The sequence below is a fragment of the Thermogemmatispora sp. genome, from assembly GCF_042408735.1.
Taxonomy (GTDB): Bacteria; Chloroflexota; Ktedonobacteria; order Ktedonobacterales; family Ktedonobacteraceae; genus Thermogemmatispora.
In genome coordinates this window covers 1-115,343 of the sequence record NZ_JBHOQV010000126.1, presented here as the reverse complement: position 1 = coordinate 115,343, position 115,343 = coordinate 1, and the positions used below count along the sequence as shown (strand labels likewise).

89 protein-coding genes, 1 rRNA gene, 1 pseudogene and 1 riboswitch (1 of these 92 running past the window's edge) are annotated in these 115,343 nt (G+C 63.6%); of the genes and pseudogenes, 42 read left to right on the top strand and 49 right to left on the bottom strand.

Annotated elements, in window-relative coordinates:
• The 4 genes from ACFMO7_RS11975 to ACFMO7_RS11960 all read left to right on the top strand — a co-directional run.
• Window positions 1-533: the 3' portion of an SDR family NAD(P)-dependent oxidoreductase gene (locus ACFMO7_RS11975; RefSeq protein WP_376795711.1), read on the top strand. 286 nt of this gene lie to the left of the window's left edge; only the last 533 of its 819 coding nucleotides appear in the window; its start codon lies off the left edge, out of view; the stop codon is at window positions 531-533.
• On the top strand, window positions 533-1,126 hold the full coding sequence (locus ACFMO7_RS11970) for a TetR/AcrR family transcriptional regulator (protein ID WP_376795710.1): 594 nt from the start codon (window positions 533-535) through the stop codon (window positions 1,124-1,126). The genes ACFMO7_RS11975 and ACFMO7_RS11970 overlap by 1 nt, the downstream gene beginning before the upstream one ends.
• A gap of 133 nt (window positions 1,127-1,259) precedes the next feature.
• On the top strand, window positions 1,260-2,054 hold the full coding sequence (locus tag ACFMO7_RS11965) for an alpha/beta fold hydrolase (RefSeq protein ID WP_376795709.1): 795 nt from the start codon (window positions 1,260-1,262) through the stop codon (window positions 2,052-2,054).
• 111 nt (window positions 2,055-2,165) lie between these two features.
• Window positions 2,166-3,542 carry a cytochrome P450 gene (locus ACFMO7_RS11960; protein WP_376795708.1) on the top strand — a complete coding sequence of 459 codons (1,377 nt, stop codon included), beginning with the start codon at window positions 2,166-2,168 and terminating at the stop codon, window positions 3,540-3,542.
• A gap of 238 nt (window positions 3,543-3,780) precedes the next feature.
• Here the strand turns inward: ACFMO7_RS11960 and ACFMO7_RS11955 are convergent, their stop codons facing one another.
• From ACFMO7_RS11955 to ACFMO7_RS11915, 9 genes and pseudogenes are all read right to left on the bottom strand, one after another.
• Window positions 3,781-4,707, bottom strand: a complete 927-nt coding sequence (locus ACFMO7_RS11955; RefSeq protein WP_376795707.1) for an alpha/beta fold hydrolase — start codon at window positions 4,705-4,707, stop codon at window positions 3,781-3,783.
• Window positions 4,695-5,405, bottom strand: coding sequence for an HIT family protein (locus ACFMO7_RS11950; RefSeq protein WP_376795706.1), 711 nt, complete (start codon window positions 5,403-5,405; stop codon window positions 4,695-4,697). The genes ACFMO7_RS11955 and ACFMO7_RS11950 overlap by 13 nt, the downstream gene beginning before the upstream one ends.
• A 298-nt stretch (window positions 5,406-5,703) precedes the next feature.
• Window positions 5,704-6,180, bottom strand: a complete 477-nt coding sequence (locus tag ACFMO7_RS11945; RefSeq protein ID WP_376795705.1) for a flavin reductase family protein — start codon at window positions 6,178-6,180, stop codon at window positions 5,704-5,706.
• Window positions 6,181-6,277: 97 nt separating this feature from the next.
• Entirely contained in the window at window positions 6,278-6,781 is a 504-nt protein-coding gene (locus ACFMO7_RS11940; protein ID WP_376795704.1) for a YbaK/EbsC family protein, read from the bottom strand.
• A gap of 91 nt (window positions 6,782-6,872) precedes the next feature.
• Window positions 6,873-8,159: an adenylosuccinate synthase gene (locus ACFMO7_RS11935; RefSeq protein WP_376795703.1), complete on the bottom strand. Its 1,287-nt coding sequence runs from the start codon at window positions 8,157-8,159 to the stop codon at window positions 6,873-6,875.
• A 389-nt stretch (window positions 8,160-8,548) separates the two neighbouring features.
• Window positions 8,549-9,616 carry a hypothetical protein gene (locus tag ACFMO7_RS11930; RefSeq protein WP_376795786.1) on the bottom strand — a complete coding sequence of 356 codons (1,068 nt, stop codon included), beginning with the start codon at window positions 9,614-9,616 and terminating at the stop codon, window positions 8,549-8,551.
• Between the two features lie 210 nt (window positions 9,617-9,826).
• Window positions 9,827-9,904 (bottom strand): annotated as a pseudogene (locus ACFMO7_RS11925) (zinc-ribbon domain-containing protein); the annotation flags it as partial.
• A gap of 29 nt (window positions 9,905-9,933) precedes the next feature.
• A complete protein-coding gene (locus ACFMO7_RS11920; RefSeq protein WP_376795702.1) occupies window positions 9,934-10,677 on the bottom strand; it encodes a Mov34/MPN/PAD-1 family protein in 744 nt (247 codons plus the stop codon).
• Window positions 10,678-10,802: 125 nt separating this feature from the next.
• Window positions 10,803-11,480: an HAD family hydrolase gene (locus ACFMO7_RS11915; RefSeq protein WP_376795701.1), complete on the bottom strand. Its 678-nt coding sequence runs from the start codon at window positions 11,478-11,480 to the stop codon at window positions 10,803-10,805.
• Window positions 11,481-11,966: 486 nt separating this feature from the next.
• Between ACFMO7_RS11915 and ACFMO7_RS11910 the strand changes: the two genes are divergently transcribed.
• On the top strand, window positions 11,967-13,322 hold the full coding sequence (locus tag ACFMO7_RS11910) for an ATP-grasp domain-containing protein (RefSeq protein WP_376795700.1): 1,356 nt from the start codon (window positions 11,967-11,969) through the stop codon (window positions 13,320-13,322).
• 38 nt (window positions 13,323-13,360) lie between these two features.
• On the opposite strand, the gene ACFMO7_RS11905 is transcribed toward ACFMO7_RS11910, so the two are convergent.
• The gene (locus tag ACFMO7_RS11905; protein WP_376795699.1) at window positions 13,361-14,917 is read right to left on the bottom strand and encodes a CUAEP/CCAEP-tail radical SAM (seleno)protein; all 1,557 of its coding nucleotides are present in this window, start codon (window positions 14,915-14,917) and stop codon (window positions 13,361-13,363) included.
• Entirely contained in the window at window positions 14,914-15,240 is a 327-nt protein-coding gene (locus ACFMO7_RS11900) for an oxidative damage protection protein (RefSeq protein ID WP_376795698.1), read from the bottom strand. Before ACFMO7_RS11900 ends, ACFMO7_RS11905 begins: the two co-directional genes overlap by 4 nt.
• A 69-nt stretch (window positions 15,241-15,309) precedes the next feature.
• Between ACFMO7_RS11900 and ACFMO7_RS11895 the strand changes: the two genes are divergently transcribed.
• Entirely contained in the window at window positions 15,310-16,359 is a 1,050-nt protein-coding gene (locus ACFMO7_RS11895) for a methionyl-tRNA formyltransferase (protein WP_376795697.1), read from the top strand.
• Between the two features lie 20 nt (window positions 16,360-16,379).
• Here ACFMO7_RS11895 and ACFMO7_RS11890 read toward each other — a convergent pair whose 3' ends face one another.
• The 4 genes from ACFMO7_RS11890 to ACFMO7_RS11875 form a co-directional block, all read right to left on the bottom strand.
• Complete coding sequence (locus ACFMO7_RS11890) at window positions 16,380-16,796, bottom strand: response regulator (protein ID WP_376795696.1); 417 nt, start codon at window positions 16,794-16,796, stop codon at window positions 16,380-16,382.
• Window positions 16,797-17,281: 485 nt separating this feature from the next.
• Window positions 17,282-17,785, bottom strand: coding sequence for a universal stress protein (locus ACFMO7_RS11885; RefSeq protein ID WP_376795695.1), 504 nt, complete (start codon window positions 17,783-17,785; stop codon window positions 17,282-17,284).
• Between the two features lie 92 nt (window positions 17,786-17,877).
• Window positions 17,878-19,188, bottom strand: coding sequence for an ArsB/NhaD family transporter (locus ACFMO7_RS11880; protein ID WP_376795694.1), 1,311 nt, complete (start codon window positions 19,186-19,188; stop codon window positions 17,878-17,880).
• A gap of 172 nt (window positions 19,189-19,360) precedes the next feature.
• On the bottom strand, window positions 19,361-20,044 hold the full coding sequence (locus ACFMO7_RS11875; RefSeq protein WP_376795693.1) for a hypothetical protein: 684 nt from the start codon (window positions 20,042-20,044) through the stop codon (window positions 19,361-19,363).
• A 288-nt stretch (window positions 20,045-20,332) separates the two neighbouring features.
• On the opposite strand from ACFMO7_RS11875, the gene smc reads away from it, so the two are divergent.
• Window positions 20,333-24,202 (top strand): chromosome segregation protein SMC, encoded by a 3,870-nt coding sequence (smc, locus tag ACFMO7_RS11870; RefSeq protein ID WP_376795692.1) that lies wholly within the window; start codon window positions 20,333-20,335, stop codon window positions 24,200-24,202.
• Window positions 24,203-24,390: 188 nt separating this feature from the next.
• Window positions 24,391-24,507 (top strand): 5S ribosomal RNA (gene rrf / locus ACFMO7_RS11865).
• A 133-nt stretch (window positions 24,508-24,640) separates the two neighbouring features.
• Here the strand turns inward: rrf and ACFMO7_RS11860 are convergent.
• Window positions 24,641-25,813, bottom strand: coding sequence for an aminotransferase class V-fold PLP-dependent enzyme (locus ACFMO7_RS11860; RefSeq protein ID WP_376795691.1), 1,173 nt, complete (start codon window positions 25,811-25,813; stop codon window positions 24,641-24,643).
• Between the two features lie 333 nt (window positions 25,814-26,146).
• Here ACFMO7_RS11860 and ACFMO7_RS11855 point away from each other — a divergent pair, with 333 nt between their 5' ends.
• The gene (locus ACFMO7_RS11855; RefSeq protein WP_376795690.1) at window positions 26,147-26,707 is read left to right on the top strand and encodes a GNAT family N-acetyltransferase; all 561 of its coding nucleotides are present in this window, start codon (window positions 26,147-26,149) and stop codon (window positions 26,705-26,707) included.
• A 21-nt stretch (window positions 26,708-26,728) separates the two neighbouring features.
• Here ACFMO7_RS11855 and thyX read toward each other — a convergent pair whose 3' ends face one another.
• The 4 genes from thyX to glnA all read right to left on the bottom strand — a co-directional run bounded on the left by thyX (window position 26,729) and on the right by glnA (window position 31,090).
• Window positions 26,729-27,649 carry an FAD-dependent thymidylate synthase gene (thyX, locus tag ACFMO7_RS11850; RefSeq protein WP_376795689.1) on the bottom strand — a complete coding sequence of 307 codons (921 nt, stop codon included), beginning with the start codon at window positions 27,647-27,649 and terminating at the stop codon, window positions 26,729-26,731.
• A 176-nt stretch (window positions 27,650-27,825) separates the two neighbouring features.
• Window positions 27,826-28,050: a helix-turn-helix domain-containing protein gene (locus ACFMO7_RS11845; protein ID WP_376795688.1), complete on the bottom strand. Its 225-nt coding sequence runs from the start codon at window positions 28,048-28,050 to the stop codon at window positions 27,826-27,828.
• Window positions 28,051-28,343: 293 nt separating this feature from the next.
• A complete protein-coding gene (gene moaA / locus ACFMO7_RS11840; protein ID WP_376795687.1) occupies window positions 28,344-29,336 on the bottom strand; it encodes a GTP 3',8-cyclase MoaA in 993 nt (330 codons plus the stop codon).
• Window positions 29,337-29,659: 323 nt separating this feature from the next.
• Window positions 29,660-31,090, bottom strand: coding sequence for a type I glutamate--ammonia ligase (gene glnA, locus ACFMO7_RS11835; protein ID WP_376795686.1), 1,431 nt, complete (start codon window positions 31,088-31,090; stop codon window positions 29,660-29,662).
• Between the two features lie 423 nt (window positions 31,091-31,513).
• Here glnA and ACFMO7_RS11830 point away from each other — a divergent pair, with 423 nt between their 5' ends.
• Window positions 31,514-32,470: a hypothetical protein gene (locus ACFMO7_RS11830; protein WP_376795685.1), complete on the top strand. Its 957-nt coding sequence runs from the start codon at window positions 31,514-31,516 to the stop codon at window positions 32,468-32,470.
• Between the two features lie 7 nt (window positions 32,471-32,477).
• Here the strand turns inward: ACFMO7_RS11830 and ACFMO7_RS11825 are convergent, their stop codons facing one another.
• Complete coding sequence (locus ACFMO7_RS11825; protein ID WP_376795684.1) at window positions 32,478-33,377, bottom strand: class I SAM-dependent methyltransferase; 900 nt, start codon at window positions 33,375-33,377, stop codon at window positions 32,478-32,480.
• Between the two features lie 368 nt (window positions 33,378-33,745).
• On the opposite strand from ACFMO7_RS11825, the gene ACFMO7_RS11820 reads away from it, so the two are divergent.
• Window positions 33,746-34,789 (top strand): FTR1 family protein, encoded by a 1,044-nt coding sequence (locus ACFMO7_RS11820; RefSeq protein ID WP_376795683.1) that lies wholly within the window; start codon window positions 33,746-33,748, stop codon window positions 34,787-34,789.
• A gap of 157 nt (window positions 34,790-34,946) precedes the next feature.
• Here the strand turns inward: ACFMO7_RS11820 and ACFMO7_RS11815 are convergent, their stop codons facing one another.
• The 6 genes from ACFMO7_RS11815 to cofE all read right to left on the bottom strand — a co-directional run bounded on the left by ACFMO7_RS11815 (window position 34,947) and on the right by cofE (window position 39,895).
• Complete coding sequence (locus tag ACFMO7_RS11815) at window positions 34,947-35,348, bottom strand: PPOX class F420-dependent oxidoreductase (RefSeq protein ID WP_376795682.1); 402 nt, start codon at window positions 35,346-35,348, stop codon at window positions 34,947-34,949.
• 181 nt (window positions 35,349-35,529) lie between these two features.
• Window positions 35,530-36,549, bottom strand: coding sequence for a TIGR03557 family F420-dependent LLM class oxidoreductase (locus ACFMO7_RS11810; RefSeq protein WP_376795681.1), 1,020 nt, complete (start codon window positions 36,547-36,549; stop codon window positions 35,530-35,532).
• A complete protein-coding gene (cofC, locus tag ACFMO7_RS11805) occupies window positions 36,519-37,163 on the bottom strand; it encodes a 2-phospho-L-lactate guanylyltransferase (RefSeq protein WP_376795782.1) in 645 nt (214 codons plus the stop codon). Before cofC ends, ACFMO7_RS11810 begins: the two co-directional genes overlap by 31 nt.
• Window positions 37,164-37,284: 121 nt before the next feature.
• Entirely contained in the window at window positions 37,285-38,310 is a 1,026-nt protein-coding gene (cofD, locus tag ACFMO7_RS11800) for a 2-phospho-L-lactate transferase (protein WP_376795680.1), read from the bottom strand.
• Window positions 38,267-38,980, bottom strand: a complete 714-nt coding sequence (locus ACFMO7_RS11795; protein WP_376795679.1) for a nitroreductase family protein — start codon at window positions 38,978-38,980, stop codon at window positions 38,267-38,269. Before ACFMO7_RS11795 ends, cofD begins: the two co-directional genes overlap by 44 nt.
• Before the next feature lie 114 nt (window positions 38,981-39,094).
• Window positions 39,095-39,895 carry a coenzyme F420-0:L-glutamate ligase gene (cofE, locus tag ACFMO7_RS11790; protein ID WP_376795678.1) on the bottom strand — a complete coding sequence of 267 codons (801 nt, stop codon included), beginning with the start codon at window positions 39,893-39,895 and terminating at the stop codon, window positions 39,095-39,097.
• Window positions 39,896-40,102: 207 nt separating this feature from the next.
• Window positions 40,103-40,341, top strand: a riboswitch (FMN riboswitch).
• A gap of 374 nt (window positions 40,342-40,715) precedes the next feature.
• Here cofE and ACFMO7_RS11785 point away from each other — a divergent pair.
• The 3 genes from ACFMO7_RS11785 (at window position 40,716) to ACFMO7_RS11775 (ending at window position 43,714) form a co-directional block, all read left to right on the top strand.
• Window positions 40,716-41,519 (top strand): ABC transporter permease, encoded by an 804-nt coding sequence (locus ACFMO7_RS11785; protein ID WP_376795677.1) that lies wholly within the window; start codon window positions 40,716-40,718, stop codon window positions 41,517-41,519.
• Between the two features lie 155 nt (window positions 41,520-41,674).
• A complete protein-coding gene (locus tag ACFMO7_RS11780) occupies window positions 41,675-42,679 on the top strand; it encodes an ABC transporter substrate-binding protein (RefSeq protein WP_376795676.1) in 1,005 nt (334 codons plus the stop codon).
• Between the two features lie 330 nt (window positions 42,680-43,009).
• On the top strand, window positions 43,010-43,714 hold the full coding sequence (locus ACFMO7_RS11775) for an HAD family hydrolase (RefSeq protein ID WP_376795675.1): 705 nt from the start codon (window positions 43,010-43,012) through the stop codon (window positions 43,712-43,714).
• Window positions 43,715-43,840: 126 nt separating this feature from the next.
• Here ACFMO7_RS11775 and ACFMO7_RS11770 read toward each other — a convergent pair whose 3' ends face one another.
• Window positions 43,841-45,364, bottom strand: coding sequence for a cation diffusion facilitator family transporter (locus tag ACFMO7_RS11770; RefSeq protein ID WP_376795674.1), 1,524 nt, complete (start codon window positions 45,362-45,364; stop codon window positions 43,841-43,843).
• A 1,042-nt stretch (window positions 45,365-46,406) separates the two neighbouring features.
• On the opposite strand from ACFMO7_RS11770, the gene argC reads away from it, so the two are divergent.
• The 9 genes from argC to hisI all read left to right on the top strand — a co-directional run bounded on the left by argC (window position 46,407) and on the right by hisI (window position 57,319).
• The gene (gene argC / locus ACFMO7_RS11765) at window positions 46,407-47,498 is read left to right on the top strand and encodes an N-acetyl-gamma-glutamyl-phosphate reductase (protein WP_376795673.1); all 1,092 of its coding nucleotides are present in this window, start codon (window positions 46,407-46,409) and stop codon (window positions 47,496-47,498) included.
• 199 nt (window positions 47,499-47,697) lie between these two features.
• Window positions 47,698-48,588 carry an acetylglutamate kinase gene (argB, locus tag ACFMO7_RS11760; protein ID WP_376795672.1) on the top strand — a complete coding sequence of 297 codons (891 nt, stop codon included), beginning with the start codon at window positions 47,698-47,700 and terminating at the stop codon, window positions 48,586-48,588.
• A 325-nt stretch (window positions 48,589-48,913) separates the two neighbouring features.
• Window positions 48,914-50,455, top strand: coding sequence for a histidine--tRNA ligase (gene hisS / locus ACFMO7_RS11755; protein ID WP_376795671.1), 1,542 nt, complete (start codon window positions 48,914-48,916; stop codon window positions 50,453-50,455).
• Entirely contained in the window at window positions 50,452-51,552 is a 1,101-nt protein-coding gene (gene hisG / locus ACFMO7_RS11750) for an ATP phosphoribosyltransferase (RefSeq protein ID WP_376795670.1), read from the top strand. The genes hisS and hisG overlap by 4 nt, the downstream gene beginning before the upstream one ends.
• Window positions 51,549-53,948 (top strand): HAD family hydrolase, encoded by a 2,400-nt coding sequence (locus ACFMO7_RS11745; RefSeq protein ID WP_376795669.1) that lies wholly within the window; start codon window positions 51,549-51,551, stop codon window positions 53,946-53,948. The genes hisG and ACFMO7_RS11745 overlap by 4 nt, the downstream gene beginning before the upstream one ends.
• A 47-nt stretch (window positions 53,949-53,995) precedes the next feature.
• The gene (hisH, locus tag ACFMO7_RS11740) at window positions 53,996-54,613 is read left to right on the top strand and encodes an imidazole glycerol phosphate synthase subunit HisH (protein ID WP_376795668.1); all 618 of its coding nucleotides are present in this window, start codon (window positions 53,996-53,998) and stop codon (window positions 54,611-54,613) included.
• A complete protein-coding gene (hisA, locus tag ACFMO7_RS11735; protein WP_376795667.1) occupies window positions 54,610-55,368 on the top strand; it encodes a 1-(5-phosphoribosyl)-5-[(5-phosphoribosylamino)methylideneamino]imidazole-4-carboxamide isomerase in 759 nt (252 codons plus the stop codon). The genes hisH and hisA overlap by 4 nt, the downstream gene beginning before the upstream one ends.
• Window positions 55,369-55,496: 128 nt before the next feature.
• Window positions 55,497-56,279, top strand: coding sequence for an imidazole glycerol phosphate synthase subunit HisF (hisF, locus tag ACFMO7_RS11730; protein ID WP_376795666.1), 783 nt, complete (start codon window positions 55,497-55,499; stop codon window positions 56,277-56,279).
• Window positions 56,280-56,281: 2 nt separating this feature from the next.
• On the top strand, window positions 56,282-57,319 hold the full coding sequence (gene hisI, locus ACFMO7_RS11725) for a phosphoribosyl-AMP cyclohydrolase (RefSeq protein WP_376795665.1): 1,038 nt from the start codon (window positions 56,282-56,284) through the stop codon (window positions 57,317-57,319).
• 87 nt (window positions 57,320-57,406) lie between these two features.
• On the opposite strand, the gene ACFMO7_RS11720 is transcribed toward hisI, so the two are convergent.
• From ACFMO7_RS11720 to ACFMO7_RS11705, 4 genes are all read right to left on the bottom strand, one after another.
• The gene (locus ACFMO7_RS11720) at window positions 57,407-58,399 is read right to left on the bottom strand and encodes an HD domain-containing protein (RefSeq protein WP_376795664.1); all 993 of its coding nucleotides are present in this window, start codon (window positions 58,397-58,399) and stop codon (window positions 57,407-57,409) included.
• 298 nt (window positions 58,400-58,697) lie between these two features.
• Complete coding sequence (locus ACFMO7_RS11715) at window positions 58,698-59,921, bottom strand: mannosyltransferase family protein (RefSeq protein WP_376795663.1); 1,224 nt, start codon at window positions 59,919-59,921, stop codon at window positions 58,698-58,700.
• A gap of 250 nt (window positions 59,922-60,171) precedes the next feature.
• Window positions 60,172-63,474 carry an isoleucine--tRNA ligase gene (gene ileS / locus ACFMO7_RS11710; RefSeq protein WP_376795662.1) on the bottom strand — a complete coding sequence of 1,101 codons (3,303 nt, stop codon included), beginning with the start codon at window positions 63,472-63,474 and terminating at the stop codon, window positions 60,172-60,174.
• A gap of 279 nt (window positions 63,475-63,753) precedes the next feature.
• Entirely contained in the window at window positions 63,754-64,515 is a 762-nt protein-coding gene (locus ACFMO7_RS11705) for an alanyl-tRNA editing protein (RefSeq protein WP_376795661.1), read from the bottom strand.
• Between the two features lie 678 nt (window positions 64,516-65,193).
• On the opposite strand from ACFMO7_RS11705, the gene ACFMO7_RS11700 reads away from it, so the two are divergent.
• From ACFMO7_RS11700 to ACFMO7_RS11680, 5 genes are all read left to right on the top strand, one after another.
• A complete protein-coding gene (locus ACFMO7_RS11700) occupies window positions 65,194-68,049 on the top strand; it encodes a 2-oxoglutarate dehydrogenase E1 component (protein WP_376795660.1) in 2,856 nt (951 codons plus the stop codon).
• A gap of 225 nt (window positions 68,050-68,274) precedes the next feature.
• The gene (odhB, locus tag ACFMO7_RS11695; protein ID WP_376795659.1) at window positions 68,275-69,669 is read left to right on the top strand and encodes a 2-oxoglutarate dehydrogenase complex dihydrolipoyllysine-residue succinyltransferase; all 1,395 of its coding nucleotides are present in this window, start codon (window positions 68,275-68,277) and stop codon (window positions 69,667-69,669) included.
• Window positions 69,670-70,014: 345 nt separating this feature from the next.
• The gene (locus tag ACFMO7_RS11690) at window positions 70,015-71,493 is read left to right on the top strand and encodes a protein kinase (RefSeq protein WP_376795658.1); all 1,479 of its coding nucleotides are present in this window, start codon (window positions 70,015-70,017) and stop codon (window positions 71,491-71,493) included.
• Window positions 71,494-71,580: 87 nt separating this feature from the next.
• On the top strand, window positions 71,581-72,123 hold the full coding sequence (locus ACFMO7_RS11685; RefSeq protein ID WP_376795657.1) for a DUF6391 domain-containing protein: 543 nt from the start codon (window positions 71,581-71,583) through the stop codon (window positions 72,121-72,123).
• Window positions 72,124-72,147: 24 nt separating this feature from the next.
• Window positions 72,148-73,035, top strand: a complete 888-nt coding sequence (locus tag ACFMO7_RS11680) for a sulfurtransferase (protein ID WP_376795656.1) — start codon at window positions 72,148-72,150, stop codon at window positions 73,033-73,035.
• Here the strand turns inward: ACFMO7_RS11680 and ACFMO7_RS11675 are convergent.
• From ACFMO7_RS11675 to ACFMO7_RS11665, 3 genes are all read right to left on the bottom strand, one after another.
• Window positions 72,952-73,323, bottom strand: coding sequence for a zinc ribbon domain-containing protein (locus ACFMO7_RS11675; RefSeq protein WP_376795655.1), 372 nt, complete (start codon window positions 73,321-73,323; stop codon window positions 72,952-72,954). The genes ACFMO7_RS11680 and ACFMO7_RS11675 overlap by 84 nt on opposite strands.
• Before the next feature lie 425 nt (window positions 73,324-73,748).
• The gene (locus ACFMO7_RS11670) at window positions 73,749-73,997 is read right to left on the bottom strand and encodes a hypothetical protein (RefSeq protein WP_376795654.1); all 249 of its coding nucleotides are present in this window, start codon (window positions 73,995-73,997) and stop codon (window positions 73,749-73,751) included.
• Entirely contained in the window at window positions 73,966-74,949 is a 984-nt protein-coding gene (locus ACFMO7_RS11665; protein ID WP_376795653.1) for an aldo/keto reductase, read from the bottom strand. The genes ACFMO7_RS11670 and ACFMO7_RS11665 overlap by 32 nt, the downstream gene beginning before the upstream one ends.
• 1,059 nt (window positions 74,950-76,008) lie before the next feature.
• Between ACFMO7_RS11665 and ACFMO7_RS11660 the strand changes: the two genes are divergently transcribed.
• Window positions 76,009-77,184, top strand: coding sequence for a tyrosine-type recombinase/integrase (locus ACFMO7_RS11660; protein WP_376795652.1), 1,176 nt, complete (start codon window positions 76,009-76,011; stop codon window positions 77,182-77,184).
• A gap of 97 nt (window positions 77,185-77,281) precedes the next feature.
• Window positions 77,282-77,869, top strand: a complete 588-nt coding sequence (locus ACFMO7_RS11655) for a hypothetical protein (protein WP_376795651.1) — start codon at window positions 77,282-77,284, stop codon at window positions 77,867-77,869.
• A gap of 219 nt (window positions 77,870-78,088) precedes the next feature.
• Here the strand turns inward: ACFMO7_RS11655 and ACFMO7_RS11650 are convergent, their stop codons facing one another.
• From ACFMO7_RS11650 to ACFMO7_RS11630, 5 genes are all read right to left on the bottom strand, one after another.
• A complete protein-coding gene (locus ACFMO7_RS11650; protein WP_376795650.1) occupies window positions 78,089-78,565 on the bottom strand; it encodes an Hsp20/alpha crystallin family protein in 477 nt (158 codons plus the stop codon).
• A gap of 186 nt (window positions 78,566-78,751) precedes the next feature.
• Entirely contained in the window at window positions 78,752-79,726 is a 975-nt protein-coding gene (locus ACFMO7_RS11645) for a PfkB family carbohydrate kinase (protein ID WP_376795649.1), read from the bottom strand.
• Window positions 79,723-81,207 (bottom strand): purine-cytosine permease family protein, encoded by a 1,485-nt coding sequence (locus ACFMO7_RS11640; RefSeq protein ID WP_376795648.1) that lies wholly within the window; start codon window positions 81,205-81,207, stop codon window positions 79,723-79,725. Before ACFMO7_RS11640 ends, ACFMO7_RS11645 begins: the two co-directional genes overlap by 4 nt.
• Complete coding sequence (locus tag ACFMO7_RS11635; RefSeq protein ID WP_376795647.1) at window positions 81,204-82,226, bottom strand: ADP-ribosylglycohydrolase family protein; 1,023 nt, start codon at window positions 82,224-82,226, stop codon at window positions 81,204-81,206. Before ACFMO7_RS11635 ends, ACFMO7_RS11640 begins: the two co-directional genes overlap by 4 nt.
• A gap of 5 nt (window positions 82,227-82,231) precedes the next feature.
• Window positions 82,232-82,942, bottom strand: coding sequence for a GntR family transcriptional regulator (locus ACFMO7_RS11630; RefSeq protein WP_376795646.1), 711 nt, complete (start codon window positions 82,940-82,942; stop codon window positions 82,232-82,234).
• A 296-nt stretch (window positions 82,943-83,238) separates the two neighbouring features.
• Between ACFMO7_RS11630 and ACFMO7_RS11625 the strand changes: the two genes are divergently transcribed.
• Window positions 83,239-83,604, top strand: coding sequence for an HU family DNA-binding protein (locus ACFMO7_RS11625; RefSeq protein ID WP_052889087.1), 366 nt, complete (start codon window positions 83,239-83,241; stop codon window positions 83,602-83,604).
• A gap of 490 nt (window positions 83,605-84,094) precedes the next feature.
• Here ACFMO7_RS11625 and ACFMO7_RS11620 read toward each other — a convergent pair whose 3' ends face one another.
• The 4 genes from ACFMO7_RS11620 to ACFMO7_RS11605 form a co-directional block, all read right to left on the bottom strand.
• A complete protein-coding gene (locus ACFMO7_RS11620) occupies window positions 84,095-84,964 on the bottom strand; it encodes a hypothetical protein (protein WP_376795645.1) in 870 nt (289 codons plus the stop codon).
• Between the two features lie 565 nt (window positions 84,965-85,529).
• Window positions 85,530-86,492 (bottom strand): RluA family pseudouridine synthase, encoded by a 963-nt coding sequence (locus tag ACFMO7_RS11615; RefSeq protein ID WP_376795644.1) that lies wholly within the window; start codon window positions 86,490-86,492, stop codon window positions 85,530-85,532.
• A gap of 37 nt (window positions 86,493-86,529) precedes the next feature.
• On the bottom strand, window positions 86,530-87,168 hold the full coding sequence (gene lspA, locus ACFMO7_RS11610; RefSeq protein WP_376795643.1) for a signal peptidase II: 639 nt from the start codon (window positions 87,166-87,168) through the stop codon (window positions 86,530-86,532).
• Between the two features lie 341 nt (window positions 87,169-87,509).
• Window positions 87,510-87,869, bottom strand: coding sequence for a TraR/DksA family transcriptional regulator (locus ACFMO7_RS11605; protein WP_376795642.1), 360 nt, complete (start codon window positions 87,867-87,869; stop codon window positions 87,510-87,512).
• Window positions 87,870-88,653: 784 nt separating this feature from the next.
• Here ACFMO7_RS11605 and glgB point away from each other — a divergent pair.
• Both glgB and ACFMO7_RS11595 read left to right on the top strand, forming a co-directional pair.
• On the top strand, window positions 88,654-90,696 hold the full coding sequence (gene glgB / locus ACFMO7_RS11600) for a 1,4-alpha-glucan branching protein GlgB (protein ID WP_376795641.1): 2,043 nt from the start codon (window positions 88,654-88,656) through the stop codon (window positions 90,694-90,696).
• A 156-nt stretch (window positions 90,697-90,852) separates the two neighbouring features.
• On the top strand, window positions 90,853-91,644 hold the full coding sequence (locus ACFMO7_RS11595) for a TIGR00730 family Rossman fold protein (RefSeq protein WP_376795781.1): 792 nt from the start codon (window positions 90,853-90,855) through the stop codon (window positions 91,642-91,644).
• A 106-nt stretch (window positions 91,645-91,750) separates the two neighbouring features.
• Here ACFMO7_RS11595 and ACFMO7_RS11590 read toward each other — a convergent pair whose 3' ends face one another.
• Window positions 91,751-92,761 carry a DMT family transporter gene (locus tag ACFMO7_RS11590; RefSeq protein WP_376795640.1) on the bottom strand — a complete coding sequence of 337 codons (1,011 nt, stop codon included), beginning with the start codon at window positions 92,759-92,761 and terminating at the stop codon, window positions 91,751-91,753.
• Window positions 92,762-92,874: 113 nt separating this feature from the next.
• Complete coding sequence (locus ACFMO7_RS11585) at window positions 92,875-94,020, bottom strand: class II histone deacetylase (protein WP_376795639.1); 1,146 nt, start codon at window positions 94,018-94,020, stop codon at window positions 92,875-92,877.
• A gap of 580 nt (window positions 94,021-94,600) precedes the next feature.
• Between ACFMO7_RS11585 and ACFMO7_RS11580 the strand changes: the two genes are divergently transcribed.
• The 4 genes from ACFMO7_RS11580 (at window position 94,601) to ACFMO7_RS11565 (ending at window position 102,615) form a co-directional block, all read left to right on the top strand.
• A complete protein-coding gene (locus ACFMO7_RS11580) occupies window positions 94,601-96,154 on the top strand; it encodes a serine/threonine protein kinase (protein WP_376795638.1) in 1,554 nt (517 codons plus the stop codon).
• 393 nt (window positions 96,155-96,547) lie between these two features.
• Window positions 96,548-98,749, top strand: coding sequence for a methyl-accepting chemotaxis protein (locus tag ACFMO7_RS11575; protein WP_376795637.1), 2,202 nt, complete (start codon window positions 96,548-96,550; stop codon window positions 98,747-98,749).
• A 41-nt stretch (window positions 98,750-98,790) separates the two neighbouring features.
• On the top strand, window positions 98,791-100,587 hold the full coding sequence (locus ACFMO7_RS11570; protein ID WP_376795636.1) for an ABC transporter substrate-binding protein: 1,797 nt from the start codon (window positions 98,791-98,793) through the stop codon (window positions 100,585-100,587).
• Window positions 100,588-100,671: 84 nt separating this feature from the next.
• A complete protein-coding gene (locus tag ACFMO7_RS11565) occupies window positions 100,672-102,615 on the top strand; it encodes a methyl-accepting chemotaxis protein (protein WP_376795635.1) in 1,944 nt (647 codons plus the stop codon).
• A 139-nt stretch (window positions 102,616-102,754) separates the two neighbouring features.
• Here the strand turns inward: ACFMO7_RS11565 and ACFMO7_RS11560 are convergent, their stop codons facing one another.
• The 3 genes from ACFMO7_RS11560 to ACFMO7_RS11550 form a co-directional block, all read right to left on the bottom strand.
• Window positions 102,755-104,377 (bottom strand): glycoside hydrolase family 43 protein, encoded by a 1,623-nt coding sequence (locus ACFMO7_RS11560; RefSeq protein WP_376795634.1) that lies wholly within the window; start codon window positions 104,375-104,377, stop codon window positions 102,755-102,757.
• Window positions 104,378-104,397: 20 nt separating this feature from the next.
• Window positions 104,398-104,706 (bottom strand): zinc ribbon domain-containing protein, encoded by a 309-nt coding sequence (locus ACFMO7_RS11555; RefSeq protein ID WP_376795780.1) that lies wholly within the window; start codon window positions 104,704-104,706, stop codon window positions 104,398-104,400.
• A 707-nt stretch (window positions 104,707-105,413) separates the two neighbouring features.
• Window positions 105,414-107,702 (bottom strand): glycoside hydrolase family 3 N-terminal domain-containing protein, encoded by a 2,289-nt coding sequence (locus ACFMO7_RS11550; protein ID WP_376795633.1) that lies wholly within the window; start codon window positions 107,700-107,702, stop codon window positions 105,414-105,416.
• Window positions 107,703-108,281: 579 nt separating this feature from the next.
• On the opposite strand from ACFMO7_RS11550, the gene ACFMO7_RS11545 reads away from it, so the two are divergent.
• The 5 genes from ACFMO7_RS11545 (at window position 108,282) to ACFMO7_RS11525 (ending at window position 114,639) form a co-directional block, all read left to right on the top strand.
• Window positions 108,282-108,869: an RRXRR domain-containing protein gene (locus ACFMO7_RS11545; protein ID WP_376795632.1), complete on the top strand. Its 588-nt coding sequence runs from the start codon at window positions 108,282-108,284 to the stop codon at window positions 108,867-108,869.
• Between the two features lie 75 nt (window positions 108,870-108,944).
• Window positions 108,945-109,058 carry an HNH endonuclease gene (locus ACFMO7_RS11540; protein ID WP_376795631.1) on the top strand — a complete coding sequence of 38 codons (114 nt, stop codon included), beginning with the start codon at window positions 108,945-108,947 and terminating at the stop codon, window positions 109,056-109,058.
• A 713-nt stretch (window positions 109,059-109,771) separates the two neighbouring features.
• Window positions 109,772-111,529, top strand: a complete 1,758-nt coding sequence (locus ACFMO7_RS11535; RefSeq protein ID WP_376795630.1) for a glycosyltransferase family 39 protein — start codon at window positions 109,772-109,774, stop codon at window positions 111,527-111,529.
• Window positions 111,530-111,992: 463 nt separating this feature from the next.
• Window positions 111,993-113,201, top strand: a complete 1,209-nt coding sequence (locus ACFMO7_RS11530; RefSeq protein WP_376795629.1) for a hypothetical protein — start codon at window positions 111,993-111,995, stop codon at window positions 113,199-113,201.
• Window positions 113,202-113,400: 199 nt separating this feature from the next.
• Window positions 113,401-114,639 carry a hypothetical protein gene (locus ACFMO7_RS11525; RefSeq protein ID WP_376795628.1) on the top strand — a complete coding sequence of 413 codons (1,239 nt, stop codon included), beginning with the start codon at window positions 113,401-113,403 and terminating at the stop codon, window positions 114,637-114,639.
• The last annotated feature ends 704 nt before the right edge of the window (window positions 114,640-115,343 follow it).

Genomic DNA, 115,343 nt, shown 5'->3' with positions numbered 1-115,343 from the left:
ATGTCGCCCTGACCCTGGAAGTCAACCTGCTTGGCCCCTGGACCGTGACCGCCTATGCCCTGCCCGCCCTGCTCGCCTCGCACGGGCGGGTCATCAACGTCTCTTCCGGCCTGGCCTTCGCCACGGTCCCCTTCGCCTCGGCCTATGCCGCCAGCAAGCGTGCCCTGGCGGCCTGGTCGGATGCCCTGCGCATGGAATATGGCAGCCAGATTGGCGTGACCACCGTCTACCCGGGCTATGTGCGCACACCGATCCACGCCGCAGCCGAGGCTGCAGGTCTCTCACTGGCCGACCTCGTACGCGAGGAGCCGCTGGAGGCCGTCGTTGCCACCCTGGTGCGCTGCTGCAGCGGACGCGTCCGCCGCGACGTAGCCACGACGCGCCTGGGGGCCCTCGAAATCGGCCTGGCGCGCCACCTGCCTGCCCTGGTCGATCTAGTGATTTTGCTGCGCCTGCGCCGTCTGGCCCGCGCCCACCGCTACGAGCGCTCGCCGCTGGCTCTGCGCATGATCAAGCGCTGGGGGATCAGCTGATGCTGCACAAGCACAAACGCAAAACGCGCCGCGAGCGGCTCATCGAGGTCGGCCTGGATCTCTTTAGCAGGCACTCCTACGACGAGGTGGCCATCGACGACATCGCCGCTGCCGCCAACATCTCCAAGGGCCTGCTCTACTACTACTTTCCAACCAAGCACGACTTCTATCTGGCCGTCCTGCGCCACAGCACCAACCAATTGTTGGAGCTGACCGAGCCAGACGAGCGGCTGGAGCCGCTGGAGCGCCTGCGCGTCGGCCTATTGGCCTACTTTACCTTCGCCGAAATGCACGCGCGTACCTATGTCGCCCTCCTGCGGGGCGGCGTTGGCGTCGACCCCCAGGTCGCTGCCATTCTCAACCAGGTGCGGCAGACCTACGTCGAGCGCGTTCTGCAGGGCCTGCCCGAGCACGAGCGCCACCTGCCTGCCCTGCGCCTGGCCATCACGGGGTGGGTCGGCTTCGTCGAAGCCCTCAGCCTGGCCTGGCTGGAGGAGCGCCAGCTCACAAAGGAGCAGCTCGCCGACCTGGCCATCAGCACACTGCTGGCCACGATCAACGGCCTCCACGAGCTGGGCACCTCCTCACGCTAAGTGCCTCCGATCCGAGCTGCCCGCCTGGGGCGCCGCCAATCAAGACCCAACTAACAATCAATCGATCGCGAGCAGGACAAGCGAGCAAACAAGTGAGGCGCTCGCTTGTCACCACAGAGGAGGGAAACGGGCGATGGCCGCCTTTCAGACATCCAGTCAGGTCGTCACTGTCGATGGCATTCCTGTACGCTATGAGTGCGCTGGCCAGGGCGAGCCGGTGGTCTTCGTCCACGGCCTCTCTGGCTCGACCAAATGGTGGGCCAGGAACATTCCTGCCATTGCCCAACACTATCGCGTCTACCTGGTCGACCTTCCTGGCTTTGGAGCCATGCGGCGCTACCGTCGTCAGTTCCAACTGCTGCGTGCCCCCCACTGGCTTGATCACCTTTGCCAGGCCCTGGGCCTGGAAAGCTTCTCGCTGGTCGGCCACTCCATGGGGGGCTACGTCTGCATGGCCCTGGCCGCCCAGCGGCCCGAGCGGGTCAGGCACCTGGTCCTGGTGGCCTCCATTGGCATCCCTTTCGAACGCTCGGTGGCTCAGCTCGTCTGGCCAACTGCTCTGGCCCTGCTGCGCACCACACCGGCGTTCTGGCCAACGCTGCTCTACGATGGACTCCGGGCCGGCACCTTGATGATTCTGCGCGCCGCCCACCAGATCGTGGCCCTCGATGCCCGCCCGCTCTTACCGACCCTGCGCACCCCCACCTTACTCATCTGGGGCGCCCAGGACGACCTGGTCCCGCTCTCCTTCGGGCGCCAGCTCCACGCCGCCATCCCTGGGGCCCATCTCTATGTGATCGAGCGCGCCAATCACATCTGTATGTACGATCAGCCACAGTTGTTCAACCAGGCCCTGCTGACCTTTCTGCAAGGCCAGGCGGTGGGCGAGCCGGCCCCGACCTCCACAGCTTCACGCGAGCCAGCCTGAGCCGGAGCACCGGGCTGGGCTGGCATCGGTCTCCTCGCTTGCTTGCTCGCTCGCTCGCCAGCCAGTCTGTCAGTCTGTCTGCCTATCTCTGGGAAGGGGGAATAGCTACCTATGGTGCAAGTGCAGCCTGCGCCTCAGACTTCGACGAGACGCCAGCCAGCCAGCCCGACTCTGCTGGAGATCCTGGCTCTGCTCTCGCGGCGCAATTTGCCCATGACCTTCATGCGCCTCGCGCGCAAGTATGGCGATGTCGTCCACGTCAAAGGGGGTCCTCTGGAAATCTTTCTTCTGAGCGACCCCGAGGATATCCGCGAGGTGCTGGTTGTCCAGCACGCCAATTTCCATAAGGGGCAAGGCGTCCAGATGACCAGCCGCATGCTCGGTCAGGGACTGCTCACCAGCGAGGGCGATTTTCATAAGCGACAGCGCAAGCTGATTCAGCCGGCCTTCCACCGCCAGCGTATCGCCGCCTACGCCACGACGATGGTTCAAGAGGCCGCCCGCCTCTCCCAGTCCTGGCAGGACGGCGCCGTGGTCGACATGGCTGAGCAGATGATGCGCCTCACCCTGATCATCGCCGGCAAAACTCTCTTCAACGTCGACGTGGAGCGCGACGCCAGCACAGTCAGCCAGGCCATGGCCGTAGCCATGGAAGCCTTCATCAAGATCGGCCTCTCTCCCTGGGCCGAACAACTGGAACGCCTGCCGCTGCCCATCCGCCGCCGCTTCTACCGCGCCCGCGACGAGATGGACCGCGTCATCTACCGCATCATCGAGGAGCACCGCCGCAGTGGCCATGACCAGGGCGACCTGCTCTCCTGGCTCCTACAGGCCCACGACGAGGAGGGCGCCATGAGCGACGAGCAGCTCCGCGATGAGATGACAACCTTGCTGCTGGCCGGCCACGAAACAACGGCCAATGCGCTGGCCTGGACCTGGTATCTCCTGGCCCAGCACCCCGAAGTCGCTGAGCGCCTCCGCCGCGAGACGGCCCTGGTTCTTGGCGACCGCCTGCCGACCGCCGACGACTTCCCCCGCCTGACCTACGCCGAGTGGGTCCTGGCAGAATCGATGCGCCTCTATCCACCAGCCTGGAGCATCGACCGCACAGCTATCCGCGACTGCCAGATCCGCGGGCTGACCATTCCCGCCGGCGCGCGCATCATTATGAGTCAATACGTGGTTCACCACGACCCGCGCTTTTATCCCGAGCCGGAGCGCTTCTTGCCCGAGCGCTGGGCACCCGAGGCCCGCGCCTCGCGCCCGAAATTCGCCTACTTTCCTTTCGGAGGGGGCCCCCGCCTCTGCATCGGCGAACCCTTCGCCTGGATGGAGGGCGTGCTCGTGCTCTCAACCTTGATCCGCTCCTGGGAGGCTGAGCTGCTGCCTGGACAACGCATCGAGGCCGAGGCCGCCGTTACGCTTCGCCCCCGTTACGGCATTCGCATGCGCCTGCACCAACGTCAGCAGGCCGCGCTGACCGTCTGAGGCAGGCAGCTACGGCCGGCATCGTCTGCGGCACAGACAGCGGGCAGAGCAGATTGGACGCTCCCTTTCCCTTGTGTTTGACGTCCTCCATCCGCTTGTCCTGGCTTGTCCTGACGAATCCTCCCTTGCCCCACCCACACTTCCCCTCCCCCGGCCACCCTGGCCGGGGGAGACTCCTCCCTCAACAGGGGGAGGGCAGCAGGCTCCCCTGCTCCCTTCCCCTCTCCTCCCTCCCCCCTCACGCCAACCCCTGGACCCCACTCTCCGGCTCCGGCTCCGGCCCCTCCTCTTCTCGCTCGCTCAGAAAGGCCCGAATCGCTTCTGCTGGCCCCGGATCAGCTCCGAAGATGATGGTATAGTGGTTGAGCTGCCCAAACTCGACCAGCCGCGCCCGCCGGATGTGGGTCACCAGCTCCCTGGCCGCCTCCTTACTGAGAAGCTGATCATCGGGGGCGAACATACCGGCTCCCGCCCGCAGTACCAGCGTCGGCGCCTGCACACGCTCCCACTGCTCCCTCGGGCGCGCCTCCTCGGCTCGCCTCCCTTCTTCCAGCACTCCCTCGCGATAGACGCGCGAGCGCACGCTCCCATCAGGCAGCCGCTCAACGTCGTGCTCCAGGTAGCGATCAAGATAGGCGTTCCACCACGGTCCCAGAAACGGCAGGCTCTGCAGGCGCTGGCGATATTCCTCGAAGGAGGCCACGGGCATCCCCAGGCGCGCGATCGAGGCGCTGAGCCAGGCCGGCTGCTCCTCGGGGCTACGCCAGGGCAGCGGCGCCCCAGCATCAACCAGGATGAGCTTGCTGACACGCTCCGGACGCCAGGCCGCGTAGAAAAGCGCAATCAACGCCCCCAGCGAATGCCCTAGCAGGGCCACCCGCTCCAGTCCAAGAACCGTCAGGAGCTGGTCAAGATCAGCGGCGTGGATGGGCACGCTGTAGCCCTGGGCTGGACGCTCGCTTCGGCCCCGCCCCCGCAGGTCATAGGCGATCACCCGGTGGTCGGCGGCCAGAACATCGGCCAATGCCTGGAAGCAGAAGGCGTTGGCCGTCAGCCCATGCAGACAGACCACCGCTGGCCCCTCCCTCCCCCACTGCACTACGTGCAGACGCAGCTCACCCGCAGACACCAGTTCATCCCGCACAGGTTCGATCAGTGTCGGCATGGGTCTTCTTTCTCCTCTTGACAGAATTGTTCCCACTTGCGCATCGCTGCCACCAGCCAGCTCCTCCCCTGCTGGCGACGGACCTCCTTGCGCTGCCAGCCCTGCCGCTGCTGCTCGGGGCTGAGACTCTTCCAGAAAACCTCATAGATCACCTGCCGATAGCAGTCCAGCTCGGGCGGGAACAGGAACGCCTCTTCACTGTCCTCAAGGTAGAAGTACTGGCCTCGCTGGCGATACCAGCGGCGAATCTCCTCCTGCTCGCCTACTGGGGTGGCCCGCTCCACTACCCCCTCCAGACGCTCACGATAGCTGACTACCCCGAAGGGAATACAGTGCAGGTGGGCGTGAAAGACCGTCTGGCCAAAGATCCCATGCTCCCAGAAAAGCAACGGGGCATAGAAGCGAGCGGCGAAACGCCTCACCAGCCGCTTGAGGGCCAATAGCTCGCTATCAAGCTCCTCCGGGACGGCCCCATAGCAGGCATAATGCTCCTTGGGGATAATCAGCAGATGTCCCTCGACCAGAGGGGCGTAATCGGCTACCAGCAGAAAGGTCGGTGTCTCCTGCAAGACAGTCTCCAGGGAGGCACGATCGCAAAAGACGCAGGGGACATTGGCCTGGGTCTGGCTCCGGGGGACTGGCAAAGGCTCGCTCTCGGCAAGACTGCGCAACTGCTGCTCGGCATCCTGTGACGACATTGGGCGGCTCCTTCTCTTCCTCGTCGTAGTGGCTCGGCTCCCTCGATCCCACCCTCCGCTCTCCCCTCCCTTGCTCCGCTCTGCCCGTGAGCTGGTCTGCCAACGGCGCGCTGGGCCCTCTCTCTTTCCCTCATCGCTGAATGCAGAGTGGGTCTCCCCCGCCGCGCTCAGCCGGAGGAACACGAGTGCGAGGCGCTCCCCCACCAGTCTGCGGCGGAGCGCCTCGTTGCCGGGCAGCGCGCTCTCTGGTCAGGCTGGACCAGGTCGGTCAGTCCGGGCAAGCAGAGCAGGCTGCCTCTCAGCCGGCGTGACGGAAGCCGGTCTCGGCCATCGTCAGCGGGGTCCCTTCGCGCTGGATGCCGGCTTCTACCACCTCGGCTACCAGCACCGTTGAGTCACCTGCCGGAACCGTGTGACGCACTTCACAGGCGAGCCACCCCAGGGCTTCGTCCAGAATGGGGCACCCTCCCGGCCCAGGATGGAAGGCCACTCCGGCCAGCTTCTGTGGGTCACGCAGGGCTGACTTGCCAAGCTTGCCGGCCAGCTCGCGTGCTCCCGACGGGAGGACATTGATGATAAAGGTTCGGCTGCGCAGCATCATCGGCAGCGAGCGCGAATCGTTCTCCACTGAGACCGCCACCAGCGGTGGCTCAAAGGAGACCTGCGTCAGCCAGTTGGCCGTGAAGGCGTTGACCTCCCCTCCATCGGCACAGGAGACGGCGTACAGACCATAGGTGAACAAACGCAAGACGTGCTTTTTGGCTGCCTGGTCCATAAGGCCAGTCTGCTCCTCTCGTCCTTTCCTTAGGTATCTCTCGTTTGCTTCTGCTTGCCCGCCTGCCGGAGCAAGCCTGGTCCTTGCTCTGGGCACATCACGACTGCTGCTTGATGGCCACCACCTGGCCCCCAGTCATGGCCTGCAGCTCGGCAGGCGTCAAGGCGAACAGCGCTGAGGGCGTCCCGGCTGCCGCCCAAATGCGGTCATAGCCTAGCAGGTCCTCATCGATGAAGGTCTTCAGCGGCTCCTTATGCCCCACTGGCGGCACTCCTCCGATGGCAAAGCCTGTCCGCTCCTTGACAAAATCGGCGTCAGCCCGCTCGATTGGCTCGCCGACCAGCTCCCCTAGACGCCCCTCATCCACCCGGTTGGCGCCGCTGACTTCGACCAGGATCGGGCGCCCACTCTCCCGACCACGGAAGACCAGCGATTTGACAATTTGGCCCAGCGCACAGCCAACGGCCCGCGCCGCCTCGCTAGCTGTGCGCGTCGAGGTCGGTAGCTCAACGACCTCGCAGCGGAAACCTCCTGCGGCCAGGGCCTCTTGCACGCGCCGCGCCGCCGGACTCAGGTGCCCAAATCGCTCATCAGTCGACATAGTTTGCTCTGCTCTTCCTTCTCACCTGCTTGTGCTTGCTGATCCCCTCGCCCAACGCTGTTGCTGGCCCTCGCCCGGGATCGCTCCCTGCTCAGGCCAGCACGTCCTGAAGCTGGATCGTTCGCCCACGCTGGGGGCTGACCGAGATCATGGCGATCGGTGTCTCCAGCAGTTCTTCCAGGCGCTTCAGGTAGCGCCTGGCCGCGGCTGGCAGATCATCATAATCGCTGATGCCGCTGGTGCTGCACTGCCATCCCTCAAGCTCTTCGTAGACTGGCTCGCAGGCCGCCAGATCGTTGAGGTTGGCCGGCAGGCTGTGGATGGTCTTGCCGTAGAGACGATAGGCGGTGCAGATCTTGATGACGGGGAAGGTATCCAGCACATCGAGCTTGGTGATGACCAGGGCATCCAGACCATTGAGCTGCGCCACAAAACGCCCGGCCACTGCATCGAACCAGCCACAGCGCCGAGGCCGACCGGTGTTGGTCCCGTACTCGTGGCCTCGCCGACGCATCTCTTCTCCCGCCTCATCAAAAAGCTCTGTCGGCATCGGCCCGCTGCCCACCCGCGTGATGTAGGCTTTATAGACGCCGATCACCCGATCGATCGAGCGCGGCGGCAATCCCGCCCCGCTGGCCGCATTCGCCGCCAGCGTCGAGGAGGCCGTCACAAAGGGATAGGTGCCAAAGTCGATGTCCAGCAGCGCTCCCTGCGCCCCCTCGAGCAGAATGGTCTTGCGCTCGAAGAGCGCTTCGTGCAGCATCGCCTGAGTATCGGCAATATAGGGGCGCAGCCGCTGGCCATAGCGGAAATACTCGCCGTGGATCTCCTCCAGCGACAGCGGTGGCTGGCCATAGATCTGGGTGATCATGCGATTCTTCTGCTGCAGAATCGTCGCCAGCTTGCTGCGGAAAGCATCCACGTCCAGCAGGTCAGCCATACGGATACCGCTGCGCGCGTGCTTGTCGACGTAGGCCGGTGAGATCCCTCGCTGGGTACTGCCGATCCTCTCCTCGCCGCGGGCCTCCTCCTCGAGCCGGTCTAGCAGGAAATGGTAGGGCATGACCACATGGGCGCGCTCGCTGATATACAGGCGCGAGATATCGATTCCCTGCCGCTCCAGCTCCTCCATTTCCTCCAGCAGGCCCCGCGGGTCAACGACCACGCCGTTGCCGATAATGCAGGAGGTCTGCGGGTAGAGAATGCCGGAGGGGATGAGACGAAAGACGAACTCTCCCTTCTCATGGACAACGCGATGGCCCGCGTTGCTTCCCCCCTGGTAGCGTACCACAAAGTGCGCCCGCGCTGCCAGCTCGTCGACAATCTTCCCTTTCCCTTCGTCCCCCCACTGGGCGCCAATAACTGCAACTACCGCCATAGCACTGCTCTTCCTCTTCTTCTGCTTCCTGATTCTCTCTTGTGCTTCTTATTCCAGCATACCATCCCTGCCCACCGCCCACTGGCCGGCGGATCGCTCGAAACCAGCTCTCCTCCACGCCCTCTTCCCCTCCGGCCGGGGAAAACTCGCCACCCAGGCAGGTCATCTGCCTCCCCTGGGGGCTGGCGAGTCACCACACCTCTCGCCCGTCCTGAGCCGGGTGCCTGCTCTGTCTCCCGCTTTCCCCGCCTCAGTCGTCCGATCCAGAGCGACTATTGCCCTGCCCTGACGGGTCCTGACTGGCTCTGCTCTGGCCAGCTTCCCGCTGCGTCGCTCATCCTCCGCTCATCCGCCTCGTGCTATCGCCTCTGCCGACCGCTTCCTCTTCGTCAAACAAATTGGAAGGTGGCCAGCATTGTGGCAAAGTACTGATTATTCATCTGATCGAACTGGTCATGCGGGGCCTGGATCTCGATCAGATAGGCTTTGCCCTGGTAGACAGTGGCGTAGACCTGGATATGATCCTGGTTCTGCTGCTGGTAGTCAGCAGAAGCTGTGCGCCAGGTAGTCCCACCGATGGTGGTCGTGGTGGTCGAGCTGACGTTGGTTACTCCGGGCAGGTTCGCCAGCTCTGCGTTCACCAAATCATCCGGTGTCTGGTTGGTGGCCCCTGGTACCTTGAAAGAGGCAGCGATCTCGCTGCTGACAGGGCTGGTGAAGCGGATGCCTGTCCCATCAGGCGTGGAGCTTTGGCTCCAGCCACTGGGATACTGGGTCGTGAAGCCCTCGTTACGGCACTGATCACACCAGGCGAAGCCGGGATTGGGCAGCGGCGTCGGCGAGGCGACCGGTGTGGGCGTGGGCGTCGGACTGGGTGTTGGACTGGGTGTCGGCGTGGGCGTCGGCGTGGGCGTCGGACTCGGCACCGTGGCCGTCATCGTGCCCGGACCCGCTGCCGACTGCGAATTGCCGCGGATCCAAACGAAAGCTCCTATGAAGATGAGCACTATCAGGACAGCCGCCGCCCCCACTGCTGCCACCACGACCCAGGTGTTGCGCTGTTCCGGGCCGCCCGGCTGCGGACGCTGGGGGAACCCACCCCCGTAGGTCTGCCCCGGCACCCCCGGGTATGTGCCCCCGACACCAGGGCCGGCAAAGCCAGTCTGCCCCGGCTGATATGGCGGCATCGTCGGGTAGGGCGTCCCTGGGTAGGGCTGCTGCACCCCTGTCCCGTAAAGCCCCCCCACTGGCGTGGGGTAGCCGCCCGGCGGGTAGCCGCCGGCAGTGGCCGGAAACTCCGCCTGTCGCGGCTGGCCGGGCTGGCTATAGCCACTTCCTCCCAGTCCCTGGCCTGCCGCCGGCATGGCCTCGGTCGCATCCTGGTAAAACTCTGTTCGCTGGCTTGGAGCCGGCGTTCGTGGCCCCGCTGGCCCTCCTCCAATCGCACTGCTCGACATCGGCTCGGTCGCCCAGGGCGAGGGCGAGGGGGAGGGCGGCCCCGGCGTCGCACTGCCTGCCCCTGGACCTCCTCCCAGCCCCGGTGAGTACCCGGGCGGGGGTGAGGCCCCGCGGCTGTAGCCTTGCAAGAGTCCGCTCTTCGACCCCAGTGGGGGCGGAGTCCCCGTCATCTGCGTCGGCTGCGCCGGCGATCCCGGGGATGTAAGCGCTGCTCCACACTGCCCACAGAATGCCTCATCTGGCCCCACCTGGCTGCCGCACTGCGGACAGACACTGTATTGAGACATTGAGTCCGTAATCCTCCTGGGTAACGCTGTTAGTGCTGCCTGTTTGCTTCTGAGCCAGCCTCTCGCGATTTCTCCCTGAGTGTAGCAGATCTGCCAGGAATTTGCCAGATGCTTCCCCTTTTGAGTGAGCCTCTGGCCCCTTGTTCTCCCGCTGAGCGGCGTCCGCCCTTCTTCCCTCCATCCACTCCTGCCGATCGTTGCCCACCTGTCCCCCCCGCCTCGCTCTGCGCCTGCAGCACCACCTCAATCTGTCCCAACCCTTTCCCCGGGTCATGGTAGTAAGCAAGCAGTCTCCGGCCAAGCCAGTTCGCGCACTCGGCCTCCGCAGCCCGGTCACCTCCAGCGGCCGCCTCCAGCAGCAGCGGCAGCGCCTCGTCGGTGAAGGGGCCGCAGAGAATGAGCCAGATCCAGGGAATGCCCTCTTCCCCGTTGACACGTCGCATAGTCTCGCGGTCCGTGCGGCTGGCTCCACGGGGTCCCCACGGATGGCTGTGATAGACCCCAATGATCTGCCCCGGATAGCTCAGTTCGAGTTGCAGGACGTCTTCTGGCGCGAATTCGAAATAGGCCGACGAGTGCGCGATGTTGGGCAGGGGATGCACGGCGGCCAGCCGCCAGCTCCCCCGCTCGTCGATCTCCCCCCTCAGCAGGCCGCACGCCTCGATCTTGCTCCGGCTCCAGGCATCCTGCAGCAGGGCGCGCTGAACATCGCTGGGAATCACTACCGTCGCTCTGCTTCGCCTCGATCCTGCCTCCCGCGCTTCCTGCGCCATGTCCTTTTCCTCCTTTCGCGCTGCCAGCAACAGCGCTCTCTCGTGCTCCTTGTTGATGATAAAGCACCTTCCTACCTCCTGGCAAGCCTCCTTTTGCCGATTGCCTCGGGGAGGTCCCGCTCTCTTCAAGCAAGAAGGAAGTCTGCCACTCTGTAGCCGCGCAGCAGGCCGATGGCCTCGACGCTCCTGTCGGCCTGGTAATGCCCTGGCTGCCGGAGTCCTTCCTCAGCGTGCCTTCCCTGGCGCACAAAAACGGTCGTCAGGCGCTCCCTTAGCTGCTCCTTGCAAGCGGCCAGTAAGTCCAGCCGATCGTCGATGGCCACATAGTGCTCCCCTGGGTAGTGCCTCATGGTCTCTTCCAGGTGGCGCTCTTTATGGTCATAGATGAGGACCCGTCCCTCTACCGCTTCGGCAAGGTGACTGTTGACGATCTTTTCCGCCTGGAAGAGGTGATCACCGTCAGAGACGATGACGGTGAGACCGAGGCTGCTCAGGTGCTCTAGCGTCTCACGCGCTCCCGGGTAGAGGGCCGTGGCAAAGGGGTAGTGTTCGAAGAGGTCCCGCGCTCGCTCAAAGGTCACCTCCGGCAGTCGCTGTTCCGGGGTCTCTGCCCGCAGACGGGCCAGAGCTTGAGGAATGTCAACGACGCCACTTTCGTGGCGCACCGCTTCGTAGAGTTCCCAGAAGCGCCCCGCCAGCTCTGCCCCCAGCAGGACCCTCAGCTCACGCTCCAGCTCCTCCTTGACGTGGTCGTTGTTGAGAAGGGTGTTGTCGACATCAATCCAAAACACGAGCTGTGGCATGCCTGTCTGCCTCCTTTTCTGCTGCCAGGCTTCTCCCCCAGCCAGCCCCCGCCCGGCCAGGGACGCTGTTCGTCGCTCGTTCGTTCGCTCGCTCGCTTCTCCCCCACCGCCGGATCGGCCAGCCTGGAGGGGGACAGGTTCAGTACGTCCGTCCCCCTTGCTCGGTTGCAGCCTGCCTGAGCTGTCTTGGTCGGCTACCTGGCTGACCTGGCCCCCCTGTCACTACCTGGCCCGATGCGCTATAATGCCAGAGGATTGGATTGTTGACCATCGGCACCGCTCCTTCCGGACAGGGCGATCTGTTCTGACTGGCTCCAGGGTTGCCGGATCGGCAGACGCTCGCTTCCCGCGCGCCGATGGTCGCTGTTGGTGCTCTCTTGCTCACTACCCAGGCAGCCGAGAGGGACTGGGCCTGCCTTCCGCGCTCCGCTCTGTCCGGCCAAGAGGCTGCCTGGCTCTGCAGTTGATCTCTGGACGATGGGTGCTATGGACACTCAGCAATCTCAGCTCGCCTCTGAGCAGCTTCCCGCCTCGCGACCCTCAGCCACGGAGCGCAAGCGGGTTCTGCTCTTGATGACGCCCGCGACCTACCGCGGCGGCGCCTTTGTGAGTGCCGCCCGTCGCCTCGACCTGGAGGTTGTGATTGGCCTGGACACTCCGCCGGGCCTGGTAGCTGCCTGGCCGCCGGAGGTCCTGACGCTGGACTTCAAGGCCCCAGAGGAGGCGGTGCAGCGCATTCGTGCCTTTGCCCGTCAGCGCCCCCTGCAGGCCGTGCTCTCTGTCGACGACAGTGCCGTTGAGCTGGCTGCCCTGGCGAGCGAGGCCCTTGGGCTTCCCTGCAACTCCCCGGCTGCCGCCGAGGCGGCTCGCGATAAATATGTGATGCGCCAGCGCATGGCGGCCGGCGGGGTCCCTTGCCCGGTCTTTCGCTACTTCCCACTGACCGCCGACCCCGCAGCCGTCGCTGACGCCGTCAGCTATCCCTGCGTGCTCAAACCCTTGCGCCTCTCGGGCAGCCGTGGCGTCATTCGCGCCGATACGCCGGTCGAATTTGTGACCGCTTTTCGTCGTCTCAGGCGCATCCTTCTCGCCGAAGGCTTTGAGGAGGAGAGCAGCGGCTTTCTGGTCGAAGACTTCATACCTGGCTTTGAGGTGGCCCTGGAGGGACTGCTGACTGGTGGGCACTTGCAGGTCCTGGCTCTCTTCGACAAGCCCGATCCGCTCGATGGACCGTTTTTTGAGGAGACGATCTATGTGACTCCCTCGCGCCTGCCGCCGGCTGTTCAGGAGGCGATCCGCTCCTGCGTCGAGCGGGCCGCTGCCTCGATTGGCCTGCGCGAAGGCCCGGTCCACGCCGAGCTGCGCGTCAACGAGCATGGTCCCTGGATGCTGGAGATTGCCGGGCGCTCGATTGGGGGATTGTGCTCTACGGTGCTGGAGTTTGGCGCCGGTATGTGCCTGGAGGAGCTGATCTTGCGGCACGCTCTGGGGCTGGCGCTGCCCTCGCTGGAGCGCCGTCCGGAGGCTGCTGGGGTCATGATGATCCCCATTCCTCAAGCGGGCATCCTCAAGGGCGTGCAAGGCCTCGAGGAGGCTCGCCAGGTACCGCTGATCACGGGCGTGGAGATTACCGCCCCTCTCAACAATCCGCTGGTCCCCTTGCCGGAGGGCGCCAGCTACCTGGGCTTCATCTTTGCCCGCGGCCAGTCGCCCGCCGCTGTAGAGGAGGCCCTGCGGGCAGCCCATCGGTGTCTGCGCTTCGACATCCGCCGTGAGCTGCCGGTCCTCAATGCCGCCCTGAGGCCCACGACTCCTCCTACGGTTGCAGAACAGGCTCGCTGAGGCTCCTGCCCTCTCGCCTCGCTCGGCAGCTTTTCTCCTTAGCCGCGTAGGCTGCAGCAGTGGGAGGTGGAGGGGGCCGCGACGCTCCGCTCCTGGCTCTCTGAACGCTCCGGGCCGCAGCAGGTGCCAAACTGCCCGCGGGTCGGCTCTGCGCAGCAGAACCAGCTTTCGGTGAGGCGCGGCGGTCGCTTGGGCGGCCCGTAGCGCCTCAGCGCTGCCTCTCGATCGAAGGGGCATCCACTGACAGCCAGGGCCTCCTCCTTGATGTGGAAAAAGGTCTCGACGGGATTCCACCCTTGCTGAGCTGCCTCCTCGGCAATCTGGGCCACTCGCTCTTGCAGTTGGTCCATGCGGACATCGGGGTGACGCCAGCGATAGCTGTAGGCTGCCTCATCTAGCTCTCCCAGCCAGGCGGGCCTCCCCTCGCTCTCCAGCAGCGCCGAGCCAGGCGGAATGAGCAGCCGGATCGAGAAGTGCACCGGGTCGACCTGCTCTACCAGGCGACGCTCTTCAAAGAAGTCGAGTAGGGCCAGATAGCTCTCCAGGGTCTCCCACGGCGAGAAGGGGAGCAGCGAGGGACGGAGGGTCAGCCCTACTTCCTCCATCAGGTCAAAGGCGGCTACCGCCTCGGCGGCAGTGTGCCCCTTGCGCAGATGGCGCAGGACCTCATCGTTGAGCGACTCGACGGCCGAGACCACGAACAGACAGCCCAGCTCGCGCAGCTCCGGCAGCAGGTGGTGATGCTTGAGCAGGTGCTCGATCTTGATCGTCGCGTCGAAGGTCACTGTGGGGAACTCGCGATGCAGCGCTCGTGCGATGCGCAGGGCATGGGTGGGACCGTTGAAGAAGTCGGGGTCTCCGAAGGTGATGTGCTCCGCCCCTTGCTCGACCTGAGCTCGAATGTCGGCCAGAACCACCTCCTGAGGCACGGCAAAGAAGCGCCCGCGATAGACCGGGGTGATCGGGCAGTGCAGACAGGTGTGTTTGCAGCCGCGGGTCGTCTCGCTGTAGCCCGCCAGACGGTACTCGCCGTTCCACTCCAGACGGGCGTAGCGCTCCAGAGCCGGCAGTGCTTGCCGCCTCGGCACCGTGAAGGCTGGACGCCGTAGCCAGGCCCCCGCCGGCTGCTCGCGCGTGCGCACCCCCGGCACCTCTGGCAGTCGCGCCAGTCGCCGTCCTGGCTGATCGCCTTCCCCTGCGAGCTGCTCCTCTTCTGCCTGCTCAATGGCCCTCACCAGAGCGAGCAACGGCTCCTCGTACTCTCCTCCCAGCACCGCGTCGGCCACTTCGCGCAGCAGATAGTCCGCGTTCAGCAGGGCGTAGAGGCCATAGAAGCAGAGATAGACCTGGGGACGAGAGGCGCGGATGCGACGAGCCAGAGCCTCCCCCAGACGGAGCGCCGTATGCATCGGAACCGAAATCGCCACCAGGCGGGCTGCCTGGATCGCCTCTTCGCTGAGTGGTTCGACGGCGCTATCAATCACCCGGGGCTGATAGCCGGCTTCGCACAAACGCGCCTGCAGCGAGGCCAGCGCTAGCGGTTGATGGCCCAGCTCGTAGCAGGAAAGCAAAAGGATGGCACCCGGAGCTTTCATTTCTTGCGTGCCGGGCCACCGCCTTTGCGGGCCGGTCCCACTCCAACCCCGGCATCTTCGGGAATCCAGCCCTCGGGCTTCTGTTCCTCCTGGCCGCCAAAGAAGAACTCTTCCATCTGCTCACGCAGGAACTTGCGCGCCTCGGGGTCGGCCAGGTTCAGACCATAGTGATTGATCAGCAGCGTGCGCTGGGCCTCCCACATCCGCCAGGCTTGCTCGGAAACCTGCTCATAGATTCGCTGGCCCAGCTCTCCCGGCATCGGTGGCTTCTCCAGCCCGGGAAGCTGACGGCCCAGCTTGACACAGTTGACCATTCGTGGCATGGTAGATACTCCACGCTTTCCCTGAAAATGCTGTCGTGTCTGGCTACATGGTATCCAATGCGGAGAGCAATGTCAAATAAAACCGATGCCGGCCTGCCCTCCTCGGGAGGGCCCCGCCTCCTCTTCTTCGCTATGGAAGGGATTTTTTCTGCGCTGCCGCTGCAGATGCTGCTACAAGCGGGGGTTCACGTCGCGGCCCTGGTTGTGCCCGCTCCTCCGGCGCTCGCAGCCCAGGCCCAGCAGCCGCCGCTGCGTCGCCTGCTGGCCTCCCCCCAGCAGCCTGCGGGCCGCCGCTGGCTGCCCGTCCTCCATGGCCCCTGGCCGACGTCGCCCACTGCTCTGGCCCTCAGCGCCGGCCTGCCTGTCTGGGAGGTCGCTCGCCTGCAGGCCGAGGAAACCCTCACGACGCTGGCCTCCTACCAGTGCGATCTGCTCTGCGTCGCCTGCTTCCCTCGCCGCCTCCCTGCCTCCCTGCTCACCTTGCCTCGCCTGGGGGCCATCAATCTCCATCCTTCGCTGCTGCCAGCCCTGCGCGGGCCGGAGCCGCTCTTCTGGGTCTTCCGCGAAGGACTCAGCGAAACCGGGGTCAGCGTTCATGTGCTGGAGGAACGCCTGGATGCCGGCCCGATCGTGGCCCAGGAGCGCCTCGCGATCCCCGACGGCATCAGCTACGCCGAGTTGGAACGCCTCTGCGCCGAACGCGGGGCTCGGCTGCTGCTAGAAGCCGTGCAGGCCATCGCTTCGGGCACAGCCCGGTACCACCCCCAGGACGACCGGCAGGGGAGCTATCGGCCTGCCCCCTCTCCGGAAGATCTGCGGGTGCCCGCTTCGGACTGGACGGCTCGCCACGTCTATAACTTCATCCGGGGAATAGCTTCCTGGGCTGGACCCCTGCCCGTTGACAGCCCGGAGGGGAATCTGCTCGCTAGCGACGCCCTCGCCTGGTGGGATCCACAGGAAGGGCGCCCGTTCGTTCCTCCTCTCTCCCCACTGCCCTCAACCGAACGGCTGCTTCGCTGCAAAAGCGGCCTTGTCCATCTACGGCTCGCTGCCGCCGAGGCCTCCCGAGGCCCCCCGAGGCCCCCCGAGGCCCCCCGCGCCGCACCCGATGAGCGCTGAAGGCCCTGCCGGAGAGCTGCTTAGCGAGAAGCGGGGCCACCGCTCAGAAGCCGCTCGATTGTCTCCAACAGCTCGTCAAGCTCCAGGGGCTTGCTCAGTCCCACAATATGGCGCTGCCGGATCTCCTGCTCCGGCAGGCGGGCACTGACCAGAATCGTCGGGATCGAAGCCAGATCCTCCATCGTCTGGAGCTGGTCGAACAGCTCGATGCCGTTCATGCCCGGTAACTGGTAGTCGAGGATCAGCAATCCGGGTCGGATGGAGCGCACCGCCTTGAGCGCCTGAAAGGCATCGTGGACCAGCAGCACGCGATGCGGGGTCTCTTGAGAGATTGCCTGGACCAGAAAGGCACCGATCCCATCGTCGTCTTCCACAATTAAGATCGTCTTCGCCCCGGCCTTCTCCTCCGGCAGCTGCTCCTCACGCTTGTGTGACATAGGCTCATCTCACAATCACTCATGGCGCAAGAGCCTACGGCTGCGCGGATCGCCTGCCACTCCCTGGGGGGCCTTTGCTGGAGTGGTGCCATCTGTGCTGGCTCTTCTCGCCCGGAATGGTGCGCCCTATTTCGGTCATGACCGAAATTTCCGAACGCTTTACGATTATACCACGCTGCGGCAATCCTTCCAGAGCCACTTCCATCGGCAGAGGTCGCAGGAGAAGCCAACCCGGCTCTTTGCTGCCTGCCCGGAACACGCTGGCCCAACTGGTACCCTCGGGGGAGCCTCAGCCGGCCTGCTTGCCAGCCCATCCGCCGTTCGCTACGGACCTGCCTGGAAGAGGCCATCAGAGTCTTTCACTCCCAACGGGCGCTGGCTGTTTCAAGCTCAGCCCGCCCGCCCTGTCCGCCAGCCAGGTCCTTCTGACCAGGACCCCAACGACGGCGGAATCGTTCGCTGCTCGACAAGGCTCTCCCCCTGCTTTAAGAGGGACTCACGGCCTCGCCGCTCAGCGACCCGCGCAGCAACAAGACGGGGCAGCTTGCATGATCGAGGACAAAGCGCGCCACATGGCCCACGGAGGCTGGCCCCTGCTCCGGCCCTCGCCCGCCACGCGGCGAACGTGCGCACAGCAGAAGGAGATCCGCCCCCCACTCCTGGGCGCAGCGGACAATCTCCTGTTCCGCCCGTCCCTCGCGCTGCAGCAGCTCGGCTCCACCGAGATAGCGCGCCGCCTCCTGCAGAATCTCTTGGGCCGTCTCCCGCTCGGCCTGTCGCAGGTGCTCCTGCCGGAACGGCGGCAAATGAGGAGGACGCAGGAAACGCTCTCGCCGGCGCTCCAGTTCTCCTAACGGGCGCGTATCTATAACATAGAGGAGGCCCACCTGCAGTCGCTCGCCAGACTGCGGCCAGAATCGGGCAATGGCCTGCCCCAGCAGCTCGGCATTGAGGCCGTCGAGGCAGCCGAGCACACGTACAGCCGACATAGTAAAACACCTCCTTCCTTCCCGATCCGCTTGTCGCCATCGACTCCCCCGAAGGCACCGCTGGCCTCCCTGGCCTGGCCTGTCCCGCCAGGCTAGAGAAGCAGCCAGATCAGACAGGCTCCGGCCAGCAACATCGGAGGCGTCACCAGAATACCCACCTTAAAGTAGTCCAGACCCGACACATCAAGCTGGCGCTGGCGGAGCAACAGCAGCCAGAGCACCGTCGCCAGGGAGCCTACCGTCGTCAAGTTCGGACCCAGGTCGCAGCCGAAGATGGTCGCCGCCACAAAGGCCAGCTGCGTCGTCGGTGCAAGCTGCCCGTGCAGTGCCTGCAGCGAGGCGCTGAGCACCACTGCCATCGGCACATTATTGATGAGATTGGTTCCCAGCGCTGCCCCCAGCGTTCCCACCATCACGGCCCCGAATGTGCTCCCACCCGACAGACGCAAGAGCAGCTCGCCAAAGAGGCGCGTCAGACCGGTCTCCTCCACCGCCTGCACAACGATGAACATGCCCGCGATGAAGCCAAACAGCGACCAGGAAATGTGAGCGGCCAGCTCGCGCGGCCTGAATTGTCGCCAGCGTAAGGCCCCCGCCAGCAGCAGGGCCGCCCCGGCCAGCGCTACACACGAGAGGGGAAAGCCGCTGGCCGAGGCCAACACGTAGGCTACCGCCACCATTCCCAGCACCAGGCAACAGTAGCGAAAATAGCCTGGCTCCTTGATGCTCTCCTGGGCCGAAGGCAGACGCTTCAGCTCAAAGCCGCCGCATACCTCGCGACGATAGAGCCAGAAAAAGACTCCCACGTTGATGCTGATCACCGCCAGAGCTGGCAGCCAGAGCAGACGCACAAATGTCCAGAGATCAAGCTGGAAGCGAGAAAGCACCAGAATATTGATGGGGTTGCTCACCGGCAGCAGAAAGGAGGCCGTATCGGCGATAAAGGTACAGGCGAAGAGGAAGGGGATGACCGGCAGACGAAGGCGCGTCACCAGTGTATACACCACAGGTGTCAGAATCAGGGCCGTGGCATCGTTGGAAAGCACCATCGATATCAGGCTGCCGAGCAGGAAGACATTGAGCAGCAAGAGACGGGCCCGCTGCCGCGCCAGGCGCGCTGCCGCCAGGGCCAGCCAGTCGAAGAGGCCGGCCTGATCGGCAAAAGCCGACAAAGCCATCATTCCCAGGAAAAAGAGAAAGACGTTCCAGTCTGCCAGCAGCGTCTGAAGGGCCGTCAGCGGACTGATCAATCCGAGCAGCAGCAAGAGCGCGGCCCCGGCCAGGGCGATCAGGGCCTCGTTCCAGCGGAAAGGGCGCGTCATAATGCCAACCAAGGTCAGCACGGCAATCAGCGCCGTCAAGAGGGTCCGTGTCAGGGTCGGCAGAGGAAAGAGTAAGAACATGAGCGCTCGCCAGGCTTTTCCCGACGGACCACAGGGCCAAGAGCAGGCTCAGCCAGGTCTTTTCGGCCCGCTGGCCTCTGCTGGCCGCCGGTCCGCATCGCTTTCTCTGCAGGATAGCAGACGGCCAGGTTGAGCGTCAAGCCAGCTCGCCCCGGCCATCCTTCTCCTCACCTTACTGCCGTGGTCCGAACGTGTGCGGGCCCGTGGGCGGCCTCAAGCCAGAGCGGCCCGTTCCCGGCGGCCCCGACTTAGCCGGCAAGCGCAGCGCAGGGGCCGGCAAGAGCGCTGGCCCGGCTCCGGACTCCTGTCCGCTCGTCTGGATGGCTTGTCCGCCCTTCGCTCTGCGGCGTTGCCACCAGAGACTCAGGCCCCCGCCTACAGCCAGAACCACTCCCAGCAGACCAAGCCCTCCTCCCAGCGGCCAGTCATTTTCATAAAAGCCTTGCGGACTCTGGCGGTAGAGGGCGCTTCTGAACTCCTGCACGACACGACCATCCAGGTCGTAGAGCGTCAGAGCCACAACGGTATATGCCGGGCCAGTCAGGTGCGTCCCCAGCCGGGCCCGCACATCGATCTGCGTCGTCTCATCGGGACGGTAGAGCAGTCCCACCGGCATGAGATCTTTGAGAGTGGCCGTCCCCTGGATCGGGGGTGTGAACTCCTGCTCTCTGAGCAAATACAGCGTAGGACTGCCTTCCAGCTGCAGATATCCCTCGTGGGTCTGCGGGTCCGACAAGTAGTGTCCAATCACCGCCCTCCCGCTACTGCGATAAGTCACCTGGTGCGATTGCCAGCCTACGACCAGGCCCAGGCCCACAATCAGCAGGCCCGTCAGACAGATCAGCCAACGCAGCATCTCTCCTGGCTCTCCTTCTCTCATCAGACGGCAGCGGCCCTGCTCGCCGTGCCCACGCAGAGCGATCCACCGATCCGGCGGCGGCGGCAGGTCATCTGGCGACTGCGACTCCATCGAAGAAAGTATATCGCATCGGCTCAGCCAAAGCGAGACAGACCGCGATCGCCTCACTGACATGGGTCGGCCCCCTGGGCCGGAGTCACGCTCTCGACGGCAGGCCCGGCGCTATGGTATCATCGGGGACACGACAGAGAAGATCGTCGTGGCACCACAGACCAGGAACAAGCGGTGTATCTGAAGCGTCTGGAGCTACTTGGCTTCAAAAGCTTTGCAACACGCACCTGCCTCGAATTCAGCCCGGGCATTACCGCCGTTGTCGGACCCAACGGAGCCGGCAAGTCAAACATTGCCGACGCCATTCGCTGGGTTCTGGGCGAGCAGAGCATGCGCCAGCTTCGGGGCAGGAAGAGCGAAGACATCATCTTCGCCGGCGGGCATGGGAAGGCTGCCCTCGGCATGGCCGAGGTCTCGCTGACCATCGATAACAGCACTGGCTGGATGCCGTCAGAATACAGCGAGATCACCGTCACGCGGCGCAGCTACCGCTCCGGCGAGAACGAATATCTCATCAACAAGCAGAAAGTGCGTCTTAAAGACGTCGTACTGCTGCTGGCTCAGGCTCGCATTGGCCACGACTCCTACACCGTCATCGGGCAGGGCCTCATCGATGCCGCCCTGAGCCTGCGACCCGAGGAGCGGCGCAGCCTTTTTGAGGACGCCGCCGGCATCCGTCCCTACCAGGTACAGCGCGCCGAGGCTGAGCAACGTCTGCGCCAGACCGAGGCCAACCTGCAGCGCCTCCACGACATTGTCAACGAGATCGAACCCCGTCTGGGGCCGCTAGAAGAGCAGGCCAGGCGCGCGCGGGAATACATCCGCCTGCAAGAGGAGCTGCGCCAGGCCCTGCTGGCCTGGTACCAGCTCCAGTGGCGCCGTCTCCAGGCCGCCGCCGCCCGCGCTGAGTCCGCCGAGAGCGAGCAGGCCGCTCGCCTGCAGCAACTGGAGCATTCGCTGGCTGAGGCCGAGCAGTCGCGCGGAGCACTGCTGCGCCAGCGCCAGGAGGCCCAGCAGCAGATCAGCGCTGCTCGCCGGGTCGCTGGCGAGGCCAATAGCCAGCTTCAGCGCCTTGAACGCGAGCTGGCGGTCGCCGAGGAGCGCCTCACGGGCCTCCAGCGTCAGCGCGAGGAGCAGCAGCGCCAGGAGCGCCAGCTACGCGAGCGCCTCATTGCCGCTCAGCAGCGCCTCACCGATCTGGAGGAGGCCCGCGAGCAGGCTCGTGAGGCCCTCGATGAGGTCGCCCAGGCCCTGGCGGCTCTGGAGGCTACCCTCGCCCGCTCCCAGAAGGACTACGAACTCGATGAGCGTCGCCTGCGCGCCGCTCAGAACGATCTGATCCAGACACAGGCCCGCCTCGGCTCGGCCCAGACGGAGCTGGGACGGCAGCAGAAGCATCTGGGCGAGCGCAACCGTGCCCTGGCGGCCCGCCGCGAGGCCCTGGCCCAGGCTCAGCAGGCCCTGCGCTCCCTGGAGACGCGCCTGGCCGAGCAGCGCTCGCAGCTGCAGGTGGCCCGCGACGAGGAGCAGCAGCTGACGCAGCGCAGGCAAGCCCTCCAGCGTAGCTTCCAGGAGGCGCAACAAGAACTAGAGCGCCTCAAGGGCCTCCTGGCCGAAGCCGAGCGCGCTCGCCGGACGCTGGCCGACCGCCTGGCTATGCTGCGTAACTGGCAGCGCGATCTCAGTGGCTACAGCGAGGGCGTTCGCGCCCTCCTGCGTGCCCCACGCGAGCAGGTACCGGGCCTGCTCGCCCCTCTGCCGCGCCTGGTGCTGGCGCCTGACGGGCTGGAGCGCGCCATTGAGGCTGCCCTTGGCGAAGCCCTGCAGGGCGTCGTCGTGACCACGCGCGCCGAGGCTGAGCGCTGCCTGACCTACCTCGAGCGCAGCCGCGCCGGACGCGCCTTGCTGCTCTGGCTTGACGACGAGTCAGCCGCCTCCCTCCAGGGGGACCAGGAGCGAGAGCGGGTCGCCCTACAGCAGCTTCTCGACCAGTTGCCTGCCCTGCGCCCGTCAGTCAAGGGTCTGGCCTGGCAGCTTGTCGAGAGCGAGGACCGGTATCGGCCTCTCTGTTACCGCTTGCTCACGGGTATCCTCCTCGTGGAGGACCTGGCCACTGCCTTCCAACTTCAGGCTCAGGCCCCGGCCTTCGCCGCCTGGGCAGGGCGCCCCTTGCGCGCTCTGGTCACCCGCAAGGGCGAGGTCCTCTCCCTCCAGCCGGGCTGGCTGAGCGGCGGCGAGGCCCGCGGCGAGCACAGCGCCGGCCTCCTGCACTATGAGCGTGAGCTACGTGAGCTGCCCGCTCAGCTTGAGAGCCAGAAGGCCCACATCGACCGTCTCAACGGCCTGATCAGCGAGGTCCAGCGGGCCCAGGAGGGGCGCCGCGCAGAGCAGGCCGCCCTCGAACGCGAACTGCAAAAGAGCACGGCCCGCCTGCAGGACCTGAGCCGCACCCTCAGCAACAGCGAGCGCGAGCAGGAGCGCCTCCAGACCGAGCTGAAACTGGCAACCTCGGTCGAGCAGCAGCTCGCCGCCGAGATCGCGGGCCTGGAGCAGGAGCTGCAGGCTACCCGCGAGCGGGTCCAGGCCCACGAGCGCGCTCAGCAGGAGCTGCAGGGTCTGGTGGAGGAGCTGCAGGCGCAGGTCGAGGAGCGCGCCAGCGTCTACCGTCGCCAGCAGGAGGAGTTGGGCCGCCTTCGCACGCAGATGGCCGTCAAACGCCAGGAGGCCAAAACGCTGGAGCGCCAGGTGGCGGAGATCCAGGAGCAGCTTCCCGAGCTGCGCAGTCAGCTTGAGCAGCAGCAGCTCCGTCTACATCGGGCCGAGGAGCAGCAGCAGGGTTTGCGCGAGAACATCCTCCGCCAGCAGAGCGAGCTGGAGCAGGCTCGCGAGCAGGTCCGGCAGGCCAGCTTGCTTGTGCAGCAGCGTGAGCAGGCCCTGCGTGCTCTGGAGCAGCAGCTCACGACCAGCGAGCAGGCTCTGACCGCACTGCGCCAGGAGCACGCCCAGTGCGAGGTGCTCTATCGACGTTGCTTGCTGGAAAGCCAGCGCGCCCGCGATGCTCTGGAGGCTCTGCAGAGCCAGCTCCAGGAGGACCTGGGCCTGAGCCATCCCCAGGAGTTGGCCCTCCTCACCCCCCAGGCTGCCACGACCGCGACGCCTGGCCAGGGACTGGCCTCCGAGGGAGACGAGGAGGCCACACTGCGCCGCCTCCGCCGCCAGATCGAACAGACTCGCGGCCATCTCAAAGCCCTCGGTGGCTGTGATCCCGATGCTCCCCGCCAGTACGAGGAGGAGCGCCAGCGCTTCGAGTTCCTCAGCTCCCAAATCGCCGATATGGAGCAGGCCGCAGAGCAGCTGCACGCCATCATTAGCCAGCTCGATGCCACCATGACACGCCAGTTCGAAACGACCTTCGAAGCCGTCAATGCCCGCTTCCGCGAGCACTTTCGCACCCTTTTCAATGGCGGCCAGGCACGTCTGGAGCTGGTGGTCAGCAGGGGAGGCGAACGCACCTCTGAGGCCGCCGCTTCCTTCGGGGCCAGCACCTCCTCCGGCTCCGGCAGCTCCCGCGAGCGTGGTCGCAGCAACGCGGCCAGCAATGGGCACGATGCCGAGGCGGAAACCGGCCCGGACGGTCTCGAGGAGGCCGCCAGCCCGGCGCGCAGCGGCTTGCCCTTCGGCGTCGAGGTGGTGGTCCAGCCCCCGGGCAAGAAGGTGCAGGACCTCTCTCTGCTCTCCGGCGGCGAGCGCGCTCTGGTCTCGGCGGCCCTCCTCTTCTCGCTGCTGGAGATCAACCCTCCTCCGTTCTGCCTGCTGGACGAGGTCGACGCCGCCCTTGATGAGTCCAATGTCTCGCGCTTCTGCGAGATTCTCAAACGCCTGGCCGAGCGCACTCAGTTCATCGTCATTACCCATAACCGGGTGACCATGACCGCCGCTCAGGCCATCTACGGCGTCTCGATGGGCAGCGATAGCGTCTCCCGCCTGGCCTCCCTCCGCCTGAGCGAGGCCGAGGCGGTCGTGACCCGCCAGCGCACAGGGTGACCCCCCTGTCTCCCCAGGACCACGTGCCCAGGGAGGCCACCGGGACTATCTTATGGGGAGAGTCGTGCCTGCCTTCAGCCCGGTGGCCTCCCTGCTTTTTTCTCTCTCTCTGATTTCCCTCTTGACAAAATCAGACCCCCGTGTTACTATACCCTACGTCAAGCGCAGACGCCCGCGAGTGCAGGCGAATCGGCGACTGTAGCGGAGAGGGTACACCCGTTCCCATCCCGAACACGGAAGTTAAGCTCTCCAGCCCCGATGATACTGCGGGAGAAGTCCCGTGGGAAAGTAGGACGTCGCCGCTTCACCCGCGCTCACGGGCGCTGTCTTTTGTCGGCGACTCCCCCCGCTCCTCCCTCAATGCCCGGCCGGGCGGGTGGCTTCCTCGCTGCTCCCTCCCAGGCTTCTTCTCCCTCGCCACCCGTTGGAGACCTTCGCTTAGCCTTCCGGCCAGGCTCGCAGGATCGCCGCTACTCGCTCCAGCTCCTCTTCGGTATTGTAAAAGCCTGTCGAGATACGCAGGGCCTGACGCTCGGGAATGCTGCGTATGAGAACGTTGTGCTCTTTCGCCAGGCGCTGAACCACTCGCTCCGGCTCCGCTCGTTCGAAGGTGAACGAGAGGAGGCCGCTCTCCCCGGGCCGAGGTGTCAAGACCCTGACCCCTGGCACCTGGCTGAGCAGCTCAGCGGCAGCCTGATTGAGCATGGCGATGCGCTCCTGCAGCCAGTGATGGTCGACCTCCTCGGCCAGCCAGCGTAGCACCCGGCTCTGCCCGACCAGGGCCGCTGTCTGCCTTCCTCCTAGCTCAAAGCGCTGGGCCGTCTCGTGCAGCTCCCAGTCGCTGCTGGACTCGTGCTTGAGAGAGTAGTAGCCCACATAGGTCGACTGGACCTGCGACAGAGCCGTGCGCCGGACGTAGAGTCCCCCCGTCCCATCGGGACCACACAGCCACTTGTGCATCGGAAAAGCGTAGAAGTCGACGTCCAGCGCCTCTACATCGACGGCGATCGCCCCCGCGGCCTGGGCTCCATCGACCAGCACTGGCAGCCCATGACGCCGCCCCAGGGCCGTCACCGCCCTGACGTCAAAGCGTGCTCCCGTCATAAAGGAGACGTGTGAGATCACGATCAGGCGCGTGCGCGGCGTGATCAGCCTGCCAATTTCCTCCTCTGCCGAACGCTCTCCGCCCTCTCCTAGATCAGCGATCCGCAGGCGGATACCGTAGCGCTCGCGGATCTGGTAGAGCGGGGCCAGGGCACTGATGTGCTCGTGATTGGTGGTTATCACTTCATCGCCTTCTCGCCAGTTGAGACCAAAGGCGATGATATTGAGTCCCTCACCAGTGTTGTCCGTGAGGGCGATCTCGTCAGTCCCCGCATTGAGCAGCTCGGCACAGCGCCGCCTGGCTTCCTGGTAGTGGGCCAACAGGGCGGCATAGGCCTCCGATCCCAGGCGCCCCTCTTGCCATTCCTCCTGGAGCCGTTCCTGCATGGCTTCAATGACACAGCGCGGCAATGGCCCCATTGTGCCTGTGTTGAGATAGACATGGGCGCGCGTCGCCGGCATCAGCTCGCGGATCGCCTGCACTCTCTGAGCAGCGGAATCGCCCAAAGCTCTCCTCCTTCGCTCACTGTGGTGGTCTCCCTTGCTCTCCTCTCCCCTCCTCTCCCTCTCTCTCCCCCCTCCAAATCGAATAATTTATCTTTATGGGAAAGCAAGTACCTTCATTATATGACAGCCGGCCAGAGAAGAAAGGACGGGCCACAGATCTTGCTCCGCGCTCCCCAGGGCGGCCCGCCGGCGCAGACGGCCAGCGTTGCTCAGGACAGGCCAAAGGCGCTATCATAAAAAAAAGAGGAGAGTGGCTTGCTCTTCTTGCCTGGCCTGCTGCCCGGCCCGGCCCTGGCATCAGGCAAGCGATCAGAAGTAAGGGAGTGAAAGCACGTGCGCGTTCGCGAAGCACGGCCAGGCGACCTGGCCCAGATTAGAGACCTCCAGCAGCAAGCAGAGCAGATCGATGGATGCCTCTTTTCGACGGCGGCCTGGCAAGACTGGCTGGCCAGCCTCGATCTTGGAGAGCTGGGACCGACCCTTTTCGTCTTGCTCGACGACGATGACGAGCTGAACACCTGGGGACAGGGCGGCACGCTCGAAGGACTGGAGGGGGAGCTGATCGGCTACACCCTGCTGCACCTCATGCGCGATGGGGAGGGCTACCACCTGCGCTGCGAGGGGACGGTGCACCCCGACCATCGCCGCCGTGGCGGGGGCAGAGCCTTGCTGGTCTGTGCCCTCAATCGGGCCCGGCTGTGGGGAGGCGAGCTGGAGGACGAAAGCCAGCGCCGAGGGCTAGCGCTCTGGTTCGAGGTCCTGCTCCCGCGCCGCGATCCCGCCGCGGCCCGCCTGGCGGCGCGCTGCGAGCTAGAGGCCGTGTCTGACGCCACCTGCGCCGGTCAGCGCGCCGCCGACGACGGCTTTCAGCTCTATCGCCGTTCCCTGCCCTAGCCCCTGGCCCCCCCTCTGCCTTCAGACCTTCTCATAAGACGTGCGTACGCTACAGGTCCCGTCGGGCAGGCGCTCCAGGCGATAATCGCCGAAGAGCACGGGATCAACCAGGGCCAGACAGACAAAGATACGGACTAGCAGCTCGCGAATCTCGATTTCCGCATGAGGCGCGGTACGCTCTTCGATCACATGGCGCCAGGCACGCGCGTTGGCCGTGACCACCAGCGGCGCCTCCGTCTCGTTGGGCAAGAGCGAACGCGAGCACTGCTGTACGCGCTTGCGCAGGTCGGTGCGCGCCTCGGCGCTCAACAGGGGATCACCGGCCTGCTGACGGGCCAGCAGATAGTCGCTCAGCTCAGCATATTCCGCCGCGGCGCGCTCGATGCGCCGCAGAAAGAGGCGATGGAGATACTCATCGTGCCGGTACTCCGGACGTTCGACAAAGCGGAGCGTGCGCCCGTCGACGAAGCGCTGGCTGGTTTGCGAATAGCTGAAGCCGGCACGATGGCGAATAAGTTCGTGTGTCAGGCTGCGCGACACCCCGTAGATAAAGAAGCTAAAGGTGGCGTGCTCCAGCACCGAGCCATGCCGCGAAGCCTTCAGATTCTCGAAATAGCGAGTCGCCTGGGCGTTAGGCGTATGTTTCGGGCCAAAGCTCAGATAGCAGGTCTGGCCCGCCACCTTGCAGAGCTGGGCCCCATCGGGCAGGACCGTCGGATCATCTATGTAGCCCTGGAAGCCATAAGCGGGATCAAAGCCCTCTAAAAAAGCCGCCAGCCCCCGTAGGTTCGTCTGCGGACGGGCCAGGAGCACCACCCCTGGGGCTGTCAGATAGGGAACACCAGCGGGAGAGTGCTGGACCGGGACATGGATGGCCACAAAGCCCCCATCCCTCTCTCCCTGCAGCTCGCTAAACAGCTCCTCGGCCGATAGCTGCGCCATATCCTCTCTCCTCTGTGCTGCATCGATAGTGGCTCCCATGCCCCAGTCGGTCGAAGGAAGGCGAGGCGCCTGGGGCATGGCCTCCCGTTGCCGCTGCCTCGCGCTGGCGAGAAGCGGGCGTCACCAGTCTACCACATCCGCCAAAGCCGAAGCGAGTCGGCGCAGCTGGCCCCCATTCACTCGCCAGCCCGATCCGAGGGAGAAGAGGCGAGCGGCGAGGTCGTCAGCAGAGCCTCCAGGGTCGATCGACGGATCCGGTAGGCCTGGCGTCGGCCACGATGAGGGAGCGTGATCGCCTCCAGGGCCCCCGTCTTGATCCAGCGCCGCACCGTTGTATCGTCTACCCGCAGTTGACGGGCAACCTCGCGCACCGTGAGCAAATCGAGCGCTTCGTGTTCCACAGCATCTCCTTCCTGGCCGCTTCGAGTGCCCGCCCCGCCCGCCTCTCCCGTCCGCTCTGCCAGAGAGGGGTGGGGACGCCCCATCGCCAAGCCAGCAGGAGGAGAGAGAAAGCCTTACCGGCTCCGGGCCAGCCGTCGCTCAGGCCACAAAATGGAACACTCCTGCTTCTTAGGCACTCGAAGACTTACCATGTCTATTTGCCTATTTATCTAGAGAGACGAACATCTCTCCGTCAGGTAACACGCAAAGGGCGTGTTATCCATGCTCCTGGCCAAGAAGATGGAAGATGCCCTTAGCCTCCGATCATGGACATGCTGCGGTTCGCTCTCCTGAAGCGTTTATCGCCAATATAGTGCTTCAGTTCCTTCCGCCAGACGGCGCCCCGGATGATGGTCATCAGCTCCTCATCGGAGGCTCCCGAGCGCAGAGGCGTGCGCAGATCGGTCTCCTCGGTCGCGAACAGGCAGGTCCGCAACTGCCCATCGGCGGTCAGACGGATACGGTCGCAGGTGGCGCAAAACGGCTCGCTGACCGGATTAATGAAGCCCACCTCGCCGAGGCCGTCGCTGAAGGTATAACGGCGGGCCGTCTCCGAAGGATCGCCCTGGATCGGCACCAGCGGGCCGTACTCAGCCTCGATGATGGCCTTGATCTCTGCGCCGGTCAGAATATCCTCCTTGCGCCAGATCTGGTCGGCGTCCAGGGGCATAAACTCGATCCAGCGCACCACATAGCCCTTTTGTCGGGCCAGGCGCACAAAATCAAGCACCTCCTCCTCGCTGAAGCCACGCATCGCCACCGCATTGATCTTCACTGGGCGGATCGTTGGATACTTCTCCAGCTCCTCCAGTCCTTCAAGCACGCGATCGAGCTGATCGCGGCGCGTCAGGCGGGCAAACTTCTCGCGCACCAGCGAATCGAGGCTCACATTGATGCGCGTCAGGCCGGCCTCCGCCAGGGGGCGGGCCAGTTGCTTGAGGAGCACCCCGTTGGTCGTCAAACTCAGACTGCGCAGCCCCTCGATCTGGCGCAGCCTGTACACCAGCTCCGGAACGTCTCGTCGCACCAGTGGCTCTCCGCCGGTCAGACGGATCTGCTCAATGCCCATGCGCACCGCCAGGCGGGCCAGCCGCTCGATCTCCTCATAGGTCAGAATCTCGGCCTTCTTCAGCCACGGCAGACCCTCGGCGGGCATACAATACGTACAGCGGAAATTGCACTTATCGGTGATCGAGATACGCAGATTGCGGATACGCCGGCCATAGCTATCAACTAGTGGGTCCATAAAGCGCCTCTCCAGACAGAGCGAGGATGACGTCATACTGCGCGGGTAGCAGAGATACTCAATTATATCATTGCCAGAGCCGAAACAGCCAGTCAGCCGGGCCGCTTGAGCAAGAGCGTCGCCGCTTCCTTCCGACCGGTAAGTTGTTGCGCTCGCTCCTCCGCCGGAGCAGCCTTCTAGAGGCGGGCGGGAGGGGAAGAGAGAAGGAGGACTACAAGCGAAGGAAGAAGAAAAGAAAAGGAAAGAACACAAGAGCGGACTCGAGGGGGCATGGCTCATCCCCCGCGGTCCGCTCGCTTGTGCGTACGATCAGCTCAGAAGGATCAGGCGTCGTAGTAGAGGGCGAATTCAATCGGCACGGGGCGCATGCGCACCTCATTGACCTGAGCGCGCTTCAGTTCAACATAATGCTCCAGCACGTCGGTCGTAAAGACGCCGCCCTCCAGCAAGAAAGCGTGGTCAGCCTCCAGAGCGTTGAGGGCCTCCTCCAGCGAGCCGGGAACCGAGCCGATCTCGCGCAGCTCCTCCGGGGAGAGGTGGTACAGGTCGCGATCGATTGGCCCGAAGCCGTGCTCGCTGGGTTCGATCTTGCGGCGAATGCCGTCGAGGCCGGCCATCAGCAAAGCAGCGAATGTCAGATAGGGATTGGCCGTCGGATCGGGCGGACGGAACTCGATACGCTTGGCGGATGGACAGTCCGTATTGGGAATACGGACGGCGGCGCTACGGTTGGCCTTGGAGAAGACCAGATTGACCGGAGCCTCGAAGCCGGGCACCAGCCGCTTGTAGCTGTTGGTGGTCGAAGCGGCGATCGCCAACAGGGCGGGGGCGTGGGTCAGCAGGCCGCCGATATAGTAGCGGGCCGTCTGGGAGAGGCCGGCGTAGCCCTCGGGATCGTAGAAGAGCGGGCGCTCATCCTTCCACAGGCTCTGATGCACATGCATGCCGGAGCCATTGTCGCCAAAGATCGGCTTCGGCATGAAGGTGGCCGTCTTCCCATGCCTGCGCGCGGTATTCTTCACCACGTACTTATAGATCATCAGGTTATCGGCGGTCTTGACCAGCGTGTTGTAGCGGATATCGATCTCGCACTGACCGGCGCCGCCGACCTCGTGGTGCTGGGCCTCGACCGGAACGCCCAGCTCCTCCAGCGTCAGGACCATCTCGCTGCGCAGGTCCTGCAGGGTATCGCTGGGTGGGACCGGGAAGTAGCCCTCTTTCGGGCGCAGGCGGTGGCCCAGGTTGACGCTGCCGTTGCGGCCGTTATTCCAGTGCGCCTCATCCGAATCGACCTCGGCGTACTGGACATTCTGGGTCGAGGAGAAGCGCACGTTGTCAAACACGAAGAACTCGGCCTCGGGACCAAAGTAGCTGACGTCGGCAATCCCGGACGAGCGCAGATATTGCTCGGCCTTGCGGGCAATCGTCCGTGGATCGCGGCTGTAGGGCTGCTTGTGCGCGCCCGGCCCGGGGTGGGCCACCGTGCAGATGAGGCTCAGCGTGGGGACGCTGGTAAAGGGGTCCATGAACGCTGTATCTGGATCGGGGATCACCAGCATGTCGCTGTCGTCGATGGTCTGGAAGCCGCGGATGCTCGATCCGTCAAAATACTTCCCCTCGACAAACGTCTCCTCATCCAGTTCGTGCAGCGGAACGCTGAAATGCTGCCAGGTGCCCGGTAGATCCACGAATTTGAAGTCTACCATCTTGGCACCGCGCTCCTTAGCAAATTGCAGAACTTCTTCAGGTGTCATGCCGTCGAACTCTCCTCTTTACTGGTCTCTCCCCAGCCTCTTTGCCGGACACGCCTTCGGCTCTCGTCGCCACTTGGTGCTCTTCACTTCTGACTGCTCGTCGCTAGGTCTTTTCTTTCCTGCTGAACTGATGACTTCCGGCGCGCTGGCGCTCAGCAGCGCCTCCGGGGCAGCCGCCTCGTGACAGCCCGCGCTCGCCCCTTCCTCCCGCTCTCTTCCTCTCTCTCCACTGGCGGTCGAGGTCTAGCTCCCCTACTTGCTTCTATGATACGTCCCCCCGTGCTGCTGAGACTACGGGCACTTTGTCTGAAAGCAAGGCGCTCTCTTTTGTGCGATCTGCCCAAAAAGAAAACCTCTTGCGCCGCTGGGGCCGAACGGCTATCATACACTGCAGGTTTGCTTGCTAAAGGAGTCTTGCCAGCCATGCCCTGGTTCGCCAACACCGGCGCCAGCGATGACGACCAGACCGATCCGGCGGTTGAGGCCGCCTCGGTTCCTCTCTTCGACGGCGCTGACGCTTCCTCCGACCTGACCGAACCGATAGAGGTCAGCCACCCTGCAGACGATCCCCAAGGCCGGGGGCCGCTCAGGTTACGGCTCCCCCCGGCAGAAGGGGCGCGTCCAACCCGACGACTCTCCGGCCCGCTGCCCGATAGAGAGGTGACGGAGGCGCGACCTCCCTCCGCTCCTATCCCCACCCCTCTGCGGCCCTGGCTCCCGATGAGGACCTTCCTGCTGGGGATGCTCTGTGGGGCGCTGGCCGTCGTACTCGTGGCTCTGCTCGTTCTGGGGTCCATGGGATCCGATCGCTCTCCCCTCCCTCTGGCTTCCACCTCCTCTCCGGTCTCCTCTTCTGGAAGTGATCTTGTGCTTCAGCTCTCGCCGGCCTATCTGACAGCCCTTGTCAACCAGCATCTTCCGCAGTCCGGCCTGCCTGGCCAGATCAGTCACCTGCGCATCACAACTCAGCCGGGCGCTCTGATCGAGATAAGGGGGGAAGAAACGCTGACCATCCTGGGGGTAGCCCTGACGCGCCCTTTCTTGCTGCAAGTCCAGCCGCTGACCTCGGCCTGCCACCTCGAGGTGCACCTTCTGCACGCTGATCTGGGAGGGCTGCCGGTGACCGGGCTGGTCGCCTTGTTTGAGGGACGCCTGAACGAGCAATTGGCCCAGCAACCCGCTCCAACGGGCTTGCCGTCCGCCTTCCTCTACTGCGCACAGGCCACCTGGACAACGACTAGTGGGCTCCTGGTGAGCTATAGCGCCCAGCCAACGGCGCTCCACTGGGCTGGCCCCGCTTCAGAGAAGGGACTGGGTGAGGGCCAGCCTCAACTCGCTCCGACCCGAGCGAGGGTGGAGATCGGTCGGCCTGGCGCTTGACTACCCTTCAGGGCTTCTGTCCGTAGGCAATGGTGAAATAATAGTTGGTGTGCAGGTCGTTGCACTCGCGCTGCATGCTCTGGAGCAGGGCGACAAAAGCCTCCTGGGGGAGTTGGAAGCGCCGCGCCACACGCTCACTGAGGGCCAGAAAGGTCTCCAGGAACTCCTGTAAGAGGAGCAGGCCGATCGGACCCCCCCACCCGCCCAGCGGCGCCGCGACTGTGCATTGCTCTATCGCGCTCAGGCCCGCCTCTTCCAGATAGTGTACCAGCGATCCGGCGATCAGCCCCTGGCCATCGAGGCCGCGGGCCAACAGGTATTGACCGGTGAGTGAGAAGACCTCTTGCGTGGCAGGACCGGCGGGTGCGATCTGCGCTCCGCCCTCGACAAGTTCAAGCCAGCCACCGGGGGCGGTGACCCGTGCCAGGTCTTTGACGAGCACTGTCCAGCAGGTGATGGGCAGAGAGCGGGCCACCAGACGCTGATGCACAAAGTCAAAGCTGCCGGTGGCAAAGGGAAGACCGTCCAACAGGTTAGCCCGCACAAAGCGAAAGTTGGGGGGAGGGGCAGCTCTCTGCTGGATCGGCTCCAGGTCAAGACCAACGACCGTGGCCTGGGGAAATTGCTGGCAGAGTTCATAGGCCCACTGGCCGCTCCCGCAGCCGGCATCGAGAATGCTGCCCGGCTTGCCAATCGGGGCCAGATAGTTAGCACGCAGGACAGCCTTGAGGGCATAATGCTGCAGATCCTGCCGGTCGATCTCTCGCAGCCCTCCAGGGAGGGAAAGCCGATACGTTCGGCTCTGCCCAGCGGGACCACTCCGCGCCCCCCCTGCCCCCTCCACCGGCTGGCTCTCCCCCGGCTCAGGCTCGTTCCCTCCTCCATGCTTGAAGAACCACCAGGGCATGGCTCCTTCTCTCTTGCTCCTTTCTACTGACCGCGCCTTCTTTCCACGGCGCTGGGCGGATGGACGGCTTTGCCTCAGAACGCCTTCCATTCTAGAAAAGAGGAGCTTAATATGTCAATTCGAATATATGGATACAAGGGATGGTCTTCAATTTTCACGGATTTTTAATGCATCCCCCGGTAATGATGCGGAGCAGCGTCAAGAAAGCCAGTCTCCCCCTTGACAAAACTGATTAGGCCATGCTAATATCCGAGTACACCACTAAGATATTAGCCTGCCCTAATATCGAGAGGGCAGTGAGCGGATCTGCGAAGCGAGGCAGGTCGCAACCGGGTAGGAAGAAGGAAGAGACGAAAGGACTTGCTGGAGTGAGGTACATACAAGCCTACTTTACCGGGAGTCTTCTACAAAAGGTTATCCGCGCAGTCCTCCTGCTGGCTGGACTGGTAGTTGTTGCCGCCCTTGTCTGGCAGGGTATTACTGCTGAAGGCAATCCTGACCCGACCGTTCCGCATCTGAGTCCAGGCGCGGCTATTTTGGATACGGGTTTATTAGTCTTTCGTGAGGGGCTAGAGACTATTTTGGTGCTGGCAGCCATCACGGCCAGCATGATGGGGGCGCATGGCAAATATCGGCGTCCGATTGCGGCGGGGGCTGGTCTGGCCCTGTTTGCCACGCTGCTCACCTGGTTCATTGTCGTTGGCATCCTCAGCGAGGTGAACGCGCCTGAGCTGCACGTGCAGGCGGCCACGGGCCTGTTGGCGGTTATCGTTCTGCTCGTCATCATGAACTGGTTCTTCCACCGTGTCTACTGGACCGGCTGGATCTCTTTCCACAACCGTCGGCGGCGCAGCTTGCTGAGCCTGGGTGAAGATGAGCAGTCGCGCATTGTGGCTGGCATGGTGGTGCTTGGCTTCACCTCGGTCTATCGCGAAGGCTTCGAGGTCGTTCTCTTCCTGCAGAATCTCCGCATGCAGGTTGGCTCAGGCATTGTACTCATCGGCGTCTTGATCGGCCTGGCCTTCACCGCCACGGTGGGAGCTTTGACCTTCGTTGCTCACCATCGTCTCCCCTACAAGAAGATGCTTGTCCTGACCGGGGTCATGCTGGGTGTGGTCCTGATTGTGATGGTGGGCGAGAGCGTCCAGGAGATGCAGCTTGCTGGCTGGCTCAGTACTACCCCTGTTCCCTTGCCCATTCCTGACTGGATGGGTCTCTGGTTCGCGGTCTTCCCCAACGTTGAGGGGCTAGTGGCCCAGGCTCTGGCGGCCATTCTGGTTATTGGGTCCTACTTCCTGGCCGAGTATGTCCGCGTCTGGCGACCGCGCCAGCACGGCGAGCGGCCCGCCGTTCGGCCCGAGGCTCCTCCCACTGCCGAGGTTGCAGCCCCGGCAACGGAGGTCTCCTCTTAAGGTGCCTTTGATGGCGTCAGCCTGAAGGTCACATCACGGTCTCCCTACCATGCCACGCGGGGAGGCCAGAGCGTGGGCCCCAACCCCACAGCTCTGGTCTCCCCGCGCTTCCTGCCCCTGGTCCCTGCCCCTTTCCTCTTGCCCCTCTCCCCTTCTTTCAGAGGTACTCGACGACCTGTTCGCAGGCCAGCCGCACTGTGACGCGCTGCTCCTTGCTGAAATGCTCCATCTGCTGGCGGGCCCCGTCCTCGTCATGGTAGGAGCGCGCTAGCCGGTAGATATCGGCCTGAGCTATCGCGGGGTCATCGATCAGGCGCACCCGCCCGCTGATGGTGACATAGCGATAGCCGTCCTCGATGCAGAGAGAGACCCGCGGGTCGCGGCGCATGTTGCGCTCCTTGACGCGCCCCACCCTGGTATTCATGAGGACCTCGTCCCCGTCCAGCAGGAACCACATGGTGGTCAGGTGGGGAGAGCCATCGGCGTTCACTGTAGCGAGGACGCCAAAGCGTGGCTTTTCCTGGAGGAAGGCGCGCGCGCGCTCCGAAAGCCCTGCCATCTGTCGTATGCCTCCTTATTTTTTTGATGGTATTGCTTCACTTCTTGGGAAGACTGGTGCCTGCCTCAAGCATCCCCCGGACCCCGACCATGGGCCAGGGTCCGGGGGACGGCTCGTCGGCCCGTTCTCCAGGCGGTCCTTGTTGCCTGTGGGCGGCTGAGCGGCCGCCCCACCGGACCGCTCAGGAGGTTGGCCTCTCTTGGGAGGCCGGAACCGGTTGGCGGAGGGCCGGAATGACGGCCTCGCCGTAGGCGCGGATAAAGCTGCTCTGGTCCCGCCCGACGTTATGGACATGGACCTCGTCGAAGCCGAGGTCAAAGAAGCTCTGGATATGGCGCCGGTGCTCGTCCAGATCCGGCGAGATCAAGACACGGCCCTGGAAGTCTTCAGGGCGCACCAGTTGGGCAAAGGCTTCAAAGTCCTCTGGCGAGCGAATATCCTGTTTGGGGGCCTTGATGCCGCCATTGGGCCATTCCTTCAGGGCATTGTTGACGGCCTCCTCCCGGGTTGGGGCCCAGGAGACGTGGAGCTGAAGCAGGCGCGGCATCTTGCTCGGGTCCTTGCCGGCCTCGCGCGCTCCCTTCTCAAAGCGCTCCAACAGCATCTTGAGCTTCTCGGGCGGGGCCGCTGGCGTGATCAGCCCATCGCCCAGCCGTCCAGCGGTTTCGGCTGCCTTGGGACCGGAGGCGGCGACCAGGATCGGTGGCGGCGTCTCTGGGCGCGTATAGAGGCGGGCGCTCTCCATACGCAGGTGCTTGCCGCTGTAGCGGACCTTCTTGCCGCTGAAGAGCAGTTTGATGATTTCAATCGACTCGATCATGCGCTCCAGGCGCACCGGCGCTTCGGGCCACTCGCCACCGACGACATGTTCGTTGAGCGCTTCCCCGGTGCCGATGCCCAGCCAGAAGCGTCCTGGGTACATAGCCGCCAGAGTCGCGGCGGCCTGGGCGATGATGGCCGGATGGTAGCGATAGGAGGCGCAGGTGACGCCAGGACCAAAGGTGAGTTTCTGCGTGGCCAGCCCCAGGGCGCCCATCCAGGACCAGACAAAGGGACTCTGTCCCTGGGTTGGCGTCCAGGGATGGAAGTGGTCGGCGGCCATCACGCCCCCGAAGCCGGCTTCCTCGGCCTCCCTGCACCAGCGCAGGAGGTCGCTGGGATGGAACTGCTCTAAGGCTGCAGAATATCCAACGACTGGCATGATCTTTTCTCCCTGAGACAGTGCGCGGAGGGCGCTGCGCTCAGCCAGCGCTCAGCCAGGCCAGAGCGCTGGAGGTCCTCCGGCGTATCGATGTCGAGAGCCAGCCCCAGACTCTCGTAACGGACACAGGCAAGGTGGCGCCCCCGGGCGGCCTCGCTGTAGCGCTGCAGACTGCCCTCACCGAACAGATAGGGCAGGAGCAGGGGAGGGCGCAGCAGCAAGGCGTTGGTGCCCTGGCCGTCGTGGGCAGGAGCCAGCACCACGGGATAGCGCTGGGCCTGGGCCAGCAGGTCCCCAATCTCCTCGCGCCGCAGCAGAGGGAGATCGGCAGAGATTGTCAGCAGGGCCGTCACTCCCTCGGCGCGCAGGCGCCGGGCCGCCGCCTCCAGGGCCGCGTTATGGCCCGGCTGCTCCTCGGGCCAGCCTTCCGCTCCCCAGGCAGCGGCGCAGGCGCGTACGCGCTCATCAGCGCTCACCACAACGATCCTGGAGAATAGACCACTGGCCCGCAGAGTGGTCACAACGTGCTCGAGCATGCTCAGCACCAGTTGGGCGCGCTGGGCCGGTGACAAATGCCCGGCCAATCGGCCCTTGGCTGCCGCCAGGACCTTCACTGGGATGAGAGCGCCGCAACTGGACAAAGCGCCAGTTGCACCTGCTCTTTCCAGGTGTACTGCTGGTCGTGCCGCCACAGGAATGACACTCCCTCGCGAACGCTGGTTGGGCTGGACGAAACTAGACGGCGGCCTGCCCGCAGACGCGCAGGACCTCGCGCGCCAGACGAGCCTTGGCCTCGTTATCGCGCATAATGGTATCGGTGACCAGCACGCGCGGGCCAAGGGCTTCGATGGCCGGCGCCAGGGCCGCATCTTGCTGGTCGATGACCATCACATCGAGAAAATCGGCGTAGCAGCGCGCTACCCCCAGCGCCGAGACCTCGTGGCCGAGGCCGCTCATGAGCTTGTCCGCAGGCCCCTTGATGGGGGCTCCACCCACGATCGGGCTGACGGCCGCAACCGTGGCAGAGGTCGCGCGCAGGGTCTCACGCACGCCGGGCAGGGCCAGGATGCTGCCGATGCTCACAATGGGGTTGCTCGGGGCCAGCAGCACGATCTCCGCCTGGCGCAGGGCCTCCAGAACCCCAGGGGCTGGCCTGGCCTGCTCGATGCCGACAAAGACGACGCCCTGCACCTCATCCGTGCAGCGACGCTTGACCATGTATTCTTGAAAATGCAAGAGGCCGACCGGCGTCTGAATGTGTGTCGCCACTGCGTCGTCGCTCATAGGGAGAACACGCAGGCTCAGCCCAAAGAGCTGGCGCAGCTCATCGGCTATCTCGCTGGGCGTGCGCCCCTGGCGGAGGCGCAGCGTGCGATGAATATGGGTCGCCAGGTCGCGATCCCCCAGCAGAAACCAGTCCTCATGCCCATAGCGAGTGAGCTGCTGCATAACGTGATAGGTATCGTCGCGAATGCCCCAGCCGTGGCGCTCGTCAACGACGCCTGCCAGCGTGTAGAGAACGATGTCGATATCGGGCGAGACATGCAGCCCGTAGAACTCGCGGTCATCGCCCGTGTTCACGATGGCGGTGACCTCCTCCGGCGGGACGACCTGGACGATGCCTTGTAGAAAGCGCGCTCCACCAACGCCCCCGGCAAGCACGACGATCATGGCTTTCTCGCTGCTCCCTTCTCTTCGCTTCTCCGGCTCTGACTGGCTAGCGCTCAACGGAGCCGTTCGACGGGCCGTCTGCCCGCTCATGGCCTCCCTGACTCTGGCTCTGAGGATCAAGACGAATGACGAGCGCCTCCAGGGGCAAGCGGGGCCGTCGTTTGGGGTCGGCGGCGGCATAGCCCAGGGTGATCAGGGCCTGGGGATGCAGGCGCCGGTCCAGATCGAGCACCTCGCAGACGACGGCGGGGCAGAAGAGCGGCGCGCACATCCACCCGGTATCGAGGCCCAGCTCGTAGGCCATCAAAAGCATGTTTTGCACCGCTGCCCCCAGACTCTGGATCGCCATAATGCGCTCGCTCTCCTGACGCCCGGCATCGGGATAGCGATCCAGATCTTCCAGATATAGACAGGGTAGTATCAGGATCGGCGCCTGGCGAATACGCTGACGCGATTTCTCCAGGCGCATGGCGATAGTCTCCTCCGGCTGCTGATCCAGCCGCAGTTGGGCCTCCCAGGCGGCGCTCATCCCCTCGATTAAGCGCTCCTTGCGCTCGGGGTCGCTGAAGACAACGAAGCGCCAGGGCTGGCGCCCATGCGGCGAGGGGGCCCAGCGAGCCGCCTCCAGGACTTGCTCCAGCAGCGCTTCGGGGACCGGTCGCTCCTGAAGAGAGCGCACGCTGCGTCGGCTGCGCAGCAGCGTAAGCAGGTCGCCGGCTCGCTGGGAAACGGTCACAGCTCGTTCACACGCAGTTGTCACGGCTCGTTCGCTCTACCTTCTCTGAGTCGTATCGATCAGTAAGCCGGCGGCCCCGTCCAGTTGGCATGAGTCGATGGAACGGTTGGCCGGTTGGCTGCCTCTGTCGACGAACGGCTAGCGAAACAGATCGCTGGCGGCATCCCGCAGCAACGGCTCGACCCCTCCCACCGCAGGGGAATAAGCATAGCCACGGATCAGCGCGACGGGGACACCAGCACTTTTCTCCATGACCAGCTCGGCTGCCGCAGCCAGCTCATCGGCCACAGCGATAGCGCTCACGCGCAGCTCGCGGCCGTAAGCATCGGGCTGGCCGCGATAGTCACGGATCGGCGCCAGCCCAGCCACCCCGATCGCCATGTTGACCTGGCCATTGCGCCAGGGCCGGCCCCAGGTGTCGGAGATAATGACCGCCAACTGCTCAAGCGGCTCTTGCCTCGGCGGCTTCTCATCCCGGCTGGCTCCGGAAACGGCCAAAGATAGCAGGCGCTCCCGCAGCGCCCGCGCGGAACGATCGGGATCGCGTGGCAACAGGCTCACCTGGTGCTGCTCAGCAAGATTGGACTCATCCACGCCGGCATTGGCACAGATAAAGCCATGATGCGTCTCGCAGATCAGCACGCCCCGGTCCATGCGTACCAGCCTCCGCGTCTCGCGCAGAATCACCTCGACGTGGCGCGGATCCTTCCCGCTCTCGCGCGCAATCGTCAGGGCAAAGGCCGAGGGGGTCACTTCCTCCAGGCTGACCAGTCGCCCCTCGGCCTTCGAGACAATCTTCTGCGTGACTACCAGGATATCGCCGTTCGCCAGAGTCAGCCCCTGAGTCTGCAAGGCAGTAGAGATGATAACCCCCAGGTCACTCCCTGGGGTAATCTCGCCAATACCTCTGACGGGGATGATCCGTAGTTCCTCGCCCATACATCCTCCTGGGTGAGTATTATATTTCGCAACTCGCTTCTCCTGCAAATAGGCCGTCCTCTTCCGCGCCCTGGGCGGACCGGCTCAGGCTCCTCGGCCGAGTCTCCCAACCGGCGAGCGCGCTGGCGGAGCAGTCCGGCACGCTCGTCCTCGCTCCCTCTTGCACCTCTCCTGCGCTCTGTGTCATAATATCGACAAAGACGAAAACAAGACCTTCGGGGCAGGGTGCAATTCCCGACCGGCGGTATGGTGGCCACACGCGATCGACTGCGCACGTGTGAGCTGCCAAGCCCGCGACTCGCTGGGCGTCAGCAAAGGGACCAGATCGGCGATGTGCTCGCGCGCTCTGGCCGCCTTGATGGACCACGACAGGTGGTCGCTGCCCGGCGATGGATTCGGTGAGAGGCCGAAGCCGACGGTAACAGTCCGGATGGGAGAAGGCTTGGTATCTCGCGAAACGGACGAGTTGATCCTCCGCTTGCGACCAGCGCCAGGAGTCTGGTGCAGGCAGTGCAGCAACTGGTCACGCTCTCCGTCAGCGCTCTCCTGCATCTCCCTCACATGCCCCCCGGGTCGGTTGAACTGACAGCCTGGCCGTTGTTCCCCTGACAGAAGGCGAGCAGGCGCTCCCTCTCCTGAGCCTTTGCAGGCTCGACGGGCCGAGCGTGTGGCAAGCCAGAGGCGACAGCGGCGCTGTCACGAGAACAGATCACCGAGGGCCATGATGGGTATCGACACGTCTACCTCTGCACGAAAACATCTCTCGCTCGCACCTTCCCGCCAGGGTCGCCAGAGTCAGGAGGGAGAGAGAGAGGAAGCGATGAACCTGGCAGCGGCACAGGGAGCCGGGATCAGCCAGGCCCGCCGACGACAGGCCACAGCCTGGACCCTGGTGCCGCCCTTGCTGGTGGCCGTCATGCTGCTAGGACTGTGGTATCTGGGTACCAGCTACGGGCACATCAATCCGCTCTTCCTCCCGGCGCCCGCCGATGTCTGGCAACGCTTGCTGGATGGCCTCAGCACGGGTCTCTTCCAGGTCAATGCCCTGGCCACCATTGAGGAAAGTCTGCTTGGCTTCCTGCTGGCGGTCGCCATCGGGCTGCCCCTGGGCTATGGTCTGGCCAAATCCCGCCTGATTGCAGCCACCGTGCAGCCCTACCTGGCCGCCGGCCAGGCTATTCCCGCCATCGTCATCGCGCCCTTCCTTGTGCTCTGGCTGGGCTACACCTTGCTTCCTACCGTCATTCTGTGTATGCTGGTAGTACTCTTTCCAATGGTGATCACCACCGCGCTGGGCGTACGTACCATCGATCGCTCCATCCTGGATGCGGCGCGCGTCGACGGGGCCGCCGGCTGGTCGCTGCTGACCGCAATCGAGTTTCCCCTAGCGCTGCCGGCCATCATGGCAGCGGTACGCACTGGCCTGACGCTCTCGATCACCGGCGCCCTGGTGGGCGAGTTTGTTGCCGGCGGCAACCAAGGGCTAGGGGGCCTGATCCTGCAAGGACAGCATCAGTACGATACACCCTTTATGTTTGCAACACTGGCGTTGCTTGCCGCGCTGGCGGCAGTCTACTACGGTCTTGCCTGGCTGCTGAGCAAAGTGGCCGAAGCCATCTATTGACCGACCGACCAACCAACCGCGCTTCGGCCCCTGTCCCTACCACCTGCTCGGAGCCGCTGGCCAGCCAGCGTGCCGCTCCTATGCATGCCCAGTCAGTCGCTCACTGACGACAAGCAGCTTTGTTGTGTTGTACGTACGGGGGAATTGTGTGCCTTATGCAGAAGATTACGCGCCTCTTGTTGACAAGTTGCTTCCTTCTAGTATTGACTCTCTGGCTTGGTGCTTGCGGCCAGTCGGCGGGACCGACCTCGTCCTCCTCTCCCGCAGGAAAGACTCTGACGGATGTTACCATTGGCCTGGGCTACATCCCAGATATTCAGTTTGCGCCCTTCTATGTGGCCAAAGCCAAGGGATACTACAATGAGGCTGGCCTGAACGTGACCTTCAATCACGGCATTGTCACCGACCTGGTCGGTTCGATGGTAGCGGGGCGCAACACCTTTGTTTTCGCCAGCGGCGATGAGGAGCTGACGGCCCGCAGCAAGGGAGTGCAGGCCGTCAACGTGGCCACCATCTTCCAGCGCTACCCGGTCTGCCTGATCGTCCCGGCGGATTCACCGATTCGGACTCTGGCCGACCTGAAGGGCCACAGCGTCGGCGTTCCTGGCCCTTATGGCGCTACCTACGTCGGCCTGCTGGCCCTGCTCTATCACGAGCATCTCAGCGTCAACGACATTCATTTGCAATCGATCGGCTTCACCCAGGTGGCCGCTCTCCTCGGCCACAAGGTCGATGCCGTCATGGGCTATTCGAACAACGAGCCGCTGCAGCTACGTCGCCAGGGCTTCGCCGTGCGCACCTTCGAGGTCTCGGACTATCAGCCGCTGATTTCGAATGGCATCGTCACCTTGCAGACCACCCTGCGCCAGCAGCCGCAGATGGTGCGCGCCTTCGTGCAGGCGACCCTGCGGGGACTGCGCGAGGTCATTGCCAATCCCGATGAGGCCCTGCAGTTGAGCCGCAGCTATGTGCCCGGCATGGACGTGACGAAGGCCCGCGAGGTCTTGCAGGCCACTATTCCGGTCTGGCGGGGCAACGGACACCTTGGCTACAATGACCCCGCAACCTGGCAGGCGACAGCTTCCTTCATGGTCGCCTCAAAACTGGTGCCGACGATCTCCGATGTCAGCGCCGCCTACACCAACCAGTTTGTTGCCTGATCAGCAAGGCTGACGCTGGCCGGCGGCAAGGCGCCGCGCCGATGCCCGGCAAAGGCCCGCCCGACCTCCAACGGGCATCGGCGCCCGCCTGCTCTGCTCGCTCGTCCGCTGACCGCGTCCTTCCAGCCTCTGGCAGGCAAGCAGCCCTCCCCATGTGATATGCTTAAGGCAGAGCTGTCCTGGTGATCCGGCCCGCCGTCCTCAGATCCGATGAGAGACTGGCAGGTTGCTCTATTTTGCGCACAGACAGGGCTGTGCTCCCGTGAGAGCCAGGTCACGCCCGGGACTTTGGGCCTGGCCAGCTCTGGGAGCCTGGCCCGCAAGGAGGACATGATTACCGCCCTGATTTTTGACTTCGATGGCCTCATTCTGGAAACCGAATTGCCAGAGTTCCTGGCCTGGCAAGAGCTATATGAGCGCTATGGCCAGCGCTTCGAGCTAGAAGCCTGGCTACCCTACATCGGTATCGGCCCTACTTCTAACCCTTTTGATCCGCTGCGCGAGCTAGAGCGCCGCCTGGGACGCTCGTTTCCCCTGGACGAGCGCGAGTCGCTGCGGCAGATGCGTCGAGAGCGCTGTCGCCAGCTCTTAGAAGGGCAAGAGGTCGCAGCGGGGGTGCTTGACTACCTGGAGGCTGCCGCACGGCTTGGCCTGCGTTTAGGAGTGGCCTCCTCTTCCTCGCGACGCTGGGTAGTTGGCCATCTGGAGCGCCTGGGCCTGCGTTCGCGCTTCGAGTGTATCTGCTGCGGCGACGACGTTCACGTTACCAAGCCCGATCCCGCGGTCTACCTGGCCGTCCTGCGTTGCCTGGGGGTCAGAGCTGAGGAGGCCATCGCCCTGGAAGATTCGCCCAACGGCGTGCGCGCTGCCCGGCGGGCCGGCATCTTCTGCGTGGCCATACCCAGCGTGCTCACGCGCCACGCTGCCTTCTCCGAGGATGCCACACCCGATCTGCAGCTGGAGACGCTGAGCGCTCTTCCGCTTGAGGATCTGCTCCGGCGTGTAGAAGAGAGGCGCGCCGGGCGAACGCTGTAGGCTCATCCCTCCCGGCAAGGGCTGCTCCCCTCGCAGATCGGCTGGGCCTCGTTGGGGAGCGATCTCTACAGCCGCGGCTGATCGGTGGCCGATGGCCGGATGGCCGGATCTGGCGCAAAGAGCGCATCACTCGGGCGGCTCCGTGTGGATGGCGACCGAGCCGAGGCGAGGATACTCCTGGCGCAGGGCGCGCTGGACCTCCTCGGCTCTCAGATGAGCCTGGCTTAGTGGGGTCTCGGGGGCACAGGTAATGTGGAGGACAAGGTCCAGTTCTTCGTCACGGCCACTGCGGTCACGCTGTCCCCTCCCTCGGTTGCGCTCTTGCTCCCTACGTGGCCCAGGCCCGGCCACTTCGCCAGCGCGCTCCTCGGCGCGGCAGGAGCGATAGAGGTGGATATCGTGTGCGCTGCCAGGCCCGGCGACCGCATCGGCCAATTGGCGAATGCGCTGGACCATCTCGGGGTAATCGCCTGTTACATCCTGACGGCGCTCGATGGTCGCTATCGGAGCCTCGAGATGGGTCGTGACGCGCTGGAGCTGGGAGTTTCCGCGCAGGACCGCCTCTTCAAGGCGCGTGGCCGCCGCGTGGGCGCTGGCCAGATCCATATCGGCTTCCACCTCGATATCGAAATCGGCCTCCAATCTGCCCCCCACCTCGCGCACGCGAATATCGTGGGCCCGAATCCCTTGCTGCTGGGCCAGATAGTGGATCTGCTCGCGCACCGTCTCCTCAGCGCTGGCCACCGGCTCCAGGTGCACGACCACATCGGTTTCTGCCTGGGGCGCATGGGCCCGTACTCCGGCAATCGCCGCCTGTTCGACGCGCTCGCTGAGGACGTGGGTCTCCTCAAAGGTCAAAGAGCGCGGCGCGGCTACGACCACATCGGCAAAGATCTTGTTACCAGCCCGGCGCACGCGCACCCGGCGCAGCTCGCTCACTCCCTCAACCTGGCGGATGGCCGTTGCCAGATGCTCGAGAAGCTCCTCGGGCGCTCGATCGAGCAGGGCGTCGACCGTCTCGCGTGCCAGACGCAGGGCCACATAGATCACGATCAGGGAGACCCCGAGAGCGGCCACAGCATCGGCCTGTCTGACCCAGGGCGGCAGGTGCCAGATCTCGGCCAGGCGCAGAACCAGCAGACCCGTGATGACGATGGCCGAACTCCAGATATCGGTACTGAAGTGGAGCGCGTCGGCCTCCAGGGCCTGGCTGCCCAGGCGACGTGCCACGCGCAGCAGAGCACGCGAGCGAGTCACATCGACAGCAATCGAGATGGTCATCACCAGGAGAGCCAGGATGCTTGCCTCGACATGCCCCTCACTCAGAATCAGGCGGCGCAGGGCCTCATAGATGATCCAGAGGGCCGTAATCAGCAGCAGGATGGCCTCAAAGAGGGCCGAGAGATTCTCAACCTTGGCATGGCCATAGTTGTGCGTTGCATCGGCGGGCCGATCGGCGACCCGCACAGCCAAAAAGGTCAGGAGGGCTGCCGCCAGATCCAGACCAGAATGGGCCGCCTCGGCCAGAATGCCCAGGCTACCGCTGAGCAGGCCAGCTACCAGCTTGAGGGCCGTCAGCCCAACGGCCGCCCCCACTGAGGAGAGCGCCACAAGCATCTTCTCTCGATGCGCCTCTCGTGCTGCTAACATGCACTTTGTTCCTCGTCATCCTCGTCTGTCGATGCTCAAGATAGAAGGGGGTGGCCAGGCGCAGACGCGGCCTGCGGCAAAGGCTCCTGCTGCTCGCGGCTGCCGTCTGGCGGCACACCCCCAGTAATATACCCGATTGTCGGCCCCGAGGGAAGGGCGGCAGCGGCAGGAGAACCGCAGCATCTTCCTCCAGCGGTTGACAATGCCAGCTACTGCTGTTATCCTTAAGAACAATAACAAGTGCATACAAGTCTGTCCCGCGTTGAGCGAAACTAGTATGAGTCCGACGGCCAACAGCGAGCCGAAGGCTGGTGAGAGTTCGGCGAGGATGCGTCGGCTCAGAACCCGTTCGTGAGCGGCTGGCCGAAGAAAGCACCAGACCCCGGCAGTCTTCCTTCCCTGCCCTTGTGCTCACCTGCCTGAGGGAAGAAGCGCTCCGGTCGGTCTCGGGCAAGTAGGCCAGGTGGGTGGTTCCCACGCAGCACCATAACCGGCAAGAGTGGTCACAGCACAGTTCGTCACGACGAGGTGAGGAATCTCTGGTGCTGGCACGAGCAGGCTGCAGCAGAGCGGATGGTGAGGAGCGGCGGTCGCCTGGCGCGTGATTGAGGGGAGGGGCGGCAGGGAGCGGGCTGGCCACGGTAGGGCTGGCGGCAAGCGGCGAGTACGCCTCGACACAAGCGAGTTGTTGGCGTCCGCCGAGATGGGCGGTGGTGGCGATGACGAGGCCCACGTGAGAGGACAGCAGAGCGCCGCCTGGGCGGAGCAAGCAAGCTAGCTAGCTGCAGGTCGCTGCGCTGCCAGACCGAGGCTGCGCTGCAGGTGGTGACAAACAGGGTGGTACCGCGGGAGCGTTTCTCTTGGCTCTCGTCCCTTTGATGCAAGTTGGTCAGGGACGAGGGCGTTTTTTATTGGTCTTTCTCTGACCGGCTGGTTTCTTGCCCGAAAGAGAGGGGCCGGCGCGCCGCGCTGGCGCCAGCCGGCCAGCGCGTATGCAGCCCTCGTTCCTCGCTACAGCCCAGGAGTTCAGGAGCGTGTTCCGATGATAAGCGTTTCGATCGTCAATGTGACCGGCTATACCGGTCTGGAGCTACTGAGGCTGCTGGCCAATCACCCTCACTTTCAGGTCACTTCGGTGACAGGGCGCAGCGCTGCTGGCCAGCGCCTGGGGCAGGTCTTTCCTCAGTTGTACGCTCTGGCCGGGGGCGCCTGCCAGCAAGAAGCGGCCCGCCACCTGGCCGAACTGGTGATCACGGAGGAGCCAGAGCAGACAGAGCTGGCCTTTGTCTGCCTTCCCCACGCCGCTGCCGCTGAAGCCGTGGTAACGCTGCTGCAACGCGGCACGCGCGTGGTGGACCTCTCCGCCGATTTCCGTCTGCGCGATCCCTCCCTCTATCAAGAGTGGTATAGACACACCCATCCGGCTCCCGCCTTGCTGGAGCAGGCCGTCTATGGCTTGTGTGAGCGCTATCGCGAGCGTATCCGCGCCACGGCCCTGGTGGCCAACCCCGGCTGCTACGCGACGGCGATCATTCTGGCTTTGCTCCCAGCCCTCTCGGCGGGCCTCGTCAGCCGGGATCTGATCGTCGATGCCAAGTCGGGCGTCAGCGGAGCCGGGCGTGGCCTGCGCCTGGATACCCACTACGCCGAGGCCAATGAGGATCTGAGCGCCTATAGCCTGGGAGGACACCGCCACTGGCCCGAAATCGTCCAGGAGCTGCAGACGGCGGCTCAGGCCGCTGGGCAGAGCTACGAGCCGGGCCTGCGCCTGACTTTCGTCCCCCATTTGACTCCCATGACGCGCGGCATCCTGGCTACTTGCTATGCCGAGCTGCGCCCCGATGGCTCGGGCCGCCTGCCCGACAGCGCACAGGTCCAGGCCCTTTATCGCGACTACTACGCCGGCGAGCCGTTCGTTCACGTCATTGACCAGCCGCCGCATACAAAGTGGACCTATGGTAGCAATCACTGCCTGCTTTATGTCACGGTAGACGAGCGCAGTGGGCGGCTGCTGGTCCTCTCCTGCCTGGATAATCTGGTCAAGGGCGCTTCCGGGCAGGCTATTCAAAATGCCAATTGCATGTTCGGCTTCGATGAGCGCTGTGGCCTGCAGGTGGGAGCGATTTATCCCTAAGCTCGTCCTGAGCCGGTCCGGGGTCGAGATGACCGACCCCTGGGCCTCTCCTGCCAGCCTGCCCGGCCCACTTCTCCACTCAGAGCAGAGGACGGGCTGAGATGGGGCGCGTCGCCCCTGGGGGAACCTGAGCCAGCGATCGATCGGCTCAGGCGCAAGAGAGTATTTGACGACGGTCTGACGAGGAGTTAGCAGAGAGATGGCAATTGCATTTTCAAGGACACCCGACGGAGATATTATCAGTGATCACCACTTGATCGCCGAGGTCTTACGCGAGGCGCTTCCATATATCGATTACCTCAAGGGAAAAATTCTTGTGATAAAATTGGGGGGGAGCACGCTGGAGCACCAGCGGGTGGTTTTGCAAGACATCATCTGGCTCAGCGCCCTCGGCGCCAAGCCGGTCCTGGTCCACGGCGGTGGCCCTTATATCAATGAGTGGCTCAAGCGTTTGCAACTTCCTACGCGCTTTGAGAATGGCCTGCGCGTGACGGATGCCCAGACGCTGGAGGTGGTGCGCATGGTACTGCTGGGGCAGGTTAATCAGGGGCTGGTCTTGATGGCTTCGCAGATGGGGGGCAAGGCGGTTGGGCTGTGCGGAACCGACGCCGGTCTGGTACGCGCCCGCATCGCGGACGAGCGCCTGGGCTTTGTCGGAGAGGTAGAGGAGGTTGATCCCACGCTGGTGCAGGTGTTGGTCGAGCAGAGCTACATTCCGATTATTGCGCCCCTCGGTCAGGGACCTGATGGTACCTGCCTGAATATCAATGCCGATGTGGTAGCCGCCCACCTGGCGGGCGCCCTCAACGCCGAGAAGCTGATTTTCCTGAGCAATGTGGTGGGCATCTGCCGCCCAGACGGCAGCCTCATCTCGGAGTTGACCGAGGAGGAGGCCCTGCGCCTGATCGATGAGGGCGTCATCCAGGGCGGCATGATCCCCAAGGTCGCGGCCTGCCTGGATGCGCTGCGCTCCGTCCCTCGCGTACATATTGTCGACGGCCGCGAGCCTCACGTGCTGCTGCGCGAGCTGTTCACGGATAAGGGAGCTGGGACAATGATTGTGCGGGGAACGCGCCAGCCATCGGCCTGATTCGCCCGGCACTCTTGCTCTTCTGGTCAGGCCGCCGTATGGGCCTGGACCAGAAGAGCCGGCGCGTTAGGATGGGAGAGCGCCGCGCCCTTCGCTCGCCCGTCCGAAGTCCGGCTGGACGAGCAGGGCCGGCCCGGCCCGGCCTGCTGCCTGACCAGGGTCCCATCTATCCATCCATCCACTCGCCTCTACGTTCACTTCGCTGACCCATGAAAAGAGGGAGAGAGGGAGATGAGTGCCGTGGCCTCAAATCCGCCGGCAGCCCGGTCATTCAGGCGGGCCAGGCAGAACCGGGCATGACACTTCTGGGGGAAGACGAGTTTCTATGAAGAAGCGTATCGAGCGCCTGCGCGGGATGCATGATGTGCTGCCCGAGAACTACCGCCGGCAGTCACTGGTGGTGGATCGCGTGCGCGCTCTGTTGGAGCAGGCTGGCTACGAGCCGGTCGATACCCCGGTGCTGGAACGTAGCGACCTCTTTCAGGCCAGCTTTGGTCAGGAGGCCTGGCAGAATCTCTACGCTTTCCAGCTCCATCAGCGCGAACTCTGCTTGAGGCCAGAGTATACCGCTTCGATTTGTCGTCTCTATCTGGAGAATTATCAGCAGCATTCGCTTCCGCTGCGCTTCCAGTATGCAGGACCGGTTTTTCGCTACGAGGCCCCGGGGCGGGGACGCTATCGCCAGCACACCCAGCTCGGCGTCGAACTCTTCGGCGGCCAGCCCTTGCGGGCCGACAGCGAGATCGTTCAGTTGGCCTGCGATATTTTGCATGAGTTGGGCATTGGTCGCTACCGCCTGGAGCTGGGACATGTCGGCGTCGCCAGCGGCTTTATCGAGCGCCAGGACCTGGATAGCCAGACCGCTCGCCTGCTGTTGAGCCTGATGGAGCAGATCAGCCGCTCGCCCGAGGGAGAGGAAGCGGCTCAGGCCCGCCTGGAAGCCCTCTATCCCGAGCAACCGGCCAACCCATCCCGGCAGGCTACTGATGAGGCTTCCGCCGAAGCTGGCCGCTGGCAGCGCCTGGCCAGCGCCGATGGCTCGAACTACCTGGTGGCGGCCCTCTTGAGGAGCTTCAGCCTGCCGTTCGGCGACGAAGATAGCCGGCACGAGATCGTTGAACGCTTCCTTTGGAAGATCAGGCGCAGCGAGCAGCGCTCGAAGGTCTTAAGCGCCCTGGAATTTCTGCGTAAGCTGCGCGCATTGGCCGGCTCGCCGCCCGAGGTTTTCAAGGAGCTTCGCCAGTTGCTGGACAGCTACGGATTGGAGGCCACCCCTCTGGAGGAGCTGGAGCAGTTGGTGACGACCCTGATCGAGGTGGGGGGAGTCGACCGCCGGCAGATTGTCTTGAATCTGGCCCTGGGGCGTGGGGTCAGGTACTACACGGGCCTCCTCTTCGAAATTCATGCCAGCGATGAGGAGGGTCTCGATCTGCAGCTGTGCGGCGGGGGACGCTACGACCACCTGGTGCAGGCGGTCGGGGGGACGCGCGAGGTGCGGGCCTGTGGCTTTGCCTTCGGCCTGGAGCGTCTCATTCCCTTGATGCCAGCCAGTCAGTGGCGCCAGGCTTCCCGAGCGCATGCCCTGGTGATTCCAATCGGCAAGCAGGATCTGGCCTACGCCAGCCGGGTCGCTCGCCTGGCTCGCAGCCAGGGCGGCATTATTGCCGAACTGGACGTGAACGCCCAGGGGGTCAAAAGCGGGCTACGCCAGGCTGCCCGGCGCGGCTGGGAGCTGGCGCTCATCGTGGGGGAGGAGGAGCGCCAGGCCAATACAGTGAAGCTGCATGACCTGGCTACCGGGGAGGAGCGCGCGGTCGCTTACCACGAGCTGGTTGCCGCTCTGCGGGAAGGAGGCTACAGCAGATGAGCGAGTCGCAGACAAGACAGGCGGACCGCGAGTCGGGACCTTCTCAGCTGCGCCTGGCCCTGCCTGGCAAGGGAACGTTGGAGGCAGCCACTCTGACGTTTCTGGCCGAGTGCGGTCTCAAGGTCCAGCGCAGCAATCCGCGCCAGTATCTGGCTCGCATCGGTAGCCTGCCCGAGCTGGAGGTGGTCTTTCAGCGCGCCGCCGACATTCCGGCCCTCGTACAAGACGGCGACGCTATCCTCGGGATCACCGGCTACGATCTCTTCGCCGAGTACCGTGGGGCCGACGAGGAGGCAGAGGAGCAGGAGGAGGGCGACGACGACCTGATGGTCCTGGAGCGCGACCTGGGCTATGGCTCCTGCCGGCTGGTGGTAGCCGTTCCTGAGACCTGGATCGATGTCAATACGTGCGCAGACCTCTGGCACCTGGCGGGCTATTACCAGGCGCATAAGGGGCGAGGATTGCGCATCGCGACCAAGTATCCGGCTTTGACGCGGCGCTTTCTGCGTCGCCATGGGATTTCTCACTGCCGCATTGTGACGCCTCATGGGGCTTTGGAGGCCGCCCCCTTGACAGGTGTGGCCGATCTGATCGTCGACTTGACGGAAACGGGCACAACCCTGCGCGAAAACCATCTGAAGCTGCTCGAAGATGGGGTGGTCCTGCGCTCTCAGGCCTGCCTGATCGGCAATGTCCGGCTGCTGAGCGAGCACTCCCAGGCCCTCAAGGTGGCCCGTCTGCTCCTGGAACTGATCACCGCTCGCCTCCAGGCGCGCAATCGCGTCTTGCTGACGGCCTATGTGCCGGGCAGCGGCGAGGAGGTCAGTTCCCTGCTGAGTATGCGCTTGAAGCGGCTGGTGCCCGGCTTCGAGTATCACATCGGCAGCTCGGAGTCGACAGATGATCCGCAGGCCCAGCGCTGCCGCGTCTCGGGAGTGATTCGCATGGGCGAGGCGATAGCGGACCTGCTGGAGATTATCGCCGCTTTGCGCGGCATGGGGGCCGAGCAGATCGACGTGACGCCGCTGGCCTATCGTTTCGGTCAGGAGCCGGCCAGCCTGCAACGCTTAAGCGAGAGGATGGCGCGACGACGGTGAAGACGCTGATTGTCTTTGATCTGGATGGGGTCATTACCAGCGAGGCGGCCTATTGGGATGCGGCGGGGCTGACGCTGCATGAACTCCTCTCCAGCCCCCGCTACTGGAACGTGACAGGGCAGAGCGACTATGAAGTGGTCACCGAAGCTGAAGAGAGCCGCCGCTTGAGCCGGGCCACTCTGCCAGAGGAGGAGATTCTGCTCTATAAGGCGCTGGCCATCAACTCGAACTGGGATACCTGCTATGCGGCGGTCTGTTGGCGCTTGATTGCCCTGCTGGAGCAGCTCCCCCCGGCCAGCCGCGCCGGGCTGCTGCCGCTGCGACCCTGGGAAGAGGAGTGGCTGGCCAGGCTGCGGGCGGCGCTGGCCGCCCGGCGTGGTGGACCGGAGTCGGGGCGAGACCAGTTGGAAGCCCTGACCAGCGGCCCTCCCTTTGGTGAGCCGCTCTTCTCCGGCGCCGTCGGGCTGGAGCTGCTCAATCGCTACGATGCCTACGCCAGCGCCAGACTGGGCTTGCGGGTTGAGGGCGTCTTTTCCCGCCTTAGCCCGTTCTGGGATTTCTGCCGCTCGCTCTTCCAGGAATGGTATTTAGGGGAGGCACTCTACAGCCGTACTTACGGGCGGCCTCCGGCTCAAAGGGGGAAGCCAGGTTGCATCTATTTTGAGCGTCCCCTGCTCCCTCCTGAGGCACTGCGGGAGACGCTGGATGCTCTGCGATCGGCGGGGTATGTCCTGGGCCTGGCGACCGGTCGGGTCTATCAGGAGGCTGTCCTGCCCCTGCAAACCTACGACTTGCTTTCCCGCTTCGACCCCGAGCACATCTGTACCTACGATGCCGTTGAGACGGCAGAGGCTCAGCTGCGGCGCCACGGCGATCCAACTTTACTGGGCAAGCCTCATCCGTTTCAGTTCCTTTACGCTCTGGACCGGCGTGGTCCCTCCGCCGTCGAACTGGCGGCCAGTAAGGCGCCATTCGTGGTGGTCGGCGATTCGGCGGGCGATATGCTCGGTGGGCGGGCCGCCGGCGCCTTGACGGTGGCCACTCTGAGCGGCGCCTATAGCCAGCAGGCTCGAGAGCGCTTGCTGGCCTGCGAGCCGGATTTCGTCATTGACGATGTGCGCCAGCTTCCATCGCTGCTGGCCAGGGCGGAGCAGCTGGAGACGATTCAGCGTCTGCAGTTCGAGGCCAAAGCGACCGCCGAGCGGCTGCTGCGCCTGTGGTTTGCACGCCAGCTCGACCTGTTGACCGAGTCGGTGACGCTGATGCCCCGGCCTGTCTCGCTGAACTCGTTTAATGGCAGCTACGAGCAAGACGGCGAGCGCTACTTTTTTAAGACCCACGTAGAGGCCCAGAGCGCGCTCTCGGAATATTACCATGCCGAGTTGCTGCATGAGGCCGGCTACAATATGGTTCTGCCCCTGCGCGTGGTTCGCCAGGAGGGCCGCCAGATGGTCATCTATCCCCTGCTGCGCTGGCCGGTGATGTTCGATCTGATGCGCGCCATTGAAACGGGGGTCTCCTGCCCAGTCGCGGCTGAGACCCTGGTGGATGCCGAGCGCCGGGCCTGCGAGCGCCTGCTGGAGATCTATCGCGCCACGGGACGCTCCAGCAGCGCCGATGAGCATGCCGCTGCGCCGGTCCATCAGCTCTTCTGGCACCGGCTGACCGGTGGGCGCCTGGCCAGTTTCTACCAGGGTCGGGCTATTCCCTTGCCAGTCACTGTCGCTGGAGCCGGCCAGGAGGAGATTCGTTTCGAGGACCTGCTCAGGTGCCACTGGGTTGTCAACGGGGAAGAGCAGCCTCACACACTGGGGGAACTTCTGGAAGAAGCTCAGCAGCGACTCCACCCGCACCAGGCGGCGCTGACGATCATCGGGCACGGCGATGCCCACTTTGGGAATGTCTTTCTGGAGCATGAGCGCGACTATCTCTATTTTGACCCGGCCTTTGCGGGCCGACACGCGGCTTTGCTGGACGTCGTCAAGCCGCTCTATCACAATGTCTTTGCCAGTTGGATGTATTTTCCCCAGGAAACGGCCCAGAGCTTGAACCTCCACGTGATCCTGCGCCGTGCCCCCAACGGCGGACGTCTGGAAATCAGCCACACCTATCAGCCGGCCCCGATCCGTCAGGCGATTCTGGAGACAAAGGTGCGGACCTTGCTGCGTCCCTTGCTCGCCTGGTTGAAGGAAGAGGGGGCCTTACCCGCCGACTGGGAGCGTCTGCTGGCCCTGGCTCTACTTTGCTGTCCCTTGCTGACCATCAACTTGCTGGATAGCGGGCGCATCCCAACAGCGGTCTGCTGGCTGGGCCTGACGCAGGCAGTGACGCTGGGCAACACCGGCCTGCAGCCCTGGTACGAGTTGCTGCAAGAGGGGACCACAGATGACTCTTAGCTGAGTTGTGCGCCAGTTTGAGGAGAGAAGAGGAAGGTCAACGAACGATGATCGCCATCATTGACTATGGAGCCGGCAATCTGCGCAGCATCCAGAAGGCCCTGGAGCACGTTGGGGCACAAGCCGTCGTGACGGCTGACCCGGCCACCGTGGCCAGCGCCCGGGCGGTCGTGCTGCCGGGGGTTGGCTCTGGCGGCGCCGCAATGCAGCGGATGAAGGCCACCGGCCTGGACGAAGCCATTCGCGAGGCTACGGCCCGCGGGCGGCCCTTCCTGGGCATCTGCCTGGGCATGCAGCTACTGGCCGAGCACCACGCCGAAGGCGAGGTTGAGGGCCTACGCCTCTTCGCCGGCGAGGTTCGACGCATCCCGCAGGGGCCGAAGATCCCGCATATGGGTTGGAACCAGGTCCAGCCACTGAACCCAGCGTTGCCTATATTTAAAGGAATACCTGCCGGAGCCTTCTTCTACTTCGCCCACTCCTACTACGTCGAGCCGCGAGACCCCTCCGGCGTGGCCGGCGTCACAGACTACGGCACGCCCTACTGCAGCGTCATCGTCAGTGATCACCTCTGGGGAACGCAGTTCCACCCAGAGAAAAGCGGCACGATGGGTCTGCGCCTGCTGGCGAATTTCGTGCGCTGGGTGGGGGAGCACGTCCCATGATCGTTCTGCCTGCTATTGATCTGCGCGCGGGGCAGTGTGTGCGCCTCTATCAGGGCGACTACAGCCAGGCCACGGTCTACAGCCCCGATCCCGTGGCCGTAGCCCTGCGCTGGCAGGAAGCGGGGGCACGCTGGTTGCACCTGGTCGACCTCGATGGGGCCGCCCAGGGCCAGCCCGTCAATCTGGAGACCGTCGGGCGGATTCGAAGCGCGACGACGTTGCAGATCGAGTTTGGCGGCGGCCTGCGCGATCTGGCCAGCATTGAGCGGATCCTCTCTCTGGGCATCGAACGGGTCGTTCTGGGAACCAGTGCTGTGCGCCAGCCCTCCTTGTTAGCCGAGGCCGTCCGACGCTGGGGCGAACGGATCGCTGTGGGCCTGGATGCCCGCGCCGGGCTGGTCGCAGTGGCCGGCTGGCAGCAGACAGAGCGCCTGACTGCCGTCGAGCTGGCCGCCCGCCTGTGCACCCTGGGCGTGGCTCGCTTTATCTACACCGACATCGCTCGCGACGGCACGCTGAGTGGGCCGAATCTGGAAGCGCTGCAGGTCCTGCTACAGGTGCTGAGCCTGGCTCAGCCAGCACGGGCCTTGATCGCTTCCGGCGGCGTGCGCTCACTGGAAGACATTCGCTCGCTGGCCCGCCTGGGAGTCGAGGGGGTCATTGTTGGTAAGGCCCTCTATACGGGAGACCTGGACCTGGCAGCGGCTCTGGCCTGTGCTGCCTCCAGCGAGCCAACCGCCGAAGCCGGTTCCTGACCAGCCACCAGAGCAGCCCAGCCCGACCGATGGCCGAGTCAGGATCAGAGAGAGGCTGGCTAACAGACAAACAGGCGGCGACGAGAGCAGAAACTGCAGCGTGGAGCAGAGCAAAGGAAGGGGCAGCGATGTTAACGAAGCGCATCATTCCCTGTCTGGATGTGACCGCTGGGCGCGTCGTCAAGGGGGTGAATTTTCTCAACCTGCGCGACGCCGGCGATCCTGTCGAGCTGGCAGCTTTCTATAATGCCGAGGGGGCCGACGAGCTGGTCTTTCTCGACATCACGGCCTCCTACGAGGGACGCAAGACCATGTTGGATGTGGTGGCCCGCACGGCTGAGCAGGTCTTTATTCCGGTGACCGTAGGCGGTGGCATCGGCAGCGTCGACGATATTCGTGCTACGCTGGGAGCGGGCGCCGATAAGACCTCTGTGAACACAGCGGCAGTGCAACGGCCCGAGCTGCTGCGCGCGGGAGCCGAGCAGTTTGGATCACAGTGCATCGTGCTCGCTATCGATGCCCGCAGCAACCCGGCTATGCCCAGTGGCTACGAGGTCTATATCCATGGGGGCCGCACTCCGACGGGACTCGACGCTGTGGACTGGGCCCGCCGCGGCGTCGAGCTTGGCGCCGGGGAGATTCTCTTGACCAGCATGGACCGCGATGGCACTCAGCAGGGCTACGATCTTACGCTGACCGCCCGCATCGCTCAGGCAGTGAGTGTGCCGGTGATTGCCTCAGGGGGAGTTGGGACCCTTGAGCACCTCTACGAAGGCTTGACCAGCGGGGGAGCCGATGCCGTGCTGGCCGCCTCGATTTTCCACTTTGGTCAGTACCGCATCGCCGACGCGAAGCGCTATCTGCGCAAGCGCGGCGTGGCCGTGCGCTGGGACGAGGATGTGGAGGAATAGCAATGACACTGAGGTTCGATCGCCAGGGATTGATCCCGGCAGTTATCCAGGACGACGAAAGCAATGAGGTGCTGATGGTGGCCTTCATGAACGAGGAGGCCCTGCGCCTGACGCGCCAGACCGGCTATACCCACTTCTACAGCCGCTCGCGCCAGACCATCTGGCGCAAAGGGGAACAGTCAGGCAACGCTCAGCAGGTGCGCGCTATCTTTGTCAATTGCGAGGAGAATAGCCTGCTCATTCGCGTAGTCCAGCAGGGCGGGGCCGCCTGCCACGAGGGCTATCGCAGCTGCTACTATCGCCGGCTGCTCCCCGACGATCGCTATGAACTGGTTGCGGCCCGCCTCTTCGATCCGGCAGCCGTCTATGGCTCCGGGTCCACGTCCCCTTCCCAGCAGCCGCAGCCTGCCAGTAGCAACCAGGCAGAGCCGTCGGCAGGCGCCCTGGCAGCGGAGGCCCACCAGCCAGTACAAGCCGCTCCTCCGCCTCCGCCTGGGGGATCTCAAGCAGAGGCGGCTCTGAGTCAGGAGCTGGAGAGACTGCTGCGTCAGCTCTACCTGGCCTATCAGTATCTGCGCGATCACGATCTGAGCGAGCAGTCACACACCTCGCGCCTGCTGCAGGAGCATAATCCGGCTTATCTGCTTGGACGGCTGGCGGATGAGCTGCAGGAGCTGGCGGGCGTGCTGCAGGGAACACACCGTCATCAGGGGCTGCAGGCCGATACAATCCTTGAGGGAAGCCAGGTTGGGTACTGGCTGATGCTGCTGGCCGCCACCTATCGGCTCCAGTACGACGACTTTCTGCCGCATCAGGCCCTGCTGGCAGGCTATCACTCGGTCCTCAGCGAGGAGCAGGCCATTGAGCAGCAACAGGCCTGTCTGAGCGCGCTGGCCAGCACCGAGGAGGCTCGCCTTATCGAGGGTCTGGGTCTGGGTTTCGCCCTCATCGGACGAGCCTGTGCCCTGGCGGGCCTCAGCCCACTGGAGCCGGCCCGCGACGACCTGGAGCAAATGCGTCGCAAAGGACTGATCTCCTAAGCCTTTGCGCTGCCGCCCGGGCGGCCTCGGGCCAGCACCCACTCGGAGACGCGAGCCTGGGCCGAGCCAGGTCCTGTCCTGGCTCGCTCAATTGAGCAGGCGCAGATAGCTGCCCCGTCTGGCCTTGTGCAATACGGCCTGCTGAAGCGCCGCCAGCTCCCCATCGAGCGCAGAGCAGCGGACCAGACGGCCATCTTCCAGCAGCACCAGAGGATCAACCATGCGCGGCTTCACGCGCGCATAGACATCGAAGGGCTGGCCCGCCGCCACCTCTGCCACCGCCAGTCCGGGGTGGAGCAGGCGCAGACAGCGCTCAATTTCCGGGTGAGCCGAGCGGCGCAGGCGGGCCAGCAGCTCCTCGTCCTCTAGAAACAGCTCCTCCTCGCGCAGCAGGCCCTCATCTAAAGCCAGGCGCAAAGCCCGCGCCAGTTCGTAGTCGGCAAACATCTCCAGAGGATGCATAAACAGCTCAGTCACCAGGCGCACATACTGACGCACAAACCAGCTCGCAGCCTCACGCCCGGCCACCACGATGCGCCCATCCTGCACGCGCAGGGCCTCGAAAAAGCTCTCCACCTCAGCGCGCCCGAGATAGCCCGCATGCCACAGATCGCGCAGCGTGTAATCTACACGATCGGCACACAAATCAGGCGCTGGTTGCTCCAATAGCGACCACTGTTCAAATGACAGAATCCGCCCCATGTCCAGCCCAAAGGAGCGCAAGAGCGTGGGAAGGTTCGAGTTTTCAACCACCTGGCGCAGATGGCGCTCATGATAATCCTCATCGTAGCAGCGGAACAGATAGTCCGCCACATGAGAGAAGGCTGTATGAGAGACATCGTGCAGCAGGCCGGCCAATTGCTCCTCCAGACCGCCGCCAAGGCGGCGAACCAGCAGCATGACCCCCAGCGAATGCTCGTAGCGGGTCGTATCGCGTCCGGAGCGTACCAGATAAGCGGCACCCGCCTGATGCACGCCTTGCAAGCGCTGCATGGGTGCCGAGGCCAGCACTGCCAGCAGCACAGGCTCGCCCAGCCACTGCTCACCCAGTAACGGATCACAGACCAGCTCTTCAGCCACGCGCTCTGCTCCTTCTGCCCTTAGCATACTCGCTGATGACCTGACCTCTCCAGCGCCATCTTTCTCCAGCCTCGCCTCGCAGGTTCCCACCCTGGCCACGGACCTCCTTCGTCCCCCCGCAGCTCATGAGGCTGGCGAGAGCGCAGAGGTACTGTACACTATAGCACCTCGCGCCTCGCTTCGCCAGGTCAATCAAGGGCGAGCAGGTTGGCTGCCCCTGCCTGCCTGCCTCTGGCCAGATCAATCAGCAGCCTCTCCTCCAACGCAAAGGGCGCAGAACGAGTGGCCTCACCCTCTCTCAAGCCACCCAGTAGTGCAGCGTAAAGAGCAGAGCGTTGATAGCAAAGAGAGGGGCACAGAATCCCCCATAAACCAGGTCGAGACTGGGAAAGCGCTTGCTCCAGCGCGCCAACACCAGAAAGAGCGGGAAGGCCATCATCATATAGCGTGGCTGCGAAGCCAGGGTCTCGCCTGCGTTCAGAGGAAAACAGAGAGCAAAGAGAGCCAGCCCGAGAGAGAAGAAACGATAGGCCACAGGCATCTGTCGCCAGCCAATTACCAGCACCACCAGCGGCAACAGGGTAAAGAGCACGTCCATCAGATTGCGTACCGCCATTTCCGTGTGCAAAGGACCGCTCAGCAAGGCTCCCAGAGCCGGCCCGAAAGCCACCCAGGGCAAGGCAAACTCTCGTCCCCAAACCGTACGCTCCATACGGCTGTAGACAAAGGGATCGCCGAAGCGCACTCCTAGATAGAGCATATAGGCCGCCAGAGTCGCCGGAATCAAGAGTGCCGGTAAAGCAGCCGACAGACGGCGCAGCCAGAGCGACCAGGGTCGCCCCTCAACTGTCTGGCTGGGGGCCAGCCCTGGTGAACCAGCCCGCCAGAAGCGTTCTACGTAGAAAAACAGAAAGGGTACCAGCAGCACAACAGCAGTTGAGCGCGTCAAGGCGGCCAGGCAGCCCAGCAGGCCCGCCATCCACCAGCGCCACAGGGCCGTTCCTTGCAGGAGGAGAAAGATCGCCAGCGTGAGCAGTAGAAAGAGCGATTCACTATAGCCTGCGAAGAAAAAGATCGCATAGGCATAGAACGTCAAATACCAGAGCACCTTGCGGGCCTGGGCTGGATCGAAATCCAGGGCCTCTCTGGCCAGAAGGTAGAGCAGAATGAGCGAGGCAAAGAAAAAGAGGTTTGCCAGCAGCAGCTCAGACAGCAAGAACGAGAGCGGGAAACGGTTTCCCAGAGCGGCGGCCCCCAAGCGGATCAGCCAGGGCCAGAACGGGAAAAAGGCCACATCGGCCACAGAGCGATAGCCCACATGGGCGACCCGTCCGAAGGCATCGGCATCCCAGTGATACCAGCCGAGCAGGCAGAAGCGCAACCCATTATTCACACATGGGATCGAGGCCATATTTTTGGGGCGTAACAAGACCCCGCCAACATAGGTAACCAGGAGCAGCAGGAGGCGGCTAAGTCCAAAGACCCAGGCCGCCTCCTTCCACGCAGATCGAAGCGTACCCATCGCAGTGTTACCAGACCATACCAGTGTTGGACAGTTGAGCTTAGTCCACTGTTGCTTAGGAACGGTCGAGTCAGCGGTCTGGTACTGCGCTGGACCAATCAGGCTATCACAACCCACCCCCGAAAAGGGGTTTCATCTGCCTGACCTAACGGGTGAGCTGGCCGGACTGCCAGGCAGTCCAGCCAACCGACCGGCCAGCGAGCGAACCAGTCTCTGGCTCCAGAGGGTGAGGGCCAGGAAGCCTGCACCCCTAGGCCCCTGACGAAGCGGCAATCACCACCTGAACCGTAGAGCCTTCCAGCTTGCGCGAGGAGGTAGGCGAGAGCGTTTCCCGATACAGCTCGCCGGGCAGCGGCTCGGAGAGCGGCGTTGTCTCGACACGCAAGCTGTCGGCCAGCGTCTCTTCTTGCAGCTCGGCGGCGTGCCGGCGCACCATAGCCGCCAGCTCCTCATCCGTGGAAATCACCAGCCGGATATGGTCCTCGATCTTCAGATTAGCCCGCTTGCGCATATCCTGGATATAGTGGGTCAGATCGCGGATCAGCCCTTCCTCGCGCAGCTCAGGCGTGATCGTCGTCTCCAGGACCACCACCGCGCCGCGCTCTTCGGCAGTGACATAGCCCGGGCGAGCGGTCGCGATCACCTCCACCTCCTCCGGGGTCAGGGTGATCTCACGGCCCTCCACCGTCAGAGTCAGGGCGCCGTGCTCGCGCAACTGGCGAGCCGCCTCACTGGCGGCCTGAGCATCCAGACCCTTGAGGGTTGCCAGAATCTTCTGCACCAGAGGGCCATACTTAGGACCCAGGACGCGCGCCTGAGCGCGCAGCGTATAGGCCAGCATCTCGCTATCATCGCTGAGCAGCTCCAGGCGCTTGATGTTCAGCTCCTCCAGCACCTGCTCCTTCAAGCGCAGCAGGGCCTCCTGATCGGCCTGCGAGGGAAGGCGCACATAGAGCGTATTGAGCGGCTGACGCACGCGGATCTGGGCCTTCTCGCGAGCGGCCCGGCCCAGACCGACCACGCGCATCACCAGATGCGTATCGCGTGTTAGAGCCTCATCGAGCAGCTCCTGACGGGCCTGGGGCCAATCGCAGAGGTGCACGCTGAGTGGAGCTTCCTGCTTGACGCTGCGCACCAGATTCTGATAGAGGCTCTCCGCAAAAAATGGAACAAAGGGAGCCAGGAGCGTTACCAGCGTCGTCAGGCACTCATAGAGCGTCAAGTAGGCGCCGAGCTTATCGTCATCCAGCTCAGACTTCCAGATGCGCTCACGGCTGCGGCGCAGGTACCAGTTCGAGAGATTCTCGATAAAGTCCTGAAGGACCTCCGTGGCGTGGGCGCTATCGTAGCGCTCCAGGCCAGCCGTCACCTCCAGAATGGCCTGCTGTAGCTCCGAAAGAATCCAGCGATCCAGATCGCTGCGACGTTCGACCGGCAACTGATAGCGTGTTGGATCGAAGCGATCGATATTGGCATAGGTCACAAAGAACCAGTAGATATTCCAGACCTTATCGAGGGCGCGGCGCACCAACATCCACTTCTCGCTCAGGCGCACAGGGACGCCCTCGCGCGCGGCTCGCTCGACATCCTCCTTCGTGGGAATGCGCGGGAAACGCAGATTCTGCTCCGGATCCTGGCTGGTATAGAGCCAGCGCATGGTATCGGCTCCCACGCGCTCGGCGGCATCATCGAAGTCGATGGCGTTCCCCTTCGACTTATGCATGATCTCGCCGTCCTCATCGAGGACGGTCGCGTAACCGAGCAGCGTCTTAAAGGGGGTTGTACCCTCCAGCACCGTGCTCATGACCAGCAGAGCGTAGAACCAGTTCTTGAACTGGCCCGGGAAGGACTCGGTCACGAAGTCGGCGGGGAACCATTGACGCCAGAAATCGCGGTTGTGGCGATAGTCCAACGTGGAGAAGGGAACGATGCCAGCGTCGAGCCAGGGATTGCCCACATCCTTGATCCGCGAGACCAGGGCGCCGCACTGTTGGCAGCGGATCTTGACTGCATCGACCCAGGGGCGATGCGGCGAATGGCCCTCGAACTCCTCCCAGCCCTCGACGGCGCGCTCGCGCAGCTCTTCCTTGCTGCCGATAACCTCGAAGGTACCGCACTGCTGGCACTCGTAGATCGGCAGAGCCAGCCCCCAGTAGCGCTTTTTCGAGATCATCCAGTCGTCCATGTTGCGCAGCCAGTCTAGCTCACGCTCCAGGCCGAAGGCCGGAATCCAGGTCACCTGGCGGGCGACCTCCATGATCTCGTAGCGCAGTTTCTCCATTGAGATATACCACTCGTCGACCAGGCGGAAGATCAGCTCGGTCTTGCAGCGCCAGCAGACCGGATAGCGGTGGCGATAGTTCTGCGAGCGATAGAGGAGACCCTTCTGCGCCAGATTCTCGGCGACCGGACGGGCCACGTCTGAGACAGACTGGCCTGTGAGCCAGTCGTACCCCTCGACGTAGAGGCCAAACTCATCGACCGGAGCCAGCACCGCCAGGTCAAACTCCTTCGAGAGCGCGAAGTCCTCGCGACCACAGCCGGGGGCGATATGCACAATGCCCGTTCCTTCGGCGCCGCTGACCTCCTTCCAGGGGATAACGCGATGGCTCACTCCCTGCGCGGCAGGCAGCTCATCGAAGGGGCCGCGGTAGCTCCAGCCTACGAGCTGCTCGCCCTTGAGGCGCTCCAGGACCCGGTACTCGCCCTTATCGCGCCCGCGCAGCTCGCGCAGCAGATTCAGGCGCTCCTCGGCCAGATAGAAGATCTGGCCATCCTGTTCGACTTTGACATAGCTGAACTCAGGATGCACGGCTGCCGCCACGTTGGCGGCCAGTGTCCAGGGGGTCGTTGTCCAGACCAGCAGGGCCTCGCCGGGACGTTCGACCAGCGGGAAGAGGACATACAGGCTCAAGTGACTGACCTCGTGCCAGTCCTCCGACAGCGTCTCCATATTCGAGATCCCGGTGCCGCAGCGGGGACACCAGGTCATGACGTCGTGCCCTTTGTAGATGAGACCGCGCTCGTGGCAACGCTTCAGAAAGTGCCAGATCGTATAGTTATTCTCATCGGAGAGCGTGTAGTAGTCGTTGCCCCAGTCCATCCAATAGCCCAGCCGGATCGACTGCTCGGTAATGCGCCGGGCGAAGCGAAAGACACGCTCCTTGCAGAGTTCGACAAAGCGGGCAATGCCAAACTGCTCGATTTCACGCTTATTCTTGAGTCCCAGCTCTTGCTCTACGTTCACCTCAACCCAGAGGCCCTGGCAGTCGAAGCCATTTTGGTAGCGCTGCCGGTAGCCCTGCATCGTCTTGAAGCGCTGGAAGAGGTCCTTGTAGGTGCGGCCCCAGGCGTGGTGCACGCCCATCGGATTGTTAGCCGTCATGGGGCCGTCGAGAAAAGAGTACTGCTTGTCGCTCTGATCGTTACGATGCAGGTAGCGCTGAAGCACGCCGTTTTCGTCCCACCAGCGCTGAATCTCGTGTTCCAGCGCCGGATAGTCGACGCGATCAGCCGCGATCACTGGCCGAAAGACACTTGCTTCTCCTGACACGTCAGCTTCCTCCTCGCTCACTGACAGATTGCCTTGCCTTGTGTAGCTGGCACTGGCTTCGTTTTTTTGGCGGTGGGCCTGGCTACACCTGACCTGACAGAATAGCCACGGGCCTCATCCGGCTCTCTTGCTTTCTGCCACCTGGCTATCGGCTTGCTTGATGGCGCCGCTCTTCCGCAGCGCAGCCTGTTCCTGTGTAGCGACCCTGCCCTGAGCGCGCTCCCCGCCTGGGCGGGACCCCCGAGCGGGGCGAGCAGGGCCGAGTCCTGTTTGCTGGTTTCAAGGGAGAGCCGCCTCCGCGTCGGGATCGGAGCCTGGCGGCTCGTCGACGAGCTGAATCTCCAGGCGCTTGTTGAGGCGACCCTTGTTCTCCGCCCGGACGATGCGAATGCCGCCAACCTCCCTGGTATGGCGGACATGGGTGCCTCCGTCGGCCTGCAGGTCGAGGCCGACGATTTCCACAATGCGCACCTCTTCCAGGTCAGGGGGCAACAGGTTGGTGCGGGTACGGATCAGATCGGGGATGGCAAAGGCTTTCTCACGCGGCAACGTATAGACCCGGATCGGCAGGTCGGCCTGGATGGCCTCATTGACCCGCTGCTCGATAAAGGCCAGACGCTCTTTGGTCAGGCCCTCCATGGCGAAATCCATGCGCGCCCGATCTGGGTACATCTGGCCGCCGGTCACGGGCACGTGGAACTCCTGCCAGATCACGCCGCAGAGCAGATGGAGGGCCGTATGGGTGCGCATCATCCGGTAACGGAACTCCCAGTCGATGCGCGCCGTGACCTCGGTGCCCACGGGGGGAGGAGGACTATCGAGCAGGTGCCAGATCATCTCTCCCTGCTTGCGTAGAGCCATGACGCTGGCCTGCTGGCGCCCGTGATCCCAGGAGAGCGTGCCGCGGTCGGCCATTTGGCCGCCGCCGCCCGGATAGAAGACGGTGGCATCGAGGGCCAGCTCATCGCCCTCCGCGGCAACGACTTTGGCGCTGCACTCAAAGGTATAGCTATTCTCCAGGTAGATCAGCTTCGTCTTCATCCTGCAAGCTCCGATCTCCATATAAAAAAACCTCTCATCCGCGCAGGACGAGAGGACTTCCCGTGGTACCACCCGCATTAGTCACGACTGGCCGCCTGGCGCCAGCCCCACCCCGACGAGCCAGGAGCTGGAGAAACAGACCTTCGCCCGCCCTGCCGGCAGACCCGTCATCTGGGCCTGCCCTTTGCCCTGAACTGGCCCATCTGGCACCCGTCGCGACTCGCTCCATGCCGCCATCTCTCTCGATGTGATATACTATTTGTCGGTCCCCCGCCCTCGGCCCGATCGGGCCAGCGCGGTACGCCTGAGCTTTTTCTGCTCGTCTCTGCCGTCAAAGGCTGATAGGCGCCGCTCTGGCAAAGACGATCGCTGCGATTCGGCCTGCCAGGGCGGGTTCATCGAGAGGTTGAGACAGGCGGCCCTCTCTGGTAACGGAGAGGCGCCGGCTAGCTCTACTCGCTCGCGCGTTCTGCTAGCTGCTCAGGAGTGATCTTCAGCCCGCTCCTTAGCATCCGGCTCTCACCTTGCCCGGACTCTCTGTAGCCAGGGTTGCGGCCTACTGGCTCCCTCTTCGCATTCGTCTGGACTGTGTGCTTGTGTTCGCTCTCGGTGGATAGAGGCTACCGCGTTGAGTATGCCATATTCATCACTCTGTGTCAAGCCGCATAAAGGAAACCGATGGATAATTTACAGACATTTTATGGACCAAATGCCGGCTATGTGCTAGATCTGTATGAACGTTATCGATCTGATCCCTCAGCAGTAGATGAGAAGACGCGCGCCATCTTCGCCCGTTGGAAGCCGGTGGTGGTGGAGGAGCGAGAGACCCCGGCTCTGGAGGGGGCGGAGGGGGCGGCGCTGGCTGTAGAGAAGGTGGTGGCGGCCACGGCCCTGGCCCATGCCATTCGCGAGCGTGGGCACCTGGCAGCCCGGCTTGATCCCCTTGGACGCCCTCCGCAGGGCGATCCGGCCCTCCTGCCTGAGAGCTACGGACTGAGCAAGGAGGACCTGGCTCGGTTGCCGGCCAGCGTGGTTGGTGGGCACGCCGCCGAGGGGGCCTCTCATGCCCTGGAGGCCATCGAGCGCCTGCGGGCCATGTATTCGGGGACCATCAGCTACGAGTTCGACCAGGTCAAGAGTCCCCATGAGCGCCTCTGGCTGCGCGATGCGGTGGGGCTGCAGCTCTTCCAACGCCGCCTTAGTCCCCAGGCCAGTCGCCAGTTGCTGCAGCGCCTGACCCAGGTTGAGGTCTTTGAGCGCTTCCTGCACCAGACCTATCCAGGTCAGAAGCGCTTCTCGATCGAGGGGTGCGATGTGTTGGTGCCGATGCTCGATGAGCTGATCCGCTGCGCTCTGGAGTCAGAGACACGCGAGGTCATCATCGGCATGGCTCACCGTGGGCGCCTGAATGTTCTGGCCCACGTCCTGGGCAAGTCCTATCAGGCCATTTTGGCGGAATTCGCCCACACGCGCCACGAGGAGGGGGTTCCGCTGACCGATACCTTCGGCTTCGGCTGGAGCGGCGATGTGAAGTATCATCTGGGCGCAGAGCATCTGCTGGGGGGAGAGCGCTCGCTGGCCCTCAAGGTGATTCTGGCGCCCAATCCCAGCCATTTGGAGTTTGTCAACCCGGTGGTCGAGGGCATGACGCGCGCGGCCCAGGAGCGCCGCGATCGGGGTGGGGCACCTCGCCAGGAGCTGGATGGAACGCTGCCGGTTCTGATTCACGGTGACGCGGCTTTCCCCGGCGAGGGCGTGGTCGCCGAAACCCTGAACCTGTGGCATCTGCAGGGCTACTCGGTCGGGGGCACTATCCATATTATCCTTAATAACCAGCTAGGCTTCACCACGGAGCCACAGGAGAGCCGGTCGACGCTCTTCGCCAGCGATCTGGCCAAGGGCTTTAGCATCCCCATCATCCACGTCAATGCCGATGATCCCGAGGCCGCACTGACTGCCATCCGCCTGGCCCATGCCTATCGCGACGAGTTTCATAAGGACATCCTCATCGAGCTGGTGGGCTACCGCCGCTGGGGCCACAACGAGGGCGACGAGCCAGCCTTCACACAGCCGCAGCTCTACGAGCTGATCCGAACCCATCCCACGGTGCGCGAGCTGTACGCTCAGCGCTTGCAGGAGCAGCGTCTGGTAACGCCCCAGGAGTGTGAGCAGATGGTGGAGGAGGCGTTCGCCGTCCTCCGGCAGGCAAAGCAGGAGGTAGACGAGGACCCGCGACGCTTCGAGCAGTTGGGGGGCAATGGACATAACGGTCTGGCTGTCGAGCTGGAGCCGGCTCCCCCGGTCTCCGCGGAGCAGCTGCGCCAGTTCAACCGCGAGTTGCTGCGCTGGCCTCAGGGCTTCACGGTCCATCAGCGCCTGGCCCGCGTCTTGCAGCGCCGCGCCGATGCCCTGGAACAGGGGAGCATCGATTGGGGCCATGCCGAGGCCCTGGCCTTCGCCTCGATTCTGGCCGATGGTATCCCTATCCGCCTGAGCGGCCAGGATTCTGAGCGCGGGACCTTCAGCCAGCGCCATGCAGTGCTGCACGATAGCCGCACGGGTGAGCGCTATGTGCCGCTGCAGCACCTCTCGCAGGCCCAGGCCAGCTTCGCCATCTATAATAGTCCGCTGACCGAGACGGCGGTCCTGGGCTTCGAGTACGGCTACAGCGTGCATGCCCCCGAGGCCCTGGTGCTGTGGGAGGCCCAGTATGGCGACTTCGCCAATGTGGCCCAGGTCATTATCGATCAGTTCATCGCGTCAGGACGGGCCAAGTGGCGGCAGCAGTCGTCCGTAGTGCTACTGCTGCCCCATGGCTATGAGGGCCAGGGACCAGACCATTCCAGCGCCCGCCTGGAGCGCTTCCTGCAGCTATCGGCAGGCAATAACTGGCGCGTGACCAACTGCTCAACGGCGGCCCAATACTATCACCTGCTGCGCCAGCAGGCTCACAGCCTCCAACGTCATCCGCTGCCGCTGGTGGTGCTGACTCCCAAAAGCCTGTTGCGCCATCCGCTGGCGGCGGCCAGTCTGGAGGAGCTGACCGCGGGGCGCTTTCAGCCGGTGCTCGACGACGCCGAGGCCCAGCAGCGGGCCGAGACCATCCGGCGCGTGCTGTTGGGCAGCGGGAAGATTACCGTCGATCTACTGGCAAGCGAGCGACGGGCCCAGGCGAGCGAGGTGGCAGTGGTGCGTCTCGAGCAGCTCTATCCCCTGCCCGAGGAGGCGCTGCGACAGGTCCTCAGCGGTTACCCAGCCCTGCAAGAACTGGTCTGGGTCCAGGAGGAACCGCTCAATATGGGTGCCTGGAGCTACATGGCGCCTCGCTTACAGACCTTGCTCGCCTCGCTGCCTGCCTCTCGGGCGGTGCTGCGAGTGCTGGCGCGCCCAGAGAGTGCCAGCCCGGCCACAGGCTTCATGGACCGCTACGAGGCCGAGCAGCGCGCCCTGATCGAGGAGGCTTTGCACGGTGAGGCCGGCCTGCTGGTGGAGAAGTGGCCTTCTGAGACCCCTGCAGGCAAGCGCCGGCGCTAGGGCAGGGCAGGCCCAGGCAGGCTAGCGCAGGGGCCGATAGCGAGAGCCAGCGGCCAGCTCGGGCAGGCTGGGTCTGGCAGTGCTATAATAGGCCAGGCAGGAGCCAGTTCATCCAGGCAGAGCCTGCGCGCTGGCTCGCGAACGGCTGTTTTTACCCTCTAAACAAGGCATTTCACTCATCGCGAGCGACAGTCAGCACTGCAGCAGGAAAGGCAGAACAAGCAAATGACAATAGATATTCGTGTGCCCACCCTGGGAGAATCGGTGGTCGAGGCCACGGTGGCGCGCTGGCACAAGCGCGAGGGGGAACAGGTCCGTCAGGGGGAAGTTCTGGCGGAGCTGGAGACCGACAAGGTGAGCGTTGAGGTGGTGGCCGACCACGACGGGGTGCTGGCGGAGATACTCAAGCGCGAGGGAGAGGACGTGGCCGTCGGAGAGATCCTGGCTCGTCTGGAGGAGGGGGCCCTTGGGGGAGGGGCAGAAGGCGAAGCGGGAGGCAAAGCCATCTCCGAAGCCGGTTCTCGCCAGGTTGCCTCTGCAAGCGGGGATCAGGCCCAGGTTCAGGTTCAGCCGGCGGAAGCCCAGAGCGGAGCGACACCGGCGGTCTCGGGTTCGCGGCTGGCCGACGGGCAACGTCCCCCTTCGCCTCTGGCGCGGCGCATTGCCGCCGAGTACAACATTGACCTCTCGCAGGTCAAGAGCAGCAGCCCTCATGGACGCGTGACCAAGGATGACGTCTTGCAGTATCTCGAACAGCAGCAGGAACAGGCCCGCCAGCAGAGCCAGGCTCAGGCACAGGGCCAGGTGAGTGCGCGCGATGGAGCCGCGACGGCCAGGGTCCCATCGGCGGTGCCGGCAGGTGAGGGCGCGCCCTCGGCGCCACCGGCTTTGGAGCCTCCTCCCATCTTGACGGCGGAGCCGCGGCGTGAGGAACGCATCCGACTCTCGCGTCGGCGCCTGACTATTGCCCAACGCCTGGTCGAGGCCCAGCACACGGCTGCCATGCTGACCACCTTCAACGAGGTCGACATGAGCGCTATTCTGGCGGTGCGGGCCCGCCATCGCGAGGAGTTCAAGCAGCGCTATGGCATCTCGCTCGGCTTCATGTCCTTCTTCACGAAGGCTGTGGTCGGCGCGCTCAAGGCCTTCCCCTATCTGAATGCGGAGCTACAGGGGCGCGAGCTGCTGGTCAAGCATTACTATGACATTGGGATCGCCGTCAGTACAGATGAGGGTCTGGTTGTGCCGGTGGTGCGCGATGCCGACCGCAAGAGCTTCGTTGAGATCGAGCGAGAAATCGCGGAGCTGGCGCGGCGGGCGCGCAGCAACGAGCTGACGCTGGCCGATTTGCAGGGAGGGACCTTCACCATTACGAATGGTGGAGTCTTCGGCTCGCTGCTCTCGACGCCTATTCTCAACGGGCCTCAGGTTGGCATCCTGGGGATGCATAAGGTCCAGGAGCGTCCGGTGGTGGTCGATGGCCAGGTGGTGGTGCGTCCTATGATGTACGTGGCGCTCTCCTATGACCATCGCGTGGTCGATGGCCGGGAGGCGGTGCAGTTCCTGGTGCGCGTCAAGGAGCTGCTGGAAGATCCGGAGCGGCTCCTGCTGGAAGGCTAGGGAGGACAGCTACGGCGTCGCGCGGCAGGAGATGGATAGCGACTGGAGGGGTCGAGTTGGGCCGGGCCGGGTCGGGCCGAGCAGAGGCTGATCGCCGCGGTGGACAGGTCGTTTGCTTCGATTGACAGGGACGGCCTGTTAGGCGATAATCAAGGCTGTGCTGTCCGCGCCCGGCAGGCCCTCCCATCCTGGCCAGGGAATGGGAGGACGGCGCTCGGGCCGCCTTGAGCTTCAGATGGTTCGGGCGGGATGGGAGTGGACGAGGCTGACTGATTGGGAAGCGGGGGAGAGGGAATACTCTGGCGTCCTTCGACTGATGGCAGGAATCAAGGAAATGAGCCGGCTATGCAACCACCAGAGAATCCCTACGCTCGGCAGAAGGGACACGCCGATGATCTCCAGGCCCTCGTTGGGCGATCCTTGGGCAATTTCCGTATTGTAGAGCCACTCGGCGCGGGCGGCATGGCCGCTGTTTTTAAGGCCTATCAACCGACCCTCGATCGCTATGTGGCCATCAAGGTTCTTCCTGCGCGCTACGCCCATGACCAGGTCTTCGTGAAGCGCTTTGAGCAGGAGGCCCGCTCGATCGCCAAGCTGGTCAATCCCCATATCGTCCAGATCCACGACTTCGGCGAGCAGGATAAAATCACCTACATTGTGATGGAGTATGTCGATGGCGGCACGCTGCGAGAGCGCCTCAAGAGCCGCTCGCTGTCCTTAATGGAGGCCGTCGATTTTCTGCTGCAGGCAGCAGAGGGGCTGCGTTGTGCCCATAGCCATAATATCGTGCACCGCGATGTCAAGCCGAGCAATATGTTGCTACGTCGCGATGGCCATCTCTTGCTCTCCGATTTTGGGATCGCCAAGATCCTGGAAGGCACGACGCACCTGACGCGGGCTGGGGTCGGTATTGGAACGCCGCAGTATATGTCCCCAGAGCAGGGCACGGGCCAGGCCGTTGACCAGCGCAGCGACATCTATTCGCTGGGAATCGTCTTCTTTGAATGTCTGACGGGACGGGTCCCTTTCACGGCGGAGAATCCGGTCAGCGTAACGCTCAAGCACTTACAGGAGCCGCTACCGCTGGAACCTCTCCGTCTGGCAGGGGTGCCGGCGGCCATCGAGCGCGTGGTGGTTAAGATGGCGGCCAAGGCGCCTGCCGATCGCTATCAGTCGATTGAGGAGATGGTGGAAGCCCTGGCAGCGGCCTTGAGCGCGACAGGGCTGTCTGCACCGCGGCTCTGGCGTGCACCGCTCGGCTCTTCGTCCTCCAGCTCTGCAACCTTGCTCTCTCCCCAGGCAGGCGGCGCGGCTCCCCCGCGAGGCTCGCCCTCTTCTCCCTTCGTCGCGGGACCCGCTACGCTGGGAAGCGGGGGGAGCGCGGCCTCACACCCAACAGTGACGCTCTCTTGCTTCCGCTGCGGTACCCCGAATCCCAGTACGCGCCTGTTCTGTACAACGTGCGGCTATGAGTTGGCCGACCGGAAGGCGGCTAAGGATCGCTATGTCGACCCCCAGGGACGGGTCGTGCTGGCGAGCCTGACACTGCAAAGCGGACCGCTCGCTGGTCGCTCTTTCCGCTTCCATCAGGATGTGACGACAATCGGGCGTACCAATGGGAACGATTTTATTATCGCCGGTCGCACGGTCTCGCGCCGCCATGCCCGGCTGTGGTTCGATAACGGTCTGTGGTACCTGGAGGATCTCCAGAGCGCCAATGGTACCCTGGTGAATGGTGAGCGCATTCAGCAAACGGTCTTGCGCGACGGCGATCTGATCCAGTTCGGCGATGAACGTTTGATCTTTCATATAGTTTATAAGTAGGAGCGGTTGCTATAGCAAGGCGGGGGCGTCGGGTGGCCAATCTGGTGGCCGCTCAGACGCTTTCTGGCCCGGAAAGGGTGACAGGCGATGGCTTCTTTGAATCCGTTGAATGCGGCGCTGCAGCAGTTGTTGCTGGGCAGGGCTGTCCGTCAGAACCATGCTTTGGAGCATGCCACGATCGTGCTGCTGAGCCGCAAGTTCCCGGAGGTCCGTTTCTCGGGGATTTCATCGGCTTTGGGCTTTGCGGTGTTTGGGGATGTGCCGACGGAGGAGGTGCTGCCAGCGGCGGAGGAGGCGCTGCATCTGCTGCGCACGACACAGCCAGAGTTGGCGGTCCATGAGCGCTGCGGCACCAATCTGGCGGTAGCTGGCCTGCTGAGTGGACTGTCGGCGATGACCGTGGCGCGCATGCGGCGCCCGTTCAATACTTTTAATAATGTGGTGCTGGCCACAACGGCGGCGCTGGTGGTGGCACGGCCCTTGGGTTTGACGGTCCAGCGCTATCTGACAACCCAGACTCCGTCGGAGTCGATGCGCATCACTGGGGTGAAGCGCTTCGAGGTGCTGGGAACGCCGGCGCATTTTGTGAGTACAGAGAATCCCGAGGCCGCCCATCTGTTCTCCTGGTGACAGATGAGTGGGGGAGGTGTTGCGATGACGACGAGCGCAGAGCGCGAGCGCTTGCTGGTCGAGCCGGCCTGGCTGGAGGAGCACCTGGATGATCCGGCGCTGCGCATTGTGGATATGCGTGGCTATGTCCGGACAGTGGACTGCGGGCCTGGCGAACAGGAGGCGGTGTATGAGGGGGCGCGGGCAGAGTATGAGCAGGGGCATATCCCTGGGGCGCTTTACCTGGACTGGACGAGCGATATTGTCGATCCCGATAGCGAGGTGAAGGCGCAAGTGGCTCCGCCGGAGCGCTTCGCCGAGGTCCTGGGACGTCTGGGCATTGGGGATGAGCATCTGGTGGTGGCCTACGATGCTCATCCGGCCTCGCAGTTTGCTACGCGGCTGTGGTGGGCACTGACCTACTATGGGCACCGTGAGGTGCGGGTGCTGAATGGAGGTTTCCCACGCTGGGTGCGCGAGGGTCGTCCTGTGACGACGGAGGTGCCACGCTTCGCGCCAGCGGTCTTTACTGCGCGCGTGCAACCTGAGCTGCGGGCTACGGCTGAAGAGGTACTGGCGGCCCTGAACCAGGCCGGCGTCCGGCTGATCGATGCTCGCGACCTGGGCCAGTATAGCGGGCAGGTGGTTCGCCGTCCGGGCCGCGCGGGCCATATTCCGGGGGCGATCAATATCCCACGCGAGGAGCTGGTCGATCCTCAGACGGGGCAGTTCCGCAGCAATGAGGAACTGGCGGCTGTCTTTGCGCGCGCTGGCGTGCGTCCGGAGGAGCGAGTGATCGCCTATTGCAACGGCGGCGTGGCGGCAACGGTGGTGCTCTTTAGCCTGGCCTTACTGGGCTATCCTCATCTGACGAACTACGATGGCTCCTGGAATGAATGGGGGGTCCGTCCCGATCTCCCAACGGAGGTCTAGGGTCACCGACTTCCGGCTCCAGCCGGGAGCTTGCCCGCAGCCTGCCTGATCGGCCCGGGCTCCAGGGCTGATTGACAGCCGCCTCCTGCCCCACAAGGCAGTCCAGGCTGCACGTCCGAGACTGGGCCGGGCTGCTTTGCTATCGGCATATCCCTCGGCTCCACAGGGACAGGTGAAGGCATGTCGGCGACGGGTTCCCCATCGCCCACAGCGGGCACAGCGCTGACTGCTACAGGCCGGGCCACCCTCCACTACGCGCCGCCCTCGCTCGTGGACCTGTTGCTCCACCCAGCGCCAGAGCAGTCTCCCTTGCCACAGCGCGAGCCGTCGCCCCCAGGCCCTCCCCGGGAGTCGCTCGTTCTGCAGCGGAAGGACCTGCAACCGTTCGAGAGCCGGGACTGTCTGCGGAGGGGTCCATGCTACGAGGCGCTTCCCCTTGGTCTGCGCGTCAGTCTGTCAGTCTGAGAGCGGTGCCGTTGCCGATGGCGAAGCCATGTAAGCACCCGCCGAACACTGCGCGTCGGTCCCGGTGCTGCGCCAGGCGAGCCGCCAGCCTGCGCTGCAGGCACGCCAGCGGCGTGGTGATCCGGTGAGGGGACCTGCCCCGCTTTCCTGTTCACAGCACGCACCCGCTGGCCGCTGTCGACCGCCATGAGCACTCTTTGTCTCGTTGAGATCACTTCTGGCCACATTGGCAGCCTCGGAACTCTCCGTTAGGGGAATCCAGCACCGCGAGCCAGCGTGAGGGTGAGCTGCCCCACGAGCGGTCCCTGGCGCTCGGTGACTACGCGAGGCTCGATGCTCTTGGCCTGGGGCGGCTGGCTGAGGCGCTGGCTGGCCTCTGAGGGCGAGAGGCCCGTTCCGAGCTGCTCTGCCTGTGGGTCTATCGGACAGAGCAGCTCGGGCTGACGTGAGGCAGAGCGAGGTGGCTTACTCCGGTCCCACCATGCGGTGCGGCACATACGGCTCCTCTAGATAGGCCACTTCTTCGGCGCTGAGCTGCACATCGAGGGCCCCTACAGCCTCTTCCAGCTGACGAACTTTGGTGGCTCCGACGATTGGGGCGGTCACCGGGTCTTTCTGTAGCAGCCAGGCCAGGGCGATCTGGGCCCGGGGAACGGCCCGCCGATGAGCTACCTCTCCCAGGCGATCGATGATCTGCTGATCAGCGGCAGCCGTGGCATCGTACTTGAGCCTGGCAATCTGGTCGGTCTCTGCTCGCAGGGTCCCCTCGGTAGAGCGCTCGCGGGCCAGCCGGCCGGAGGCCAGGGGGCTGTAGGGGATGACTCCGATGCCTTCCTGGCGGCAGAGTGGAAGCATCTCGCGCTCTTCCTCGCGATAGATGAGATTGAGGTGATTCTGCATAGAGACAAAGCGGCTCCAGCCGTGTTTCTCGGCTACGTAGAGCGCCCTCTGAAATTGCCAGGCATACATGGATGAGGCCCCGATGTAGCGCACTTTGCCGGCCCTGACGACGTCATTAAGGGCCTCTAGGGTCTCTTCAATGGGCGTCTGGTAGTCCCAGCGATGGATCTGGTAGAGGTCGATGTAGTCTGTTCCCAGTCGCTTGAGGCTGTGGTCGACTTCCGAGAGAATGGCTTTGCGCGAGAGGCCGGCCCCGTTGGGGCCTTCGCGCATGCCGAAGAAGACTTTGGTCGCAATGACGACTTCGTCGCGCCGGGCAAAATCTTTGAGGGCGCGCCCAACGATCTCTTCACTGGCCCCGAGCGAATAGACGTTAGCAGTGTCGAAAAAGTTGATTCCCAGGTCAAGTGCTTTCTTGATGATCTGGCGACTCTGCTCCTCATCAAGAACCCACTGATGGATCCAGCGGGTGGCATCGCCGAAGCTCATGCAGCCGAGGCAGATACGTGAAACCTCCAGTCCTGTGCGACCGAGTCGTGTATATTGCATTGCTACCTCTCTTTATATTTAGTTCTTGAACACCTATGCAGCGAGCAGAGGGGCCTGGGGAGGGGCAGGCTGCCTCTGCACAGGTGGCAAGGCAGCGCCCTGTCTCTGGCTCTCCGGCTGGGGTGATTCTTTCACTGGAGAGTATAGTCTTACCGTTGGCCAGGCACGTAGGACGATCCTGGCCGATCATTGGCCGATTCTCTCAAAAAATGACGGCCCTCACAGTCGGCCCCGGGGGTGGCCGGGAGAGAGCGCAGGGCCACAAGCGCAGCGTGCGGGAGCGCTTCGCCCCTTGGCTTTGAACGGAGAGGCTGGCGCCTCGAGCAGAGCATTGCCAGGAAAAGTGGCTCGGAGAGGAAGACGAGGGAGGATTCGCCCGCCGCTGTGAATTTCGTATTATTCATAGAAATACGAAATTCATTGGTTCCGCCAGTATCGGACGGCGGCCTGTCTGGCGCAGGCTTCGCCAGGAGGTTGAGCTTTGTTGAACAGGTCCGATCACGAGATGAGGAAGCCAGCTCGTCTCCAGCCAGCCGCTGCGAGACCGCCACCGCTGAGCTGTCTCGTCTCTGCCTGCCTTGTCTCTGCACGGCGGTCTCTTGCAGTGCTCTCCTATGGCGAGCGCTCGCGTCCCTCAACGCTGCGGCCCTTCTCGCTCCCTTCAAGGGGTCTGCACTCTCTCGTGGAGGCCCCTCTCGACCGCCTCACCCAGAAGGCATGCCAGGCTCTCTGGAAGGGTCACGAGCCGCAAAGGACTGACGAGAGCAGCCAGCGAGCGCAGCCGGCAGTAGCCGGCTTGCAAAAACGGAGAGCAGACTATAAGACAAAGAGGCCTGAGGCACCTCACAGTCCTTCCAGGAAGCGAGGGGAGCCTTCCAGGCGGTGTTTCCGGGCAACCATCTTTTTCAATTGCCCCTGTGACCATCCCCTCTATCAATTTCCTCGACGTAGCCAACTCCTTCCCCATTGCCGCTTCCTTCTCCCAGAGGCTGCCCTTGACAAACCCTCTCCCAATGCTTTATACTTATATAAAGGCAAAAATATATTTTAGAAGAATATATGAGCAGTAAGAGAGCCTCCCCTCATCGCACGAGCGCGAGCCGGAAGACCGCGGCATTGCTCCCGCCAGCGCAGCCCGCACTGGCAGCGGTCATACGCGAACAAGAGCTGGGGCCACAGCAGGCAGGGTCGAGCCTGATCATTGCCAGCGAGGACCTTGATCTGCTACGGCGCATTGCCGACCTGGCCGACCTCTATGCCCAACACGAGGCTTTCGCGCGCTACCATCGCCGTCAGGCGCATAACACACGTCTCCGCCAGCTTTGGGACCTCAAAGCCTTTGCCACCTTCTGTCTGGAGGCTGGGGCCCAGGTAACTGGGGTCTCCCTGCAGACGGATGTCGTCACCCTGACTCAGGCTCTCTTTCTGGAAGCGGCCACCTGGCGTTTCGTCAGTGCCGGCCTCGTCCAGCTCTTTGTCTCCTGGATGGAACGGCAGGGCTACGCCATTCAGACCATCAACGTGCGCCTCTCCACCGTCAAGCGCTACTGTCGGCTGGCTGCAGAGGCCGGTTTCCTCTCGCAGGAAGAGCTTTACCGCATCAGCCGTGTCCAGGGGTATCGCCACAAGGAGGGGCGTCACCTCGACCGTCGGCGCCCCATCACAAGGCGGGGAGCCAAAAAAGCCGAGCCGAACTCCTTAACCGAAGAGCAAGTGGCCTGGCTCAAGCGCTGCCATGACCCTCACACTCCCCAGGGGCGGCGAGCGCGCGTCATCCTCTGTCTCCTGCTCGACCTGGGCCTGCGCGTCGGCGAGCTTGTCGCACTCCAGGTAAAGGACATCCAGCTCAGCCGGGGTCTGCTGCACTTCTACCGCGAAAAAGTGGACAAGGAGCAGACTCATCGCCTGTCCGTTGACTGCCTGCAAGCCCTACGCGCCTATCTGCCCGACGTCGCCGGAGAGCGCTACCTGTTCCCGGGCTACAAAGGACGTCACATCAGCACGCGCCTGGTTGAGTACCTGCTCGAAGACCTTGGCAACCAGCTTGGTATCGATCGCCTCTCGCCTCACGATTGTCGCCACTATTGGGCCACCTATCACGCCCGTCGCCAGCGCAATCTGGCCCAGCTTCAGCAAGCTGGAGGCTGGAACTCGCCCGTCATGGTGCTGCGCTACTACGTCGCCTCCGAGATCGCCAACGAGGGCCTGCTTCCCTCTCGCGAGCAGGAAGACTAAAATAGGAACCGGAAGAGGAAGTCAGGGAAGAGCGATACAGAGTGCAGAGAACGGAACAGTCCCTTGAGCGGCAGAGCCAAAAGAGGAGAAGCCAGCCATGCCTTTCAAAATTGGTGTCTACGGCTCCAACATCGTCGAGAGCGAACGGGCGCTGACCCTGGCCCAAGAGCTAGGGCAGGCCCTGGCCGAGCGCCATTGCATCGTCATCACCGGCGCCTGCAGCGGCATGCCCTATGCTGTTGCCCGAGCGGCCTTCGAACACGGGGCCGAAATCTGGGGCTTCACCCCAGCGCTCAACCTTGACGAGCACCGCCAGGCCTATCCCCAGGACGACGCTGGTATCTACCGCCGCCTCATCTATGTCCCCCCGGGCTACCAGGACCTCTTCGGACTCGTCCCGGCAACGCCCGAGCGCGACTGGGGTGCCCGCCTCAAATATCGCAACGTGATCTCCACAGTGAACAGCGACGCCGGCATCATCATCAGCGGTGGCTGGGGCACCCTCAACGAATTTACGAACCTCATCTACGAAGGGAAACCCATCGGCGTCCTGATCGGCAGCGGTGGCCTGGCCGACGAGCTACCCGCCTGGTATCCCCGTCTGCGCAAAAAAACAGCCTCGCCGGTCCTCTTCGAAGAGAATCCGACGAGGCTGCTCACGCTCGTCCTCCAGCACCTGGCGTAGCCGGCAACCGCCGACCCGCGCAGCACGCTCGAACAGAAAGGGTGACCGAGCGTGAGGGGTGAGGCTGAGGCGCGGGCTGCGGACCGCAGGGCCCGCCTGAACAGGTGCCCGCCGAAGGCACAGCGAGGAAAGCCACAGCCTGCACCAGCTCATCGCCATGGGGCAAGCTGCGGCGTAGGGCCGGAGCCTCCGGGCGAAGGAAGCAGCGGGAAGCCCTTCTCAGGCCGTCACCGCCTGCCGCTCAGCCGCAGCAGCGGTGACGCTGATTCGCCTGGGCAGGCTCCCCTCAGCCACGGGCACCGTGATGGTCAGAACCCCATGTTCGTAGTGGGCCTCGACCTTCTCCGCGTCGATCGGGCGCTCGAAGGTCACCACCCGCTCGCAGGTACCGCTGCCGATCTCATGCAGCAGCCAGTTGACCTGCTGTCCTTCCTGCACCGCCGGCGGATAGCAGACGCGGATCTGCAGGCTCTGGTCCCGAACCTCAAGCCCGATATCCTCCGGCTTGACCCCGGGCACCCAAGCCCTGATCACATAGCCCTGCCCGCTCTCATAGACATCCAGCGGCAGTTCTGGACGAGGCTCACCCTCCACACGCCACAGTGGACGAACAACGCTCTGTTCAAACAGCCGGCTCAGCGCTTCGCGCAGGCTGATCATCTCATGCAGCGGATCAAAGCGCGTCATGACCGTCATGGCGCTCACCTCCCTCTGCCGAAATGACCAGAGAGCAAACGGCCCTGAAACCAACTGTTCCTACCAACCAGCTTCGACGGGCGGCGAGGTCGCTCACCCCGGCTCATCGTCCGAACCGCCGGGCAACCTCTGCCGCTCGTCCTCTCTCCCGTTTCCACCCAGAAACAACCACCAGGGGGGAGGACTTTATTCCCATTCCCCCCTCAGATTGACCTCTTCCTTCAAGGCCGCCTGCAGTTCCGCTCGTGTTGGTGTTGTCGCTGGTCCGGCGCGTTCAACCGCCAGCGAGGCGGCCACATTCGCCTCGTAGGCGGCCTCACTCAGACATTTGCCAGCCGCTAAAGCGGCCAGGAAGGCCGCCACGTGAGCATCGCCCGCCCCTGTCGTATCCACTACCACTCGCGCTGGCCTGGCCACAACGTGGCGCGGCGCCTCCCCCTCGCCAGTCGCCAGCCAACAGCCCTCGGCCCCCACTCGCGCCACCACAATTCCCTGGGGAGCCAGACGCTCGCGCAGCTGGGCTGCTCCCCGGGCCGGCTCCTCCTCGCCGCTCAGCAGCCGCAGCTCGCGCGCATTCAGACTCAGCACATCTACCCGACTCAGCACTCGCTCCAGCCGCGCCGCCGAGATCGAGGCGACCAGGGGACCCGGATCGAGGACAAGCAGACAGCCGGAAGGCAACTGGGGCAGCCAGGCCTCCAGAGCTGCTCCCGAGACTGGATAGCAGAGATCGTAGCCCGAGACATAGACCGCATCGCCCTCCTGTAGCGCCAGCGGTGCCAGCTCCTCCAGGCTCAGCTCGGCCTCCACTCCCGGGGCTGTCACAAAGGTGCGCTCTCCATCCGGCTCGACCAGCCCAATATCGAAGCCGGTGTCCCGTCCCCTCACCGGCGGCAGCAGACCTGGAATGCCGGCCGCTTCCAGCTCGGCCCGTACCAGGCTGCCCATGGGCCCATCTCCAATGCGGCCCGCATAGGCCGCCGGCAGCCCGAGGCGCCAGGCCCCGAGCAGGACATTGAAGCCGCCTCCCACCGCCTGCAGCGAGCGCTGCGCCAACAGATCGCCGCCGCGCTCGGGCAGGCGCTCCACATAGAGCAGCAGATCGACCAGGACGCTGCCCACCAGCACCAGGCGCTTCGGGCGCAATCGTAGCTCACTCATACCGACCCCTTCTCTCCAGGCAGCTCTGAGACCAGCTCGCCGCCAGCGTCCACCGCCAACGCGGCGCTCCTGCTGCCTATCAAAGCAAGCAGCCAGTAGACAAGCGCGCTCACCACAAAGCCCAACAGATAGCCCAGGCTACTAGAAGCGAAAATCCCGCGTGCCAGCGGACCCGTGAACCAGGGCGAGACCGTGAACAAGAGTCCTACGACAATCCCCAGCAGCCAGGCTACCACGGCCCGCCAGTTGATTCCTGCCCGATAATAGTAGCGACTCCCCGGCCCCGTTTCCACCAGGCCGCGCGCCTCGTAGCCGCGGCGCAGGAGCATATCCACTAAAAAGACCGCCGCCCAGGCCGTCAAACCATCCGAGAGCAACTGCAAGAAGCTCTCAAACGGCCCAAAGAAATCTTGAGCCACCAGCATCACATAGGCAGCCCCGGCCACCATCAACACCCCATCGATCAACACCGTTTTGTAGCGCTCCAGCCGCACCCCCAGGGCCAGAAGATTCAGTCCCGAGGAATAGATCGACAGATCCGCCGAGGCGATCAAGCCGCCGACCGCCGTCAGCAGGTAGGGGGCCGCCATCCAGGCGGGCAGCTCCTGCCCAATGGCCGTAATTGGATTGGTAGCGCTCGTCAGATTGGGCAAGCGGCTCGACAGAAAGACCCCCGTCATGATCAGCACCACCAGCGGGAGCGTGGCCCCCAACACCGTCCAACCAACGATTGCCCAGCCGCTGGCCCTACGCGGCAAATAGCGGGTATAATCGGCCCCGGCATTGGCCCAGCCGATCCCCGTGCCCGCGATGACAATACTCAGTGTAGCCAGCACTCCACTATCCCAGGGACCGGGAGGGGCCGCCAGGATCTTCGCCCAGTCCGTCTTTGCCAGCAGGAACAAGACCACGACCAGCGTGAGCAGGCCGAAGATCCAGGTCGCCGCGCGCTGAATCCACACCAGCGTCGCATGACCAAGCAGGCCAAAGACTACCACCAGCAGCGCCACCACTACCAGGCTCACCAGCGTCCAGACGGGGGTTGCAGGAAGCCCAAGCAAGGCCAACAGCCCAAGCAGAGCATAAGCCGCTGTAATGACCGTCACCGTCTCCCAGCCGACCAGGCTGATCCAACTGATCAGCGTCGGCCCCAGATTGCCGCGCGAGCCAAAGGGAGCGCGCGAGAGCGTCAACATGGGGGCCCCGCCCCACTTACCAGCCACACTGAGCACCCCGACCAGCACGAAGGAGCCAGCCGAGCCAACCACAGCCACCAGCAGACTCTGCCAGAGATTCAGCCCGGCAGCAGTCAGAATGCCCCCGTAGACGATACCCAGGATACCAATATTGGCGGCGAACCAGACCCAAAACAGTTCAGTGGGCGCTCCGTGACGCTCATCGTCCCCAATCGGCTCGATCCCATGTAGCTCGATGGCCCAGGGACGATCAGCTTCCGGCTGTTGCTGTTGTCGCACGCTCACAGGCGTACCTCCTCTTGTTGCAGGCGGGTCCGCAGAGCCAGCAGCTCGCTGACCAGCCCATCGACGTCTAAAGCATTGACCTGCACCACCGTGGTGCGTGCCTCCTCTGGGAAGACCTCCAGGCCCGAGCAGGCCCCAAGCATTGCCCCGACCAGGGCGGCGATCGTATCGCTGTCACCTCCCAGGCGAGCGGCGATGAGACAGGCCCGCCAGGGATCAGCCTGCCAGCGCGCCGCCAGGGCGAAAGCCGCCGGCACTGCCTCCTGTGTTGCCACCCCCGTGCCAATCAGATCAACAATGGCGTCCTGTGCGCTCTCCTCATCTAGCTGGCTGACCAGGTCCACGGCCCAGATCAGACGTTCGGCCACGGAAGCCCCCGCCACATAAGCGCCCCGCGCCTGGCCCAGGCGAGCCAGGCGCAGCCCCTCACCGAGGGCCTCAGCGAAGGTAGCTCCTTCCAGACCGGCGCTCACCACCGCCGCCACCGCCGCCGCGCCCGCGATGGCCAGACCAGTGAAGTGGGTTGGACGACAGACCTCCTCTATGCATTCCAGAAAGCGCTCCACCGGCTCCAGCGGCACTGCAATCCCCACCGGAGCGATGCGCATCGCCGCGCCGTTCGTATCGCCGCGTCGGCCCGCCTCCTCGGGTGCCTCCCCTCGCCGGACCGCCTCCAAGGCCCGCCGCGACGACGGCCCAAGCTGCTCGCTGCCATCGGCCTCCGCCTGCTCGGCCCAACGCAGCAGCTCTTGCACAAAGCGATCGCTGGGCACACGGCCTTTCTCCTCGACCAACAGGCGGGCCACCAACAGGGCCTGCTGAGTGTCATCGGTCACACGGCCCGCCGGCTGGCCGGCGCTGATAGCGTTCTGCTGAGGCCCAGCTTCAAAGCCTTCCAGGGCTGGAAAGAGCTGGGCCACCAGAGAGCGTGGCAGCATCTGGGTCGGCATCCCGAGGGCATCGCCAATGGCTAACCCCAGCAAGGCCCCCTGGGCCCGGCGCAGCATTTCTTTCTGCATGACTGCTACCTCCGCTGTCGCTCGTTCAGGCTCAAATCAAAGGTCATGTAGAGGCGAAAATGGGAAGGGTCCAGCAGGCTGGTCACATGCTCGATCAGCCCCCCCCCGCGATCGCGGGTCACGCGCCGGCTCAACAGGAAGGCTTCTCCGATCGCTCTCCCTAACAGACGAGCCTCCTCGGTACGCAGGCGGGTTACCTCAACCCATTCCTCTCCAGTAGCCGGAATCAGTCCCAGGCGGCCTGTCAGCGCCTCCATCAGCGACTCATGGGCAAAATCTGTGTCCAACAGGGCCTGCGTCCGCTCGGTCAGGGGAATGCGGCTGCGCTCTAGCGAGATCGGCACACGCCCCTCCAGCAGGCGCAGGCGGTCGAGGGCAATGAAGCGCTCGGCCTCCACCTGCAGGCGCTCCCGTAGCTCGGGTTCGACTACCGCCCCAAAGTAGAGCACGCGCGTCGTGACCTGCGCCCCCTGACGCATGAGCGCTCTTGACCAGCCCTGGCTCCAATCCAGGGGTCGGTGATCAAAGGTAATGTAGCTGCCCGAGCCGGCTCGCGTCTCAATCAGCTCTTTACGCGCTAGCTCCGCCAGGGCCTGTCGTACGGTCATCCGACTCACTCCAAAGCGCCGGGCCAGCTCATACTCACCCGGGAGCCGCTGCCCCGTCGGCAGACGTCCACTGCGGATCTCTTCCTCAAGGGTTGCGCTGATTTGCAAATAAGCTCTATTCTGTCTAGACATCTTGTAGACAAGTTTAGCCGATCCTGTCTAGTATGTCAAGGGGAGTGCTAGGAGCTTTCTCCCGCAGTATTTGGTGAGGCTCTGTATAGTGGAAATGGATGGTAACACCATTCCCATACATAATGCGGCAGCATGGTGAGCCGCTGAGAGACCGAAGACGCTCACCGGAACCGGGAACGTGTGTTGCATCAAGAAGCGTTGTGAAGGGGCGCCCTGCGGCGCAGCGGCCTTCAGCAGCGCCATTCCGTTAGCACAAGGAGGGAATAACTGCTATGACCACTGTCTCGTCTGAAAAGCACCACAGTGTCATTGGCAAGGACGAGCTGATCCATCAGACGGCGGCCAGGGCCGGCCTCAGCCTCAAGGAGACGGGCAAAGTCATCGACGCTTTCACCGAAGTTGTGCGCGAGGAGCTGGCCCGGGGGCATGAGGTCCGTCTGATGGGCTTTGGCACCTGGAGCCTGCGCACCGTTGCTCCGCGCAAGGTCAAATCGATCCGTGGAGGGCAGCAGATTACCATTCCCGCGCGTAAACGAGTCGGCTTCTCCGTGGGGGCTGTCCTGGCTCAGGCGGCCAGGGGACAGCAAGGACGAGCGCATGGGGAGAGCGAGCGGCAGGGAGAGCGGCGGCACCACTAACTCGCTCTCCCTCCTCTCCCGCGGCTTCGCTGGCCTTGCTCCGCCTGCCCTGTCCCTGCCGTTGGGAGAGGCCACCCCACCTATCGGCGATTGCCCGCTCTCGGGCAACCAACCCATCGGCGGCCGCCAGGCCGGTTGCGCAGGGAGCGAGGCCGTCCCTCACTCTGTTGGTGAATCTGTCGCTGTCAACGAGTTGGCGAGTCCGGTTTCGCAGTAGCCGACTGGCTGCCGGTACAACCCACGTGAGCTGTGACGTGCAGATCTGGCCACACCGAGTCAGGCCAAGAGGCCGGCGGGAGGCTTATTCAGCAGGCTTCCCGCCGGCCTCATCTGTCTCAAGGCCCAGGCAATCCGGCAGGCAGTCGCGGGCTGCCGGCTCTACGATCCTCGAAAGGAGCCGGTGACCGACCACGCATCCCTGCTTTCCCCTGCCGCTCCAGCCAGCCTGGGCTCAGCTCAGCTCAACTCAGCCCGCCTCTCATCCCGGCCCTTAGAGATTGGGATGCCGCTCCAGGTAGCGGAGCACCGCAGGTCGCTCGTCGGGTCGCAGCGGACGGAAGGAGCTACCGTCGTTGATGAAGACCAGGCGCGTGCTCTGGAAATGCACGATCATATCTGGTCTGTGATCACCGTTGACGTCGGCGAAGCTCAGCGTCACCGGTATCAGATCGGCGTCAGGGTCATAAAGCTGGGGGCCACTGTAGATGCGAGCGTGGGATGGATCCCCTCCTGGAAGCTCGATAATCTCGATGTGGCCGTTCAGATTAAGGGCGATGAAGTGGCTGGGGAGACCAGCCGCCTCGTTATGGCCGACAAAGGCGTCCGTCTGGAAGGTTCTTGGACGTCCGTAGCGCAGATCATCGAGGGTTGTCCGGCCCCAGGAGATCACGGGCAGCAAGAGGCACCAGAGCAGGAGCATGCAGAGCATGCCCAGCCCAAGATAAAGAAGCGGGTGGGCCTGGAGCCAGCGACGCGCCTGGGGCTGTTGTGCGGTGTGGGCCTTTCTTTCTCGCGACGGCGCTGTCCCTGTCTGCTGACTCTGCTGCTGCGCGGGGGCACTCGCGGCTATGGGATCCGCGCTCAGAGGTGTCGATTCGCCAGTTGTGCTGCGCCCTCGTCCCCGGGAGGAGCGCTTGGGTCCAGCCTGGCCGCCGCTTCCGGCCTCGACCCGCTTCCATTCGCTGATCTCCTCGACAGCTACATCGGCCTGCGATGGACGTTGACGCGACGCCCGCTGTGTTACTGGCCCCACCGATCCCGTCGCCCCTGTTCCCCGCTCCGATCCGCTCTCTGGTGGCAGAGGACGATGACGCAGAGCGCTCTTCGGAGTGAGCCTGTCGGTTGCTTCAAGTACAGGCATGGCCTGGTTCTCCTTTCGTCAAGCGTCAGTCTCTCAGTGACGTTGGCTCTGCACGGGGCAGGGCCTCGCTCAGAAATAGTGACAGCGGTCGGAGCACTCTTCTGCTTCCCTCTGTCGTCCCTTTGAACCTTCTTCTGCCAGAGTAACATAGAACATAAGTTCTAGTCAAGGGAGACAAGAAGGGAGTCCTACCAACAGTCGACGGGAGGAAGAGCAACGCTAATGCTGTCTGTGACTCATCGGTTCGATGGGCCGATCTGATCAAGCTACCTCGCTGATTGGCTGCTCGCAGTGAGCGCCGCCAGCGACAGCGAGGACTGGCCGTTGGAAGTCATCGGTTCAGGCATGGGTGAAACGAAGGATAGGGAGCTGCTCTCTGAGCAGCGCAGAACGTACCAGCCTGGCCGACTTCCCCAATCCTTTTCCTCGGGCTGGGGGAAGCCGGGTTCCCTTTGCTGAGCATAGTGTAGCATGCCCCCCTGGTTTTTGCCAGGGGCCTATAAGCAACTTCGCGGGAACGGACCAAGGGGGCGCGCGGTCGCTCGGCAAGCGGGCCGAGCGCTCCCTAGAGCAGCTCTTCTCGGGCCAGGACAGCCTGCAGATCGGTGGGGAGGGGAGCCTCCAGCTTCAGGGTTGTCCCCGTGATCGGATGGGGGAAGACAAGCTGTGCGGCGTGCAGAAACTGGCGCGTCAGACCTGGCAGGCGATGGCCGCTGCGTCCGTAGACAGGGTCGCCCGCCACAGGGTAGCCGATGGCCTTGAGGTGTACCCGAATCTGATGGGTCCGGCCCGTCTCTGGCTCTACCGACAGGAGCGTGTGCCGGGCAAAGCGGCGCACGACGCGGAAATGCGTCCGAGCCTCGCGGCTGTGATGGGCTGTGACCGTCATGAGCTGGCGGTTGCGCGGGTCACGCCCGATGGGAGCTTCGATAGTGCCCTGGTCCAGCGGCACCTGGCCTACCACCAGGGCCAGATAGCGCTTGTGGATCTGGCGCCGCTGCATCATTTCGGCCAGGGCCGTCAGGGCCTGCTGATGCTTGGCCACCAGGAGCAGACCCGAGGTATCCTTGTCCAGACGGTGCACCAGACCGGGACGCTCTCCGCTGCCGACCTCACGCAGCTGCGGGCGATAGGCCAGCAAGGCGTTCACCAGCGTATCCTCTTCGTGGCCAGGTGCGGGATGCACCACCATGCCAGCGGCCTTATTGACCACCAGCAAATCATCGTCTTCGTAGAGAATCTCCAGGGGGAGCGCGCGCGGAGCCACTTCGGTCACGCGCTGGGGCAACTGCCAGAGAATCTCGACGATCTCGCCAGCACGCAGGGCATAGCCCGCTTTCTCACGCTCACCGTTGACCAGCACCGCTCCCTCCTCGATCAGGCGCTGTACTGCTGTTCGCGAGAGCGAAGCCAGTTGCTGCTGCACGTAGCGATCCAGCCGCTGGCCGGCCTCTTCGGGACCGACCTGGTAGCGGCGTACTTCCGCCTCTGGCTGGTAACGATATAATCTGGACTCGGAGGCCGCCATACTCCTTCCTTTGCTCTCTTCTCTGCGCGTTGAGTCCTCAGTTTTGGCGATGAGGGTTAGCCGGCGGCTTGCCTGGCTGGAGAGCAGGCGAGGGAGCTGCCTGTCCTGTCTGCTCTCGGGGCGCCTTCCCCTCGGGCCTTTTCTTCTGGCCTGCCGCCAGGTCTGCAGCCCCCGAGGCATGCGGCAGAGCGCCAACAAGCATCAGCAGAAGCAGCAGGACCACCCCAACTGAGATGGCGGCATCGGCCAGGTTGAAGACCGCAAAGCGAAAGCCGATCTGGGGGATGCGAAAGAGGATAAAGTCGACCACGTATCCTCCATGCCGGAGACGATCGATGAGGTTACCGACCGCTCCGCCCATGATCAGGCCAAAGATCAGCTTGTAGCTCAGCGGTCCCGAGTTCAAGCCGCGCAGGTAGAGGGTAATCACTACTGCCACAGCGACGGCGATCAGCCCTGCCAGTACCACGCTATTGGCAAACAAGCCAAAGGCCGCTCCGCTATTGCGGGTGTAATAGAGGGAAAGATAATCACCCAGCAGCGGGACGATGCGCCCACTGTCGGGCGGACTCAGATAGCTGACCACCAGTTCCTTGGTCCACTGATCGAGGCTGACGACCAGTACTATCACCAGCAGGGCCAGCAAATCGTAGAGGCGTGCGCGACGCGCGCTCACTGCTCTTCGCTCTTCCTTTCTCTTGCGCTCCAGCTTCCGGGAGCTTCGCTCTTTCTGGCCACCCTCTTCACCTCTGCCCCCGTCTTGCAAGAGGACCAGTCTGGACCGGGCCGTTCTTCTGCCAGCCCCCCTGCATTGGCCTCTCCTGGTCCGTGAGGGCTATTGTATTGTAGCCGATTTTTTCCGGCTTGAAAAGTGAGCGGCCCGCCAGCCGGCTTGCTTGCCCCCGCACAGGGCGCAGCGGACCGCTCTGTTCTTTCTCTCTCATGCGGAGCAGATGGCTATCTCCTCTGGATAGTCGAAGCTGGCCGCTACGGTGTGTGGGCGACGCCAACCGCTCGCTAGCCGGCAAAGCTCTCGCGGCCAGCCTGGCGCTGCGATTCACACTGCACGTCACGGGCTGCCCAGGGAATGGCCTCCAGCCGCTTCTCAGGAATGGGGCGTCCGCAGCTCACACACAGCCCATAGGTTCCCTCCTCAATGCGCGCCAGGGCCGCCTCGACTTCCGCCAGCAGCGCCTGCTCGTTCTCGAGAATCGACTGCTCCTGCTGATAGGTCTGAATCTCGGTTGCCGAGTCCTCGTTATCTTGAGGCAGCGGCTCCGCTGAGCTGGGAGGAGCAGTCAACTGGGCAATATCTGCCCGCAGCTCGTCGCGTTTCGCCTCTAGCAGTGCCTTCATCCTTGCCAGGTCGATGCTCATGACTTGGCCTCCTTTGTGATCGTGCCACGCCCTGGGAACCAGCCACCGCCCGCCCGCCGGCTCACTGACAGACAAGCCGGCCGATAAACGGCGAGACCCCCGACCTGGCCCACCCTGCCTTTTCTTTTCCCCGCCGCCTCCGGCTGTTGGTCCTGGCCGGTCGCCTCTTCACCTTGCAGCAGATCTAACGAGTGGCTGGCCCCTGCGTCGATGGCCTTCTTTCTTCCTTCTAAGAATCACGGGCCTGGGCCGAGGGGGCTGTCGCGACATGCTCCCCCGTCCCGTCGCAGATGATTGAGCGCAAGCATACACGCCGACAGGGGTCGGCGGTGGCGCGCGCCGGGTGAGGCCCCATCTGACCAACCAGCGCTTGCTCCTGCTGATCACATTCTTTCCGCTGAGGCTTCAACCCGACGTCTGTCTTGATGCCTGCCGCTCCTGCCACAGTCCAGGCAAGCCTGCCAGAAAGAGACGCTGGGAGCGACCCGCTGGACTCCACAGCTGCTCACATGTCCTCAAATTGTACATCAAATCTCGCGGAAGGCAAGTCGGTCTGGCTGCTCGGCGGGAGGCAGGAAAGCCTGCAGACAGCAACGGCTCGCGAACCGCTATCTGAGTGCGGGCACGCGCTGCGAGGTACCTGTACCTGGTCCTTGCCTTCCTCCCCTCCGCTCTTGCCTTCTGTGTTATGCTAGAATTGTTCTCTGTGCTCTGGATGAGTAGGAACCACGACCCGAACCGGGCTAAGCCGAACAAATCTTGCGCCTGGATGGAAAGCAAGGCTATGTCGACAGTCTCTGAGGATGGAGCGCACACCCAGCAGCCGCGCAACGGTCAAGCGGCCCCCTCACTCTTCAGCGAGTTCGATCTCTACCTCTTTGGACAGGGCCGAGAGTATCGTCTCTACGACAAGATGGGTGCACACCCGCGCGTTGTCGATGGCGTCAGTGGGGTGCATTTTGCCACCTGGGCTCCCAACGCTGAGGCGGTCTCTGTCATCGGCGACTTCAATGGCTGGGACCACTCCGCTCACCCGATGCAGCTCCGTCATCGCGAGCTGGGTGTCTGGGAGTGCTTCATCCCCGGCGTGCAGGTGGGCGCGCTCTACAAGTACGCGATCCGCTCGCGGGTGAACCAGCAGGTGCTAGAGAAGGCCGACCCTTATGCCTTTGCTGCCGAGCTGCGTCCAGCCACCGCCAGCATTGTCGCCGATCTGCAGCGCTACCGCTGGCACGACGAGGAATGGGTGCGCCAGCGAGCTGAGCGCCAGCGCCTCTCAGCTCCCCTCTCCATCTACGAGGTGCACCTGGGTTCCTGGCGCCATGTTCCCGAGCGCCACCGTCCCGGCGCCAGCGAAGAGGATCGCTTCATGACCTACCGCGAGCTGGCCCATGCCCTGGCTGCCTATGTCAAGGATCTGGGCTTCACCCATGTCGAGTTGCTCCCAATTGCGGAGCATCCTTTCGACGGTTCCTGGGGCTATCAGGTGACCGGCTATTACGCTCCGACTAGCCGCTATGGCAGCCCGGAGGACTTCCAGTACTTTGTGGATTATCTGCACCAGCAGGGCATCGGCGTTATTCTCGATTGGGTGCCATCCCACTTTCCCAAGGATGGCCACGGCCTGCATCTCTTCGACGGAACTCCTCTCTACGAGTACGCCGACCCGCGCAAGGGCGAGCATCGCGAGTGGGGCACGCTGGTCTTCAATTATGGCCGCAGCGAGGTGCGCAATTTCTTGATCGCTAATGCCCTTTTCTGGCTGCGCGAGTACCATATCGACGGGTTGCGCGTCGATGCGGTGGCCTCGATGCTCTATCTGGACTATATGCGCGGTCCCGGTGAGTGGGTTCCTAATCGCTACGGTGGCCACGAGCATCTGGAGGCCATCGACTTCCTGCGCCAGCTCAATGAGGCTGTCTATGCCGAGGAATTGGGCGCTCTAACTATCGCCGAGGAGTCTACCACCTGGCCGCTGGTGTCGCGCCCAACCTATGTCGGAGGCCTGGGCTTCAGCATGAAGTGGAATATGGGTTGGATGCATGATATGCTTGAGTATATGCGTCTCGATCCTATCTATCGCCGCTATCATCACAATAACATCACATTCTCTCTGACCTACGCTTTCTCTGAGAACTTCGTGCTGCCGCTCTCTCACGATGAGGTGGTCCATATGAAGGGGTCGCTGCTGACGAAGATGCCGGGCGATCTCTGGCAGCGCTTCGCGAATCTGCGCGCCTTTCTGGGCTACATGTGGGGGCACCCGGGCAAGAAGCTGCTTTTCATGGGAGGCGAGTTCGGCCAATGGCGCGAGTGGAACTATCGCGAGAGCCTCGATTGGCACCTGCTGGAGCCGCCCAGCGACCCGCACCATGCCCAACTGCGCGACTTTGTGCGCGACCTCAACCGCCTTTACCAGCAGGAGCCGGCCCTGAGCGCGCTGGACTGCGAGCCGGCGGGCTTCTCCTGGATCGACTGCCACGACAGCGAAAACAGCGTGATCTCTTTCCAACGCCGCAGCGGACGCCCGGAGGAGACCCTTGTCTTCATCTGCAACTTCACTCCTGTGCCGCGCTTCGGCTATCGCGTCGGCGCGCCCCTGGCCGGCGAGTACTACGAGGTCCTCAACAGCGATGACCAGCGCTACGGCGGCAGCGGCCTTGGCAACCCTCAGCCCCTGCCCAGTTCCCCTATCGCCTGGCAGTCCTGCCCTCAGTCCATCGTGGTGACCTTGCCGCCACTGGCGACCATTGTCTTGAAGTGGCGCCCCTTCGGCTCAGCTCCCTCCGCCGCAGTCGACCAGCCAGACGCCCATCCAGAGCATTAAGCAGATGGACCGCACTATTCGTGAGGAAGAAGGACGATGAGTCGCAATCATAATCATCCACCCTCGCAGCATCAGTCGCCAAAAGGCAATCAGTTTAACCACCGCGGCCGCAAGGCGGCAGAGCGCTTCCGCTCCTTCCAGAGCAAGCGCCGCCCTATGACCGAGGATGAACGCCTGCTGACGCGCCCGACGCGCCCGCTGGTGAGTCCGTCGGAGCCGCCTCCAAGCGAGCAGATTCAGGCCGATGAGCATGCCCTGGAGCGCGCCCTCCATTTCGACTTTACGATTACTGACCCCTGGCGCGTCTTTCGCATCATGAGCGAGTTCGTCAACGGCTTCGATGCCCTGGCCCATATCCCGCCAGCGGTGGCCATCTTCGGTTCGGCCCGCACGCGGCCCGACGACCCCGCCTACGCCGCCGCCGTGGAAACTGCCCGCCTGCTGGCCCAGGCCGGCTTTGCGATTATCACCGGGGGCGGACCTGGTATCATGGAGGCTGCCAATAAGGGGGCCCAGGAGGGGGGAAATCTCTCTATCGGCTGCAACATCGAGCTGCCTTTCGAGCAAGCCTCCAATCCCTACCTGGATATCTCGATCGACTTCCGCTACTTCATGGTTCGCAAGACCATGTTTGTCAAATACTCCAACGCCTTCGTGATTTTCCCCGGCGGCTTCGGGACCATGGACGAGCTGTTTGAGGCTCTGACCCTGATCCAGACACGCAAGGTCAGCCATTTCCCCGTGATCCTCTACGATTCTCGCTACTGGGGTGGCTTGCTGCACTGGCTGCACGAGACCATGCTGGCCGAGGGCAAGATTTCCCCGGGCGACGCCGAGCTGCTGCGCCTCTCCGACGATCCCCACGAGATTTGCCGGCTGGTGCGAGAAGCCTATGAGACCTATCGCCGGGAGCGCGAGGACCCCAATCGCGAGAAATCGATCCGCTAAGCCGCCTGGACGCGGCTCGCTCCCAGCCAGCCGAACCTGGTTCTTCGCAGGCTGCCGACCCCGGTCCTGATCCCGCCTGGCCCGCCTCCGCCCTCTTCCTTTGAGCCTAGGTCGGCTGGCGCGGGAACTCTTCTTGACCTGGCCGGCCACTGGCCGCCCCTTCCGGATCCGGACCGACCGATGAGACCTCTGCTGGCGGGAGCGGCCCATTTGCTCGGCGCCTGAGCTCCTCATAATGGAGCAGGCCCACGCCGAGCATGACAAGCGCTCCTCCGAGCAGCTGATCGGCAGCCAGAGCTTCCCCCAGCCAGAAGTAAGCGATGCCGCTCCCCGCTACAAGTTCTAGCATGGCTACGATACCGACGCGGCCCGCATCCAGGTAGCGCAGGGCGGCTAGCTCACACAGGAACGGCAGAGCCATGCCCAGGATCCCAACCGCCGCCAGCGCTGGCCAAAGTTCTGGCCGCAGGCTGGCAGGTGACAGACTCCAGGGTGGCTGCACGAGCAGCCAGAAAAGCGCCGCCACCAGGGCCCCCCAGGTTGTAGCGCTCAAGGCTGACAGATCGCGTCCAACCCGCCGTCCCAGCAGCAGGTAGGCGGCAAAGGAGAGGATCGAGAGCAAGGCATAGAGCAGCCCAATCCCATCCAGGCGCAGAAACCGCTGCTGCCAGACCTCCGTTACCAGGATCAGGCCGCTGCCTGCCAGCAGCAAGGCCCCAAGCACCGGCAGGGGCGGCCAGCGACGGCGCCAGATCGCCTCTGCCAGTACCAGCCAGGCCGGCGTGCTGAACTGGATGACCAGGGCAATGGCCACCGGCAGGCGGCTGATGGCCATAAAATAGCTGTAGGTCACCGCCGCCATTGCCAGACCCAGGGCCAGCAGCCAGCCCCAGCTCCGGCGCGGCGGCAGAACCTTCCCCCGCTGAACGACCCCCAGTAAAACCAGCAGGCAAGCCCCGCCGATCAGCATGCGGCACTCTACCAGCGTCAGCGGCGTCAGCGCGCGTTCATCGAAGAGCTTGCGCGCAAGGTTTCCATTGAGACCAAAGAGGAGCGAGGCCAGTACCACGAGCAAATAGCCTCGCAGACGCCCACGTCCCTCACCCTGCTTGTCCACTGCTCAGGTATCCTTTCTTTCTCTCTGGGCCAGCAACGTTGCAGCCACATCGTCCGGCGCTCCGGCGGCTCTGCCCGCCCTGATTCTCCTTCACAGCAGGCGGCCTCCTTCCCTCAAAGAGGCCACCATTGACGGTGCCAGCGACGAGCCTGCTCCACAGCGCGGCGCGTAGCGCGCGTAAAGATTGTGGCGCTGCGCTCTAGCTCCCAGGCCCCAGCATAAAGATCGACAATGCCAAGATCAAGTCCGAGCAGGGCCTCAACAATGGCAGCGACGCAGTAGGGCACGTAGGCGCGACTGTACCCTCCCTCGTTGAGAACAACCAGGCGACCCTGGCAAACCTCATCCGCCAGAGCGATGACCAGCTCGGTCAGGCGCCGATAGCCTCTGCGCGTCATCATCATACGCGCCAGCGGATCAAGCCAGCTCGCATCCTGTCCCGCTGAAACGAGGATCAGCTGAGGACGATAATGCAGACCGATGGGCAACACGAGCTGCTCAAAGGCCGCGGCATAGCCACGGTCCCCTGTCCCTTCAGGCAGAGGGATATTGACGGTGTAGCCAAGACCAGCCCCCGTGCCAACCTGCTCCAGTTCACCCGAGCAGCGGGGATACCAGTTGCGCTGGTGGAGGGAAAGAAAGAGCACACCCGGGTCCGCGTAGAAAGCATCCTGGGTGCCATTGCCGTGATGAACATCCCAATCGATGATCATGATGCGCTCCAGGCCATAGGTACGGCGGGCGTGCTCGGCGGCAATCACGGCATTATTGAAGATGCAGTAGCCCAAAGCCCGGTTCCGCTCTGCATGATGACCAGGGGGCCGCAGGAGGGCAAAGACGTTGCGCACCTCACCGCGCATGACCGCATCCACTGCCCGGCAGGCCCCCCCGGCGGCCCACAGGGCTGCTTCCAGCGAGCCGGTACTCACCGACGTATCCTCGTCAACTTCGCCCCAATCCCCCAACCGGGGGCCGCCTGCTGCATACGCTCGTAAGCCGTCGAGATAGGAGCGCGTATGGTAGACAAGCAGCTCTTCTTCATGAGCAGGCCGCGCGTGCAGGCGCTGCATGCGCTCCAGCAGACCAGAACGCTCCAGAAACTGCCAGGTACGCTTGATAATGGCCAGGTCCGAGGGGTGCGGTTCAGGATCTAGCTCAAAGCTCCCCTCGCGCATCTGCACGCTGGTTTCGACCCCAGCGTCGTGAGCCAGAAAGCGCTCATCAAAGAGCAGGCCGCTGGTCAGGTGCGCTGCCGACATCTCTCCTGTTCCTCGCTACAGGTTCAACAATCAGGCTTGCCCGGCGCCCTACCCCGCATCGAGCGAGGAGGGGCTATCGAGAACACCGGGGACAGCCAGGAAAATGGGAATATACTTTAGGATAGCATGTCAGAATCTTTCTATCACCAGCCAATGCTTACCTGATCCGTTCCCATGCGCGGAAGATGGCTGACAAAGGTCGGGCTGCCTGGAAGGGAGGATCCGGCTGGCTGCGGAAATGAGCTGGCATGAAGGGAACAGGCCGGCGGTGCCACGCCTCGGCGGGAGGCGGGAGGTGCTGTCCTCTCGGAGAAAACTTGATGCGTGAGAAAAGGGGAACGTGGGCGTTTCTTCTCAGGGGCATCTTGGCAGGCTGAGCGAACAATAGCTGGCAATGGCTGCTCATCAGCCTGCCTGCCTACCTGCCTTGCCTGTCTATCCCCCAGCCAGCGCGCTAGCCCATTGGAGCGTGTCGCCATGACAGCGGCGCAGAGGGAATGTTATAATGCAGCGGGGCCTTATGGGGCGCCGCCTCTCCCTATTCTTAGCCGAGCGATAACTGGAGGAAGAGAGAGCATCTATGATGATCGAAACCATCCCGCCGGGGACGATCATGCGTGGCCAGTACCGCATCGAACGAGCCCTGGGCAGCGGCGGCTTTGGCCATGTCTACCTGGCAGTGGACCTGCGCACCAACCAGCCTTGTGCAGTCAAAGAATATCTGGTCACCGGTGCTAGTGGCCAGGCACAGCTCCAGCATGAGGCGCGGGTCCTCAGCCGTCTCCATCATCCCCACCTGCCCAGCTTTATCGATGCCTTCAGCGAGCGTGGACGCTACTACGTCGTGCTGAGTTACATCGAGGGGCGCGACCTGACCGAGCAGCTGCGCCTGGCCCGCCAGCACGATGAGGCCATCCCACTCTCGGTCATCCTGGGCTGGCTGCTGGCGGTCTGCGACGCCGTTCAGTTCCTCCATAGTCAGCAGCCGCCAGTGATCCATCGCGATATTAAGCCCGACAATATCCGCATTACGTCCGATGGGACGGCCTATCTGGTGGACCTGGGCAATGCCAAGGCAGTAGCCGACGGGGCGCGCACGCTTTTCTTCGCCCGCCATCAAGGCACGCCCGGCTATGCTCCTCCCGAACAGTACCCCGGCGGGAGCGGCACCGACCCCCGCTCCGATGTCTACGCCCTGGGCGGCACGCTTTATTTCGCTTTGACGATGCAGGAGCCGGCCAGCGTCTCTGCCCGCAACCAGGCCCTCCAACAGGGCCACTCGGGCCTGCCGTCGCTTCAAGAACTACTCGCCCGCTTGCTGGCGGAGGAGAAGGCCGGCAAGGCCTTCCGCTTTGAGGCCGCTCGCCCCACGCGCGGCTCGCGCATGCCCCGCCACGTGGCCCAGCTCGCGGTGCTACCGCCAGAGATTCTGCAACAGCTCAATGCCATTATCCAGCGTGCCATGGCCCTCAAGCCCGCCGAGCGCTATCAGTCGGTGGCCGAGTTCAAGGCCGAGCTGAGACAGGTGCTGGAAAGGCTGCAGCCGCCACGGCAGGAGCCTTCCGCCTCCCCCGGACAACGGGGACGGCCCGCAGACCCCCATAAGACGCAGCCAGACTTGCCCCAGCTCTACGAGGATCTGCAGCAGGCCCGGACCAGTACCCCTGGCTTTGCCTGCCCTGTCTGTCAGATGACACTGGCGCCTTCCCAGACAGTTTGTCCCCGCTGCGGCTGGACAGGCTCCCCCCGCTCAGCTCAGGCCGGCCAGGAGCAGCCTCAGCGCCTGATTCTGCCGTCGGCACGAGTACAGACAGCTTCGTCCACCCCTGCCATCAGGGAGAGCCACAGTCAGCCCGGACTACCACGCCAGCGGCACAGGTCGGCCCCTGCTTCCTTAACTCCCCCTCCATCCCCTCAGTCGGCTTCGTCCCATGGGTGGCAACTCTCCTTACCGGAGACGGGCCTGAGCCTGCGCACGGCGATTGTCCTTACAGCTATCGCCCTGGCCGTCCTGCTGCTGGTCTTTGTCTTTCTTTTCCTGATCGCCACCGCCCACAGCGCCGGCAGCCTTCCGCCCCCCCTGCCGGGCGCTCTCCTCACCTGGCGCTCACCTTCCCTCCCTCCGCGCGGCTGAGGCCATCGCCAGCCCTCCCGCTCGCTCGCCCCTGTCCCATCAACTTCCTCCCCCCTCCATCTGCTCACTGCCTCCTCGCTCGCTTCCTGGATCCAGGCCAGCCGGCGCGCCTCTGGTCCAGGCTCATCGCGGGTGGGGTCTGGTTGCTTGCACTATAGATCGATTTCCGATATTGTTACGGTACCGGTACCGTAACAATGGAGAGAAGAATGGCGATAAGAAATTCAGGTGAGTAATCGACCATTTAGGAATTCCATGACTACTGATATTGTATACTTAGCTCAACATCACTGGCAACGTTTGACGTCATGACCGCACGTGGTCCTGCGAGCCAGGCAGCAATCAGCAGAGAGAGGCGCGACGGAGCCGAGCGCAAGAGAGGAGGCCAGGAAGATGCCGAGATGGATCAGTAATACGCCGATTTCCCTACGGCTCTTTGCCACCTTCGCCTGGGCAACCATCATCCCCTTTATCGCGATTATCTTCCTCAGCAGCATCTACTTTCACGCCCTGGAGTCGGGAAGGCAAGCTGTCCAGATCAGTAACCAGACCATCAAGATCACCACCACCGAGCTAGCGCGTCTGCAGAGCATGCACGCCCTGCTCGTGGCTCTGCTGCCAAGCGTTACCACCAATAGCACCAGCGATGCGACCCTTACACGCGCCGAAGAAGACGTTATTCTGCAAGTGCTCAACATCGAAGGGAGCTTCGACGTTGACAGTGTGGCCTATCAGGAACAGTATCAGCTCGCAACCGCTCCAGCGATGGCCGATATTCGGCGGATTCTCCTGGAAAACGACCCGCACACCACGATCATCCGCGAGCAGCAGCAGCTGCTTGATCTTATCCTGGAGCACCAGTGGCCCCAGTATAAGGCGGCCCAGGATGACCTTCTGATCGGTCTAGACAGGCGCATGCCCCTGGCCCAGGCCGCTCAGCTCTTGCAAAAGGCCGATCAGCTCTATTCGCCGCTTCTGGCAAGCTGGCAGCGCATCGTCGATATCGCCGAGCGAGTCAACACCGAGGTAGTGCGCGTTGGACCTTCACAGACCGTTCCCATGCTGATCGGGACGATCATCGCCATTCCAATCTCGATGCTCTTTGTCTTCACCATTGGCTACCTTGTCAATGTGACGATTAGTCGTCCGCTGCGTCAGCTCATTCAGCTTACTCGTCGCATCAGCTCCGGCGATACAACGGCGCGAGCCAGGCTGAGCGGACGCGATGAGATCGCACGGGTGGCGGCTTCGATGAATACGATGCTCGACACCATCGTCCAACTGATGGAGAATACCCAGCAACAGCGCGACCTGCTGCAGACCCGCATCGGTAATCTGGCCAGCGAGGTGAAAGGGGTGGGCGAGGGCGATCTGCGCATCCGCGCCGATGTGACGGGCGATGTCCTGGGAGTGCTTGCCTCTTCCTTTAATTACATGATCAGCGAGCTGGAGGGCCTGGTGATCCGCATCAAGCAGGTGGCTCGCGAGGTGGAAACCTCGACTCGCCTGACCCTCGAGCAGATGACGCGCCTCGGCCAGATCGGCGAATTCCAGATTCAGCAGATCAATGAGGCGGCCAGTGGGGTGGAGCAGATGGCCCTGGCCAGTCAGGAGGTGGCTCAGCACGCCCAGATTCTGGAAGGGATCGCCCAGGACACTCAGCGCAGCGCCACCGGTGGCCATCAGGCCACCTGGGACGCCATCAATCGCCTTGGCCATATCCATTCCCATGTGCAGGCAACAACACAGCGGGTGCGTAGCCTGGGCGAGCGTTCACAGGAGATCAACGATATCGTGGAGGTGATCTTCAGCCTGGCCTATCAGACCCATCGCCTGGCCCTGGACTCGGCTATCCAGGCCGCCATGGTCGGGGCTGGACGCAAGGAATTCGGGGCTGTGGCCGTGCGCATTCGCCGCCTCGCCGAGCAGGCCAAGCTGGAGGCCAACAATATCGCTCGCATCGTGCGCAGCGCTCAAGAGGATATTGCTGAGGCCGCGACCTCAATGGAGCGTACTCAGCGCGAGACAACCCTCGAGAGTAAGGTCTCCCAGGATGTTGAACGCACCCTGGAGGGCATTTTTGCTACGGTTGAGCGCCAGGCCCGCGACATCGCCGATATCACGAGCCTGGTGACCAGACAGATGGAACTGGCTACGGCGGCTGTCCAGATTATGCAGTATGTTGCCGAGTTGACCCAGACCAATAAGGCGCGGCTGGGTGAGGCAACCCATCACATGCAGCGCCTGGCCTCCCTGGTCGAACACCTGCGCATCTCTGTCGATGCTTTCAAGGTCTCACGCGAGCAATCAGCCGCCGCGGCAACGGTCGCCAGCGAACGGCGGAGTTTGACGACAACGGGGTCGATCTCGCCGCTGGGTTCAGGCACGCGGCCCGTCAGCGCCCCGCTTGGCCAGTCTCAGCCTGGCCTGCTTCCTCTTCCACAGCAGACCTCCCTGCCTCCTGGTGGGGCGGTGACTCCCTTGCCTCCCACGTCTACGGGACTGCTGGGATCCAGTCCCAATACTCCGCTGCCCTCTTCATCGCTGTGGGTCGCGCAGCCGCCGCAGGCTCCCGACAGCGAGTCTTATCAGTAATCAGTCAGTAGTAGGATCGATGCCAAGGAGGAGGATGGACAATGTCCTGCGCTGTCCCTGATCATGCTTGCTCCGTCTCTGATCCTCATGGTCCCTGTCTTGCCTCCGCCCGGTCTGGCCTCGGCTTGCTGGTCAGCCGTCGGCAGGGTGACCGGCGTCGGCTTCCACACCGGTCATGGCTGTTGTCGCTCAGCGTGGCTCTGCTCCTGGCGCTGACGGCCTGCGTGCCTGGCAGTGTGCCGGGAGGCAACACACCGTCGGATTCGCAGATCAAGTACGGTGGGGCCTTGACCATTGTGCCCGGCCCCTATGGACGCTTCGAGCGCTTCTTCAACCCTTTCGCCTCCGATAATGCGACCCTCAGCGGCACTAAGGGTATGATCTACGAGACCTTGCTCTTCTTCAACCAGGAGACCGGCCAGATCAAGCCCTGGCTGGCAACCGGCTTCTCTTGGTCCAGCGACCTCAAGACGCTTACCTTCCAGCTCCGTCGCGGCGTCCTCTGGAGCGACGGCCAGCCTTTTAGCAGCGATGACGTCGTTTTTACGCTCAACCTGCTCCATCGTTTTCCGACCCTCGATCTCCATAGTATCTGGACCACTGTCCAGGCCGTGACCAACCCCGACCCCTACCGCGTGGTCATTACCTTCAAGCAGCCTTCGTTCCCAGAAGAGTGGTACATCGGCGGCCAGACCTATATTGTGCCGCGCCATATCTGGGAGCGCGTTAAAGATCCTGTGCACGAGGCTAACCCGAATCCGGTCGGCACTGGTCCTTTCATGCTGAAGTCCTTTGATCCCACCCTCTACATCCTGGAGCGCAATCCTCACTACTGGCAGCCAGGTAAGCCCTATATCAGCCAGTTGCGCTACCCCGCTTATGTCTCCAATGCCAGCGCCGATCTATTGCTGGCTCAGGGTTCCATTGACTGGACTGGTCTCTTTAGCTCGAACCTGCAGAGCTTCGTGGCGCGCGATCCGAGTCACAATCGTTACTGGCTCCCCCCCATCGCTGTTGTGATGCTTTACCTCAACACGGCGCGCTATCCTTTCAACCTGCTGGCCGTCCGCCAGGCCATCAGTCTGGCTATCGACCGCGAGCGCCTTTCCAAGGAAGGTGAGAATGGCTATGAGCCGCCTCCTCATCCGACAGCTATTGTCCTGCCCTCCTACCGCTCATTTCTGGCTCCGCAGTACCGCTCGCTCTCTTTCCAGGTCGATCGGGCCCGTGCCATCCGCTTGCTGGAGCAAGCCGGGTTTGTGCGTGGAAGCGACGGCATCTTTGTTGATCGCGAGGGTCGGCGCCTGGCTTTCGGTATGGAAGTTGTCTCGGGCTGGACCGACTGGGAGAAGGATTGCAATCTGATGGCCCAGGATCTGGCGGCTATCGGGATTGAGGTGACGGTCCAGGCTCTGCCGCTGAATACCTATATCTCGAACTTACAGCTTGGCTCTTTTGAGAGCGCGATCTCCTGGACCAATAGCGGCCCTTCTCCGTACTATCTGTACGACGCTTTGCTCGATAGCGCCAATACGGCCCCACTCGGGAAGTCGGCCCCCTCGAACTGGGAGCGCTGGAGCGATCCCGCTACCGATCAGCTCCTGGCCCAGTATGCCCACTCCACCGACCCTGCCGTGCAGCAGCAGGCTCTCAACGGGTTGCAGCGCATCATGGTGGAGCAGTTACCTTCGATCCCGCTGCTGTACAGCGTCAATTGGTACGAATACACGACGGCCCGTTTCGTGGGCTGGCCCGATGAGCACAATCCCTACGCCGTGCCGTCTCCTTACAGCTATCCCGACAACGAGCAGGTGGCACTCGCCTTGCACCATGTCTGAGCGGTCTGAGCGGCCCGCAGCTCCTCCGCGGGTAGGCATTGATGGCGAAACGCTGCAAAGAAGCAAGAAGGGAATGTATTATCCATGATCGCTCCAATGAGATGGATCTCGCAGGCGCCCATCGTGCGGCGCCTCTTCCTGGCGGCCATCATGGTGGCTGTCATTCCGGGCATCATCCTCTGGCTGCTCGGACACGCCTACATTGACGCACTCAATAGCCGCAGCGAGGCGGTCCAGGTCAGTACCGATGCGGTCCATGTGGTCACGACTCAGTTGGCGAATCTGCAGCATATGCACGCCGATCTGATCGCTCTCCAGGCCCAGACCTTCGTATCGACTAATATCGCTGGGGCTCCCAATACCGATCTGGCCGCCCTGCGTCAGCGCCTGACCTCCGAGATCAAGAGCCTGGAGACGAGCTTTGCTCAGGGCCTGGCCAGCTACCAGCATAACTACCTGCTGGCCACTTCGCCACAGATGGCCCCGATTCGCTCCCTGCTGGAGAGCGAGGACAGTACCCGCGGCCTCGCCAGCGACCAACAGCAAACGGTACAGCGCATTCTGGCGGGCGAGTGGGAACGCTACTTACAGGCCCAAGATCGCGAGCTGGCGGCCTTGCAGTCCTCTGGCCCTACGGCGAAGACCAGCCAGCTATTGCAACAGGCCAACAGCGCCTATACCCCGCTGGAAAATGATTGGACGCACCTGGTCAACCTCACTGAGACCATGGGTGACAAGGTGGTCGAGGTAACTGCCCCCCAGGTGACGCAGACGGCGATTGAGATTACGCTGGCCGCGGTCTTGATCATCGCTGTAGTGCTGCTGGTCGGAACCTTTGTCTATTGGACGATCGCTCGCCCACTGGGTCAATTGGCGCGTCTGACACGCCGGATCGCCCGCGGCGATACCAGCGTGCGAGCCCCCGTGACTGGCCGCGATGAGATCGCTATGGTGGCTCGCTCGCTCAATACGATGCTTGACCATATGGTTCGCCTGATCCAGGAGATTCAGGACCAGCGCAATGCCCTGCAGAAGCAGATCGAGGCTCTGGTGAGCGATGTTGGCGGGGTGAGCCAGGGTAACTTGAGCGGGCGCGCACGCATGACCGGCGGGACGCTGCAGATCATTGCTAATGCCTTTAACTATATGCTGGCCGAGCTGAGCAGCCTGGTGATGCGTGTCAAAGGGGCAGCGCGCGAGGTGGCTATTTCAACGACGGTGGTTGTCGACGCCCTGGCCCGCCTGGTGGAAACCGGCGACCAGCAACTGCAGCAGATCGCTCGCGCAACGCGCGAGATCGAGCACATCGCCGCCTCCAGCCGCCACATCGCCGACCGCGCCAATATGCTGCAGAATAGCACGCATGAGTCGCTTCAGCATGTCCGTCAAGGCCGCCAGGCCGTTCAGCAGGTGCTCGAAGGATTGAAGCGCATCTATGAAAATGTCCAGGCTACCGCAACCAAGGTTGAGAAGCTCGATGAGCATTCGCGCGCCATCAACAGCACGGTCGAGGTGATTGCCGCTATCGTTGAGCAGACCAACCGTCTGGCTCAGGACGCAGCCGCGCTGGTGGCCTACGAGGGGGAGTCGGTGCGCGGTTTTGGGGCGGTGGCGGCAGATATCCAGCGTCTGGCAGAGCGTGCCAATAGCCAGGCGCGCTCAATTGTCCAGATCGTCGAGGGAGTCCGGCAGGATATTAGTGCTGTGACCAGCTCGATGCGCACAACTGAGCACGAAAGTGCCTTTGGCGCTGAGCGGGCTCAGGAGGCGGGGGCCGCTCTGGAGACAATCTCCGCGGCGGTCGAGCTGCAGGCTCGGGAGATTGAGCGCATTACCGATATGGCGGCTCGCCAGTTGCAGGCGTTTACTTCGATCGTCCAGGTCATGCAGCGCCTCTCGCAGGCTACGCGCCAGATGAATGTGAACACTCGCCAGGCTTCGCAGCATGTGGAGGCTCTGGCGCAGCGCGTTGAGTACCTGCGCCGCTCGGTCGAGGTCTTCCGCCTGCGTGAGGGAAGTACCGCCTGAGTGTCAGTCACTGCCCAGGCGCGGGGCCAGGGAGGGAGTAAACGTAGGCAGCGCTATCCCGCCTGTCCCCTGGCCCCGCTTACCGTTGGTGCACGACAGAGAAGGGCCACTCCTCACCGTGCTCAGTTGGACAGTGCTCTCAGGGAGCAGCGGCAGGTCGGGACTGAGGAGTGGGCCGGGGCTGATACTCGAACCAGTCGAAGTCAGCACAGGCAACACCAGCTTCCCCATTGGTCGTCGCATAGAGGGAGAAGTAGACGCCCGTGAAACCACCAGCTACCTCTGTGGCCAGATAGCGGGCTTCTCCGCGGGCCAGCTCGCGAACGTGACCATCCGCCAGAGCATAGGAGAAGATGTAGAGGGAGGGCGACTGGGAAAGCAGGTCTGGCTCCTGCTCAGCTCTGACCAGAAGGGTCACCGGGCCGGCCTCTACCCGTTCTCGGGCCACGACCGCCGCCAGGCTGCCTATGCGCCGGCGGACAATGATCCAGGTTTCCCCTGCGAGGCGAGTCAGGGCAATTTCATAGTGATGGTGGCGATTCATCCAGACGGCCAGGCCGGCTTCATGGCCATCAAGCTGGGGAGCGAATTCCAGTCGGGTGGCTGCCTGGCACTGGATATGTTCCTGACGTCTTCCGACAAAGGCCAGATCTTTACCGTTGTCCAGCGTGGCGGCGTTGCCCATCAGGCGGAGGAAACCGGGGCGTGCGGTCAGTGACCAACTGCCGGCAGGGGGCCAGCGCAGGAAGTTCCAGGGCAAGTCAAGCCTGGTATGGTCGAAGTCATCGCGAGCGGGAGAAGGTGGCCAGGGCGCAGCGGGAAGCTGCGGCTCCGGCTCCATTGTCGTCCTGATGCGTCCCTCGTCTCCCACATGCGGCCAGCCGTTGGTGTCCCAGACGACCGGTGCCAGGAAGGTCTCACGGCCCAGATGATGGAGGGCTAGTGAGGGCTGCGGCCTCACTCCGAGACAGACCAGCCACCAGGTGCCGTCTTGGGCCTGGACCAGATCGGCATGGCCGGTGGCCTGGATCGGGCGCCAGAGGCTGCGATGGCTCAAAATCGGGTTATGCGGACAGGCCTCCCACGGTCCCCAGGGGGAGGGGCCGCGCGCTATGGTCTCCATATGCCCATAGGAGGTTCCCCCCTCGGCGATCATCAAGTAGTAGCGCCCGGAGATCTTGTAGAGGTGTGGTCCCTCCGGGTAGGCCCCACCGGTTCCCTTCCAGATGAGATGCGGCTCTGTCAAGAGCTTCCCGGTCGCGATGTCGATCTCGCTCTGCTGGATACCCCATCCCGGATCGCTTCCCTCCAGATCCCGTCTTCCGCCCGCTGCGTAGGTGCTGGTCAGATAAACACGGCCATCGTCGTCGAAGAAGAGCGAGGGATCGATGCCGTCCTGCTCTAGCCAGATGGGATCGGACCAGGGACCAGCCGGATCGGAAGCTGTCACATAGAAGTTGGCTCGCCCGCCTCGGCGCTCCAGGACGTCCATATTGGTCGTGACCATGTAGAAGATGCCATTGTGGTAGCGGATCGTCGGGGCAAAGATGCCAAGCGATGGGGCCTCCGACGGGAGGGGAAGCTGCTCAGGACGGGTCAGGCAGTAGCCGATCTGGCGCCAATGCACCAGGTCACGGCTGTGAAAGATCGGTACGCCCGGTACATACTCGAAGGAGCTGGTGACCAGATAATAATCGTCGCCAACCCGACAGATGCTTGGGTCAGGATGAAATCCAGGAATGATCGGATTTGTGAAGGGCATGGCCTACTCCTGGATGAAGACTAGGTCAACGACTCCTGGCTCCAGCCAGGAGCCTGCCCGCAGCCTGATCGATCGGCCCAGGCTTCAGGGCTGATTGACAGCCGCCTACGGCTCCGCAAAGCAGTCCAGGGCACGCGCCCGCGACTGTGGTGGATCGCATTGGGATCGGCATGGCCCTCGGCCCCGCAGTGGGAACAGGTGAAGGCATGTCGGCGACCGGTTCCCCATCGCCCAGAGCGGGCACAGCGCTGACTGGTATGGACAGAGTCGGCCTCCGCCATGGGCCGCCCTCGCTCGTGGACCTGCTGCTCCGCCCAGCGCCGGAGCAGCCCCCTGCCACAGCGCGAGCCGTCGCCCTCAGGCCCTCCCCCAGAGCTGCTCGTTCTGTAGTGGAAGGGTCTGCAACCCTTCGAGGGCTGGGGCTGCCTGCGGAGGGGTCCATGTCAGGAGGCGCTTCGCCATGGCCTGCGCGCCGGTCTGGGGGCGGGGCCGTCGCCGATAGCGCAGCCATGTGAACACCCACCGGACACTGTGTGCCGGTCCCAATGCCGGACCAGGCGAGCCGCCAGCTTCCGCTGCAGGCGCGCTCGCGGTGATCGACCGCCACGCGCGCCTTCGTCTCGTTGAGATTACTTCCGAGCGCTGTGGCCTGCGTTTCCGAAGCTGGAGGATCTGGTACCCCGAGCCAGCGCACGGCTGAGCTGTCCCACGAGCAACCTCTTGCGCTCGATGACCGTGAGACGCTCGACGGTCTTGACCTGGGGCGGCTGGCTGAGGCTAAGAAGACCCATTCCGGGCTACTCCGCCCGTTGGACCACAGGCGGAGCAGCTCGGGATGATGCGAGACAGAGCGAGCTGGCTCACGCTGGTCCCACCATACGGCGCGACACATATGGCTCCCCCAGATAGACCACTTCCTCGGCGCTGGCGTGGACGGGGCCACGCCAGGAAGCACCCCGGCCAAGCAGCGGGCTTTCTCCTGTCTGGAAGGCGGGAGGTCGCCACTAGACCAGCGCCTCCCGCCGACCTCATGAGGTCAGGAGAGTGCTCCGCTCCCATCCTTCTGGGCCTGAACGGCGAACTCAGCATGCAAAGAGGCCTGCGACGATCCACCGACCCACAGGTCAAAGACTGATTCGTCGAGGACATAGGCCCCTGCCGCGGCACTCCAGTAGCGCCGGGCCTCCGCTCCGAGCACGAAACGCAGCGTGCGCCGCTCTCCGGGGGCCAAGCTGACCCGCTCGAAGGCTTTCAGCTCACGGACCGGGCGGGCCGCCCGTCCATAGCGCTGATGGAGATAGAGCTGGGCTACCTCCTCAACAGGCCGCTCCGATCGATTGTGCAGCACAACGCTCACCTCAAGCGTATCGTGCAGACCGATCAAGGGGGCGCTCAGCTGCAGATCGCTGTACTCTACTTCGCCATAGCTGAGGCCGAAGCCGAAAGGATAGAGCGGCGTGCTCTCCTCTTCCCAGTAGCGGAGTCCACTCGTCTGGGGTTGATGGGAGCGCAGATGTGCGTAGATCAAGGGTACCTGCCCCACGCTGCGCGGCCAGCTCACGGGCAGCTTGCCCCCAGGAGCCACCTCGCCAAAGAGGAGCCTGGCGACGGCATTCCCCCCCTCGCTGCCTGGGTGCCAGGCCACCAGGATCGCCGCCGTGCGCTCAACGACCCGACGGAGATCAAGAGGCCGGCCACAGAGCAGCACCAGGACAATCGGGGTGCCCGTTGCCGCAACCGCCTCCAGCAGCTCCTGCTGGCGACCCGGCAGGTCAAGCGTTGAGCGCGAGGCCGCCTCGCCACTCATATCCGCCGCCTCCCCCAGGACGAGCACGGCCACATCGGCGGAGCGGGCCAGTGCCACGGCTCGCTCAAACTCGGCTTGCTCATCAAAAGCTGGGCTGGCCATCGTTGAGGCTCCGGGAACGAGCTGGTCGAGGGCGGCAAACGGCGAAGGAATGGGGCGCGTCGGCATCGGTACCCCAGGGGCATAGTCGACCTGTAAAGCTGAGCCTGCTACCTGGCGCAGCCCGTCCAGCACGGTCACCGTGCCCTCCAGGTCGGGCACGAAGACCCAGGGACCAAGAGTCGCTCGCTTGTCCGACGCCAGTGGACCAAGGACGGCCAGCCGACGCAGTCTTGTCCGGTCGAGCGGCAAGATTCCCGTATTGCGCAGCAGGACTGCCGAACGCTCGGCAGCTACGCGCGCCTGCTCGCGGTGAGCAGGCGCGTTCAAGATCGTGCTGGCGCGATCTTCGTCGACGTAGGGCCGCTCGAAAAGGCCCAGGCGGAACTTAAGGGCCAGCACCCGCCTGACCGCCTCGTCGAGCAAGCGCTCATCGATCACACCGGCCCGTACCGCCTCTGGGAGGGTTGCAAAGGCCGCAGGGCGCGCCGCCGGCCCAGACTCACCCAGAAACTGAACGCCTAGAGCCATCTCCATATCCAGCCCGGCCTCCAGGGCGCGCCGGGCCGCCTCCCGCTCGTCGCGCGTCAGACCGTGCGTAGTCAGGTCAAGGACAGCGTTGGCATCGCTCACAATGAAGCCCCGGAAGCCCAGCTCACGCCGCAGCACCTCCGTGAGCAGCCGGCGATCAGCCGCCGCTGGCACGCCGTTGATGCCCACATAGGAACTCATAATATTTTCGGCGCCTGCCTCAACTGCTGCCGCAAAGGGGGGAAGATAGAGATTGCGTAGCTCACTCTCGGAAAGATTGACTTCATCGTAGTCGCGCCCGCCCAGAGCAGCCCCGTAGCCAACGAAGTGCTTGGGGCCTGCCGCAATGTGCTCACCAGTATCGATGCCTTCTCCCTGGAAGCCGCGCACGTGGGCGGCGGCCAGACGCGCCCCCAGATAGGGATCCTCACCCGCCCCCTCGACAATGCGGCCCCAACGGGGGTCGCGGGCGATATCTACCATTGGAGCAAAGGCCCAGTGAATGCCGACTGCGCGGGCCTCACGAGCCGCCACGGCCTGCACCCGCTCGACCAACTGAGGGTCCCAGGAGGCCGCCAATCCTAGCGGCACCGGGAAGATCGTGCGCAGGCCATGAATGACATCGAAACCAAAGAGCAGCGGAATCCCCAGGCGACTCTCTTCAACGGCCAGGCGCTGGAGACGGTTGGTCAGGGCAGGATCAGCTACAAAAAGAAGGCTGCCTACCCGCCCAGCGCGGATCTCCTCCTCAACAAAGGTGGTTTGCAGAGCGAAATCCGGAAAGTAAAAATACTGGATGAGTTGCCCGGCCTTCTCTTCAAGGGTCATTGAGGCCAGCAGGGCTTCAAGCCGCTCTTGCCCTGGCTGAGCCTGTCCATCTCGGCTCATTGCTAGCTTCTTCTCCTCCGTCATCAGCCTTGATAGGAGACAGTATAGCTGAATTCCTCGCCCAAAATCTCGTGGTTAGCATCAGAAGGACCAGTTTCCCGGCCTACCTGGTTACCCGGGCCGGCTTTCTCGGGTGGGAAAGCCTTTCCACCAGCCACTTCCGGTATTTTTCGGCCAATCGTCTAGGCAATGTCTCTGCCGTGGTCTAGAATAGGACCCACAGCCAAGCCAAAGCGTCAACTACCCCACGGCTCAAGCCGGGGGCTTGTGATGAACAGGCCTGAGGTTGACCAGCCCAAGTCCGGAGGCGGATGGCCTTGCGGGACTCCGTTCTGCCGGTCATGACACCCTGGGAGGCGCGAGCCAGCTCCAGGCCCTGTCGCGGACGGTGAAACAGGCATACGGGGTCGAAGCCAGTGCCGTTCGCAGAACAAGCCGGGATCACATGGGCGAGGCTCACTTGACCGTGTGGGGTGTAAGCCCCGGCGAGGAGGGAGGCGTAAGCCGTATGAGAGTGTTGGTCGTAGGAAGGGACAGGAGGCCGCTTATTTATGCCCGTGCAGTCCCGCTCGTGCCCGCATGCTTCTGAAGGCGGGCCGGGCGGCGATCCTGCGGCGGCATCCGTTCACGTTCGTGTTGCGGGACAGGGAAGGGGGCAATATTCAGCCGGTCGCGCTGGAGTGCGGCCCCGGCTCGCAGACCACGGGCATGGCCCTGGTGGCGAAGTTCGGCAAACGGGGCCGAACCGTGGTGTGGGCGGCGGAGATCCAACACCGGGGGAAGCAGGTCCGGCAGGTCCTCACGGAACGCCGGACACTCCGCTGGACCAGGAGGAACCGGAAGACGCGCTACCGCAAGCTGAGGTTTCTGAACCGGAACCCGCAGAGATGCGACGGCTGCAGGAAGAACGCCAGGCACGGCAGCCGGTACCGCCGCGCCTGCGGGGCGGGAGACGGGCAGGGGTTCCGCGACAAAGGCTTGCCTCCTTCTCTGGAAAGCCGGGTCGCAAACGTCGTTACTTGGGTGAGCCGTCTCTGCCGATATGCGCCGCTGTCCTTGATGACGGTTGAACAGGTCAAATTCGACACGCAACTGCTCCAGAACCCTGACATCTCGGGCGCGGAGTACCAGCAAGGCACCCTTTTCGGATATGAGTTGCGGGAATAGCTGCTGGAGAAGTTCGGCCACCAGCGCGCGTACTGCGGCGGGACCTCGGGAGAGGCAGCGCTCAACATCGACCACGTGATCCCGAGGTCGCGAGGCGGCTGTGACCGGGTGAGCAGCTTGGCGGTGGTCTGCCGGATGTGCAACGAGGCGAAAGGAAACCGGATCCCGGAGCATGGTTGGAAGAACTGACTGCGTCGGCCTGTCCGCTTGATTGTATCCGGGTGCAGCGTTTTCCCGAGGCGATCAAAAGGCTCAAACAGCCTCTCCGGATGCAGCGGCGGTGAACATGGTCCGAGGGGTGGTCGTTGAGCGGCTGAAGAGACCCGGCTTGCCGCTGGAGCTGGGATCGGGAGGCCGGACGAGGCGCAATCGGACCGAAGAGGGCTATCCGAAGAAGCCCTGGATTGACACGGCTGGTGCGGGGGAATCGGGAGAGTGTGTGCGACTTGATCCGGACATGCGGATTTTGCGGATTGAGGCCAAGGGGCACGGGAAGCGGCAACGGTGCATCACGGATAAGTACGGGTTCCCGAAAAGTCACGCGCCTGCCCCAAAGTCGTACATGGGGTTTCGAACGGGAGACCTGGTGCGGGCCAAGATCCCGCGAGGGAAGGATGCGGGCATGCACGCTGGGCGCATTGCTATCCGGCACCGGCCGAGTTTCAGTCTGAACGGGTTTGACGTGCATCCCAACTACCTGACGGTTTTGCAACGGGGTGACGGGTATGCGTACAGCAAGGGATGACCCCGGCGTCTCCTCCCCACGGCTGAAGCCGGGGGCCCCCAACGCCGGGAAGGGATTGGTGGAGAAGAGGATGAGATCTGCCGCTAGCAAAGCAGGCAGGGAAGGAACGCCTGCCTCTTCGCCGATTTGCGCGAGAAAGGAAGGAGCACTGGCCCCTTTGGCGACGGTTTGGCTGGCTCCGTCGCGCCGTACGGCCCGCCTGCTGGCGGCTCCTGGCCTCATTGTCGCGATGTTGGCGCTACGCCTGGGCTTTAGTCTCGCCGGCTGGCCGGGGACAGACAGCGAGGAAGGAACAATGGGCCTGATGGCCCTCCACATTGCCCGCGGCCAGGACTGGCCTATCTTCTACTATGGGCAAAACTATATGGGGGCTGGCGAAGCCTACGTGGCGGCGGTCTTCTTTCACCTTTTCGGCCCCTCCTTGCTCTCCCTGCGCCTGGCTATGCTGGTCTTCCTGCTTCTCTTCGCCTGCGCTCTCTACCAGCTTGCCCGCCTCCTGTATGGGACCACTGTAGCGCTTCTCTCGCTGCTGTTGCTCAGTCTTGCCCCGCGCTATGTGCTCACACCCGAGATGCGAGCCGTCGGCGGAGCAGTGGAGACCCTGGCTTTTGGCTCGCTGGCCATGGTGCTGGCAACCTGGCTGGCCATGGCTCAGTCGGCAGGACCGGGAGAGGCCCCTTCCAGGACCCGCCCGCTGGCGGTGTTTGCCTGGGGACTCGTGGCCGGCCTGGGCCTGTGGAGCCACTGGCTGGTCGTGCCCTTTCTGCTCTGCTCGGCAGCCTTACTGGCCCTCTTTAGCTGGCGCGCCTGGTTGAGGAATCCGCTGTTGCTGCTGCTGCTCCTGGCCGGTCTGGTACTCGGCGGCCTCCCGCTGATTGTTTATAATCTGCATGCCCCTGCAGGCCAGGATTCGCTGAGCATCTTTCTGAGCCTCTACAGCCAGAACCGCTATCCAGGGCTGCCTCCCAGCGGGCTGCTGCTCTGGCTCAAGAAATTGTCTGGCACCTTCCTTTACAGCCTCCCCCTGGCCACAGGTATGACTCCTGCCTGTCCCCTGGAGGCTCTTCCTTTCTACGGCTGGCGCCTCGGTCAGAGCCTGGCTTGCGCCGCCCTCTACGGAAGCTGGAGCCTGGGCTACCTCTTGCTGCTCGTCGGCTCTCTGGCCCTGACGCTGCGCTCCCTTTTGAGACGTCTGAGGCAAGCCCGTCCTCGGCGGGAGCTGGTCCTGCACACCAGCCGCCTGCTCTTGCTGCTCGCCGGCCTCATGACACTGCTGGCCTACGCCGTCAGTCTCACCGCTGCCCAGCGCCCTCAGAGCACGCGCTACCTGGTGGGCCTGCTGATCCTCACTCCAGCCCTCATCTGGCCGCTGGTCCACTGCCTTCGGCGCACTCCCTCCCTGACTATCAGCAGCGAGGCTCCAGGGCAGAGCCTGCCATCCCTGGCCAGCCAGCGCTGCCGTCGCCTGGGCCGGATTCGTCGGCCACTGGCAGCGACAGGACTGGCCCTTGTCCTGCTCGCCTTTCTGGCGGGCACCTTCGCCAACGCCTCCGAGATTCCGAGCGCCGCAGAACGCCAGCAGCAGTACGAGGCCCTGGCAGCGACGCTGGAGCGCTGGGGCATTCGCCATGTCTATTCTGGCTATTGGATCTGCGATCGCCTGACCTTCGCCAGCCAGGAAAAGGTGATCTGCGGGACCATCAACCCCTGGCTGACTCGCAACGCCCTGGTACGTTACCCCCCCTATTATCGGGAGGTAAGCGCCGATCCCCAGGCCGCCTACCTCTTCAGCAATGCCCAGAACGGAGAGTTCCCTCTGCTCAGTAGCCAGGCTCGCATACTCGCCGCTCGCCACTATCGGCCCATCAGCCTGCCCGGCTTTGTGCTCTATCTGCGTGAACGTACCTCCGGCTAGAAGCCGAAGGCTTCTACATCTACATCGTTACCGACGTTGGCGCGTCCAGACCGCAAGCTGCTTGCGCCCCAATCGCTGATAACCTTTGCCAACACCGTATCCCAGCACAGTTGATATCTTCGTGTAAAATAATTTTTTATATCCATTGTAAGAGCTAATTTCCCAAATTTTGGCAATTATAACAAATATATAATTCGCCTTTCAGATCCGCAAAGATGATGGTTTATCCGCCCAGGTGCCTTGACGCGGACCATCCGGTATCGAGCCTTGACTTGTTTACTCCTGCTTTGGCTGCTCTGCTCCATCGGGCAGGCACGCGCCCGTTTCTTCGTCATCCCTACTTGTTGTCAGGAGGATGCGGCGGCCCTTCCCAGCCTAACTGGAGCAGGTCCGGCGTCGTCATTTTTTGCAAGGGGGCTGCCTTTTCTGAATGAAATGAGGTATCATTAGGGGAAGAGAGGCTATGAAGAAAGGCGGACGCATGCAGCGAATCGGCAAAATTCTCATTGCTAGCCTGTTGCTTCTCCTCTTTATCTTTGCCTCCTTCGCAGCGGAAGGCGCCCCATTGCGCGCCGCGCCCCAGCCGAGCGGCACCTACACGCTCGCGGGGCCTCCCACCGTCAGCCCCGCATTGATCGATCTTGTGCTCACCAGCTACCACTCGCCGGCAGCCGGCAAGGGCCAGGCCCTTTACGACGATGGGATCGAGTACGGCATCGATCCCGTTTATGCCCTGGCCTTCTTCTTCCACGAAAGCACCTTCGGGACAGCAGGAATCGCCCGCACGACCCTGTCGCTGGGCAACCTGCGCTGCATTCCCGATGCTGCATGTATCGATGGATTTGCCGCTTTCCCGAGCTGGGAAGCCGGCTTCGTGGCCTGGTATCGGCTCATTCGCACGCTCTACATCGATAGCTGGGGACTGACCACTGTCGAAGAGATCATCCCGCGCTATGCACCAGCCTCGGATCATAACGATGTGGCGGGCTATATCCGGGCTGTTGAGACAGCGGTTGATACCTGGCGCAGCGAGCAGCTGAGGCTCTTTGGCCCCGTCAGCGGTGGCGCCTCGTCGGCCAGCGGTACGCGCCAACAGGCGACACCCGTACCAACCCCGACCGCGGTCGTGCCCTCAGCCAACGGCGGCGCGACGGCCACCCCTTACCCCGCGGACGGTTATCCCCTCCAGGGGCGTCCGACGGTGACGGTTGCCTTCATCGCCAGCCTCCTGAGCCAGTATCAGTCACCTCTGGTTGGGGATGCCGAGCTGATCTACGAGAGTGGGAAGAATAGCGGTCTTGATCCCGTCTATGCCCTGGCTTTCTTCTTGCACGATAGCACCTTCGGCACAGTGGGGCTGGCGCGTGTCACTCACTCGCCTGGCCTGCTGCACGCGCCTGTCAGCGCCGATTGCCGCTGCCGCTCCCTCGGCGGCTACCGGAGCTACAAGAGCTGGGAGGACGGCATCCGCGATTGGTTCCGCTATGTCCACGATCACTATGTGGATCAGCAGGGTCTGGCCACCGTTGGGCAACTTGTTCCGGTCTATGCTCAGAGCCATGATCCCCTGGTGGTCAAGACCTTCATCCAGATGGTTGAGCGCCAGGTCACGCTCTGGCGGCAGCAGAGTAAGCAGGCTGGGCAGGACCAGCCGGCGACAGACGGCAGCTAGCGAGCTGTCGGAGCGCCGGCCCCTGTCCCGGCACAAAGCTGGTCTAGCTAGAGTCGCCAGCATGCGATCCCCCTCTCGATCTCAACTGCTCCCCCGTACACCCGTACTAGTCCGCTGGTGCTCTCCGCCTTCCGCTGTTGACGTCCCTCCACTGGCAACATATACTGAGACCAGCGGATAGCTGGAGGCAGTTGCTTTGATGTTCGAAGAACGCATCCAGGAAGACTCACCTGCAAGGACAGAAGAAGCCGTGGAGCGGGAACAACTCGTCGACGAGCTGGCTAGTCCCGAAGATCGCTGGCTGACGATCGGCCAGGCCGCTCGGAGCAGTGGACAGAGCGAGGCCACCATTGAGCGCTGGATCAGCCAGGGTCTCCTACCGGTCCGCCGTCACTCGTCAGAAGGCCGGAACCAGGTGCGCCTGATCCGCGCCAGCGATCTGGCCTTGCTCAACGCCAGCGCCGCACGACCGGCGCCCACGGCGCAGACTCCTGCCTTGGGAAGGGACGAGGTCGATCGACCTGAGCAGCGCTCTCAGTCGGGCCGGCCAGGCGAGGAAGCCTCTCGTGCCCAGGCTCAGGTTGCCCAGACCACTCCCTCCACCTTTGTCTCGCACGAGATGGCAGCTCTACGCAGCCTGATTCGCGAGCAGTCGCTGCGCCAGCATGAGGCCCTGGAACGCTTGCGCAGCCGGCTGGAGGCCCGATTTCAGCAACAGCAAGAGGCCACCGCACAGCAACGCCTCGCCGTCGATGAGGCCCTCACCCGGCTGCAAACCTCCTTCGAGGATGAAATCGCCGCCCTGCAGATCCAGACCAGCACGCGCCAGACCGAGCTGGAGCAGCAGCTCGAAGAGCTGACAGCGAGACTGCAGCAGACCAGCGAGCAGTGGCAGCAGACCTTGATGCTGCTTCGCCAGCAGATCGAGGCGCTGACTACCCATGTGCAACAGGAGGTTGAGGTCCACGAGCAACTGACGCGGGAAATGTTGCACCTCACCACGCAGTTGGCCGAGCAGCGTATCCAGCAGGAGCAGATGGCTCATACGCTGGGACAGCTCACCCAGCAGCTGACTTTCCTCACGGCCCAGGTGGCTGAGCAGCGTCAGCGCGTGGAACAGCAGCATGAACGCCAGGATCAGCAAGGGCTGCAGATTAGTCAAATCGAGTCCGAGCTGGAAGAACGCCGCCAGGCCCAGCAGGAGGCCCAACAGGAGCTGCTCGGCGTGCTGGCCAGTCAACAGGAGCAACTGGGGACGCTCCTCCTGCGTCTCAATGAGCAGACTCAGCGTTACGAGCTGCTTTCGCAGCTGTATTTGACCGTTGAACAGCAACAAGGAGAACACGAGCGCCAACTACGACGCCTCTATCGATTTCTAGAGCACTTCTCTCCCAGTCCCCCCTCCGTCGGCTTCAGCAGTCACGATGGCTCTCCCTGAGCGGAGCGAGCTGGGAAGGAAGGTGGGAGCTGAGGCAGCGCCTGCCTCCTTTCTCCCGATCCGGCGGCCTGGCAGGTGGCTTTGGATGCGGCTGGGCCGTGCCACTCACCGATGATCTTCGCCGGATGCCTGCCTCGTTCTCTCTCGATCACCCTGGACCATCTCTGTGGAGGAGGCCTTTCCCTCCTCCCTTCCTGCCCAGGGCCTACGAGCGGAACAAAGCCGCACGGTAGCGGCTCTTTCCCTTTGCCTGCTTGCTTGATTCTCCGCCCATCTACCCGCCTGTAGCAGGCAGACAGGCAGTAGTACTTTGCGCCAGCAAGCGGCGCGCCTTGCGGGGTGCAAGCGTATTACTTACGGCAGAGTTCCCCTCTGGCCGGCTGGCTAGCGAGCGCGCTGGTCAGTATTGGGTCGCCCGCCCTCGTCGCCCTCGCTGCGGGAGCCGAAAGGCGGCGGCCCGCGGGGCGGCTTCTTCTCTTACCGGTCGTCAACGGAGCTGGGTCCGGCTCAGCCTGCACCTCTCCGTGCCCTCAGCGACCTCAACGAGATGAAAGCCCTCCTCTGTGCGTCTTTTCTCTACAGATGGTCGAATCTTTCCGGTCGCGACAGACGCAACTCCTCTCGATTAGAAAGGAAAAGCAAGCGATATGCTCATTGACACCATCCGATTTGCCCATCTTCTCGAAGAGCATAACCTCCACGAC

Bases quoted from the DNA above. Each gene is read 5' to 3' on its own strand.
- ACFMO7_RS11665 (WP_376795653.1), bottom strand. From the start codon at position 74,949: ATGCAATATACACGACTCGGTCGCACAGGACTGGAGGTTTCACGTATC.
- ACFMO7_RS11635 (WP_376795647.1), bottom strand. From the start codon at position 82,226: ATGCAGAAAGAAATGCTGCGCCGGGCCCAGGGGGCCTTGCTGGGGTTA.
- ACFMO7_RS11930 (WP_376795786.1), bottom strand. From the start codon at position 9,616: ATGTCGAGCAGTGCGATTGGAGGAGGGCCAGCGGGGCCACGAACGCCG.
- ACFMO7_RS11815 (WP_376795682.1), bottom strand. From the start codon at position 35,348: ATGGCAGGGCTTTCGGAGCGCGCGCGCGCCTTCCTCCAGGAAAAGCCA.
- ACFMO7_RS11685 (WP_376795657.1), top strand. From the start codon at position 71,581: ATGGCTTCTTTGAATCCGTTGAATGCGGCGCTGCAGCAGTTGTTGCTG.
- ACFMO7_RS11880 (WP_376795694.1), bottom strand. From the start codon at position 19,188: ATGTTCTTACTCTTTCCTCTGCCGACCCTGACACGGACCCTCTTGACG.
- ACFMO7_RS11680 (WP_376795656.1), top strand. From the start codon at position 72,148: ATGACGACGAGCGCAGAGCGCGAGCGCTTGCTGGTCGAGCCGGCCTGG.
- ACFMO7_RS11775 (WP_376795675.1), top strand. From the start codon at position 43,010: ATGATTACCGCCCTGATTTTTGACTTCGATGGCCTCATTCTGGAAACC.
- ACFMO7_RS11585 (WP_376795639.1), bottom strand. From the start codon at position 94,020: ATGTCGGCAGCGCACCTGACCAGCGGCCTGCTCTTTGATGAGCGCTTT.
- ACFMO7_RS11650 (WP_376795650.1), bottom strand. From the start codon at position 78,565: ATGACGGTCATGACGCGCTTTGATCCGCTGCATGAGATGATCAGCCTG.
- ACFMO7_RS11550 (WP_376795633.1), bottom strand. From the start codon at position 107,702: ATGAGCCGAGATGGACAGGCTCAGCCAGGGCAAGAGCGGCTTGAAGCC.
- ACFMO7_RS11530 (WP_376795629.1), top strand. From the start codon at position 111,993: ATGAAGAAAGGCGGACGCATGCAGCGAATCGGCAAAATTCTCATTGCT.
- ACFMO7_RS11890 (WP_376795696.1), bottom strand. From the start codon at position 16,796: ATGTCACACAAGCGTGAGGAGCAGCTGCCGGAGGAGAAGGCCGGGGCG.
- ACFMO7_RS11545 (WP_376795632.1), top strand. From the start codon at position 108,282: ATGCTTCTGAAGGCGGGCCGGGCGGCGATCCTGCGGCGGCATCCGTTC.
- hisF (WP_376795666.1), top strand. From the start codon at position 55,497: ATGTTAACGAAGCGCATCATTCCCTGTCTGGATGTGACCGCTGGGCGC.
- ACFMO7_RS11825 (WP_376795684.1), bottom strand. From the start codon at position 33,377: ATGCCCTGGTGGTTCTTCAAGCATGGAGGAGGGAACGAGCCTGAGCCG.
- ACFMO7_RS11915 (WP_376795701.1), bottom strand. From the start codon at position 11,480: ATGCCACAGCTCGTGTTTTGGATTGATGTCGACAACACCCTTCTCAAC.
- cofE (WP_376795678.1), bottom strand. From the start codon at position 39,895: ATGGGCGAGGAACTACGGATCATCCCCGTCAGAGGTATTGGCGAGATT.
- ACFMO7_RS11575 (WP_376795637.1), top strand. From the start codon at position 96,548: ATGCCGAGATGGATCAGTAATACGCCGATTTCCCTACGGCTCTTTGCC.
- ACFMO7_RS11615 (WP_376795644.1), bottom strand. From the start codon at position 86,492: ATGGCGGCCTCCGAGTCCAGATTATATCGTTACCAGCCAGAGGCGGAA.
- ACFMO7_RS11690 (WP_376795658.1), top strand. From the start codon at position 70,015: ATGCAACCACCAGAGAATCCCTACGCTCGGCAGAAGGGACACGCCGAT.
- ACFMO7_RS11655 (WP_376795651.1), top strand. From the start codon at position 77,282: ATGCCTTTCAAAATTGGTGTCTACGGCTCCAACATCGTCGAGAGCGAA.
- ACFMO7_RS11705 (WP_376795661.1), bottom strand. From the start codon at position 64,515: ATGAAGACGAAGCTGATCTACCTGGAGAATAGCTATACCTTTGAGTGC.
- ACFMO7_RS11950 (WP_376795706.1), bottom strand. From the start codon at position 5,405: ATGTCGTCACAGGATGCCGAGCAGCAGTTGCGCAGTCTTGCCGAGAGC.
- ACFMO7_RS11885 (WP_376795695.1), bottom strand. From the start codon at position 17,785: ATGTCGGCTGTACGTGTGCTCGGCTGCCTCGACGGCCTCAATGCCGAG.
- cofD (WP_376795680.1), bottom strand. From the start codon at position 38,310: ATGAGCGGGCAGACGGCCCGTCGAACGGCTCCGTTGAGCGCTAGCCAG.
- ACFMO7_RS11700 (WP_376795660.1), top strand. From the start codon at position 65,194: ATGGATAATTTACAGACATTTTATGGACCAAATGCCGGCTATGTGCTA.
- ACFMO7_RS11645 (WP_376795649.1), bottom strand. From the start codon at position 79,726: ATGAGTGAGCTACGATTGCGCCCGAAGCGCCTGGTGCTGGTGGGCAGC.
- ACFMO7_RS11830 (WP_376795685.1), top strand. From the start codon at position 31,514: ATGCCCTGGTTCGCCAACACCGGCGCCAGCGATGACGACCAGACCGAT.
- hisA (WP_376795667.1), top strand. From the start codon at position 54,610: ATGATCGTTCTGCCTGCTATTGATCTGCGCGCGGGGCAGTGTGTGCGC.
- ACFMO7_RS11620 (WP_376795645.1), bottom strand. From the start codon at position 84,964: ATGCCTGTACTTGAAGCAACCGACAGGCTCACTCCGAAGAGCGCTCTG.
- ACFMO7_RS11660 (WP_376795652.1), top strand. From the start codon at position 76,009: ATGAGCAGTAAGAGAGCCTCCCCTCATCGCACGAGCGCGAGCCGGAAG.
- glnA (WP_376795686.1), bottom strand. From the start codon at position 31,090: ATGACACCTGAAGAAGTTCTGCAATTTGCTAAGGAGCGCGGTGCCAAG.
- argB (WP_376795672.1), top strand. From the start codon at position 47,698: ATGGCAATTGCATTTTCAAGGACACCCGACGGAGATATTATCAGTGAT.
- ACFMO7_RS11625 (WP_052889087.1), top strand. From the start codon at position 83,239: ATGACCACTGTCTCGTCTGAAAAGCACCACAGTGTCATTGGCAAGGAC.
- ACFMO7_RS11910 (WP_376795700.1), top strand. From the start codon at position 11,967: ATGGACACTCAGCAATCTCAGCTCGCCTCTGAGCAGCTTCCCGCCTCG.
- ACFMO7_RS11895 (WP_376795697.1), top strand. From the start codon at position 15,310: ATGTCAAATAAAACCGATGCCGGCCTGCCCTCCTCGGGAGGGCCCCGC.
- odhB (WP_376795659.1), top strand. From the start codon at position 68,275: ATGACAATAGATATTCGTGTGCCCACCCTGGGAGAATCGGTGGTCGAG.
- ACFMO7_RS11595 (WP_376795781.1), top strand. From the start codon at position 90,853: ATGACCGAGGATGAACGCCTGCTGACGCGCCCGACGCGCCCGCTGGTG.
- hisI (WP_376795665.1), top strand. From the start codon at position 56,282: ATGACACTGAGGTTCGATCGCCAGGGATTGATCCCGGCAGTTATCCAG.
- ACFMO7_RS11920 (WP_376795702.1), bottom strand. From the start codon at position 10,677: ATGGCGCAGGAAGCGCGGGAGGCAGGATCGAGGCGAAGCAGAGCGACG.
- ACFMO7_RS11965 (WP_376795709.1), top strand. From the start codon at position 1,260: ATGGCCGCCTTTCAGACATCCAGTCAGGTCGTCACTGTCGATGGCATT.
- ACFMO7_RS11560 (WP_376795634.1), bottom strand. From the start codon at position 104,377: ATGCCCTTCACAAATCCGATCATTCCTGGATTTCATCCTGACCCAAGC.
- hisH (WP_376795668.1), top strand. From the start codon at position 53,996: ATGATCGCCATCATTGACTATGGAGCCGGCAATCTGCGCAGCATCCAG.
- ACFMO7_RS11955 (WP_376795707.1), bottom strand. From the start codon at position 4,707: ATGCCGACACTGATCGAACCTGTGCGGGATGAACTGGTGTCTGCGGGT.
- ACFMO7_RS11945 (WP_376795705.1), bottom strand. From the start codon at position 6,180: ATGGACCAGGCAGCCAAAAAGCACGTCTTGCGTTTGTTCACCTATGGT.
- ACFMO7_RS11580 (WP_376795638.1), top strand. From the start codon at position 94,601: ATGATGATCGAAACCATCCCGCCGGGGACGATCATGCGTGGCCAGTAC.
- ACFMO7_RS11670 (WP_376795654.1), bottom strand. From the start codon at position 73,997: ATGTGCCGCACCGCATGGTGGGACCGGAGTAAGCCACCTCGCTCTGCC.
- ACFMO7_RS11525 (WP_376795628.1), top strand. From the start codon at position 113,401: ATGTTCGAAGAACGCATCCAGGAAGACTCACCTGCAAGGACAGAAGAA.
- thyX (WP_376795689.1), bottom strand. From the start codon at position 27,649: ATGGCGCAGCTATCGGCCGAGGAGCTGTTTAGCGAGCTGCAGGGAGAG.
- ACFMO7_RS11770 (WP_376795674.1), bottom strand. From the start codon at position 45,364: ATGTTAGCAGCACGAGAGGCGCATCGAGAGAAGATGCTTGTGGCGCTC.
- ACFMO7_RS11875 (WP_376795693.1), bottom strand. From the start codon at position 20,044: ATGCTGCGTTGGCTGATCTGTCTGACGGGCCTGCTGATTGTGGGCCTG.
- ACFMO7_RS11960 (WP_376795708.1), top strand. From the start codon at position 2,166: ATGGTGCAAGTGCAGCCTGCGCCTCAGACTTCGACGAGACGCCAGCCA.
- ACFMO7_RS11780 (WP_376795676.1), top strand. From the start codon at position 41,675: ATGCAGAAGATTACGCGCCTCTTGTTGACAAGTTGCTTCCTTCTAGTA.
- ACFMO7_RS11940 (WP_376795704.1), bottom strand. From the start codon at position 6,781: ATGTCGACTGATGAGCGATTTGGGCACCTGAGTCCGGCGGCGCGGCGC.
- hisS (WP_376795671.1), top strand. From the start codon at position 48,914: ATGAAGAAGCGTATCGAGCGCCTGCGCGGGATGCATGATGTGCTGCCC.
- glgB (WP_376795641.1), top strand. From the start codon at position 88,654: ATGTCGACAGTCTCTGAGGATGGAGCGCACACCCAGCAGCCGCGCAAC.
- ACFMO7_RS11715 (WP_376795663.1), bottom strand. From the start codon at position 59,921: ATGGGTACGCTTCGATCTGCGTGGAAGGAGGCGGCCTGGGTCTTTGGA.
- ACFMO7_RS11605 (WP_376795642.1), bottom strand. From the start codon at position 87,869: ATGAGCATCGACCTGGCAAGGATGAAGGCACTGCTAGAGGCGAAACGC.
- ACFMO7_RS11970 (WP_376795710.1), top strand. From the start codon at position 533: ATGCTGCACAAGCACAAACGCAAAACGCGCCGCGAGCGGCTCATCGAG.
- ACFMO7_RS11785 (WP_376795677.1), top strand. From the start codon at position 40,716: ATGAACCTGGCAGCGGCACAGGGAGCCGGGATCAGCCAGGCCCGCCGA.
- ACFMO7_RS11905 (WP_376795699.1), bottom strand. From the start codon at position 14,917: ATGAAAGCTCCGGGTGCCATCCTTTTGCTTTCCTGCTACGAGCTGGGC.
- hisG (WP_376795670.1), top strand. From the start codon at position 50,452: ATGAGCGAGTCGCAGACAAGACAGGCGGACCGCGAGTCGGGACCTTCT.
- argC (WP_376795673.1), top strand. From the start codon at position 46,407: ATGATAAGCGTTTCGATCGTCAATGTGACCGGCTATACCGGTCTGGAG.
- ACFMO7_RS11810 (WP_376795681.1), bottom strand. From the start codon at position 36,549: ATGCCAGTCGTTGGATATTCTGCAGCCTTAGAGCAGTTCCATCCCAGC.
- ACFMO7_RS11935 (WP_376795703.1), bottom strand. From the start codon at position 8,159: ATGGCGGTAGTTGCAGTTATTGGCGCCCAGTGGGGGGACGAAGGGAAA.
- ACFMO7_RS11900 (WP_376795698.1), bottom strand. From the start codon at position 15,240: ATGCCACGAATGGTCAACTGTGTCAAGCTGGGCCGTCAGCTTCCCGGG.
- moaA (WP_376795687.1), bottom strand. From the start codon at position 29,336: ATGGACCCACTAGTTGATAGCTATGGCCGGCGTATCCGCAATCTGCGT.
- ACFMO7_RS11565 (WP_376795635.1), top strand. From the start codon at position 100,672: ATGATCGCTCCAATGAGATGGATCTCGCAGGCGCCCATCGTGCGGCGC.
- ACFMO7_RS11570 (WP_376795636.1), top strand. From the start codon at position 98,791: ATGTCCTGCGCTGTCCCTGATCATGCTTGCTCCGTCTCTGATCCTCAT.